This is a genomic window from Paracoccus sp. J55, from assembly GCF_000513975.1.
GTDB lineage: Bacteria > Pseudomonadota > Alphaproteobacteria > Rhodobacterales > Rhodobacteraceae > Paracoccus.
In genome coordinates this window covers 165,761-275,510 of record NZ_AZVA01000002.1, presented here as the reverse complement: position 1 = coordinate 275,510, position 109,750 = coordinate 165,761, and the positions used below count along the sequence as shown (strand labels likewise).

Annotated in this window: 107 protein-coding genes (2 of these 107 cut by a window edge); 52 read left to right on the top strand and 55 right to left on the bottom strand. The window is 69.5% G+C overall.

Annotated features, from left to right (window positions below; translation table 11 throughout):
* The 3 genes in view from addB to trxA are tightly spaced (at most 53 nt apart) and all read left to right on the top strand, a layout consistent with a single transcriptional unit that may run on beyond the window.
* A protein-coding gene (gene addB / locus PARJ55_RS0103370; RefSeq protein WP_028711720.1) for a double-strand break repair protein AddB crosses the window boundary here: on the top strand, nt 1–1,883 show its 3' portion. It extends 1,060 nt beyond the left edge of the window; the window shows 1,883 of its 2,943 coding nt (coding positions 1,061–2,943); the start codon falls outside the window, past its left edge; it ends in the stop codon at nt 1,881–1,883.
* Nucleotides 1,873–5,247, top strand: a complete 3,375-nt coding sequence (gene addA / locus PARJ55_RS0103365) for a double-strand break repair helicase AddA (protein ID WP_028711719.1) — start codon at nt 1,873–1,875, stop codon at nt 5,245–5,247. Before addB ends, addA begins: the two co-directional genes overlap by 11 nt.
* Nucleotides 5,248–5,300: 53 nt before the next feature.
* Nucleotides 5,301–5,624: a thioredoxin gene (trxA, locus tag PARJ55_RS0103360; RefSeq protein WP_028711718.1), complete on the top strand. Its 324-nt coding sequence runs from the start codon at nt 5,301–5,303 to the stop codon at nt 5,622–5,624.
* A 3-nt stretch (nt 5,625–5,627) separates the two neighbouring features.
* Here trxA and PARJ55_RS0103355 read toward each other — a convergent pair whose 3' ends face one another.
* On the bottom strand, nt 5,628–6,548 hold the full coding sequence (locus PARJ55_RS0103355) for a hypothetical protein (protein ID WP_028711717.1): 921 nt from the start codon (nt 6,546–6,548) through the stop codon (nt 5,628–5,630).
* A 120-nt stretch (nt 6,549–6,668) separates the two neighbouring features.
* On the opposite strand from PARJ55_RS0103355, the gene hslV reads away from it, so the two are divergent.
* From hslV to PARJ55_RS0103335, 4 genes are all read left to right on the top strand, one after another.
* Complete coding sequence (gene hslV, locus PARJ55_RS0103350) at nt 6,669–7,223, top strand: ATP-dependent protease subunit HslV (protein ID WP_028711716.1); 555 nt, start codon at nt 6,669–6,671, stop codon at nt 7,221–7,223.
* A gap of 114 nt (nt 7,224–7,337) precedes the next feature.
* Nucleotides 7,338–8,642 carry an ATP-dependent protease ATPase subunit HslU gene (gene hslU / locus PARJ55_RS0103345; protein ID WP_028711715.1) on the top strand — a complete coding sequence of 435 codons (1,305 nt, stop codon included), beginning with the start codon at nt 7,338–7,340 and terminating at the stop codon, nt 8,640–8,642.
* A 57-nt stretch (nt 8,643–8,699) separates the two neighbouring features.
* The gene (locus PARJ55_RS23200; RefSeq protein WP_084637765.1) at nt 8,700–8,876 is read left to right on the top strand and encodes a PLD nuclease N-terminal domain-containing protein; all 177 of its coding nucleotides are present in this window, start codon (nt 8,700–8,702) and stop codon (nt 8,874–8,876) included.
* Nucleotides 8,877–8,936: 60 nt separating this feature from the next.
* Nucleotides 8,937–10,010, top strand: coding sequence for an alpha/beta hydrolase (locus tag PARJ55_RS0103335; protein WP_028711714.1), 1,074 nt, complete (start codon nt 8,937–8,939; stop codon nt 10,008–10,010).
* Here PARJ55_RS0103335 and PARJ55_RS0103330 read toward each other — a convergent pair.
* The gene (locus PARJ55_RS0103330) at nt 10,007–10,606 is read right to left on the bottom strand and encodes a Smr/MutS family protein (RefSeq protein ID WP_028711713.1); all 600 of its coding nucleotides are present in this window, start codon (nt 10,604–10,606) and stop codon (nt 10,007–10,009) included. The two genes, PARJ55_RS0103335 and PARJ55_RS0103330, sit on opposite strands and share 4 nt — an antisense overlap.
* Nucleotides 10,607–10,609: 3 nt before the next feature.
* A complete protein-coding gene (locus PARJ55_RS0103325; protein ID WP_028711712.1) occupies nt 10,610–11,266 on the bottom strand; it encodes a Tim44/TimA family putative adaptor protein in 657 nt (218 codons plus the stop codon).
* A 110-nt stretch (nt 11,267–11,376) separates the two neighbouring features.
* Between PARJ55_RS0103325 and PARJ55_RS0103320 the strand changes: the two genes are divergently transcribed.
* The 3 genes from PARJ55_RS0103320 to PARJ55_RS0103310 all read left to right on the top strand — a co-directional run bounded on the left by PARJ55_RS0103320 (nt 11,377) and on the right by PARJ55_RS0103310 (nt 13,291).
* Nucleotides 11,377–11,952: an FxsA family protein gene (locus PARJ55_RS0103320; RefSeq protein WP_028711711.1), complete on the top strand. Its 576-nt coding sequence runs from the start codon at nt 11,377–11,379 to the stop codon at nt 11,950–11,952.
* Between the two features lie 49 nt (nt 11,953–12,001).
* Nucleotides 12,002–12,547: a protein-export chaperone SecB gene (gene secB, locus PARJ55_RS0103315; protein ID WP_028711710.1), complete on the top strand. Its 546-nt coding sequence runs from the start codon at nt 12,002–12,004 to the stop codon at nt 12,545–12,547.
* A 135-nt stretch (nt 12,548–12,682) separates the two neighbouring features.
* Complete coding sequence (locus tag PARJ55_RS0103310; RefSeq protein ID WP_028711709.1) at nt 12,683–13,291, top strand: HD domain-containing protein; 609 nt, start codon at nt 12,683–12,685, stop codon at nt 13,289–13,291.
* A gap of 45 nt (nt 13,292–13,336) precedes the next feature.
* Here PARJ55_RS0103310 and PARJ55_RS0103305 read toward each other — a convergent pair whose 3' ends face one another.
* The 3 genes from PARJ55_RS0103305 to PARJ55_RS0103295 form a co-directional block, all read right to left on the bottom strand.
* A complete protein-coding gene (locus PARJ55_RS0103305) occupies nt 13,337–13,645 on the bottom strand; it encodes an H-NS family nucleoid-associated regulatory protein (protein WP_028711708.1) in 309 nt (102 codons plus the stop codon).
* Between the two features lie 83 nt (nt 13,646–13,728).
* Entirely contained in the window at nt 13,729–14,277 is a 549-nt protein-coding gene (locus PARJ55_RS0103300) for an ActR/PrrA/RegA family redox response regulator transcription factor (RefSeq protein ID WP_028711707.1), read from the bottom strand.
* A gap of 52 nt (nt 14,278–14,329) precedes the next feature.
* Nucleotides 14,330–14,971: an SCO family protein gene (locus PARJ55_RS0103295; protein WP_036713763.1), complete on the bottom strand. Its 642-nt coding sequence runs from the start codon at nt 14,969–14,971 to the stop codon at nt 14,330–14,332.
* Nucleotides 14,972–15,062: 91 nt separating this feature from the next.
* Here PARJ55_RS0103295 and PARJ55_RS0103290 point away from each other — a divergent pair, with 91 nt between their 5' ends.
* The 3 genes from PARJ55_RS0103290 to PARJ55_RS0103280 all read left to right on the top strand — a co-directional run bounded on the left by PARJ55_RS0103290 (nt 15,063) and on the right by PARJ55_RS0103280 (nt 18,825).
* Complete coding sequence (locus PARJ55_RS0103290; protein ID WP_084637773.1) at nt 15,063–16,406, top strand: ActS/PrrB/RegB family redox-sensitive histidine kinase; 1,344 nt, start codon at nt 15,063–15,065, stop codon at nt 16,404–16,406.
* A 78-nt stretch (nt 16,407–16,484) separates the two neighbouring features.
* Nucleotides 16,485–18,083 carry a PAS-domain containing protein gene (locus PARJ55_RS0103285; protein WP_028711704.1) on the top strand — a complete coding sequence of 533 codons (1,599 nt, stop codon included), beginning with the start codon at nt 16,485–16,487 and terminating at the stop codon, nt 18,081–18,083.
* Between the two features lie 103 nt (nt 18,084–18,186).
* Entirely contained in the window at nt 18,187–18,825 is a 639-nt protein-coding gene (locus PARJ55_RS0103280) for a 5'-methylthioadenosine/S-adenosylhomocysteine nucleosidase (RefSeq protein WP_028711703.1), read from the top strand.
* 97 nt (nt 18,826–18,922) lie between these two features.
* Here PARJ55_RS0103280 and PARJ55_RS0103275 read toward each other — a convergent pair whose 3' ends face one another.
* The 7 genes from PARJ55_RS0103275 to PARJ55_RS0103245 all read right to left on the bottom strand — a co-directional run bounded on the left by PARJ55_RS0103275 (nt 18,923) and on the right by PARJ55_RS0103245 (nt 26,972).
* Nucleotides 18,923–20,575, bottom strand: coding sequence for a DUF4139 domain-containing protein (locus PARJ55_RS0103275; protein WP_028711702.1), 1,653 nt, complete (start codon nt 20,573–20,575; stop codon nt 18,923–18,925).
* A 105-nt stretch (nt 20,576–20,680) separates the two neighbouring features.
* Nucleotides 20,681–21,703: an aspartate-semialdehyde dehydrogenase gene (locus tag PARJ55_RS0103270; RefSeq protein ID WP_028711701.1), complete on the bottom strand. Its 1,023-nt coding sequence runs from the start codon at nt 21,701–21,703 to the stop codon at nt 20,681–20,683.
* A 101-nt stretch (nt 21,704–21,804) separates the two neighbouring features.
* Nucleotides 21,805–22,419 (bottom strand): glycosyltransferase family 29 protein, encoded by a 615-nt coding sequence (locus PARJ55_RS0103265; RefSeq protein WP_028711700.1) that lies wholly within the window; start codon nt 22,417–22,419, stop codon nt 21,805–21,807.
* Nucleotides 22,416–23,462 (bottom strand): glycosyltransferase family 4 protein, encoded by a 1,047-nt coding sequence (locus PARJ55_RS0103260; RefSeq protein WP_028711699.1) that lies wholly within the window; start codon nt 23,460–23,462, stop codon nt 22,416–22,418. The genes PARJ55_RS0103265 and PARJ55_RS0103260 overlap by 4 nt, the downstream gene beginning before the upstream one ends.
* Complete coding sequence (locus PARJ55_RS0103255) at nt 23,455–24,648, bottom strand: MFS transporter (RefSeq protein WP_028711698.1); 1,194 nt, start codon at nt 24,646–24,648, stop codon at nt 23,455–23,457. The genes PARJ55_RS0103260 and PARJ55_RS0103255 overlap by 8 nt, the downstream gene beginning before the upstream one ends.
* A 212-nt stretch (nt 24,649–24,860) precedes the next feature.
* Nucleotides 24,861–25,637 carry a 5'-nucleotidase, lipoprotein e(P4) family gene (locus PARJ55_RS0103250; RefSeq protein ID WP_028711697.1) on the bottom strand — a complete coding sequence of 259 codons (777 nt, stop codon included), beginning with the start codon at nt 25,635–25,637 and terminating at the stop codon, nt 24,861–24,863.
* Nucleotides 25,638–25,727: 90 nt separating this feature from the next.
* A complete protein-coding gene (locus PARJ55_RS0103245; RefSeq protein WP_028711696.1) occupies nt 25,728–26,972 on the bottom strand; it encodes an MFS transporter in 1,245 nt (414 codons plus the stop codon).
* Between the two features lie 121 nt (nt 26,973–27,093).
* Here PARJ55_RS0103245 and PARJ55_RS0103240 point away from each other — a divergent pair, with 121 nt between their 5' ends.
* Nucleotides 27,094–27,681, top strand: a complete 588-nt coding sequence (locus PARJ55_RS0103240; protein WP_028711695.1) for a glutathione S-transferase family protein — start codon at nt 27,094–27,096, stop codon at nt 27,679–27,681.
* Here PARJ55_RS0103240 and PARJ55_RS0103235 read toward each other — a convergent pair.
* The 5 genes from PARJ55_RS0103235 to PARJ55_RS0103215 all read right to left on the bottom strand — a co-directional run bounded on the left by PARJ55_RS0103235 (nt 27,657) and on the right by PARJ55_RS0103215 (nt 33,444).
* Nucleotides 27,657–28,865 carry a TIGR03862 family flavoprotein gene (locus PARJ55_RS0103235; protein ID WP_028711694.1) on the bottom strand — a complete coding sequence of 403 codons (1,209 nt, stop codon included), beginning with the start codon at nt 28,863–28,865 and terminating at the stop codon, nt 27,657–27,659. The genes PARJ55_RS0103240 and PARJ55_RS0103235 overlap by 25 nt on opposite strands.
* Nucleotides 28,862–29,890, bottom strand: a complete 1,029-nt coding sequence (gene holA / locus PARJ55_RS0103230) for a DNA polymerase III subunit delta (protein ID WP_028711693.1) — start codon at nt 29,888–29,890, stop codon at nt 28,862–28,864. Before holA ends, PARJ55_RS0103235 begins: the two co-directional genes overlap by 4 nt.
* Nucleotides 29,887–30,372 (bottom strand): LPS assembly lipoprotein LptE, encoded by a 486-nt coding sequence (lptE, locus tag PARJ55_RS0103225; protein ID WP_028711692.1) that lies wholly within the window; start codon nt 30,370–30,372, stop codon nt 29,887–29,889. Before lptE ends, holA begins: the two co-directional genes overlap by 4 nt.
* A complete protein-coding gene (leuS, locus tag PARJ55_RS0103220) occupies nt 30,359–32,893 on the bottom strand; it encodes a leucine--tRNA ligase (RefSeq protein ID WP_028711691.1) in 2,535 nt (844 codons plus the stop codon). Before leuS ends, lptE begins: the two co-directional genes overlap by 14 nt.
* Before the next feature lie 77 nt (nt 32,894–32,970).
* Nucleotides 32,971–33,444 carry a DUF3576 domain-containing protein gene (locus tag PARJ55_RS0103215; RefSeq protein WP_028711690.1) on the bottom strand — a complete coding sequence of 158 codons (474 nt, stop codon included), beginning with the start codon at nt 33,442–33,444 and terminating at the stop codon, nt 32,971–32,973.
* Between the two features lie 314 nt (nt 33,445–33,758).
* Between PARJ55_RS0103215 and PARJ55_RS0103210 the strand changes: the two genes are divergently transcribed.
* The 8 genes from PARJ55_RS0103210 to PARJ55_RS0103175 all read left to right on the top strand — a co-directional run bounded on the left by PARJ55_RS0103210 (nt 33,759) and on the right by PARJ55_RS0103175 (nt 42,104).
* Entirely contained in the window at nt 33,759–34,745 is a 987-nt protein-coding gene (locus PARJ55_RS0103210) for a porin (RefSeq protein ID WP_028711689.1), read from the top strand.
* 70 nt (nt 34,746–34,815) lie between these two features.
* Nucleotides 34,816–35,469, top strand: a complete 654-nt coding sequence (locus PARJ55_RS0103205) for a YggS family pyridoxal phosphate-dependent enzyme (protein ID WP_028711688.1) — start codon at nt 34,816–34,818, stop codon at nt 35,467–35,469.
* A 167-nt stretch (nt 35,470–35,636) separates the two neighbouring features.
* The gene (locus tag PARJ55_RS0103200) at nt 35,637–36,482 is read left to right on the top strand and encodes a calcium-binding protein (RefSeq protein WP_232215657.1); all 846 of its coding nucleotides are present in this window, start codon (nt 35,637–35,639) and stop codon (nt 36,480–36,482) included.
* A gap of 153 nt (nt 36,483–36,635) precedes the next feature.
* Nucleotides 36,636–36,905, top strand: coding sequence for a 30S ribosomal protein S15 (gene rpsO, locus PARJ55_RS0103195; RefSeq protein WP_028711686.1), 270 nt, complete (start codon nt 36,636–36,638; stop codon nt 36,903–36,905).
* Nucleotides 36,906–37,184: 279 nt separating this feature from the next.
* A complete protein-coding gene (locus tag PARJ55_RS22935; RefSeq protein WP_051476374.1) occupies nt 37,185–37,751 on the top strand; it encodes a hypothetical protein in 567 nt (188 codons plus the stop codon).
* A gap of 460 nt (nt 37,752–38,211) precedes the next feature.
* Entirely contained in the window at nt 38,212–40,356 is a 2,145-nt protein-coding gene (gene pnp, locus PARJ55_RS0103185; protein WP_028711685.1) for a polyribonucleotide nucleotidyltransferase, read from the top strand.
* A gap of 93 nt (nt 40,357–40,449) precedes the next feature.
* Nucleotides 40,450–41,199: a hypothetical protein gene (locus PARJ55_RS0103180; RefSeq protein ID WP_028711684.1), complete on the top strand. Its 750-nt coding sequence runs from the start codon at nt 40,450–40,452 to the stop codon at nt 41,197–41,199.
* 116 nt (nt 41,200–41,315) lie between these two features.
* The gene (locus tag PARJ55_RS0103175) at nt 41,316–42,104 is read left to right on the top strand and encodes a hypothetical protein (RefSeq protein ID WP_036713736.1); all 789 of its coding nucleotides are present in this window, start codon (nt 41,316–41,318) and stop codon (nt 42,102–42,104) included.
* 86 nt (nt 42,105–42,190) lie between these two features.
* Here PARJ55_RS0103175 and PARJ55_RS0103170 read toward each other — a convergent pair whose 3' ends face one another.
* A complete protein-coding gene (locus PARJ55_RS0103170) occupies nt 42,191–42,847 on the bottom strand; it encodes a peroxiredoxin (protein WP_028711682.1) in 657 nt (218 codons plus the stop codon).
* 161 nt (nt 42,848–43,008) lie between these two features.
* Here PARJ55_RS0103170 and PARJ55_RS0103165 point away from each other — a divergent pair, with 161 nt between their 5' ends.
* From PARJ55_RS0103165 to PARJ55_RS0103150, 4 genes are all read left to right on the top strand, one after another.
* Nucleotides 43,009–44,460, top strand: a complete 1,452-nt coding sequence (locus tag PARJ55_RS0103165) for an aldehyde dehydrogenase family protein (RefSeq protein ID WP_028711681.1) — start codon at nt 43,009–43,011, stop codon at nt 44,458–44,460.
* Nucleotides 44,461–44,560: 100 nt separating this feature from the next.
* The gene (locus tag PARJ55_RS0103160) at nt 44,561–45,298 is read left to right on the top strand and encodes an SDR family oxidoreductase (protein ID WP_028711680.1); all 738 of its coding nucleotides are present in this window, start codon (nt 44,561–44,563) and stop codon (nt 45,296–45,298) included.
* Nucleotides 45,298–46,242 carry a 2-hydroxyacid dehydrogenase gene (locus tag PARJ55_RS0103155; protein WP_028711679.1) on the top strand — a complete coding sequence of 315 codons (945 nt, stop codon included), beginning with the start codon at nt 45,298–45,300 and terminating at the stop codon, nt 46,240–46,242. Before PARJ55_RS0103160 ends, PARJ55_RS0103155 begins: the two co-directional genes overlap by 1 nt.
* Nucleotides 46,243–46,261: 19 nt before the next feature.
* The gene (locus PARJ55_RS0103150) at nt 46,262–47,107 is read left to right on the top strand and encodes an ureidoglycolate lyase (RefSeq protein WP_028711678.1); all 846 of its coding nucleotides are present in this window, start codon (nt 46,262–46,264) and stop codon (nt 47,105–47,107) included.
* Between the two features lie 137 nt (nt 47,108–47,244).
* Here PARJ55_RS0103150 and PARJ55_RS0103145 read toward each other — a convergent pair whose 3' ends face one another.
* The 11 genes from PARJ55_RS0103145 to efp form a co-directional block, all read right to left on the bottom strand.
* Nucleotides 47,245–47,970 carry a GntR family transcriptional regulator gene (locus PARJ55_RS0103145; RefSeq protein ID WP_028711677.1) on the bottom strand — a complete coding sequence of 242 codons (726 nt, stop codon included), beginning with the start codon at nt 47,968–47,970 and terminating at the stop codon, nt 47,245–47,247.
* 42 nt (nt 47,971–48,012) lie between these two features.
* Nucleotides 48,013–49,023 (bottom strand): aldose epimerase family protein, encoded by a 1,011-nt coding sequence (locus tag PARJ55_RS0103140; RefSeq protein WP_028711676.1) that lies wholly within the window; start codon nt 49,021–49,023, stop codon nt 48,013–48,015.
* Nucleotides 49,020–49,862, bottom strand: a complete 843-nt coding sequence (locus PARJ55_RS0103135; RefSeq protein WP_028711675.1) for an SMP-30/gluconolactonase/LRE family protein — start codon at nt 49,860–49,862, stop codon at nt 49,020–49,022. The genes PARJ55_RS0103140 and PARJ55_RS0103135 overlap by 4 nt, the downstream gene beginning before the upstream one ends.
* On the bottom strand, nt 49,859–50,461 hold the full coding sequence (locus PARJ55_RS0103130; RefSeq protein WP_028711674.1) for a 2-dehydro-3-deoxy-6-phosphogalactonate aldolase: 603 nt from the start codon (nt 50,459–50,461) through the stop codon (nt 49,859–49,861). The genes PARJ55_RS0103135 and PARJ55_RS0103130 overlap by 4 nt, the downstream gene beginning before the upstream one ends.
* Nucleotides 50,458–51,375: a 2-dehydro-3-deoxygalactonokinase gene (locus PARJ55_RS0103125; RefSeq protein WP_028711673.1), complete on the bottom strand. Its 918-nt coding sequence runs from the start codon at nt 51,373–51,375 to the stop codon at nt 50,458–50,460. Before PARJ55_RS0103125 ends, PARJ55_RS0103130 begins: the two co-directional genes overlap by 4 nt.
* Entirely contained in the window at nt 51,372–52,556 is a 1,185-nt protein-coding gene (gene mmsB, locus PARJ55_RS0103120; RefSeq protein ID WP_028711672.1) for a multiple monosaccharide ABC transporter permease, read from the bottom strand. The genes PARJ55_RS0103125 and mmsB overlap by 4 nt, the downstream gene beginning before the upstream one ends.
* A complete protein-coding gene (gene mmsA / locus PARJ55_RS0103115) occupies nt 52,549–54,123 on the bottom strand; it encodes a multiple monosaccharide ABC transporter ATP-binding protein (protein WP_028711671.1) in 1,575 nt (524 codons plus the stop codon). Before mmsA ends, mmsB begins: the two co-directional genes overlap by 8 nt.
* A gap of 57 nt (nt 54,124–54,180) precedes the next feature.
* Nucleotides 54,181–55,245: a multiple monosaccharide ABC transporter substrate-binding protein gene (gene chvE, locus PARJ55_RS0103110; RefSeq protein WP_028711670.1), complete on the bottom strand. Its 1,065-nt coding sequence runs from the start codon at nt 55,243–55,245 to the stop codon at nt 54,181–54,183.
* A gap of 270 nt (nt 55,246–55,515) precedes the next feature.
* Nucleotides 55,516–55,821 carry a GNAT family N-acetyltransferase gene (locus PARJ55_RS0103105; RefSeq protein WP_028711669.1) on the bottom strand — a complete coding sequence of 102 codons (306 nt, stop codon included), beginning with the start codon at nt 55,819–55,821 and terminating at the stop codon, nt 55,516–55,518.
* A gap of 97 nt (nt 55,822–55,918) precedes the next feature.
* Nucleotides 55,919–56,620 (bottom strand): hypothetical protein, encoded by a 702-nt coding sequence (locus PARJ55_RS0103100; protein ID WP_028711668.1) that lies wholly within the window; start codon nt 56,618–56,620, stop codon nt 55,919–55,921.
* A gap of 166 nt (nt 56,621–56,786) precedes the next feature.
* Nucleotides 56,787–57,350 (bottom strand): elongation factor P, encoded by a 564-nt coding sequence (efp, locus tag PARJ55_RS0103095; RefSeq protein WP_028711667.1) that lies wholly within the window; start codon nt 57,348–57,350, stop codon nt 56,787–56,789.
* A 348-nt stretch (nt 57,351–57,698) separates the two neighbouring features.
* Here efp and PARJ55_RS0103090 point away from each other — a divergent pair, with 348 nt between their 5' ends.
* A complete protein-coding gene (locus PARJ55_RS0103090; protein ID WP_024842734.1) occupies nt 57,699–58,019 on the top strand; it encodes a DUF6280 family protein in 321 nt (106 codons plus the stop codon).
* Nucleotides 58,020–58,069: 50 nt separating this feature from the next.
* On the opposite strand, the gene PARJ55_RS0103085 is transcribed toward PARJ55_RS0103090, so the two are convergent.
* Nucleotides 58,070–58,786: an LrgB family protein gene (locus PARJ55_RS0103085; RefSeq protein WP_028711666.1), complete on the bottom strand. Its 717-nt coding sequence runs from the start codon at nt 58,784–58,786 to the stop codon at nt 58,070–58,072.
* Complete coding sequence (locus PARJ55_RS0103080) at nt 58,783–59,136, bottom strand: CidA/LrgA family protein (protein WP_028711665.1); 354 nt, start codon at nt 59,134–59,136, stop codon at nt 58,783–58,785. The genes PARJ55_RS0103085 and PARJ55_RS0103080 overlap by 4 nt, the downstream gene beginning before the upstream one ends.
* Before the next feature lie 153 nt (nt 59,137–59,289).
* On the opposite strand from PARJ55_RS0103080, the gene PARJ55_RS0103075 reads away from it, so the two are divergent.
* From PARJ55_RS0103075 to PARJ55_RS0103055, 5 genes are read left to right on the top strand one after another with little or no spacing between them, the layout of a single operon-like run.
* Entirely contained in the window at nt 59,290–62,733 is a 3,444-nt protein-coding gene (locus PARJ55_RS0103075; protein WP_028711664.1) for a chromosome segregation SMC family protein, read from the top strand.
* A 45-nt stretch (nt 62,734–62,778) separates the two neighbouring features.
* Entirely contained in the window at nt 62,779–63,231 is a 453-nt protein-coding gene (locus PARJ55_RS0103070) for a YbjN domain-containing protein (RefSeq protein WP_028711663.1), read from the top strand.
* Between the two features lie 9 nt (nt 63,232–63,240).
* Entirely contained in the window at nt 63,241–63,681 is a 441-nt protein-coding gene (locus tag PARJ55_RS0103065) for a RidA family protein (protein WP_028711662.1), read from the top strand.
* Nucleotides 63,681–64,436, top strand: a complete 756-nt coding sequence (locus PARJ55_RS0103060) for a glycerophosphodiester phosphodiesterase family protein (RefSeq protein ID WP_028711661.1) — start codon at nt 63,681–63,683, stop codon at nt 64,434–64,436. Before PARJ55_RS0103065 ends, PARJ55_RS0103060 begins: the two co-directional genes overlap by 1 nt.
* 32 nt (nt 64,437–64,468) lie before the next feature.
* A complete protein-coding gene (locus PARJ55_RS0103055; RefSeq protein WP_028711660.1) occupies nt 64,469–65,599 on the top strand; it encodes a GNAT family N-acetyltransferase in 1,131 nt (376 codons plus the stop codon).
* Here the strand turns inward: PARJ55_RS0103055 and PARJ55_RS0103050 are convergent.
* Together PARJ55_RS0103050 and PARJ55_RS0103045 are read right to left on the bottom strand one after the other, a co-directional pair.
* Nucleotides 65,596–66,405, bottom strand: coding sequence for a TIGR02186 family protein (locus PARJ55_RS0103050; RefSeq protein ID WP_028711659.1), 810 nt, complete (start codon nt 66,403–66,405; stop codon nt 65,596–65,598). The genes PARJ55_RS0103055 and PARJ55_RS0103050 overlap by 4 nt on opposite strands.
* The gene (locus tag PARJ55_RS0103045; protein WP_028711658.1) at nt 66,402–67,325 is read right to left on the bottom strand and encodes a sulfite exporter TauE/SafE family protein; all 924 of its coding nucleotides are present in this window, start codon (nt 67,323–67,325) and stop codon (nt 66,402–66,404) included. The genes PARJ55_RS0103050 and PARJ55_RS0103045 overlap by 4 nt, the downstream gene beginning before the upstream one ends.
* 190 nt (nt 67,326–67,515) lie before the next feature.
* Here PARJ55_RS0103045 and surE point away from each other — a divergent pair, with 190 nt between their 5' ends.
* The 3 genes from surE to PARJ55_RS0103030 are packed head-to-tail and all read left to right on the top strand — an operon-like array spanning nt 67,516 to nt 70,161.
* Entirely contained in the window at nt 67,516–68,310 is a 795-nt protein-coding gene (gene surE, locus PARJ55_RS0103040) for a 5'/3'-nucleotidase SurE (protein WP_028711657.1), read from the top strand.
* A gap of 8 nt (nt 68,311–68,318) precedes the next feature.
* On the top strand, nt 68,319–68,969 hold the full coding sequence (locus tag PARJ55_RS0103035) for a protein-L-isoaspartate(D-aspartate) O-methyltransferase (protein ID WP_028711656.1): 651 nt from the start codon (nt 68,319–68,321) through the stop codon (nt 68,967–68,969).
* Nucleotides 68,970–69,000: 31 nt separating this feature from the next.
* Nucleotides 69,001–70,161, top strand: a complete 1,161-nt coding sequence (locus PARJ55_RS0103030) for a LysM peptidoglycan-binding domain-containing protein (protein ID WP_028711655.1) — start codon at nt 69,001–69,003, stop codon at nt 70,159–70,161.
* 77 nt (nt 70,162–70,238) lie between these two features.
* Here PARJ55_RS0103030 and PARJ55_RS0103025 read toward each other — a convergent pair whose 3' ends face one another.
* The 3 genes from PARJ55_RS0103025 to PARJ55_RS0103015 are packed head-to-tail and all read right to left on the bottom strand — an operon-like array spanning nt 70,239 to nt 73,191.
* Nucleotides 70,239–71,093 carry a hypothetical protein gene (locus tag PARJ55_RS0103025; RefSeq protein WP_028716396.1) on the bottom strand — a complete coding sequence of 285 codons (855 nt, stop codon included), beginning with the start codon at nt 71,091–71,093 and terminating at the stop codon, nt 70,239–70,241.
* 26 nt (nt 71,094–71,119) lie between these two features.
* Nucleotides 71,120–72,514, bottom strand: coding sequence for a TolC family outer membrane protein (locus PARJ55_RS0103020; protein WP_051416137.1), 1,395 nt, complete (start codon nt 72,512–72,514; stop codon nt 71,120–71,122).
* Nucleotides 72,515–72,537: 23 nt separating this feature from the next.
* On the bottom strand, nt 72,538–73,191 hold the full coding sequence (locus PARJ55_RS0103015) for a protein-L-isoaspartate O-methyltransferase (protein WP_028711652.1): 654 nt from the start codon (nt 73,189–73,191) through the stop codon (nt 72,538–72,540).
* A 113-nt stretch (nt 73,192–73,304) separates the two neighbouring features.
* Here PARJ55_RS0103015 and PARJ55_RS0103010 point away from each other — a divergent pair, with 113 nt between their 5' ends.
* A complete protein-coding gene (locus PARJ55_RS0103010) occupies nt 73,305–74,000 on the top strand; it encodes a fumarylacetoacetate hydrolase family protein (RefSeq protein WP_028711651.1) in 696 nt (231 codons plus the stop codon).
* Here PARJ55_RS0103010 and PARJ55_RS0103005 read toward each other — a convergent pair whose 3' ends face one another.
* The 6 genes from PARJ55_RS0103005 to PARJ55_RS0102980 form a co-directional block, all read right to left on the bottom strand.
* Nucleotides 74,001–74,420 carry a PaaI family thioesterase gene (locus PARJ55_RS0103005; RefSeq protein ID WP_028711650.1) on the bottom strand — a complete coding sequence of 140 codons (420 nt, stop codon included), beginning with the start codon at nt 74,418–74,420 and terminating at the stop codon, nt 74,001–74,003. It abuts the gene before it with no gap.
* Nucleotides 74,421–74,483: 63 nt separating this feature from the next.
* Nucleotides 74,484–74,840 (bottom strand): hypothetical protein, encoded by a 357-nt coding sequence (locus PARJ55_RS0103000; RefSeq protein WP_028711649.1) that lies wholly within the window; start codon nt 74,838–74,840, stop codon nt 74,484–74,486.
* 93 nt (nt 74,841–74,933) lie between these two features.
* Complete coding sequence (gene selD / locus PARJ55_RS0102995; RefSeq protein ID WP_028711648.1) at nt 74,934–75,977, bottom strand: selenide, water dikinase SelD; 1,044 nt, start codon at nt 75,975–75,977, stop codon at nt 74,934–74,936.
* Nucleotides 75,974–79,072 (bottom strand): efflux RND transporter permease subunit, encoded by a 3,099-nt coding sequence (locus PARJ55_RS0102990; protein ID WP_028711647.1) that lies wholly within the window; start codon nt 79,070–79,072, stop codon nt 75,974–75,976. Before PARJ55_RS0102990 ends, selD begins: the two co-directional genes overlap by 4 nt.
* Nucleotides 79,073–79,075: 3 nt before the next feature.
* Nucleotides 79,076–80,257: an efflux RND transporter periplasmic adaptor subunit gene (locus PARJ55_RS0102985; protein WP_028711646.1), complete on the bottom strand. Its 1,182-nt coding sequence runs from the start codon at nt 80,255–80,257 to the stop codon at nt 79,076–79,078.
* A gap of 159 nt (nt 80,258–80,416) precedes the next feature.
* Nucleotides 80,417–80,605 carry a DUF1674 domain-containing protein gene (locus tag PARJ55_RS0102980; RefSeq protein ID WP_028711645.1) on the bottom strand — a complete coding sequence of 63 codons (189 nt, stop codon included), beginning with the start codon at nt 80,603–80,605 and terminating at the stop codon, nt 80,417–80,419.
* A gap of 96 nt (nt 80,606–80,701) precedes the next feature.
* Here PARJ55_RS0102980 and PARJ55_RS0102975 point away from each other — a divergent pair, with 96 nt between their 5' ends.
* The 10 genes from PARJ55_RS0102975 (at nt 80,702) to PARJ55_RS0102930 (ending at nt 92,296) form a co-directional block, all read left to right on the top strand.
* Nucleotides 80,702–81,931 carry an RsmB/NOP family class I SAM-dependent RNA methyltransferase gene (locus tag PARJ55_RS0102975; protein ID WP_036713733.1) on the top strand — a complete coding sequence of 410 codons (1,230 nt, stop codon included), beginning with the start codon at nt 80,702–80,704 and terminating at the stop codon, nt 81,929–81,931.
* Nucleotides 81,932–81,961: 30 nt separating this feature from the next.
* On the top strand, nt 81,962–83,611 hold the full coding sequence (locus tag PARJ55_RS0102970) for a heparinase II/III family protein (protein ID WP_036697291.1): 1,650 nt from the start codon (nt 81,962–81,964) through the stop codon (nt 83,609–83,611).
* Between the two features lie 39 nt (nt 83,612–83,650).
* Nucleotides 83,651–85,240: a bifunctional phosphoribosylaminoimidazolecarboxamide formyltransferase/IMP cyclohydrolase gene (purH, locus tag PARJ55_RS0102965; protein WP_028711642.1), complete on the top strand. Its 1,590-nt coding sequence runs from the start codon at nt 83,651–83,653 to the stop codon at nt 85,238–85,240.
* Nucleotides 85,240–85,923 carry a signal peptidase II gene (lspA, locus tag PARJ55_RS22930; protein ID WP_028711641.1) on the top strand — a complete coding sequence of 228 codons (684 nt, stop codon included), beginning with the start codon at nt 85,240–85,242 and terminating at the stop codon, nt 85,921–85,923. The genes purH and lspA overlap by 1 nt, the downstream gene beginning before the upstream one ends.
* Nucleotides 85,924–85,955: 32 nt before the next feature.
* On the top strand, nt 85,956–86,522 hold the full coding sequence (locus PARJ55_RS0102955; RefSeq protein WP_028711640.1) for a DUF3035 domain-containing protein: 567 nt from the start codon (nt 85,956–85,958) through the stop codon (nt 86,520–86,522).
* Between the two features lie 101 nt (nt 86,523–86,623).
* Nucleotides 86,624–88,057: a pitrilysin family protein gene (locus PARJ55_RS0102950; RefSeq protein ID WP_028711639.1), complete on the top strand. Its 1,434-nt coding sequence runs from the start codon at nt 86,624–86,626 to the stop codon at nt 88,055–88,057.
* On the top strand, nt 88,054–89,367 hold the full coding sequence (locus tag PARJ55_RS0102945) for a pitrilysin family protein (protein WP_028711638.1): 1,314 nt from the start codon (nt 88,054–88,056) through the stop codon (nt 89,365–89,367). The genes PARJ55_RS0102950 and PARJ55_RS0102945 overlap by 4 nt, the downstream gene beginning before the upstream one ends.
* A 43-nt stretch (nt 89,368–89,410) precedes the next feature.
* Nucleotides 89,411–91,231, top strand: a complete 1,821-nt coding sequence (mutL, locus tag PARJ55_RS0102940; RefSeq protein WP_028711637.1) for a DNA mismatch repair endonuclease MutL — start codon at nt 89,411–89,413, stop codon at nt 91,229–91,231.
* Entirely contained in the window at nt 91,228–91,875 is a 648-nt protein-coding gene (locus PARJ55_RS0102935) for a sulfotransferase family 2 domain-containing protein (protein WP_028711636.1), read from the top strand. Before mutL ends, PARJ55_RS0102935 begins: the two co-directional genes overlap by 4 nt.
* A gap of 49 nt (nt 91,876–91,924) precedes the next feature.
* Nucleotides 91,925–92,296, top strand: coding sequence for a DUF3775 domain-containing protein (locus PARJ55_RS0102930; RefSeq protein ID WP_028711635.1), 372 nt, complete (start codon nt 91,925–91,927; stop codon nt 92,294–92,296).
* 13 nt (nt 92,297–92,309) lie between these two features.
* On the opposite strand, the gene PARJ55_RS0102925 is transcribed toward PARJ55_RS0102930, so the two are convergent.
* The 5 genes from PARJ55_RS0102925 to PARJ55_RS0102905 all read right to left on the bottom strand — a co-directional run bounded on the left by PARJ55_RS0102925 (nt 92,310) and on the right by PARJ55_RS0102905 (nt 97,412).
* Nucleotides 92,310–93,509 (bottom strand): PQQ-dependent sugar dehydrogenase, encoded by a 1,200-nt coding sequence (locus tag PARJ55_RS0102925; protein ID WP_028711634.1) that lies wholly within the window; start codon nt 93,507–93,509, stop codon nt 92,310–92,312.
* 121 nt (nt 93,510–93,630) lie between these two features.
* Nucleotides 93,631–94,689 (bottom strand): saccharopine dehydrogenase, encoded by a 1,059-nt coding sequence (locus PARJ55_RS0102920; protein WP_028711633.1) that lies wholly within the window; start codon nt 94,687–94,689, stop codon nt 93,631–93,633.
* A 20-nt stretch (nt 94,690–94,709) separates the two neighbouring features.
* Nucleotides 94,710–95,564: a C40 family peptidase gene (locus tag PARJ55_RS0102915; protein WP_028711632.1), complete on the bottom strand. Its 855-nt coding sequence runs from the start codon at nt 95,562–95,564 to the stop codon at nt 94,710–94,712.
* The gene (locus PARJ55_RS0102910) at nt 95,561–96,964 is read right to left on the bottom strand and encodes a M17 family metallopeptidase (RefSeq protein ID WP_028711631.1); all 1,404 of its coding nucleotides are present in this window, start codon (nt 96,962–96,964) and stop codon (nt 95,561–95,563) included. The genes PARJ55_RS0102915 and PARJ55_RS0102910 overlap by 4 nt, the downstream gene beginning before the upstream one ends.
* A 70-nt stretch (nt 96,965–97,034) precedes the next feature.
* Complete coding sequence (locus tag PARJ55_RS0102905; protein WP_028711630.1) at nt 97,035–97,412, bottom strand: hypothetical protein; 378 nt, start codon at nt 97,410–97,412, stop codon at nt 97,035–97,037.
* A 143-nt stretch (nt 97,413–97,555) separates the two neighbouring features.
* Between PARJ55_RS0102905 and PARJ55_RS0102900 the strand changes: the two genes are divergently transcribed.
* Entirely contained in the window at nt 97,556–98,206 is a 651-nt protein-coding gene (locus PARJ55_RS0102900; RefSeq protein ID WP_028711629.1) for a carbonic anhydrase, read from the top strand.
* Between the two features lie 107 nt (nt 98,207–98,313).
* On the opposite strand, the gene PARJ55_RS0102895 is transcribed toward PARJ55_RS0102900, so the two are convergent.
* The 5 genes from PARJ55_RS0102895 to PARJ55_RS0102875 form a co-directional block, all read right to left on the bottom strand.
* Nucleotides 98,314–99,414, bottom strand: a complete 1,101-nt coding sequence (locus tag PARJ55_RS0102895) for a flagellar basal body P-ring protein FlgI (RefSeq protein ID WP_028711628.1) — start codon at nt 99,412–99,414, stop codon at nt 98,314–98,316.
* Complete coding sequence (locus PARJ55_RS0102890) at nt 99,411–100,430, bottom strand: flagellin (protein WP_028711627.1); 1,020 nt, start codon at nt 100,428–100,430, stop codon at nt 99,411–99,413. The genes PARJ55_RS0102895 and PARJ55_RS0102890 overlap by 4 nt, the downstream gene beginning before the upstream one ends.
* Nucleotides 100,427–101,884 (bottom strand): flagellar hook-associated protein FlgK, encoded by a 1,458-nt coding sequence (gene flgK, locus PARJ55_RS0102885; RefSeq protein ID WP_028711626.1) that lies wholly within the window; start codon nt 101,882–101,884, stop codon nt 100,427–100,429. Before flgK ends, PARJ55_RS0102890 begins: the two co-directional genes overlap by 4 nt.
* 54 nt (nt 101,885–101,938) lie before the next feature.
* Nucleotides 101,939–103,279 carry a flagellar hook protein FlgE gene (locus PARJ55_RS0102880; RefSeq protein WP_028711625.1) on the bottom strand — a complete coding sequence of 447 codons (1,341 nt, stop codon included), beginning with the start codon at nt 103,277–103,279 and terminating at the stop codon, nt 101,939–101,941.
* A gap of 87 nt (nt 103,280–103,366) precedes the next feature.
* A complete protein-coding gene (locus tag PARJ55_RS0102875; RefSeq protein ID WP_028711624.1) occupies nt 103,367–104,167 on the bottom strand; it encodes a flagellar motor protein MotB in 801 nt (266 codons plus the stop codon).
* Nucleotides 104,168–104,455: 288 nt separating this feature from the next.
* On the opposite strand from PARJ55_RS0102875, the gene PARJ55_RS0102870 reads away from it, so the two are divergent.
* The 5 genes from PARJ55_RS0102870 to PARJ55_RS0102850 all read left to right on the top strand — a co-directional run bounded on the left by PARJ55_RS0102870 (nt 104,456) and on the right by PARJ55_RS0102850 (nt 109,059).
* Nucleotides 104,456–105,136, top strand: coding sequence for a paraquat-inducible protein A (locus PARJ55_RS0102870; RefSeq protein WP_028711623.1), 681 nt, complete (start codon nt 104,456–104,458; stop codon nt 105,134–105,136).
* Nucleotides 105,133–105,789, top strand: a complete 657-nt coding sequence (locus tag PARJ55_RS0102865) for a paraquat-inducible protein A (protein ID WP_028711622.1) — start codon at nt 105,133–105,135, stop codon at nt 105,787–105,789. Before PARJ55_RS0102870 ends, PARJ55_RS0102865 begins: the two co-directional genes overlap by 4 nt.
* The gene (locus PARJ55_RS0102860; protein ID WP_028711621.1) at nt 105,786–107,852 is read left to right on the top strand and encodes an intermembrane transport protein PqiB; all 2,067 of its coding nucleotides are present in this window, start codon (nt 105,786–105,788) and stop codon (nt 107,850–107,852) included. Before PARJ55_RS0102865 ends, PARJ55_RS0102860 begins: the two co-directional genes overlap by 4 nt.
* Before the next feature lies 1 nt (nt 107,853).
* Nucleotides 107,854–108,504: a membrane integrity-associated transporter subunit PqiC gene (locus PARJ55_RS0102855; protein WP_028711620.1), complete on the top strand. Its 651-nt coding sequence runs from the start codon at nt 107,854–107,856 to the stop codon at nt 108,502–108,504.
* A 78-nt stretch (nt 108,505–108,582) separates the two neighbouring features.
* Complete coding sequence (locus tag PARJ55_RS0102850; RefSeq protein ID WP_036697285.1) at nt 108,583–109,059, top strand: DUF2867 domain-containing protein; 477 nt, start codon at nt 108,583–108,585, stop codon at nt 109,057–109,059.
* A 6-nt stretch (nt 109,060–109,065) separates the two neighbouring features.
* Here the strand turns inward: PARJ55_RS0102850 and PARJ55_RS0102845 are convergent, their stop codons facing one another.
* Nucleotides 109,066–109,611 carry a flavin reductase family protein gene (locus PARJ55_RS0102845; RefSeq protein WP_036713728.1) on the bottom strand — a complete coding sequence of 182 codons (546 nt, stop codon included), beginning with the start codon at nt 109,609–109,611 and terminating at the stop codon, nt 109,066–109,068.
* 57 nt (nt 109,612–109,668) lie between these two features.
* Nucleotides 109,669–109,750, bottom strand: partial view of a 3'(2'),5'-bisphosphate nucleotidase CysQ gene (locus PARJ55_RS0102840; protein ID WP_028711617.1) — the end only. The gene runs 740 nt beyond the window's last position; the window shows 82 of its 822 coding nt (coding positions 741–822); its start codon lies beyond the right edge, outside the window — the gene reads right to left on this strand; the stop codon is at nt 109,669–109,671.

Here is a 109,750-nt window from a genome sequence, read left to right as displayed (position 1 = left end):
GCTGGGGCATCATCCCCGACGATTCCGCCGGCCAGCCCCTGCCGCTGACCGCGCCCGGCCTGTTCCTGCGCCATGTCGCCGACCTTTTCGGGGCCGAGATGATGCTGGACGCGCTCTTGGTGTTGCTCAAGCACCCGGTCACCGCGACCGGGCTTGGCCCCGATTACCGGCGCGAGCACAACCGCCATACCCGCGACCTGGAGCTGCACCTGCGCCGCAACGGTCCGGCCTTTCCCGATGGCGCGGCCTTGCGGGGCTGGGCGGATCGCGGCGACGCCTCCAGCAAGCCCTGGGCGCTGTGGCTGGCCTCGCTTCTGGACCGCATCGTGCCGCTGGCGCAGGATCGCGCGCCGCGGCCGCTGGCGGAGCGGCTGCGCGATCTGCGCGCCCTGGCCGAGGATCTGGCCGCCGGTCCGGGCGGCGATGCCGATGCCTCGGAACTCTGGGCCAAGGCTTCGGGCGGGCTGGCGCGTGCGGTGCTGGATCATCTGGCCGCCCATGCGCATCTGGGCCACGACCTGCGGCCGGCCGAGTTCTGCGGCCTGCTGCAGGACGAATTGCAGGGCCAGGCGGTGCGGCAGGACGTGGCCGCGCATCCGCTGGTCCGCTTCCGCGGCCCGCGCGAGGCGCGCACCGAGGCGGTGGGCGAGGATGCCGGGCTGGTGATCCTGTCGGGCCTGAACGAGGGGGGCTGGCCGCAGGCGCTGCCGCCCGATCCGTGGCTGTCGCGCCCGATGCGGCTGGCGGCGGGGCTGACCCTGCCCGAGCGCCGGGTGGGCCTGTCGGCGCATGACTTCCAGCAGGCCGTGGCGGCGGTGCAGGTGGTGCTGACCCGCGCCCGCCGCGATGCCGAGGCCGAGACCATCCCCTCGCGCTGGCTGAACCGGCTGGTGAACCTGCTGGGCGGGCTGCCGGACCAGCAGGGGCCGCAAGCGCTGGCCGAGATGCGGAAACGCGGCCGGCGCTGGCTGGACCTGGCCGAATTGCAGGCCCGGCCGCGCATGCGGCTGGCGCCGGCGCCGCGGCCCTCGCCCCTTCCGCCGCCGCCCGCCCTGCGCGAGCTGTCGGTGACCGAGGTCAGGACGCTGATCCGCGACCCCTATGCCGTCTATGCCCGCCGCGTGCTGGGCCTGCGGGCGCTGGACCCCTTGCGCCCCGAACCCGACGCGGCCGAGCGCGGCAATGTCCTGCACCGCATCATGGACCGCTTCCTGCGCGGCCTGCCCGCCCTGCCCGAGACGCCGCAGGCGATGAAGGCGCGGCTGCTTGCCCTTACCGACGCGGTGCTGGAAGCCGAGGTGCCCTGGCCCTCGGCCCGGCTGTTCTGGCGGGCGCGGATCGCCGGCATCGCCGACCGGCTGATGGCGGACGAGGCCGAACGGCTGGCGCGCGGCCGGCCCGTCCTGGTCGAGGAATATGGCGCAGAGGCCGTGCCCGGCCTGGACTTCCGCCTGATCGCCCGGCCCGACCGGCTGGACTTGCTGCAGGACGGCCGGGTGCATGTCTATGACTACAAGTCCGGCAAGCCGCCGACCGACAAGCAGATCGCGCATTTCGACAAGCAATTGCCGCTGGAGGCAGCCATGGTCCGGCACGGCGCCTTCAAGGCGCTGGGACCCGCCGAGGTCGAGGGCATCAGCTATATCCAGCTGGGCGGCGAGGGAAAAACCGAAAGCCGCGAGTTCAGCCCCGGTTTTGCCGAGGAAAGCTGGACCGGCTTCGTCACCCTGATCCGCCGCTATCTGGACGGCGAGCGCGGCTTTACCGCCCGGCTGGCCATGGAACGCAGCGACCATGCCAGCGATTACGACCACCTGTCGCGGCATGGCGAATGGGACACGACCGAGGTCGCAGCCCCGCAGAGGTTCGGCGATGATGGATGAGGCGACGCTGGCGCAGGTGCGGGCGGCGGACCCGCATCGCTCGACCTGGCTGACGGCCAATGCCGGCTCGGGCAAGACGCGGGTGCTGACCGACCGGGTGGCGCGGCTGCTCTTGGCCGGGACCGCGCCCGAGCGCATCCTGTGCCTGACCTATACCAAGGCCGCGGCGACCGAGATGCAGAACCGCCTGCTGGCGCGGCTGGGCCAATGGGCCATGCTGCCCGAGGCGGAACTGCGCGCCGAACTGGCGCGGCTGGGCGAGGCGGGCGCCCCCGACCTGCCCGCCGCGCGCCGGCTGTTCGCCCGCGCCATCGAGACGCCGGGCGGGCTGAAGGTCCAGACCATCCACAGCTTCTGCGCCGGCGTCCTGCGCCGCTTCCCGATCGAGGCCGGGGTGCCGCATGGCTTCACCGAGCTTGACGACCGCAGCGCGGCGCTCATCCGCGCCGAGATCATCGAGGACATGGCCCGCGAGCGCGCGCCCGAGCTGGAGGACCTGCTGGCGCTGCATTCCGGCGAAAGGCTCGACGCCTTCCTCGCCGGTCTGCGGGGGTTCGAGGCCCCCGCGGACCGGGACACGCTCTGGACCGCCTGCGGGCTGGCGCCGGGCGAGGACATGCAGGCGCTGCTGGCGGAATGCTTCGCCGACGGGGCTACGGTCATTGCCGCGCTGATCCCGCATCTGCTGAAAAGCGGCGCGAACGACCAGAAGGCGGCGGCGAAGCTGGCGCCCGGCAATTGGGCGCAGCCGGGCATGGCGGAGCTGGCGATCCTGGAATCCGTGCTGCTGACCGGGGCAAGCGCCAAGGTGCCCTTTACCGCGAAATACGACGGCTTTCCGACCAAGGCGCTGCGCAGCGGCCCCTGCGCGGAACTGCTGGACGATCTGGCGATCCTGATGGAGCGGGTCGAATCCGCCCGGCCGCGCCGCATCGCGCTGGCCCATGCCGAACGGACCTTGGCGCTGCACCGTTTCGGTCATGCCTTCCTGACCCGCTACCGGGCGCAGAAGGCCGCGCATGGCCATCTGGATTTCGACGACCTGATCGACCGCACCGCGCGGCTCTTGTCGGAAAGCAGCATGGCGCAATGGGTGCTGTTCCGGCTGGACGGCGGCATCGACCATATCCTGGTCGATGAGGCGCAGGACACCAGCCCGGCGCAATGGCAGGTGATCGAGCGGCTGACCGACGAGTTCACCTCGGGGCAAGGCGCGCGCGACCAGACGCGCAGCCTGTTCGTGGTGGGCGACCCCAAGCAGTCGATCTATTCCTTCCAGGGCGCCGATATCGCGGTGTTCGAGGCCCGCCGCACCGGCTTTGCCCAGGCCTTCGAGGCGGTGCAGAATCCCATGCAGGTGCTGGAGCTGCGGCATTCCTTCCGCAGCTCGACCGCGATCCTGTCGCTGGTCGATCAGGTCTTTGCCGGCGATGCGGCGCGCGGCCTGGGCGATCCGCCGCAGCACCGCGCCTTTCGCACCGCGATGCCGGGCCGGGTGGACCTGTGGCCGGCGATCCCGAAGCCCGAAAAGCCCGAGCCGGGCGACTGGACCGATCCGGTGGACCAGCCGGCCGAGAATTCGGAAACCGTGCAGCTGGCCCGCGCCGTCGCCGATGCCATCGGCAGGATGCTGGGCCAGCCGATCCATGACCCCAAGACCGGCGCGGTGCGCCGCATCCGCGCCGGCGACGTGCTGATCCTGGTGCAGCGCCGCTCGGACCTGTTCGCCGAGATCATCGCGGCGCTGAAGGCGGCGAACCTGCCCGTCGCCGGCGCCGACCGGCTCAAGCTGGCCGGAGAGATGGCGGTGCAGGACATCCGCGCCCTCTTGTCGGTGCTGGCCACGCCCGAGGACGACCTGTCGCTGGCCGCCTGCCTGCGCTCGCCGCTGTTCGGGCTGACCGAGGAGGAGCTTTACCGCCTTGCCGCCGGGCGCAAGCGCGGCGAATACCTGTGGCGGCGGCTGCGCGAATCGCCGCATCGCCAGGCGGTCGAGCTACTGGCCGACCTGATGGGCCAGACCGGCTTCATGCGCCCCTATGACCTGATCCAGCGCCTGCTGATCCGCCACGGCGGGCGCGAGCGGCTGATCGCCCGGCTGGGCCCCGAGGCGCAGGACGGCATCGACGAGCTCTTGTCGCAGGCGCTGGCCTATGAAAGCTCGGAGACGCCCTCGCTGACCGGCTTCCTGGTCTGGCTGACTGGCGACGATGTCGAGGTGCGCCGCCAGCCCGGCTCGGCCGGCGATGGCGAGGGGCTGATCCGGGTGATGACCGTGCACGGCTCGAAGGGCCTGGAAAGCCCCATCGTCATCATGCCCGACTGCGCGCAGCGCCGCTCCCCGCGCGAGGCGCCGGTGCTGCCCGGCCCGGACGGGCTGTCCCTGTGGCGCGGCCGCAAGGGCGAGCGGCCCGAGCCGGTCGAGGAACTGGCCGCGCTCCAGACCGAGCGGCAGCTGCAGGAACGCAAGCGGCTGCTCTATGTCGGGCTGACCCGCGCCGAAAGCTGGCTGATCGTTGCCGCGGCCGGCGAGACCGGCGCGGCCGAGGACAGCTGGCACGCCATGGTCGAGGCCGGCATGGGCCGCACCGACCTGACCGAAACGCGCCTGCTCGCGCCCTGGGGCGGCGAGATCCGGCGGCTGTCCTTCGGCGACTGGCCCGAGGACGCGCCGCAGCCGGTGCTGTCGGAAAAGCTTGCGCCGGCCGAGCCGGACTGGCTGCGCGCCCCGCCGCCGCCCGCCCCCGCAAAACTCCGGCCCGTCGCCGCGACGGCGCTGGGCGGGGCCAAGGTGATCGGCGCGCCCGGCGAGGGCGATGCCGAGGCGGCGATGCTGTTCGGCACCCGCCTGCATCTGCTGCTGGAGCACCTGCCGGGCCGCGATCCGACCGATTGGCCCGCCCTGGCCCGCGACGTCCTGGCCGATGCCGAGGGCGGCCTGCCCGGTCCCGAGGCGCTGGCGGCGCTGCTGGCCGAAGCCCGCGCGGTGATCGAGGCCCCGGACCTGGCGCAGGTCTTTGCCCTGCCCGACGGTGCCGAGCTGCTGGCCGAGGTGGCGCTGGCCGCGCCGCTGCCGGGGATCGGCACCCTGACCGGCGCCGTGGACCGGCTGGTGGTGGAGCCGGACCGGATCCTGGCGGTGGACTACAAGTCGAACCGCGAGGTGCCGGATATGCCGCAGGCGGTGCCGCTGGGCATCCTGCGGCAGATGGCCGCCTATCGCGCGGCGCTGCGGCTGATCTGGCCGGCCATGCGGGTCGAGGTCGCGGTGCTCTGGACCGCCTCGCGCAGCCTGATGGCGCTGCCCGACGAGTTGCTGGATAGGGTGATGGCGGGCCTTGACCCCAACCGCCCCGGTGCATAGCTCTTGACCCATACGCCCCGCCGGTGCCAGCCGGCACATCGCAGGAGAGCCCCATGGCCAACACCCAAGCCGTTTCCGACGCCGATTTCGACAGCGAAGTCCGCCAGTCCCCGACCCCGGTCGTGGTGGATTTCTGGGCCGAATGGTGCGGGCCTTGCCGCCAGATCGGCCCCTCGCTGGAAGAGCTGGCCGCCGAATACGCGGGCCGCGTGAAGATCGTGAAGGTCAATGTGGACGAGAACCCCGAAAGCCCCGCCGCCCTGGGCGTGCGCGGCATCCCGGCGCTGTTCCTGTTCAAGGACGGCCAGGTGGTCTCGAACAAGATCGGCGCCGCGCCCAAGGCCGCACTGAAGGCCTGGATCGACGAATCCATCTGATCCCTAGGCGCCGGGGGCGGCGCCGATCGGCCAGCCGCCCCGGCGCATCGCCGCCAGGATCCGCGCGCCCGCATCGGGCCGCGTGGCGTTGATGGCGTTCTGCTGCAGAAACCAGAACAGGTAGCGGTCGAAATCCGGCGCGTGGCTCGCGGCCCGCGCCAGCGCCTCCTCCGCGCCCAGTTCGGAGACGTTCAGCGCGATGTGGTGGAAATCGATCTGCCCAAACAGCACCGCCGGCTTGCCGAGCAGGTAGCCGTCGAAGGCCACGGCGCTGTTCTGCGTGGCGACGAAGGCGCAATCGCGCAGAAGCCGCATCGTGTCGCCGCCGATCCGCAGGTTCGGGTGGCGCGCCGCCAGCCGGTCCAGCGCCGCATGGTCGGCGGCGTCATATGCCTCGCGCGGGTGCAGCGTTGCGACGGTGGGCCGGCCGGCGGCGGCGACCGCCTCCAGCATATCGGCCGGGCTCATGGTCTGGAACGAGCGGCAGCGGCGGATATGGCCCTGCAGCGGCACCAGCACCGTGTCGCCGCGCCGGGGCGCGGGGCCGGGCAGCACGCGGGCGCGCAGCCGGTCGGCGAAGGCGCGGGCCGCGCCGGGATAGACGGCCTCGGGGTCGTGGCGGGCCCGCGCCACGGCGAAGCGCCAGCGTTGCTGGACCGGCTCGATCTGCCAGAACGGATAGTGATAGGCGCGGCGGAAGGTCAGCGCGCGGTCATGCGTCGGCGCCTCCATGTGGAACAGCGCATAGCCTTCCAGCGTCGGCGCCGCGGCGCGGGCCATGGGGCCGGTCTCGTGCCATTCGACGCGCCAGCCCGCCGCCTCGACCGTCCGGCGCAGCACGGCCATGAAGTTGAAGCTGCCCGCGCGGGCGGTCTCCAGCATCGAGCCTTCCAGATAGACGCGCAGGACGGGGGCATGGGTCATGGCCGGCAGGCTAGCGGCCGGCGCGGGCCGGCGGAAGGGGTGGCGGCCGAAAGGGATGGTGGGTTGCGAAAGCGCCGCCCGGCCCATATCTGACGCGGCAGGCTGATATCGGAGAGAGGCATGTCCGAAGAGAGATTTCCCGGCTGGCACGGGACCACCATCCTGGCGGTGCGCCGGGCTGGTCGCGTCGTCGTCGCCGGGGACGGCCAGGTCAGCGTCGGCCAGACGGTGATGAAGGGCACGGCGCGCAAGGTGCGCCGGCTGAGCCCCGGCGGCCATGACGTCGTGGTGGGATTCGCCGGTTCGACCGCCGATGCCTTCACCCTGCTCGAGCGGCTGGAGAAGAAGCTGGAGGCGGCGCCCGGCCAGCTGGCCCGGGCCTGCGTCGAGCTGGCCAAGGACTGGCGCATGGACAAGTATCTGCGCAATCTCGAGGCGATGCTGATCGTGACCGACGGGCGCGACATCTTCGTCGTGACCGGTGCCGGCGACGTGCTGGAGCCCGAGCATGACGTGGCCGCCATCGGCTCGGGCGGCAATTTCGCCCTGGCCGCCGCGCGCGGGCTGATGGAGAGCGAGCTGGATGCCGAGGCGGTGGCGCGCAAGGCCATGGCGATCGCGGCGGATATCTGCGTCTACACCAATGGCAATCTGACCGTTGAAGTCATGGGATGACGGGGGCTCTGCCCCCCGCCCGGCCTGCCCCTGGCGGGGCATGCCGGCCGTCCCCCGGGATATTTGGGCAAGAAAGAAGGCGCAAGCCGGTGCCCCTGACAGGAAAGGCTGACCATGAGTGACCTGACCCCGCGCGAGATCGTGTCCGAACTGGATCGCTTCATCATCGGGCAGAGGGATGCCAAGCGCGCCGTGGCCGTGGCGCTGCGCAACCGCTGGCGGCGCCGGCAACTGGGCGACGACCTGCGCGACGAGGTCTATCCCAAGAACATCCTGATGATCGGCCCCACCGGCGTCGGCAAGACCGAGATCAGCCGCCGGCTGGCGAAGCTCGCCCGCGCGCCCTTCCTGAAGGTCGAGGCCACCAAGTTCACCGAGGTTGGCTATGTCGGCCGCGATGTCGAGCAGATCATCCGCGACCTGGCCGATGCCGCCGTCATCGAGACCCGCGAGCGCATGCGCGAGGAGGTCAAGGCCCGCGCCCATAAATCCGCCGAGGAGCGGGTCGTCGCCGCCCTGGCCGGCGAGGGGGCGCGCGAGCAGACCCGCGAGATATTCCGCGACAAGCTCAAGCGCGGCGAGCTGGACGACACGGTGATCGAGCTGGAGGTGCAGGACAATTCCAATCCGCTCGGCATGATGGAGATCCCCGGCCAGCCCGGCGCCATCGGCGGCATGATGGACCTGTCGGGGCTGATGAAGGCCTTTGGCGGGCGGCGGGTGCGGCGCAAGGTCACCGTGGCGGAAAGCTACGACCTGCTGATCGCCGAGGAGGCCGACAAGTTTCTGGACGACGAGGCGGTGCGCGCCGCCGCGCTGGAGGCGGTGCAGGAGAACGGCATCGTCTTCATCGACGAGATCGACAAGGTGGCGGCCCGGCAGGAGGCGCGCGGCGGCGACGTCTCGCGCGAGGGCGTGCAGCGCGACCTGCTGCCGCTGATCGAGGGCACCACCGTCGGCACCAAATACGGCCCGGTGAAGACCGATCACATCCTGTTCATCGCCTCGGGCGCGTTCCATATCGCCAAGCCCTCGGACCTGCTGCCCGAGCTGCAGGGCCGGCTGCCGATCCGCGTCGAGCTGCGCGCCCTGACCGAGGAGGATTTCGTCCGCATCCTGACCGAGACCGACAACGCCCTGACCCGGCAATATACCGCGCTGATGGCGACCGAGGGGGTGGCGGTCGAGTTCACCGAGGACGGCATCCGGGCGCTGGCGCGGATCGCGGCCGAGGTGAACGGCTCGGTCGAGAATATCGGCGCGCGGCGGCTTTACACCGTGATGGAACGGGTGTTCGAGGAGCTGTCCTTCAGCGCCCCGGACCGTTCCGGCGAGACGGTGGTGGTCGACGGGGCCTTCGTCGAGAAGCATCTGGGCGATCTTTCGCGCTCGACCGATCTTTCGCGCTATGTGCTCTGAAGGGAACCGCGGCGCGGTCCCGTCCGTTGTGCCGGAAGTCAAAGGACGGGGACGCGCATGGGATATATCTTCGGAATCATCATCTTCGTGCTGGATGTCTGGGCCATCGCCTCGATCATCAACACCAATGAGAGCATGACCACCAAGCTGGTCTGGATCGCGCTGGTGGCGATCCTGCCGGTGGTCGGGCTGATCATCTGGTGGTTTGCCGGGCCCAAGGCGAATTACGGCTGAGGGCTTTTCCCGCGCCCGCGGTGATGGCATGGTTCGCCGCAAGTCGAAAAGGCGGGGGACATGCCGGCGCGGATTCTTGTTTCGCTGTTGCTGCTGCTGGCGGCCTGTGCGCCGCGCGGCGAGATCACCCTGGTCCCGGAGGCGGGCCGGGTGGGCCAGGTCGAGCGCATCTATATCGCCACCAACCGCACCCCCGACGGCAGCCGGCAGGAGGGGGTGAGCTTCGGCCGTGTCGACGTCTCGGTGCCGCCCGAGCGGCGGCCGGGCTCGATCGCCTATCCGCGCAAGGGCGCGGCACCCGATCCGCGGCGGGATTTCCTGGTCTCGGAATATGCCCGCTTCGCCCGGCCCGGGGATTTCCGCGCCGAGTTACGCCGCGCCATCGCCGAGCGCCCGCCGGGCGACCGCGACGTGGTGCTGTTCGTGCATGGCTATAACAACACCTTCGCCGAGGGCCTGTATCGCTTTGCCCAGATCGAGCACGACCTGCGCCTGCCCGGCGTGCCGCTGCATTTCTCGTGGCCCTCGCGCGGGCAGCCCTTGGCCTATGCGGCGGATCGCGACAGCGTGCTCTATTCCCGCGACGGGCTCGAGCGCAGCATCGAGATCGCCACCGAGGCGGGCGGCGGCAAGGCGATCCTGGTCGCGCATTCCATGGGCGCCCTGCTGCTGATGGAGAGCCTGCGCCAGATGGCCATCGCCGGCGACCGCCGCACGCTGGACCGGATCGGCGCCGTGGTGCTGCTGTCGCCCGATATCGATGTCGGCGTGTTTCGCAGTCAGGCGCGGGCCATCGGCAGGTTGCCGCAGCCCTTCTTCATCTTCACCTCGGGGCGGGACCGGGCGCTGAACCTGTCGGCGCTGATCTCGGCCGAACCGGTGCGGCTGGGCAGCCTGACCGATGCCGGGCCGGTAGCGGACCTGCCGGTGACGCTGGTGGATGTCGGCGCCTTCAGCAGCGGCACCGGGCATTTCAACGTCGCGACCTCGCCTGCGCTTCTGCGCATCCTGTCGCAGGCGCGGGAGCTGAACAGCGTGTTCTCGTCGGATGTGGGCGGCGGGGTCGGGCCGCTGACCCGTGCGGCCCTGCATGCCGAGCGCGCGGCGCAGATCGTGATCTCGCCGGCCTTCTAGCGGCGCAGGTAGACGTAATAGGCGCCCTCGCCGCCGTGGCGGCGATGCGCCGGGCGGACCTGCAGCACCGCGGCGTTCAGCGGCGGCATGTGCAGCCAATGCGGCACGTTGTGGCGCAGCGCCCCGGGCCGGACCGGCAGCGGCGCATCGGGCCCGCCCTCGCGCCCCTTGCCGGTGATGACCAGGACCAGCCGCCGTCCATCGGCGCGGGCCTGCAGGATGAAGCGGGTCAGCACCGGCTGGGCCACGGCCAGCGTCATGCCGTGCAGGTCGATCCGCGCCTCGGGGGCCAGCTTGCCGCGGGTCATCTGACGGTGGGTCTTGTGGTCCATGCGCAAGGGCTGGGCATGCAGCGCCTCGCGCGGGGGCGGCGACAGGTCGAGGCGGGTCGAGCCGGACCCGCCGGCCTTCGCCCCGATGCGCAGGCCGGCCAGCTGCGGCGCAGCGGCCTGCGGCGCGGGGGCGGGCTTTTTCAGCGGCTTGGGTTCGGGGATCGGTTCGGCCTGTTTGCGGGTCGGGTGCATGGGCACCGCGGTCGCGGCGATGCGGGACCACAGGGCCTTGTCCTCGGCCGAGAGTCCCCGCCGGCGCGCCATGGCTCAGGCCGTGGCGACGAGCTGCCAGTTCGGGTCGTCCTGACCCATGCGGCGGGCGAAGGTCCAGGTGTCGCGCTGCTTGCGCGCGGCCTTGGGGTCGCCCTCGACCACGTTGCCCTGGGCGTCGCGGGTGGCGATGATCATCTCGCCGACGAAGCGGACCGAAAGCTCGGCCATGCCGGTCGCCGGGGTGAATTCGGCCCCGGCCAGCGCGGTTTCGCGGGTGCCGAGGAACTGCGCCTCGGTGACCAGGCCGCGGGCCTTGCGGTCCTCGATCACCGATTCGAAGGCCTCGGCCACCGGCGGGGCCAGGAAGCCGCGCACCTCCGAGAGGTCGCCGCGCTCGAAGGCCATCAGGATCATCTCATAGGCGGATTTCGCGCCGGACAGGAAAGGGCCCACGGCGAAATCGGGCTCGACCCGCTTCATCTCGGCCAGGGCCTTGGCGGTGGGGCTGCCCGGCTCGGCATGGTCGGCGATGTCGCTGTCGCCGGCCTCGGCGGTGCCGTCGATCACGTCGAAGCGGCGGCGCTGCGCCGGTTCCTCGGGGATGCGCGGCGCCTCGAACCCGTCGCGGGTGCCGAGCACCCCGCGCAAGCGCAGGATCAGGAACACGGCGATCGCGCCCAGGACGAGGAGTTGCAGCAGGGGGTTCGACATCAACGGACCTAACGAGCTTTGTAAGGATGGTTTCCGATGCTTATGTAGGGTGGGGACCGGCCCAAGTCCAGTTTGTGCCGGAAAGAGAACATGCCAAAGGGGAAGGCTTTATGTGGCTGCTTCTGCCGTTCGTGATCCTGCCGATCGTCGAGATCGCGCTGTTCATCCAGGTCGGAGGCGCGATCGGCGCGCTGCCGGTGATCGCGCTGGTGCTGGCCTCGGCGGTGGCCGGGGTGGCGGTGATGCGCCACCAGGGCGCGCGCGCCGCGCTGGACGTGCAGCGCGCCATGGAGGATTTCCGCGACCCCGGCCGGCCCATGGCGCATGGCGCGCTGGTCATGATCGCCGGCCTTCTGATGGTGGTGCCCGGACTTTTTACCAGCGGGCTGGGGCTTTTGCTGCTGATCCCGGCAGTGCGCAGCCTGATCCTGCGGCGGATGGCGCGGGGGGTGCGGGTCACGGGCACGCGCTTCAGCTATCGCCAGGGGTATGGGGCCGAGGCGGATTTCGGCGCCGATCCGGCGGGCTTCCGCCGCCCCGGCTGGCGCGACGAGGGGGTGATCGACGGCGAATATTCGGTGCAGGACGATCCGCCCGCGCCGGTGCGCGAGGGGCTGACCGATCAGGGCGATGCGCCCGGGGACCAGCCGCCGCGCCGGGGCGGCTCCGGCTGGACCCGGCATTGAGCGCGGCCCTGCGGGGTGCTAGAACCCCGTCAGATCCGAGGAGAATTCCATGAGCGACGAGAACAACAGCGGCGGCGCCGCGCCCGAGGCCGCGAACGAGGCCCAGAATCCGGGGCAGAATCCCGCCCAGCAGGCGGTGCGGATGCAGATCCTGACGCAATATATCCGCGACCTGTCCTTCGAGAACGCGGTGGCGCAGAAGGGCCTGCCCTCGGGCGAGGTGCAGCCCGAGATCAGCGTGCAGGTCAGCCTGGATGCCCGCAAGCGCCCGGCCGAGCACCAGTATGAGGTGATCAGCAAGTTCCGCGTGCAATCGACCAACTCCAAGGACAAGTCGCCGATCTTCCTGTGCGAGCTGGATTACGGCGGCATCTTCCATGTCGAGGGCGTGCCCGAGGACCAGTTGCACCCCTTCCTGATGATCGAATGCCCGCGCATGATGTTCCCCTATGTGCGGCGCATCGTCTCGGACATGACCCGCGATGGCGGCTTCCCGCCCTTCAACATGGACCCGGTGGATTTCGTCGCGCTGTATCGGCAGGAGATCGCGCGCCGGATGCAGGCCCAGCGGCCCGCCGACCAGCCGCTGTCCTGAGGCGATCACTTCTGCGTGATTCGTGCCGTTTCGGGCCCGCGGTCGTCGGATCGCGGGCCTTTCGCCTGTCCGATCCGGCGCTGGCGCGGCCCGGACGATGCGGCTAGTTTCGCCGCGCAACAGACGGAGAGCGGCATGGCGAAGGGCGCGAAACGGGCCTGGCAAAGGATGCTGTCGGGGCGCAGGCTGGACCTTCTGGACCCGACGCCCGTGGATATCGAGATCGGCGACATCGCCCATGGCCTGGCCTTCGTCGCGCGCTGGAACGGCCAGACCCATGGCGACTGGGGCTATAGCGTGGCCGAGCATTCCCTGCTGGTCGAGGAGATCCATGCCCGCGCCAACCCCGATTGCGAGCCGCGCTGGCGGCTGGCGGCCTTGCTGCACGACGCGCCCGAATATGTCATCGGCGACATGATCTCGCCGGTGAAGGCGGCGCTGGGCAGCGAATATGGAGAAATGGACGCGCGGCTGGCGGCGGCGATCCACCGCCGCTTCGGCCTGCCGGCGCAGCTGCCCGCGGCGGTCAAGCGCGCCATCAAGCGGGCCGACCGGATCTCGGCCTGGCTGGAAGCCGTTCAGATCGCGGGATTTTCGCGGGCCGAGGCGGATCGCCTGTTTCCGGTTCCCCAGCCCGAAATCCTGCAGGGGCTGGAAATACGGCTGCGGCCGCCGCTGGAAACGCGCAACGCCTATTTATTGCGCTTTTCCCAGCTGATCGCGGAAATCGACGGCAGGCCGTAATCCCGCAAGGAAAAACCCCGCATCCTGGGAATGCGGGGGATCAGGTCAGATTTCCAGGTCTTCCAGCTTCTTGCCGGAATCCAGCGCCTCCTGCACCCAGCGCGGCTTGCGGCCGCGGCCGGTCCAGGTCAGCGAGGGATCGGCCGGATTGGCATATTTCGGCGCCACCTTGCTGCGCGCCTGTTTGGCGACGGTCAGATCGGCCAGATTGAAGCCGAATTCGCGCGCGGCGCTTTCCGCGGCGGCCAGGGCCTCGCGCTTGCGGCGGTCCTCGAAGGTGGAAATGGCGCGATCCAGCTTGTTACGCAGATCGCGAAGCTCGCGTAAGGACATGGAGTCCAGGTCGATGCTCATATCTTTATCCTTGGTTTTGGCAGTATGTGGCCCCAATATTTGCATTCCAAAATGAAATGCAATCTTTTTTGAGAACCAGATTATTAACGCGGGCTGCGTTTGGCCAAAATCCGCTGCAAGGTCCGCCGATGCATATGCAGACGCCGGGCCGTCTCGCTGACATTGCGGTCGCATTGCTCATAGACGCGCTGGATATGTTCCCAGCGCACCCGGTCGGCGGACATCGGCGCCTCGGGCGGCGGCGGCAGGGTATCGCCCCGCGCCAGCAGCGCGCGGGTCACGTCATCCGCATCCGCCGGTTTCGAAAGATAATCCGTCGCGCCCATCTTGACCGCCGCCACCGCGGTGGCGATGGCGCCATAGCCGGTCAGCACGACGATGCGGGCATCCTCGCGCGCCTCCCGCAGGGCGTCGACCACGTCGAGCCCGTTTCCGTCCTCGAGCCGCAGGTCGACCACGGCATAGGCCGGAGCCCGCTCGGCCACCGCCGCGCGGGCCTCGGCCACCGAGGCGGCGCGGGTGACGGCGAAGCCGCGTTTTTCCATGGCCCGGGCCAGACGGTTCAGAAAGATCTCGTCGTCATCGACCAGCAACAGGCTGGGGTCGGGTCCGATTTCGTAATCCTCTGCCATATTTCCTTGCCCTTGAAAGTTCACGGTTGATTAGGATGTTTTGTCCAGCCGGTCAAATCCCGGCAATTGACGCCGCGTCAATGAAACAGGCGGCGCGCTCGGCCAGTTCCGGGGCCGAAAGCTCGCGGTCGAAAACACCGACGGTGCCGGCCCCCGGCATGACCAGATAGCTATTGGTCATGTGATCGACCAGATAGTTTTCCGGGTCCTCCTGGTCATTCAACCGGTAATAGTTGCGCCAGGCCTTGGCGACCGCATCGATTTCCGCCGGGCTGCCTGTCAATCCGATCATGCGCTCATGCATGGCGCCGGTAAAATCGCGCAGCACCTCCGGCGTATCGCGCTTGGGATCGACGGTAATGAAAACCGGCGTAAGCCGCATTCCGCGCTGATCCAGGATCGCGACCGCCTCGGCATTGCGCGCGCTGTCCATCGGGCAGACATCCGGGCAATAGGTATAGCCGAAATAAAGCAGCGCCGGCCCGGCCAGCACCTGCCGGTCCGTCACCCGCGCGCCGTTCTGATCGGTCAGCGTGAAGGGCGCGCCCAGACCGTTCAGCCCGCCGGCCTCGAGTCCCTTGCGGCAGGGGGCGAAGGCATCGGCCTCGCCACGCGACAGCCACAGCCAGCCGGTCGCCAGCAGCAGCACCGCGGCCAGGCAGCCGAGGATCAGGATCGTTCGGTCTTTGGCCATCCGGCGCATCTCCGTCCGCTTGGTCGCATTGATCGCCCATCCGGCCACGGGTATCAATGCAAAAGCCCGTCCCAGTCAGGAGGCCCTTCGCGTGCCCATCGGCCTCGTTTCCCGCCGCATCGATCTGTTGCCCGGCCAGCCCGGCCCCGAGCCGATCCGCCTGCGCACCCTGATCCTGCTGCGCTGGGTGGCGATCGCCGGGCAGCTTGCGGCGGTGGGCGCGGCGCTGCTGATCGGCGCCGGCTTCTCCCTGGCGGCGGTTCTGGCGGTGATCGGCCTGGCGGCGGCGCTGAACCTGGCGCTGATGGGCCGGCCGGACCGCCGCATCTCGGCGCGCGAGGCCGCCTGGCAGCTTGGCTTCGACCTGGCGCAGGTGGCGACGCTGCTGGCGCTGACCGGCGGGCTGGCCAATCCCTTTGCGCTGCTGCTGCTGGCGCCGGTGACCATCGCCGCCACCGCGCTGCCCGGCCGGCACCTGCTGGCGCTGGGGGTGGCGACCTTCCTGATGGTGACGCTGGCCGCGATCTTCGCCCAGCCGCTGACCTTCGGTCCGGGCTGGCTGGTGACGCTGCGCGAGCCGCTGCTGGTCGGGCACTGGTTCGCCATCGTGATCGGCGCGGTGTTCTTCGCCGCCTTCGCCCGGCTGGTCGCCGCCGAGGTCAGCGCCACCTCGGACGCGCTGTTCGCCGCGCGCATGGCGCTGGAGCGGGAACAGAAACTGCAGCACCTGGGCGGCGTGGTCGCCGCCGCCGCGCATGAGCTGGGCACGCCGCTGGCGACGATCAAGCTGGTCAGCGCCGAACTGGCCGACGAGCTTGCCGAGGCGCTGCCCGAGCGTGAGGATCTGGCCGAGGATGTCGCGCTGCTGCGCCAGTCCGCCGACCGTTGCCGCGACATCCTGAAATCCATGGGCGGGGCCGGGCGCGACGACCTGCTGATCCGCTCGGCCCCGCTGGCCGAGGTGCTGGCCGAGGCCGCCGCCCCGCATCGCGGCCGCGGCGCCGAAATCAGCGTGCTGCCCGCCGCCGAGCCGCTGATCGTCCAGCGCGATGCCGCAGTGATCCACGGGCTGCGCAACCTGATCCAGAACGCCGTCGATTTCGCTGCCGAGCGCGTCACCATCGAGACCGGCGCCGACCGCCGCGATCTGTGGGTGCGGATCGCCGATGACGGGCCGGGCTTTCCGCCGGCGCTGCTGCCGCGCATCGGCAGCCCCTTCCTGACCACGCGTCCCCGGGCCGAGGACGGGCGCAGCTATGAAGGCATGGGGCTGGGCCTCTTCATCGCCAAGGCGCTGCTGGAGCGTTCGGGCGCGCGGCTGCGCTTCGGCAATGGCGCGCAGGGCGGCGCCGAGGTGCTGGTCACCTGGCCGCGCGAGATGATCGAAACCGGCGATCGCGCCGCCCTCGGCCCCAATCCGCAGATTCTGGCCTGATTTTCCTGTCGCGTTAACCACTTCTTAAAATATCCCTCTATAGTTGTATTTGTCTGGGTTGTTCAGGGATGGTTCGCGATGGTTGCGCATTTCCTCATCGCCTTCGCGGCGGCGGCGCTGGCGGTTCTGCTGGCGCTGGGGCTGATCCGGCTGGCGGACCGGCGTTTCGCCGGCGCGCAAGCCGCGCGCGGGCTGGACCGCGAGATCGAGCCGATCGTGTTCCTGTTCCGCCATCAGGCGCTGGTCGATGCCACGGCTCCGGCGCGGGCGCTGCTTGCCAGCCTGCCGGGCGAAGGGGACTGGCAGCGGCTCAGTTCGTGGCTGGGCATGCGCCTGCCCGAATTCGGCGCGCTGCTGCCCGATCTGGGCGGCGCCGCGCGCGTCGAACTGCAGGAGCGGGCCTGCGACCAGCCCTTGCGGCTGCGGGCCGAGGATCTGGGCGACGGGCTGCTGCGCCTGACGCTGGCCGATCCGGCGGCCGAGAATGCCGGGATCCTGGTCGATTCCCTGTCGCTCGGCGCCATGGAGCAAGAGCTGGAGATCCTGCGCAGCACCATGGACCATTCGCCGATGCTGGCCTGGCGCCAGGACCGGCAGGGCCAGGTCACCTGGGCGAACTCGGCCTATCTGTCCCTGGCCGAGGCCAAGGCAGAGGGGCAGACGCTCTGGCCGCTGCCGCAGCTCATCGACCTATCCGCGCGGCCGGCGCAGGCCAATGCCGCCGCGGGATCGGCGCGGCGGGTGCAAATCGACCAGGGCGGGCAAAGCCGCTGGTATGATTGCCATCTGCACGAGGTCGCCGACCAGACCGTGGCCATCGCCCTGCCTGCCGATGCGGCGGTGCGGGCCGAACGCTCGTTGCGCGAATTCGTCCAGACCCTGACCAAGACCTTTGCCGACCTGCCCATCGGGCTGGCGATCTTTGACCGCGACCGCAATTTGCAGCTGTTCAACCCGGCGCTGATCGACCTGACCGGGCTGGCCACCGGGTTCTTGACCGCGCGGCCGACCCTCTATGCCTTTCTGGATCGCCTGCGCGAGGCGCGGATGGTGCCCGAACCCAAGGATTACCGCAGCTGGCGCAACCAGATGAACACGCTCGAGGCGGCGGCCTCCTCGGGGCACCATGTCGAGATGTGGTCGCTGCCCGGCGGGCAGACCTATCGTGTGACCGGCCGGCCGCATCCCGACGGCGCGGTGGCCTTCCTGTTCGAGGACATCACCTCGGAAATCTCGCTGACCCGGAAGTTCCGCGCCGATCTGTCGCTGGGCGCCGAGGTTCTGGATGCGCTTGAGGATGGGGTGGCGGTCTTCGCGGCCAATGGCGAGCTGCTGATCTCGAACCGTCGCTATGCCGAGCTTTGGGGGCGGGCGGCGCCGGCCACCCTGGACGACCATGTCGCGATCTGGACGGAGACCTGCGGTTCCAGCCCCGGCCTTGCCATCCTGCGCGAGGCGCTGAACGCCGCCCATCCGGACGAGCCGCTGCGCGGCGCCATGGCGGGGCCGGCGGGCGGGCTGCTGTCCTGGGGGCTGCGCGGACTGTCGGGCGGACGGCTGCTGCTGAGCTTTGCCGCTCCGGTCCCGACCCTGCCGGTCGGGAGCGAGATGCCGCGCGTCGCGGAGGGTTCCGAGCCGGCCGAATCTGCCGCGATGTCGCGTGCCCTGACCGGATGACGCCCGGGCTTGCCCTGCCCGGCCGGCTGCGCTTCCCTGTGCGAAACCTGGCGGAGGCGATCATGGCAAGATTCGGGCGGACTGTTGGCACGGCGGGGCGGCCATGACGGCGAGTCCCGATCTTCTGGCCGGCCGGCGCGTGCTGTTCGTCATGGCGCTGGATGCGGAATACGGGCCGCAGCTGCGGGCGCGGATCTCGCCGCTGATGACCGGCGTCGGCCCGGTCGAGGCGGCGGTCGAGCTGACCGCGGCGCTGTCGCGGCTGGCCGCGCGGGACGAACTGCCCGAGCTGGTGGTGTCGCTGGGCTCGGCTGGATCGCGGCGGCTGGAGCAGCTGGGCGTCTATCAGGTCTCGACGCTGGAATATCGCGACATGGACGCCTCGCCCCTGGGCTTCGCCCGCGGCGAGACGCCGATGCTGGGCCTGCCGGTGCGCGTCGCGCTGCCCTTGCAGATTCCGGGCATCGCCTCGGCCAGCCTGGCGACCGGGGCGAGCATCGTCAGCGGCCCCGGCTATGATGCGATCGCCGCCGAGATGGTGGACATGGAGAGCTATGCGGTGCTGCGCGCCTGCCAGCGTTTCCGCCTGCCGCTGATCGGGCTGCGCGGGATTTCCGACGGGGCCGAGGAGCTGGCGCATCTGTCCGACTGGACGCAATACCTGCATCTGGTCGACGAACGTCTGGCTGCGGCGGTGGACCGGCTGGCCGAGGCGCTGGAAAGCGGTGCGCTGGCGCTTTAGGCGGCGGGGCCGGCTGCGGCGGAACGCGGGCCGTCCGATGCCGGGCACCGGCCGCCGGCGGCCAGGCGGCTGCGATGCCCCGGATCGCGTCGGCGGCTTATTCCCCGCCGGGGATCAGCACCTGCCCCTCGGGCCAGCGCAGCGTGGTGGTCAGGGTGATGTCGCGTTCCTCGCCCGCGGCGATCTTGCCGTTCCAGACCAGCAGCCCCCGCTTGCCGTCCGGGTCGGTTTCATCGGGCTGGGGGCTGGCCGACCAGTCGACGCGCAGGTTTTCCTGGGTCGACACCGGCACGCGGTCGATCACCCGCAGCGGCCATTCCTCGCCGGTCAGGTTCCGCACCTTCAGGATCGCGGTTTCGCGGCGTTCCGAGGATTTCGAGATCAATCCGCGGTTGCCCTCGATCTCGTCGGGGATGCGGCGCTCCAGCTTGATGCCGGTCAGCGGCCCGAAGCCCAGCTTCATCTCGTCCCCGGCAGCGGTCAATTGCAGCGCGCCGCGGCCCACCATGGCGCCGTCGGCGTGGAAGGTCGCTTCGCCCGGCAGGATCACCGCGCCGGTGGAATTCACCGTGTCGGCGACCAGATAGGCGCTGTCGTCGCGGCGCGGCACCGCCTCGGCGACGATCTCGGGCGCCAGCTCATGCGAATCCAGCGGCAGGCGCAGCGCATCGGCCCCGTCGCGCATGTCCACCGGCGTCGGATAATCGTAGACCACGGTTTCGCCCACCAGGCCGGCCAGCGCCGAGCCGGCGATCCCGGACTCGGGGGCTGCCGCGGGATAGGCGCGTTCCATCGATTCCAGGGCGGCCGAATCCATCGCGGCTTCGGCCATCGGCGCGGCCGAGCGGCTGTAGAGCTTGGCCCCCGGATCGGCGATGCGGGGGAAATCCGGCTGCAGCTCGCTGGGGGCCGACTGGTCCATCGGCCGGGCGGTGGACAGGACCAGATGCACGCCCCGCCAGTCCTCGCCGGTATCCTGCCGGACCAGCAACCCGCGATCCAGCCGCAGCTTGCCTTCCTTGCGCTGCAAGGACAGGTCGTAGACCGGTTGCCAGCTGGCGCGATCGGTCAGGCTGGTGATGCGGATCCGGGCCGGCTGGCCCTGTCCCTGCACGGCGATTACCAGCGCGCCGCGATCCGCGTCCGGGCCGCGCAGCGCCGCGAGCCGGGCCTCGGCGCGGGCCAGGTCCTCGGCCAATTCCTCGCGTCCCGCATCGGCGGCTTCGGCTTCGAGCCCGGCGCGGATGGCGGTCTGGCGCGCCTGCAGCAGCTGCTCGCCCACCACGCGGGTCAGCGCGGCGATGTCGCCGGTGCCGGCGGCGTCGGATTCGGCCAGCTTCATCAGGAAGGCGATGGTGTCCTCGGCCGCCTCGGCCCGGGCCTTGATCCCCGCCACGCCGGCGTCGCGTTCGGCCAGCGCGGCCTTGAGGCGGCGGACCTCGTCCTCGGCGGCGCGCAGCTCGGGGGATTTTTCCGGGGTTTCGGGCAGGGCGCGTTCCTGCTGGAAGCCGGTCGCGCCGATCACCGCGCCCTCGGCGGCGATGCGCAGGCTGGCGGGGTCGATGCCTTCGGGAATGCCGGGGATCACCAGCTCATGCGCGCCGGCGGGCAGGTCCAGGCTGGCCTCGCGGGTGACGCCGGCGCCCCAGGGATAGACGGTGACCCCTGTCACGCGCGCTGTCGTCTCGATACGGTCGGCCAGGGCGGGGCCGGCCAGCAGGATGGCGGTGGAAATCAGCAGATGGCGCATCGGACCCCCTCGTCATGACCCGGCCAAGGTCCGCGAGGGAGGCGGGAAATGCAAGAGGGCGTCCCGGCGAAACCCGCCGGGACGCCCTCGCATATCCCTATCGGATCAGCCCTTCTTCAGGCAGCGATTGCCCAGAAGCTCGGCGATCTGCACCGCGTTCAGCGCCGCGCCCTTGCGCAGGTTGTCGCTGACGATCCACATGTTCAGGCCGTTCTCCACCGTCACGTCCTGGCGGATGCGGCTGACGAAGGTGGCGAAGTCGCCGACGCATTCCACCGGGGTCGAGTAGCCGCCGGGCTCGCGCTTGTCGATGACCAGCACGCCCGGCGCCTCGCGCAGGATGTCGCGGGCCTCGTCCTCGTCCAGGAAATCCTCGAACTCGATATTCACCGATTCCGAATGCCCGACAAAGACCGGCACGCGCACGCAGGTCGCCGTGACCTTGATCGCCGGATCGACGATCTTCTTGGTCTCGACCACCATCTTCCATTCTTCCTTGGTGTCGCCGCTGTCCATGAACACGTCGATCTGCGGGATCACGTTGAAGGCGATCTGCTTCTGGAACTTCTTCGGCTCGACCTCCTGACCCGGGACATAGACGCCCTTGGTCTGGTTCCACAGCTCGTCCATGCCCTCTTTCCCGGCGCCCGAGACCGACTGGTAGGTCGAGACGACGACGCGCTTGATCCGGGCGCGGTCATGCAGCGGCTTCAGCGCCACCACCATCTGCGCGGTCGAACAGTTGGGATTGGCGATGATCATCTTGTTGCGGTAATCCTCGACCGCGTCCGGGTTCACCTCGGGGACGACCAGCGGGATTTCGGGGTCGTAGCGATAGAGCGAGGAGTTGTCGATCACCACGCAGCCCTGCGAGGCGGCGATCGGCGCATAGGTCTTGGTCGCGTCCGAGCCGATGGCGAACAGCGCGATGTCGTAGCCGGCGAAGTCGAACCCCTCGATGTCCTTGCATTTCAGGGTCTTGTCGCCATAGCTGACCTCAGTGCCAAGGCTCCGGCGCGAAGCCAGAGCGACAACCTCATCAGCAGGAAACTGGCGCTCGGCCAGGATGTTCAGCATTTCACGGCCCACGTTCCCCGTGGCGCCGGCGACAACGACCTTGTAGCCCATTGGGGTCTCCTTCAACAAAGGACGCCGCGATATAGGGGGTATTGCGGCAAAGGGAAAGCGAGATTTCGTCAAAACGCCCGATGATCTGGCAGGATTTCGGCTTAATGCCGACGAATCCGGCGATCTGCCAGCATGATTTCCCGCACCCACTCGGATTCCCCTTTGAAATCATGGGGAACTTGGTCGGCGGTCCGCCGGCCGGAAAGCGAGAGCGAGGCGAAGAAATCGAAGCCGAACAGGTCCAGCCGCGCCATTTGCGAGCGCGCGATCAGGTCGATCATCATCGCGCCGGTGGTGGGCGGGGCGCCCAGCCGGGCCTGCAGCGCCCGATAATCGGCCAGCGGATGCAGGTAGAAGCCGGGGCTGGTCGCCGTCCGCCAGTCCAGACGCTTGCGCTTGGGCGACATCCACAGGATGCGATCCGGCGCGATGCGGGCACGGTCGGCCTGCGAAAGCCGCACGGCCAGCGCCAGCCAGTCGGTGCGCCCGCCATGGCTTTCGGCCGAGGGCATCGGCGCGCCGTTGATGCGGATCACCAGATCGGCGGTGTCGATCCGCGCGCCGTGATCGGTTTCGGCCAGCGCGCGGGCATTGCCCACCAGCGCGACATGCTTGTCCCGCAGCGCCGCCAGCAGCCCGGCTTGCGGAACCGAAAGGCGTTGCAACGCGGATTCGTCCCGCAGGGTGCGGGCGATCAGGAAACCCAGCCGGGTCATGCGAGCAGCCTGCGATAGACCTCGGTGATGGCGCGGGCCTCGGCCTCGATGGCGTGATTCGCCTCGACATGCGTGCGGGCCGCCTGCCCCGCCGCCAGCCGCCCGGCATCGTCGTCCAGCCAGCGCGCCAGCGCCGCGGCCAGCGCCTCGGCATCATCGCGCGGGACCAGGCTGCCGGTCTCGCCGTCGCGGATCAGCGTCTCGTAGGCGCCGGCACGGGCGGCGACGGTCGGCACGCCGCAGGCCGCGGCCTCCAGCGGGGTCAGGCCGAAGCCCTCCCAGCGGGCCGGCGCGGCGAAAAGGTCGATGGCCTGATAGTTGCGCACCACCTGTTCCCAGGGCACCTCGCCCAGGAAGCGGATGCGGTCCGAGAGGCCGGCCGCGGCGATCCTGGCCTTCTGTTCCTCGAAGAACGCCTGGTTGTCGGCGGTGACGCGGCCGGTGAAGATCAGTTTCGCGCGCGGGCGCTGGGGGAACAGCCGCAGCGCCGCCTCGACCAGCAGGTCGACGCCCTTCTGCGCCCGGATGCGGCCGAAACAGCCGATGACGATGTCGTCCGGGGCAAAGCCCAGCTCGGCCCGCAGCGCCGCGCGGTCGGCGGCGGGGTGAAAGACCGACAGGTCCACGCCATGCAGGATGACGGTGGCGGGACGTTCGAGATAGCGCGCGGCTTGCGGCGAGGTGGCGATCAGCGCGTCCTGGCGCCGGATCAGCCAGCGGGTGAAGCCGGTATGCCGGCGCTGCGCGGCCGAGGTGAAGAGCAGGCGATAGCGCCGCCGCAGCACATGCCGCAGGATCAGCCCCAGCGCCATTTCGGTATTGCGGCGCGCATGCCAGACCCGCCAGCGGTCGCGCGGCAGGCTGGCGGCGCGGGCCAGCGGGATATGCGGCAGGCCGGGCGGCAGGCCGGGGCCGGTGGCGACGATGCCGATCATCGTCGCCTGCACCGGGATCAGCCGCACTACGGTCGCCGTCACGCCCGACAGGCGGCGTTTCAGGTTCGGGGCGACCACGTCGATCCGGTCGGCGGCAATTTCAGGCATCGGGGGTCTCGGGCGTCAGGAAATACAACAGGAACCCCACCGTAAGCGGAATCAGGAAGAACAGGAACAGGGTGGAATAGGCCTCGGCGGCGCTGCCCTGCGCGGCGGCCCAGCCATAGACCGGGCGCGAGGCGAATTGCAGCACCCCCGCCCCGCCGATCGAGAACATGTTGAGGAATGTCACGCCCCGCCCCACCAGATGCGGCGGCAGAAAGGCGCGGCCATGCGCCATGAGCACGGTGTAGGTGGCGCCCGACAGCCCGACCAGCGCCAGAAGCGCCACCGACAGCGGCACGCTTTCGGCGGGAAACAGCCACAGCCCGGCCATGACCAGCACGCCCGCGCCGTTGGCGACCAGCGCCAGCCGGCGCAGCGATCCCGCCAGCCGCGTCGCCGGTCCGACCAGGAAGCTGCCGATCACCATGGCCACGCCCATGGCCAGCGTCGCCCGGCCGATCAGCTGGTCCGAGGCGCCATGCACCTCGGCCATGTAGGGCCCGGCCCAGAGGCCCCGGATCGCGGCCGAGGCGGCGTAATTGACCGAAAACAGCGGCAGGATGAACCACAGCGGCCGCAGCCGCAGAAGCTCGGCCAGCGAGCCGCGCGGGGCCGCTGCCGCCAGCCGCTCGGGGTCGCGGGTGAAGGCCAGGATCGCCAGCGCCACCGCCAGCGTGATCCCCGCCAGCGACCAGAGCGTCTGGCGCCAGCCGATGGCCTCGATCACCCAGACCAGCGGTGCGGCGCCCAGGATGTTGCCCATCGAGCCGAAGCCGACCACCGCCCCGGCCAGCGTGCCGAACAGCGCCGGGGGATAGTTGCGGGCGAAGATGTAATAGCTGCCCATCAGCGCCGGCGCGCAGCCGATCCCCATGAGCGCCAGCGAGACATGCAGATGCCAGGCCGCCTGCGCCAGCGCAAAGACCGCCGCCCCGCCCGCGCCTCCCAGCGCCAGCAGCGCGGCGACCGTCCAGCGCGGCCCGATCCGGTCCAGCGCCCCGCCGATGGGCAGCTGCATCAGCGCGAAGGTCAGGAACCACAGCCCCGACGAAATCGCCAGATCCTCGGGTCCCGCGCCCAGTTCGGCCTGCAGGACCGGGGACAGCACCGCCAGGAAGGCGCGATAGAACTGGCTGAGCATATAGGCCAGGATCAGGCTGACGATCCCCGCCGACCACAATGCGCGCATGAACCGCCCCCCTTAGCCCTGCCGGGGCCGAGACTTGCCGATTGCCCGGCGGGGCGCAATGGCCTGCGCGACGGATTTGCCGCGGCGCGCAGCGCGCCCGCCGCATGAGGCTGCGCCCGCCCGCGCCTGCCTATGCCCGCCCGGGGCCGCATCGCCGGGCCGGCCGAAAGGGGCCGCCGGAGACCGCGGCGCGATCCGGCCGGCTTCGGCTGCTATTCGGTCTTCAGCTCGGCATCCCAGGCGGTCAGGGGCGCCTCGCTCCATTCGCCATAGGTGGCGTTGGGCAGCACGATCCAGTCCGCGCCGAAACGCGCCCGGTTCTCGTCCACCTTTTCGCGCTTGGTCGCGGTATCGGCCTTGTGGAACACGCCGTCGAAATCGTGCAGCGTGTCGCCCAGCAGCAGCACGATCTGGTGATCCTCCGAGACCACGGCGCGCCGCTCGACCTTGGTGGTGCCGTAAAGCAGCACGTGATCCTCCGAGACCTGCGGCAGGCCCAGCTCGTTCAGCGTGGCGATGGTCGCGGCCTTGTTCTCGCCGAACCGGTCCGAGATGTAATAGATCGCCACCCCGGCCTTGTCGGCATGGTCGAGGAACTCCCCGGCGCCGGGGATCAGCGTGGGCTTGCCGTCGCGCTCCCAGAAGCCCCAGGTGTCCCAGCTGTCGTATTGGTGGCATTCCTGCATGTCGCGCACCAGAAGCGGGGTGTTGTCGATCACCGTCTCGTCCAGGTCGGTGACCACGGCCAGCTTCGCCGGATCCTCGGCCTTGGCGACGGCGGCGTCCAGCCGTTCGGTCGCCAGCGCGAAGGCCTGCAGTTGCAGGGCCCGGACCTCGGCCGATTGCTGCTGATAGCGCAGCCCCATGGCGAACTCCCGGACCTGGCATTGCGGCATCTGCGCCGCGTCCTGCGCGAGGGCGGCGGGTGCGATCAGCGCCGATGCGGTCAGGCCCAGCGTCAGGCGGCGGGCAAGGCGGTTGAAGGTCATCGAACTCTCCCTGTTCTGCGTCGGCGCTTTCTGCGCCTGACCGCGAAGGCTAGGGTTTGTTGATTGACCAGTCAAACAAAAACCGGCAAGTCAGGCCGGGGCCAGCCGCGCCGGCGCCTCGCGCACCGGCAGATGGATCAGCGCGCTGAAGGCGCCGACCCCGACCCCGACCCACCAGACCAAGGTGTAATCGCCGTAGATGTCATACATCTTGCCGCCCAGCCAGACGCCCAGGAACGAGCCGAGCTGGTGGCTCAGGAACACGAAGCCGTAAAGCGTGCCCATATAGCGCAGCCCGTAGATATAGGCGACGAGCCCCGAGGTCAGCGGCACGGTGGCCAGCCACAGCCCGCCCATGACCAGAGAGAACACGATGACGCTGGTCGGCGTGATCGGCATCAGGATGAAGGCGGCGGCGGCGATGGTGCGCAGCGTATAGATCCCGGCCAGCAGGTATTTCTTGGTATAGCGTTTCCCCAGCCAGCCCGCGAAGATCGCCCCGGCGATATTCGCCAGTCCGATCAGCGAGATGGCGGCGGCGCCAAGCGCCGAGGTGGTGGTGATGCCGATGCTGGCCAGCGTGCCCATCGGGCTGATCGGTCCGCACATCTCGGTCACCATGGCGGGGAAATGTGCGGTGATGAAGGCCAGCTGGTAGCCGCAGGAAAAGAACCCGGCAAAGATCATCAGATAGGACGGGTCGGTGAAAGCGCGCTTGAGCACCGAGCCCATGCTCTCTTCCAGCTCGCCGCGGCTGGCGGGCTTGCCGCCGCCCAGCATGGGCAGGAAGAACAGGCAGGCCAGCACGATCACCCCGAAGATGATGAACACGCTCTGCCACGGGTAATGCATCAGCAGCGCCTCGGCCAGCGGCGCGCCGAAGACCTGCCCGGCCGAGCCGGCGGCGGTGCCGATCCCCAGCGCCAGGCTGCGGTTCTCGTCGCTGGCGGCGCGGCCGATCACCGCAAGGATCACGCCGAAGCCGGTGCCGGCGATGCCGAAGCCGACCATCACCTCCAGCAATTGCATGGCCAGCGGGTCGGTGGCGTAGGCCGTCAGGATCAGCCCGGCGGAATAGAGGAAGGCGCCGATGATCACCGACCAGCGGTCGCCCCAGCGTTCGGCCAGGGCGCCGAAGATCGGCTGGCCGATGCCCCAGGCCAGGTTCTGGATGGCGATGGCCAGGCTGAACTCGGCCCGCGGCCAGCCGAATTCCTGCGCGATGGGGATCTGGAAGACGCCGAAACTGGCCCGCAGGGCGAAATTGATCAGCAGGATGATCGAGCCGCCGACCAGCACCGAGGTGAACAGCGGCGCGCGCATTGCCTTGGACATGTTGTCCCTCCCTCTCGCAGCCTGCAATTCCTGCGCCCGGGCGGCGGCCGCGTCAATGGCGCTGATTGCCTGAATCGGGCGGCGGCGTTAGCCTTGGGTTCAAGGCGATGCGGGGAACTCGATGTATCAGGTGATCGGAACCGGCAAGAGCCGCGCCCTGCGCGTGCTCTGGATGCTCGAGGAACTCGGCCAGCCCTATGAACATGTCGCGGTGAACCCGCAGACCGAAGGGGTCCGGCCCTTCAACCCGGCGGGCAAGGTGCCGGTGCTGGTGGTGGACGGCACGCCCATCACCGATTCCACCGCCATCCTGACCTATCTGGCCGACAAGCACGGGGCCCTGACCCATCCGGCCGGCAGCCTCGACCGAGCGCGGCAGGACAGCCTGACGCAATTCGTGCTGGACGAATTCGACGCCGCGCTGTGGCTGGCGGCGCGCCACAGCTTCGTGCTGCCCGAGGAGATGCGGCTGGCGGCGATCAAGAACACCCTGCGCTGGGAATTCGAGCGCAGCCAGCGCACGCTGGTGCATCGCATGGCCGAGGACGGCTTCCTGATGGGCGAGCGCATGACGGTGCCCGACATCATCCTGGCGCATTGCCTGACATGGGCGCTGACGGCGCGCTTTCCGATCACCGAGCACCGGCTGACCGATTACCTCCAGACCATGCGGGCCCGCCCGGCCTATCTGCGCGCCGCGGCCAGGTAGGCGGCGGCGCCCTGCCCGGCCAGCCGCCCGGTGGCAAGGCAGCCGGTCAGCAGATAGCCGCCGGTCGGCGCTTCCCAGTCCAGCATCTCGCCGGCGGCAAAGACGCCGGGCAGCGCCTTCAGCTCCAGAGCATCGGTCAGGCTGTCGGCACCGATCCCCCCGGCCGAGGAAATCGCCCGCTCGATGCCCATCGGCCCCTGGTGCCGCAACCGCAGCGCCTTGGCGCGCAGGGCCAGCCGTTCGGGCTCGGCGGGCAGCGGCCGGCCCCATTCCATCAGCAGCGCCGCGCGGACCGGATCGCCTAGCACCCGCCGCAGCCGGTTGCCGACCGACAGCTTCGCCGGCACCATGGCGAAGCGCCGCGCCAGCTCCTCGGGCGCCAGGTCCGGTGCCAGGTCGACGAAAGCCTCGGCCCCGTCCCGCATCGCGGCCGCGACCTCATAGATCCCGCCGCCCTCGATTCCGCCTGCGCTGACGACCCATTCGCCGCGCCCGACCCGGTCCCCGACATGCAGCGCCACACCCTTGACCGCCCGGCCGAAATGCCGCGCCATCTGCGCCGACCAAGCGACGCGAAAGCCCATGTTCGCCGGCCGGAACGGCACCATCGCGACGCCCTTCCTGCGAAGCCAGGGCACCCAGGCGGCGTCCGAGCCCAGCCGCGGCCAGCTCGCGCCCCCCAGCGCCAGCACCACGACCCGCGGCCGCAAGATCTGAACCCTGCCCGGCGCCTCGAAGCGCCAGCCATCGCCGTCAAAACCGCTCCAGCGCCAGCGCGTCCGCAGCTCGACCCCCAGGTCCGCCAGCCGCGCCAGCCAGGCCCGCAGCAGCGGCGAGGCCTTCATCCCGACCGGAAACACCCGCCCGGTCGAGCCGGTGAACAGCTCCACCCCCAGCCCGCGCGCCCAGGCCATCACCGCCTCAGGCCCGATTTCACCGTTTTCCAAATACTCCGGGGGAGTCCGCAGGACGGGGGCAGAGCCCCCATAATGCCCCGCAAAATCCGCGAAGGGTTCGTCCCTGGTCAGGTTCAGCCCGGATTTCCCGGCCATCAGGAACTTGCGCGCCGGGGTCGGCATGGCCTCGGCCACGACGACCCGCGCGCCCTGCCCGGCCAGCACCTCGGCCGCCCTCAGCCCGGCCGGGCCGGCGCCGATCACCAAGGCCTCGACCCCTTGGCTCACCGCCCGCCCCGCGGCATCATGCAAAGCCGCAACAGCATCCGCTCCATCAGCGCCATGGCCGGTGCCTTCGAGGACGAGCGCAACGCCAGATCGGTCTCGATCAGCTGGTGGACCGCATCCTCCAGCGCCCGCATGCCCCAGTCCTGCGCCTGCCGGATCATGCGGTCGCGGCGCGGGCCGAAGACCGGCGGCCGCAGCCGCGACAGCCCGGCTCCCGGCCCGCCGGGGTCCGAGGCCCCGGCATGCAGCCCGCGAAAATGCCGCAGCGCCGCGATGCACAGCGTCACCGGGGCGATGCCCTGCCCCTCGATCCGCCGCATCAGCGTGCCGAATTCGCGCGCCCGGCCCTCGGCCACGCAGTCGATCAGCTCATCGACCTCGGCCTCGATGGTGGCCGGCGCCAGCGCAGCGATCTCGGCGGGCGTCAGCGGTTCGGGATCGCCATGCTTGTAAAGCCCGATCTTTTCCACCGTCTGGCGGAAATCGCCGGGATCGAGGGCGCGGGACAGCGCCATCAGGTCGCGCATCGCGTCGCGCGGCACCTCGCGCAGCCCGGCCTCATGCAGCCAGCGGCCCACCTCCTCCTCGCCGGGCGGGTCGTCATAGATCGGCGCGGTCACGGCGGCGGGATGCGGCTCGAAAAGCTTCCTCAGCGCCGAGGACTTGCCCAGGCTCCCGGCCGCGACCACGATCACCGCGTCGCCGCTTTTCCATTCGGCGATGGCCGTGGCGACGGCCGGCGCCGCCGCATCCGGCGCATCATCGACCAGCACCACGCGCTGGCCCGGAAAGAAGCCTACCGCCTTCACGGCATCCAGCAGCGCCGCAGGGTCCTTGCGCAGGTCGGCGCCGGGAATGCGGGTCAGGCGCATCTCCTCCTCGGCGCCGGGGCCGACCAGCGCCTTGACCGCCTCGGCCCGCTTCAGCGCCACGCGCATGGCGTCCTGGCCATGGATCAGCAGCGCCGGGCGCGTCGGATCGGGCCGCGCCAGATAGCGTCCGATCTCGGCACCCTTCAGGATCATGGCACCGCGTCGGGCTGGACGGCCAGCAGCCGCGTCACCACCTGGTCGGCCAGCATCCGCGCCAGCCGCTCATGCGCGTCCTGTTCCGCCGCCATGGTGGCGATGGTGGTGCCGGTGGTGGAATAGGAGGTGAAGCTGCTGACCTGCCCGCGCGTCACCTCGCGGCCGGTCGCGGCCTCGGTCAGGGCGAAGTCGGCGGTGCCGTTCAGCGCGTAGCGCGTCGTCACCTCGTCGGGGGTGATCGCCTGCGGCACCACGGCGATGCGCAGCCGGTAGTCGAGCAGGAAGCGGGCCTCCGTATCCGGGCCCAGCCGTTCGGCGATGCGGCCGGCGAAGCTGAAGTCGTCCGGCGTCTTGGGATCGGCGGTGCGGACCTTGCCGAAGAGCTTGCCGCCGGTGCCGCCCGGCCCGTAGACGGGGGAAAAGCCGCAGGCGGCCAGCGCCAGCCCGGCCAGGATCACGCTGCGCCTAGACCACGACATTGACGATCCGCCCCGGCACCACGATCAGCTTCTTGGGCGGCTGGCCCTCCATGAAGCGCCGCACGGTTTCGTCGGCCAGCACGATGGCCTCGATTTCTTCCTTGGGCATGTCCTTGGGCACCTCGATCTCGGCCCGGCGCTTGCCGTTGATCTGGATCGGCAGCACCACGCTGTCGGAAACCAGCAGCGCCGGGTCCGCCTTGGGCCAGGCGGCATCGACCACCATGCCCTGCCCGCCGGCCTTCGCCCAGACCTCTTCGGCCAGATGCGGCACCATGGGCGCCATCAGCTGCGCCATGATGCGCAGCGCCTCGCGCCGGCTTTCGCCGCCCGCGCTCGACTTGCCGATGCTGTTTGCCAGCTCATAGATCTTGGCCACCGCCTTGTTGAAGGCGAAGCCCTCGATGGATTTCGTCACCTCGTCGATGGCGCGATGCGCGGCGCGGGTCAGGTCGGGATCGGCCCCGCCCTCGGGGATCTCGTCCGCCAGCCGCCAGACCCGGGCGAGGAAGCGGTTCGCCGCCTCGGCCCCGGCGGCGGTCCATTCCACGTCCCGTTCGGGCGGGCTGTCCGAGAGCATGAACCAGCGCGCCGTATCGGCGCCGAAATTGGCGACGATATTGACCGGATCGACGACGTTCTTCTTGGATTTCGACATCTTGGCCGAGGGAATGATCTCGACCACGGTGCCGTCGGCCAGCCTGCCGTCGGTGACATCCTCGGGCAGGTGATAGACCGGGCGGCCGCGCTCGTCCCGGGTCATGTAGATCTCATGCGTGACCATGCCCTGGGTGAAGAGCGCGTCGAACGGCTCCCTGGCGCCTTCCGGCAGGTGGCCGGTCTTGACCATGGCGCGGGCGAAGAAGCGCGAATAGAGCAGGTGCAGGATCGCGTGCTCGATGCCGCCGATATACTGGTCGACGTTCATCCAGTAATCGGTCTCGGCGCGCTCGGTCGGCGTCGTCGCGTGCGGCGCGGTGAAGCGCGCGTAATACCAGGACGAATCGACGAAAGTGTCCATGGTGTCGGTCTCGCGCCGGGCCGGGCCGCCGCATTGCGGGCAGGTGGCGTCGCGCCAGGTCGGATGCCGGTCCAGCGGGTTGCCGGGCACGTCGAAGCTGACGTCCTGCGGCAGCAGCACCGGCAGGTTCGCCTTGGCCTCGGGCACGGTGCCGCATTTTTCGCAATGCACCACCGGGATCGGGCAACCCCAGTAACGCTGGCGCGAGATGCCCCAGTCGCGCAGGCGGAATTTCGTCACGCCTTCGCCATAGCCCTTGGCCTCGGCATGGGCGATGGCGGCATCCACCGCCGCCTCGCCGGTCTGGTCGGCCGGACCGGCAAAGCCGCGCACATAGGTCACGGTTTCGGATTTCAGCGGCACATAGGGCGCTTTCGCCACCAGCGCGTCGGCCTGTTCCAGCGTCATGCCCTTTTCGCCGAAGGTGGCGCGGATCGGCAGGCCGTATTTCGTCGCAAACTCGTGGTCGCGCTCGTCATGCGCCGGAGAGCCGAAGATCGCGCCGGTGCCGTAATCCATCAGCACGAAATTCGCGATCCAGATCGGCAATTGCCAATCCGGGTCCAGCGGGTGGCGCACCGTCAGCCCGGTGTCGAAGCCCAGCTTCGGCGCGGTCTCGATGGCTTCCTCGGTCGTGCCGATCTTGCGGCATTCCTCGACGAAAGCCGCGACCTTCGGATCCCTGGCCGCCAGCGCCTTGACCAGCGGATGGTCGGGCGACAGCGCCACGAAGCTCGCGCCCATCAGCGTGTCGGGGCGGGTGGTATAGACCTCGATCTGCGGGAAATCCGGCAGGTTCACGGTGTCGAAGCGGAATTGCAGCCCGCGCGACTTGCCGATCCAGTTGGCCTGCATCAGCCGCACCTTTTCCGGCCAGCCCTCCAGCCCGTCCAGCGCCGTCAGCAGCTCATCCGAATAGTCCGAGATCCTGAAGAACCACTGCGTCAGTTCCTTGCGCTCGACCACAGCGCCGGACCGCCAGCCCTTGCCGTCGATCACCTGCTCGTTGGCGAGCACCGTCATGTCGACCGGGTCCCAGTTCACCTGCGCCGACTTGCGGGTGATCAGCCCGGCCTCCAGCATGTCCAGGAACAGCGCCTGCTGCTGGGCGACATAGGCGTCGTCGCAGGTGGCGAATTCGCGGCTCCAGTCGATGGACAGGCCCAGAGGCTTCAGCTGGCCGCGCATGGTGGCGATATTGCCATAGGTCCAGTCGCGCGGATGGCCGCCCTGTTCCATCGCGGCATTCTCGGCCGGCATCCCGAAGGCGTCCCAGCCCATCGGATGCAGCACCGAAAACCCCTGCGCGCGCTTGAAGCGCGCCACCACGTCGCCCATCGTGTAGTTGCGCACATGGCCCATGTGGATGCGCCCCGAGGGATAGGGGAACATCTCCAGCACGTAATACTTGGGCCGCTCGTCCCGGACGGCGCGGAACGTATCGGCCTGCTCCCACGCCTCTTGCCAGCGCGGTTCGCTGATTGCGGGATCATAGGGCATGGATACCTCCGGGCGTCAGATTGCCCGCAGGGTATTAGCCGCTTGCCCGATGCAGGTCCAGCGGGGTCGATGCGGCCTTACAGGTTGCGGTCCTGCACCCGCAGCTGCCGGGCGCGGGTCAGGATCGCGTCCTCGACCGCGCGCACCGTGTCGGGCGCCACCGCCGCACCGCCCGCACCCTGCAGCGAGACCTTGAGCGCGCGCGCGTCCAGCGAGGGGTCGCTGACCTTGACCGTGGCGCGATAGGCGCGGCCGCCGCCGGGCGGCGTGCCGTAGCCGGTGACGATGACGCCGGTGAAGGGATCGATGGACTGGATCGGCAGGAAGTTCAGCACTTCCAGACTGGCGTTCCACAGGTAGCGGTTCACCGCCACCGTGTCGTTCGGGTTGCGGCGATTCGAAAACACGTCCCAGATCGTGGATTCCCGCTGCGGTTGCGCGGCCTGGGTCTGGCGTGCTCCGCCGGGGCCCGAGCCCGGCCCGCCGGAACAGGCGGCGAGTCCCGCCGAGATCAGCAGGGCGGCGGTCAGCCGTGCGGCGCGTCTGGTCATCTGATGTCCCCCGGATCGTCCTTGCGCGAGCCATAGCGCAATTCTGCCCCTTGCGACAAGAGAGCCCGCGCCCGGGCCGGGAATGCTCCCGGCGGATGATATGGCACGCGCGCGCGAGGCGGCCCGAACCGGCATGCCGGGGCCGAGGCGAACGGCGTTGCAACGGGGTGTGGCCCATGTGCATCACAGCATTCCGGAAACAGGCGAAACGGCTCTGATTTCGTTGCAATGCCGGGGGGAAAGCGCGACACAACAGGCATACCCCAAGCCGGTATTCCGGGGTGGGGCACACGAGAGAGACAAGAGGGAAAACCATGAAAAAGTTTCTTTTTGCCACCACCGCACTGGTGATGACCGCCGGCGTCGCCGCCGCCGAAGTCGCCATCTCGGGTGACGGCCGCATGGGTCTGATCTATGACGGTGACGACGTCCAGTTCGCCAGCCGCGCGCGCGTGACCTTCACGCTGACCGGCGAGTCGGATGCCGGCCTGTCCTTCGGCGGTTCGTTCCGCGTCGACCAGCAGGACTGGAACAACGAGTTCCGTTCGGCCGCCCACGGCAACCGTGGCGCCGTCTGGATCTCGGGCACCTACGGCAAGCTGTCGATGGGCGACGTGGTCTCGGCTTCGGAAGCCGCGATCGGCGACCTGTATGAAATCGGCTACACCAACGGCGAAGTCGCCGGCGATCCGGAAGAAATCAGCTACCTGGTCGGCGACGGTGCCAACCGCGATCAGGGCCCGACGATCCTGTACGAATACACCGTCGACAACATCTCGTTCTACGCCTCGGCCACGGACGGCGTCGACACCACCGTGTTCGACGTGACCCGCGGCGCCGACAATGACGACACCCTGGGCGCGCTGTCGGACAAGGTCGCCTACTCGCTGGCCGCGAAATACGACGCCGGCAACTGGTGGGCCGGTCTGGGCTATGCCAAGCACGACGACATGAGCGAGATCTCGCTGGGCGGTGAAGCCAAGTTCAACCAGTTCTCGGTCAAGGGCGTGTTCGTCAAATACGACGACGTGTTCGTCGGTGCCGGCGCCGAGTTCGACTCGACCATCGGTCTGGCCGCTGCTTATCAAGCCGACGCTCTGACCGTGAAGGGCTTCTTCCGTCAGGACAAGGTCGACGTTGTCGGCGGCAGCGACATCAAGCCGCGCGCCATCGGCATCGGTGCTGACTACGACCTGGGCGGCGGTGCCGTTCTGGCCGGCGGCATCACCAACGTCGATTTCGACCTGCCCGGCGAAGACGACGAAACCGTCGCCGACTTCGGTGTGAAGTTCCGCTTCTGATCCTTCGGGATACGGAATTCGGAAAGAGCGGGCCTTGCGCCCGCTCTTTTCTTTTGGGATGCATGCCGCCATGGGACTGGATGAGATCAGGCGCCGCGTCGCTGCGGCCGAGGCGGCTGCGGGGCGTGCGGCGGGCGAGGTCACGCTGATCGCCGTCAGCAAGGTGCAGCCGGCCGAAAGGGTCGAGGCGGTGCTTGCCGCCGGACAGCGCGTCTTCGGCGAGAACTATGTGCAGGAGGCGGCCGGGAAATGGCCGGCCTGGCGCCAGCGTTTTCCGGGGATCGAGCTGCACATGATCGGTCCGCTGCAGACCAACAAGCTGAAACCGGCGCTGGAGCTTTTCGACGCCATCCACACGCTGGACCGCCCTTCGCTGGCCGGCAAGCTGGCCCGGCACGTGCAGCAGCGCGGCCGCTGTCCGCAGCTTTTCGTTCAGGTGAACACCGGTGCCGAACCGCAGAAGGCCGGCGTCCTGCCGGACGAGGCGGACAGCTTCGTCGCCCAATGCCGGGCGCTGGACCTGACGCTGGCGGGGCTGATGTGCATCCCGCCCGAGGATCAGGACCCGGTGCCGCATTTCCGCATCCTGCGCGAGATCGCCCGCCGCAACGGCCTCTCGGGCTTGTCGATGGGCATGAGCGGCGATTTCGAGGCCGCCATCGCCGAGGGGGCCAGCCATGTCCGCATCGGCAGCGCGATCTTCGGCGCCCGCGACTACGGCTAGGGCCGGGCAGGGCGCGTTAACCCTCTCTTTACATTGGGGATGCGGTGGCGACCGCGACGGGTTATGTTGCCCGTCAGGGTTGTGTGATTCGTTTGGACCTTGTCATGTTGTTGCTTGGTAGTTTGATCAGTTTGCTGTTTGTCGGTTTGGCCGTGGACGTGACCGCGATGACCCGCTCGCCCGGGGGCGAGGGTGAACCCGATCCGCCCGAGGACCCCGATCCCGACCGGCCCGGCGGCCTGGTTCTTGAAGGCAGCGAGGGGCCGGACTGGCTGGCCGGAACCGATGGCGACGACCTGCTGGTCGGCCATGGCGGCAATGACGACCTGCATGGCGGTCCGGGCAATGACACGCTGCGCGGCGGCGACGGCACCGACTGGATCTATGGCGATGGCGATTACGGCCCGGGCGGCGACGATCTGATCGAGGGCGGCGCGGGCGGCGATTTCCTGGCCGGGCAGGGCGGCAACGACACCGTGCATGGCGGCCCCGGCAACGACACCCTCTTCGGCGGCGAGGGCGACGACCTGCTGACCGGCGGCGACGGGGACGACTGGATCTCGGGCAATGCCGGCAACGACACGCTGGTCGCCGGGCGCGGCGAGGACGACCTGGACGGGGGTGATGGCGACGACCTGCTGATCGGCTCGGCCCATCCCGACCGGGCCTGGCTGCATGGCGGCGCGGGCAACGACACGCTGCATCCCGGCATCGGCGATTTCGCCGAGGGCGGCGAGGGCGAGGATCTGTTCCTGCTCGACGCTCTGGGCGAGGAGTTGCAGGTCCCCGGCGAGCAGGTGCCGATCATCGCCGATTTCGACGCGCTTCAGGACCGGATCGAGCTGCGCTATCAGGAAGCCGGCCATGGCGCGCCGCCGCTGCTTACGCTGGAACGCGATGCCGACGGCTCGGCCATGATCCGCCTGGACGGGGTGGCGGTGGGCCGGGTGCTGCAGGTGGCCGGGCTGCGCGCCGCCGATATCGCCCTGACCCGGATCGACCCCGGCGCCTGATACGCCGCCGGGACCGGAAAGCCCTTTCCTTTTCGGCCGATTCCGCCTATACGCCCGCATCCGCCGGATCATTCCGGCGGGTATCTCCACGGGCCTGCGCTGGACGACATCCCGGCCTGAGCCATAACCCCTTGTTTCTGAAAGGAGCCCCCGATGTCGATTACGGTTGAGGAAAAGAATCGCGTGATGACCGAATTCGCGACCAAGAAGGGCGACACCGGCTCGCCCGAGGTCCAGGTCGCCATCCTGTCCTCGCGCATCGCCACGCTGACCGAGCATTTCAAGACCCACAAGAAAGACAACCATTCGCGTCGCGGTCTGCTGAAGCTGGTCGCGCAGCGCCGCAAGCTGCTGGACTATCTGAAGCGCAAGGACGAAGCCCGCTACACCGCGCTGATCGGCAAGCTGGGCCTGCGCCGCTGATCCTTGGCGGCTTTTTTCGGCTGCGCTGAAGCGCGCCTGCCATGCGTCACCGGGCGCCCGCGGCGAAAGCTGCGGGCGTTTGCATGTCCGGAAGGGCCGCGCCTGCCGATTCGCGGGCAGGTCAGCTGGCCGTCAATTAAAATCCAAGAAACTGAATTCTGGATTCTTAACGCCCGGCGTCTACCGTGGGACCCGTTTACCAGACGGAGACTTGTCATGTTAATCAGCTCGCTGTTCAAACCCCCGCCCCTGCAGACAGCCGCCGCGCAGCCATCCCTGTTGCAGGGCGTGGTGAATACCGTGGACACGCTTGTCGGGTCGCTTCTGGAGCCGGCGCCGGCACCTTCGTCGGCAGCGGGATCGGCCGGCGAGGGCGGGGTTCGCTTCGATTTCTCGCAAGAGGCCATGCAGGCCGCATCCGCCGCGCCGGAAGCGGCGTCCGCGCCGGTTGCGAATCCGGCGGCCCCTGCTGCAGCGCAGCCGGCTGCGCCAGCCGATGCGGACGTGCCCGCCGCTGCCACCCCCGCGGCGGCGCCGGTGATCGCCGAGGCCGCCAGCGGGACCGCGGCGGCCCCGGCGCTGACGGTGCCGGTGGGCGCGGCGGCGAAGGCCGAAATCCCGGCGCCCGCCGCCTCGGCCGTCCGGACGGCGGCGGCGGCCGTCGATGCCGACCCCGATGCCGAGGCGCTGGCCCGTGCTTGGGCGATCAGGGCGCTGGCCCGCGAAAGCGCGCAGGGCGTGATCGACCGCCTCGTTTCTCGGGATAGCCGACCCTGGCCGACGGATGTGGTCAGCGACAGCGCCGTCCGGAACGAGGCCCGGCCGGAGACCTTGGCCAAGCTCTGATCCTCTGGGCCGGGCCGAGCTGCGGGCGGTACCGATCCGCTGCCGCCCGCTTCGATTCGCTGCGAAAGGACAGGCGCGGCGGCCCGATGCGCGGCGGGACGGCCCGCCCGGCGGGGGACGACGAAAAGGTCCCGCCACTTCGCCGGCCCATGCGGCAGTGGTGCTGCGAACCGGGCGGGCCGGCGCGGCTGACGGGATCCTTCGAGGCTGCGCCGGCGGCGGCGGGTCAGGGTGCGGTCGGCCGGCAGCCCGGGGACGATGGCGGAACGGACAAGCCGCGCGCCGGTCCGGCAGGCGCAAGCCACTTCCCATATCCCTTGTTTTCCTGTATGGGGCGTCCCCATCTGTGACGTGACGCCAGGCCCCGGGGCACATGCGAAGGATAGGGGCGGCGGCAATGGGGCCGCCATTTGACACGGGGCGCGACCGGAAGGGCCGGCGCGTCGCCAGAGGAAACCAGATGTTTGATGAAGTGAAGAAATCCATCCAGTGGGGCCAGGAAACGCTCACGCTGGAAACGGGCAAGGTTGCCCGTCAGGCCGACGGCTCGGTCATCGCCACCCTGGGCGAGACCAGCGTGATGGCCAACGTCACTTTCGCGAAAGAACCCAAGCCCGGTCAGGACTTCTTCCCCCTGACGGTGCATTATCAGGAAAAATACTACGCCGCCGGCAAGATCCCGGGCGGCTTCTTCAAGCGCGAGGCCCGTCCCTCGGAAAAGGAGACGCTGACCGCGCGCCTGATCGACCGGCCGATCCGCCCGCTTTTCGTCCCCGGCTTCAAGCATGAAGTGCTGGTGATGTGCACGGTGCTGAGCCATGACCTGGTCAACGATCCCGACATCGTGGCGATGATCGCCGCCTCGGCCGCGCTGACCATTTCGGGCGTGCCCTTCATGGGCCCGATCGGCGCCGCCCGCGTCGGTTTCGCCAATGGCGAATATGTGCTGAATCCCGAAGTGCAGGACATGGACCAGCTGCGCTCGAACCCCGAGCAGCGGCTGGACCTGGTCGTCGCCGGCACCCGCGACGCGGTGATGATGGTCGAATCGGAAGCCTATGAGCTGACCGAGGCCGAGATGCTGGGCGCGGTGAAATTCGGCCACGAGGCGATGCAGCCGGTGATCGACTTGATCATCGACCTGGCCGAGGCGGCCGCGAAAGAGCCCTTCGAGTTCCAGGCGCCGGATTACAGCGTGCTCTATGCCCGCGTGAAATCGCTGGGCGAGGCGGATATGCGCGCCGCCTACGCGATCCGCGACAAGGGCGAGCGCCGCGACGCCATCGAGGCCGCCAAGGCCAAGGTCCTTGAGGGCCTGTCCGAGGAAGAGCTGCTGGATCCCAACCTGGGCTCGGCGCTGAAGAAGCTGGAATCGGGCATCCTGCGCGGCGGCATCATCGACGGCCATCCGCGCATCGACGGCCGCGACACCCGCACCGTGCGCCCCATCGACTGCGAGGTGGGCTTCCTGCCCCGCACCCACGGCTCGGCGCTGTTCACCCGCGGCGAGACCCAGGCGCTGGTCGTGACCACGCTGGGCACCGGCGATGACGAGCAGATCATCGACGCGCTGCACGGCAACTCGCGCTCGAACTTCCTGCTGCACTACAACTTCCCGCCCTATTCGGTGGGCGAGGTGGGCCGCGTCGGCAGCCCCGGCCGTCGCGAGATCGGCCACGGCAAGCTGGCCTGGCGGGCGCTGCAGGCGGTGCTGCCGGCCGCGACCGACTTCCCCTATACCATCCGCGTGGTCAGCGAGATCACCGAGTCGAACGGCTCGTCCTCGATGGCCTCGGTCTGCGGCGGCTCGCTGTCGATGATGGATGCGGGCGTGCCGCTGAAGGCGCCGGTCGCCGGCGTCGCCATGGGCCTGATCCTGGAAGAGGACGGCCGCTGGGCGGTGCTGACCGACATCCTGGGCGACGAGGATCACCTCGGCGACATGGACTTCAAGGTCGCCGGCACCGAAAACGGCATCACCTCGCTGCAGATGGACATCAAGGTCGCGGGCATCACCCCGGCGATCATGGAGCAGGCGCTGGCGCAGGCCAAGGACGGCCGGATGCACATCCTGGGCGAGATGGCGAAGGCCCTGACCGAGGGCCGGCGCGAGTTCAGCGCCCATGCCCCGCGCATCGAGACCATGACCATCCCGACCGACAAGATCCGCGAAGTGATCGGCTCGGGCGGCAAGGTGATCCGCGAGATCGTCGAGACCTCGGGCGCGAAAGTCGATATCAGCGACGACGGCACCATCAAGATCGCCTCGGCCAATGCCGATTCGATCAAGAAGGCCTATGACATGATCTATTCGATCGTGGCCGAGCCGGAAGAGGGCAAGATCTACACCGGCAAGGTGGTGAAGCTGGTCGATTTCGGCGCCTTCGTGAACTTCTTCGGCAAGCGCGACGGTCTGGTGCATGTCAGCCAGATCGCCAACAAGCGCCTGAACCACCCCAACGAGGTGCTGAAGGAGGGCCAGGAGGTCAAGGTCAAGCTGCTGGGCTTCGACGACCGCGGCAAGGTGCGCCTGGGCATGAAGATGGTCGACCAGGAAACCGGCGAGGAGATCAGCCAGGCCAAGGAAGAACCGGCCGAAGGCTGATTTTCGAGACATCAGAGGAACCCGGCGCCGTCCGGGTTCCTTCTACTGAGATACCGGCCGGACGGGTTTGATCCTGCCGGCGGAGACGGGCGGATGGTCAGGCGCAAGAAATCGAGGTTCGAGCGTTTCTTCTCGCTGAACCAGCACCGCAAGCGCTGGGGCGCGCGGCGGCATATCGTCGCTGATCCCGATCTGGCCGCGATGCGGGACCGGATCATCGAGGCCGGCGAGCCGGTGCAGACCCATGGATCGGAAAAGTCGCTCGACCTGCATCTGGCGAATCTGAGGCGCGAGTTTTCCGGACAGGCGGAGCTTCTTTTCCATCATGCCTCTCTGATCGTCCTGATCCGCCGCGAGGTGCGGCTGGCCGAAAACATCGCGCAGTTCGAAGGGCTTTGGGCGCAGGAGGCGGAGTTCCTGTGCCCGCACCTGAACCTGCGCTGGCTGATCTCTGCGGCGGACACGCTTGCCGACCATGCCCGCGATCCGCAAGCCCGGTCGATTGCGATGATGGCCTCGCTTCTGGGCAATACCGTCAAGATCGGTGAATCCGATCGCTATATCCATGGCGCAGAGGCGCTGACCCCGCTGCCCGAGCGGATCGAGGGGCTTCAGGCCGGCATGGTTCCGCTTTTCGACGGGCTGTCGGTTTTCAAGGCGGGCACCGATGACATGCTCCGCAACATGTATTGGCGGCTGGAGCCTTACTTCGCCACCGGTCCTGCGGGCATGATCTTCAAGACGATCTATGACCGGATGCAGATCCATGACACGGCCTTCGCCCGGCTGCGTGCGCTTCACCATCGTGACCGCACCAGCTGGTGGGAGAGCCGCGAAACCTGAAGAGAGCAGGCGGGATTGCTCGCCCCATCGGCAAGCCATGAAAGGCCGTCGCCGGCCCGCGCTTGCCAGACCGGCTCGGACCGGAGCAAGCTATCCACAAACAGCGAGATCTGAACATGAACGGCGAGTCCGTCCTGATCCTGACGATGAAATGGGGCACACTCTACAGTGCGGCGGATGTCAACCTGCTGGCCGCGCAGGTGCGTCGCCACCTGAACCGGCCGAATCGCTTCATCTGCTTCACGGATGATGCAGAGGGGCTTGCACCCGGGATCGAGGCCCTGCCGCTGCCCGAGCTGGGCTTGCCGGCGGGAAGTTCCGACACGCGATGGCGCAAGCTGGCCCTGTTTCGCCGCGATCTGGGGGGACTTTCGGGGACCGCCCTGTTCCTCGATCTGGATCTGGTGATCGTCGGCGACCTGGCTCCGTTCTTTGATTATCCGGGCGAGGTGCCGATCATCCGCGATGACGACCTGTTCCGCCCCAAGCCCTTGCGCCGCCTGCGCCCCGCCCGCGACCGCTTCCTGCATATGGTCGGCAATACCTCGGTCTTTCGCTTTACCATCGGCGCGCATCCCGAGGTGCTGGACAGCTACCTGGCCGATCCCGCCGGCGCCTCGGCCCGCTACGAGCATGAACAGCAGATGGTCAGCGATCTGCTGGACCGGCAGGGCAAGCTGACATATTGGCCGCGCGGCTGGTGCGTCAGCTTCAAGAATGACTGCGTGCCGCGGAATTTCGCCAGCTATTGGCGCGACCCCAGCCTGCCCGAAGGTGCGAAGATCGTGCTGTTTGCCGGCGCGCCCAAGATGGGGGAGGTCTTTGCCGGCCGGGGGCATAAATTCTATCGCCGAATCGGCAATATCGACTGGCTGCGCCGGGCATGGGAAGACCGCGATCCTTGACGCATTCCGCTGCTGCGCATATCGGCCGCGCCACGGGCGCGGCCGAGGGCTCTGTCGGTCTCCGCTCGGACCGGTTCGAACCCGCCCTACGCCGGGTCCTTGGCGAAGCGCAGATAGGGCAGTTTCTTGTCGAGCTGGCCGTATTTCGCCTCGGCCGCCGCGTCGTCCAGCGCCAGCGCCACGATCACGTCCTGGCCCGGGACCCAGTTCGCGGGCGTGGCCAGCGGCACGCCGTCGGTCTTTTGCACCGCGTCCAGCGCCCGCAGGATCTCGGCGAAGTTGCGGCCCACCGACATCGGATAGGTCATCGTCAGCCGCACCTTCTTGTCCGGCCCGATGATGAAGACGGTGCGCACCGTGGCGGAATGCTGCGGCGTGCGGCCCTCGGTCGGCAGGTAGTAGTCGGCCGGCAGCATGTCATAGGCCTTGGCGACCGTCAGGTCGGTGTCGTCGATGATGGCGAAATTCGCCGGGACGCCGGCGACTTTCTCGATATCGGCCTTCCATTTGCCATGGTCCTCGGCCGAATCGACCGAGACGCCCAGCACCTTGGTGTTGCGCTTCTCGAATTCGGGGATCAGCTGGGCCATGGTGCCGAATTCGGTGGTGCAAACCGGCGTGAAGTCGCGCGGATGCGAGAACAGGATGGCATAGCTGTCGCCGATCCAGTCGTGGAAGCTGATCGGGCCCTCTGTCGAATTGGCGGTGAAGTCCGGGGCCGTGTCGTTGATGCGCAGGGACATTGCAGGTCCTTTCCATTGGCTCTTTCGCGTCAAGATAGTCATGTGCGGCGGATTGTCCAACACGATCTTTTCAGTCGTGTTAAAATCGCGCTCGGCTGCGGGTTGCGGCCCGGCCGTCCGGGTGCCAGTCTGCCGGCAATCGCAGATCAGAGGAGGCTGTCATGGGCGGACTTGCCGACAAGCGGAAATTCTACATCAACGGGCAATGGGTCGCGCCGGCCGCGCCGCGCGACCTCGAGGTGATCGACCCCTCGACCGAGGAGCCGGTGGCGGTGATCAGCCTGGGCGATCAGGCCGATACCGATGCGGCGGTGGCGGCGGCCAAGGCGGCTTTCCCCGCCTGGTCCGAGACCGCGCCGGCCGAGAGGCTGGCCCATGTCGAGAAGATCCTGGAAATCTACAAGCGCCGCGCCCCCGACATGGCCGCCGCCATCACCGCCGAGATGGGCGCGCCGCAGGACATGTCGCTGAACGACCAGACCGCGGCCGGCAGCTATCACATCGAGACCTTCATCGAGGCCTTCAAGGGTTTCGAATTCATCCGCCCGCTGCGCCCGGACACCCCGACCAGCATGGTCGCATGGGAGCCGGTGGGCGTCGTCGGGCTGATCACGCCCTGGAACTGGCCGATGAACCAGGTGACGCTGAAGGTGATCCCGGCGCTGCTGGCCGGCAATACCGTTGTGCTGAAGCCCAGCGAGATCGCGCCGCTGTCCTCGGTCGTCTTCACCGAGATCGTGGAGGAGGCCGGGCTGCCGCCGGGCGTCTACAACATGGTGAACGGCGACGGCGCGGGCGTGGGCACGCAGCTTTCGGTGCATCCCGACGTGGACATGATCAGCTTCACCGGCTCGACCCGCGCCGGCATCGCCATCACCAAGGCCGCGGCCGACACGGTCAAGAAGGTGGTGCTGGAACTGGGCGGCAAGGGCGCGAACCTGGTCTTTGCCGATGCCGACGACAAGGCGGTGACGCGCGGGGCGCGGCATGTGTTTTACAACTCGGGGCAAAGCTGCAACGCGCCGACGCGGATGCTGGTCGAGCGGTCCTTCTACGAGACCGCCGTCGAGCAGGCCCGCAAGGTGGCCGAAGAGACCGCGGTGGCAAGCGCCCACCAGCCCGGCCGCCATATCGGCCCGGTGGTCAGCAAGCAGCAATGGGACAAGATCCAGGGCCTGATCCAGGCGGGCATCGACGAGGGCGCCCGGCTGGTCGCCGGCGGTCCCGGCCTGCCCGAGGGCGTCAATCGCGGCTATTTCGTGCGCCCGACGGTCTTTGCCGACGTCACCAACGACATGACCATCGCCCGGCAGGAGATCTTCGGCCCGGTCCTGTCGATCATCCCCTTCGACAGCGAGGAAGAGGCGGTCGGGATCGCCAACGACACCGTCTATGGCCTGACCAACTACGTCCAGACCCAGGACGGCGCCCGGCGCAACCGGCTGGCGCGCAAGCTGCGCGCCGGCATGGTCGAGATGAACGGGCAGTCGCGGGCCAGGGGCTCGGCCTTCGGCGGCGTGAAGGCCTCGGGTCGCGCGCGCGAGGGTGGCGTCTGGGGGCTCGAGGAGTTCATGGACAGCAAGCAGATCAGCGGCTGGGACCCGGAAGCCTGATCCCTTCGGGCGACCATCGGGGGCCGTCCCTTGGGCCGGCCCTTTTCCTTGCCGGGTGTTGCCGCTAGCATCCCGCCGCGAGAGGCGAGGGGGGCATGCGATGAAGACGATCCTGATCACCGGCGGCGGCAGCGGCATCGGCCGGCTGACCGCCCGTCGGTTCCTTCAGGCCGGCTGGCGGGTCGGGCTGGTCGGCCGGCGCGAGGCGGCGCTGGCCGAGACCGCGGACGGCCATCCGCAGGCGCTGGTGCTGCCCTGCGACGTGACCGTGCCCGAGGCGGTCGATGCGGCCTTTGCCCGCGCCGCGGCCGAATGGGGCCGGCTGGACGTGCTGTTCAACAATGCCGGCGCCATCCTGATTTCGCGCCTGATCGACGAGATTTCCTGGGAAGAGTGGCAGGGCGTGGCGCGGGTGAACATCGACGGCATGTTCCTGTGTGCCCGCGCCGCCTTCCGGCAGATGCGCCGCCAGCAGCCGATGGGCGGGCGGATCATCAACAACGGCTCGATCGCGGCCGAGGCGCCGCGCCCCGGCTCGGTGCCCTATACGGTGTCGAAGCACGCGGTGACCGGGCTGACGCGCACGCTGGCGCTGGACGGGCGGCCCTATAACATCGCCTGCGGCCAGATCAACGCCGGCAATGCCGCGACCGAGATGATCTCGGCCGTGGGGACGGTGGGCGCGCCGCAGGCCGACGGCTCGATCAGGACCGAGCCGCTGATGGATGCCGCGACGGTGGCCGAGGCGGTGCTGCACATGGCCAGCCTGCCCGAGGGCGCCAACGTGCTGCACATGACGGTCATGGCGACCAACATGCCCTTCGTGGGGAGGGGCTGATGAACACGGTCCTGGCGGTCGGTCCCTATTCCGACAGCGATGAGGCGGCGCTGCGCGATGCGTTCGCGGCGGTGCAGGTTGCGGATCTGGCGGCGCTGCGCGACCTGCCGGCCGAGGAACGCGCCGGGATCCGGGCCATGGCCTTTTGCGGGCACGAGGCGCTGGACGGCGCGGCGATGGACCTGCTGCCGGGGCTGGAGGTGATCGCGAATTACGGCGTCGGCTATGACGCCATCGATATCGACGCTGCCACGGCCCGCGGCATCGTGGTGACCAACACCCCCGATGTGCTGAACGACGACGTGGCTGATCTGGCGGTGGCGCTGCTGCTGGCCGAGGCGCGGCGGATCGTGCCGGCCGAAGCCTGGCTGCGCGCCGGGCATTGGGCCGAGGGCGGTGAGTTTCCGCTGGCGCGCAAGCTGACCGGGCGGCGCGTCGGCATCCTGGGCCTGGGCCGCATCGGGCGCGAGATCGCCGCGCGGCTGGCGGCGTTCAAATGCGAGATTCATTATTTCTCGCGCCAGCCGAAACAGGCGCCGGGATGGGTCTGGCACGACAGTCCGCTGGCCCTGGCGGAGGCGGTGCAGGACCTGGTGGTCTCGACCGTGGGCGGAGAGCAGACGCGGGGGCTGGTCGACGCCCAGGTGATCGCCGCGCTGGGGCCGGACGGGGTGATCGTGAACATCTCGCGCGGCTCGGTGATCGACGAGGAGGCGCTGATCGCCGCCCTGGAGCAAGGGCGGCTGCGCGGCGCCGGTCTGGACGTGTTCCGGGGCGAGCCGCGGGTCGATCCGCGGCTGGTGGCGCTGGGCAATGCGGTGCTGCTGCCGCATGTCGGCTCGGCCACCGTCGAGACTCGGGCGGCGATGGGCGCGTTGCAGCGGCAGAACCTGCGCGCGGTGCTGGACGGCCGGCCTGCGGTCACGCCGGTCAACCGGCTTTGAACAAGCGAAAGGACGAGGGATGAAACTTTTGCGCTATGGCCCGGCGGGCCGGGAAAAGCCGGGGCTGTTGGACGGCGAGGGCCGGATCCGCGACCTGTCGGCCCATGTCGCCGACATCGCCGGCGAGGCGCTGGGTCCCGAGGGGCTGGCGCGGATCGCGGCGCTGGACCTGGACGGGCTGCCCATCGTCTCGGGCCTGCCTCGGCTGGGGCCCTGCGTGGGTCAGGTGCCGAAATTCGTCGCCATCGGGCTGAACTATGCCGATCACGCCGCCGAGGCCGGGCTGCCGGTGCCGGCCGAGCCGGTGGTGTTCAACAAATGGACCAGCTGCATCAGCGGGCCGGACGACGACGTGCTGATCCCGCCCGGCGCGCAGAAGACCGACTGGGAGGTCGAGCTGGGCGTGGTCATCGGATCGCGCGCCAGCCAGGTTTCCGAGGCGGCGGCGCTGGAGCATGTCGCGGGCTATTGCGTGGTCAACGATGTCAGCGAGCGCGAATGGCAGGCCGAGCGCGGCGGCACCTGGGACAAGGGCAAGGGCTTCGACACTTTCGGGCCGATCGGCCCCTGGCTTGTCACCCGCGACGAGGTGCCCGACCCGCAGGCGCTGGAGCTGTGGCTGGAGGTGGACGGCCAGCGCCGCCAGCAGGGCTCGACCGCGACGATGATCTTCGGCGTGGCCGAGCTGGTCGCCTATTGCTCGCGGCTGATGACGCTGATGCCGGGGGATGTGATCACCACCGGCACGCCGCCCGGCGTCGGCATGGGCGCGCGGCCGCCGGTCTTCCTGAAGGGCGGCGAGGTGATGCGGCTGGGCATCGAGGGGCTGGGCGAGCAGCGCCAGAGGGTGCGGCGCAGCGACTGACGGCGCGGCCGCCCGGAGTATTTGGGAAACGGTGAAAGCGCCGCCGCGCCATTCCGGTCGCGGCGCGGCTGTCTTGGATATCCCGAGGTTGCGGGGGACCGGCGCCGGATGATGGGGTCTCGGCCGGGGCGGCGCCTTCAGGCTTCGGTGGCGAGCGTGTCGACGAGCGAATCGGTGCGGGTGAAGTAGTCGGGCGACAGCTGCAGCACGCCCTGCAGGTCCAGCAGCACCCGGCGCAGGTGCTGGCGGATCGCCCTCTCGGCCCGGTCGGCGTCCTGGGCGGCGATGGCCTCGGCCACGGCGTGATGCTGGGCCAGCATCGTGTCCCTGGGCGTCATCGCGGTCAGCAGGTGGCGGGCGCGGTCCAGGTGCATCTTGACCTGCTGCAGGTGGTTCCAGACCATGGCCTTGCCGGCGATCGCGGCCAGGGTGGCGTGGAATTCCTCGTCCAGCTGGGCCAGGGCGGCCGGGTCGGTTTCGGCTTCCTGCCGGGAGATCTGGGCAAAGAGCGCGCGATGATCCTGCGGCTGCGCCCGCGCCGCGGCCAGGCGCACGATGTCGGATTCGACCGATTCGCGGATGAAGCGGGTGCAAAGCACCCAGTCCATGTCGATGCGGGTGACGAAAGTGCCGCGCTGCGGCCGGACCTCCAGCAGGCCCTCGCCGGCCAGGCGGATGAAAGCCTCGCGCACCGGCTGGCGCGACAGCGTGTATTGGTCGGCGATCTCCTGTTCGGAGAGGCGGGTGCCGGGCGGCAGTTCGCCGCGGATGATGCGCTGGCGCAGCCGCGCGTGCAGTTGCGCCGCGAAGGGCGTCTGCGCCGGCGGGCCGGCGGCAAGGGGCTGGGTCGATGCGGGGTCCATGAATCCTCCCTGACCCGCATTAGTTCGGGATCTGACCTTGCGTCAACCTTGCGGGTCGCGGTGAAAGCTCATCGCCGTGGTCTGGCGGTAGAGCTGGCCCGGCTCGAGCCGCGCCGAGGGATAGTCGGCATGGTTGGGCGCATCCGGCCAGAGCTGCGATTCCAGCGCGATGCCGGCATGGCGGCCATAGGGCCGCCCGCCCAGCCCGGCCGCGCCGGGGGCGAGATGGTCGGCGGCATAGACCTGCAGCCCCGGCTCGGTCGAGCGCAGGCCCATCGTCAGCCCGCCCGCCTGCAGCACGGCCACCTTGCGCGGCAAGATCCGGCGCCCGGGCCCGACGCAAAGGTTGTGGTCGATGCGCGGCCCGTCCAGCCGCCCGCCCAGCATGACCGGGCTGCGGAAATCCAGATGCGTGCCCTGGACCGGGGCGGGGGCGCCCAGCGGGATCAGCTCTTCGTCCACGGGCAGGTAGGTCTCGGCCCGGATGGTCAGCCGGTGATCCGCCACCGTGTCCTTGCCGTCGAGGTTGAAATAGCTGTGCTGGGCGAAATTGCAGAAGGTGGCGTCGTCCGAGGTGGCCAGGATGGTCAGCATCAGAAGCGGGCCGGGCAGGATGGACCAGGTCGCCCGGATCAGCATGGCACCGGGAAAGCCCATATGCCCCGCCGGCAGGTAATCGGCCAGCGCCACCGAGCTTGCCTCGTGATCGGCCAGCATCCAGTTGCGCAGGCCGCAGCCGTCGCTGCCGCCATGCAGCATGTGGCGGCCGTCCTGGTTGCGGTCGAGCTGCAGCTCCTGCCCGTCGATCACGGCGCGGCCTTGCGCGATGCGGTTGGCGCAGCGCCCGACCACGGCACCGAAATAGCGGCCCTCGTCCAGATAGGGGTCGAGCCGGGGAAAGCCCAGCACCAGCGGATGTTCGACCCCGGCCAGCCGCAGGTCCTGCAACGAGGCGCCCAGCGTGATGACCGAGGCCGTCAGCCCATGGCCCGAGATCGTCGCCTGCATGACCGGCTGGCCGTCGGGAAGCGTGCCGAATTCCCGGACCGTCATGATCCGACCCGCGGTTCGGGACGGCCCGGGACGCCGGGGTCCAGAATCCAGGTGCGGCCGTCCTCGGGGCCGTGGCGGTTCTCGGCGGCGCTGGTCACGATCAGCTGCGCGAATCCGGGGCCGCCGAAAGCCGGGCAGCTGGGCTGGCTGGCGGGCAGGGTCAGGCGGCGAAGCAGGCGGCCGTCCGGCGCATGGCAGGCGACTGTGCCGCTGCCCCAGCGCGCGTTCCAGAACCGGCCCTGCGCGTCGGTGACGGCGCCGTCCGGGAACTGGTCGGTGCCGGTCAGGTCCAGAAAGACGCGGGGCTCGGCGCAGGGCCAGCCGCCTTCGTCCAGTTCCTGCGACCAGACGGTCTGGGCCGCGGTGTCGGCGAAATAGGCCAGACGGCCGTCGGGAGAAAAGCAGATCGCATTCGGGATGGACATGTTTCCCCGCAACAGGCGCAACTCTCCGCCAAGATAGCGATAAATCGCGCCCTTTCCAGCCCCTCCGTCGCGTGCCATGGTGCCGATCCAGAAGCCGCCGAAGGGATCGGCCCGCCCGTCGTTCGAGCGGTTGCCGGGCCGGTCGGCCTCCAGCGCGACCAGCCGCTCCTGCCGGCCGTCGCGCAGGTCGAAGCGGATCAGCGCCGTCTCGCTGGCGATCAGCAGGCGGTCGCGGTCGATCCAGCCGGCGGCCGAGACCATCTCGTCGAAGCGCCATTCCAGCCCGGCCCCGTTTTGCCGCGACAGCATCCTGCGGCCGAGGATGTCGAACCAGAAAGGCTGGGCGCGTAGCGGGTGCCAGAAGGCGCCTTCGCCCAAGGCGCAGATGCGCGGATCGAAGACCCGTGCGCTCATGCGCAAGCCCGCAGCGCCGCCACGATCGCGCGCGCGCGGGCGGCGACCGTCTCGGGGGCGTCGCCGGGGCGATAAAGCGCGCTGCCGATGCCGAAGCCCTGCGCGCCGGCCTGCAGCCATTCGGCGAAATTTTCCGGGCCGGCGCCGCCGACGGCATAGACGGGCAGGTCTTGCGGCAGCACGGCGCGCAGCGCCTTCAGCATGCCCGGGCCGGCCTGGTCGGCGGGAAACAGCTTCAGCCCGGTGGCGCCGGCGGCGATGGCGGCAAAGCATTCCGTGGCGGTATAGACCCCGGGCCAGGATTCCAGGCCGCGCGCCCGCGTCTCGCGGATCACCGCCGGGTCGGCATTGGGAGAGACGATCATCCGCCCGCCGGCATCCTCGACCTGGGCGACCTGTTCCGCCGTCAGCACCGTTCCCGCGCCGATGGTCGCCTGTCCGGCCAGCGCGGTCGCCATCAGCCGGATGCTGTCCAGCGGCTGGGGCGAGTTCAGCGGCACCTCGATGCGGTCGATGCCGGCCTCGAGCAGCGCGCGGCCGACGGGCAGGGCCTCGGCCGGGGTCAGGCCGCGCAGGATGGCGATGATGGGCTCGGTCATGTGTCCTCCGGCAGATCGCGGCTGGCGGCGGCAAGGCCGGCAAGGACCAGCGCCGCCCCGTCCTTGTGGCATGCCTGCGCGCCCGCGGCCAGCAGTAGGGCCTCGTAACGCCGCGCCAGATCCGGCGCGCCGACGATCACGGTCGGGCCATTCCGCCAGAAGTCGCGCGCGGCGGCGAGCTCGGCGCCGATCAGCAGGCCCGAGAGCCGCCCGGCCGCCCGTTCCGGCGCCAGATCCCGCAGCAGCGCGGCGGCGCGCAGGGCGAAAAGGCCCGATGGCGCGGCATGGGGATCGGCCAGCGCCTCGGCCCCGGCCTCGGCCATGGCTTCCGGGTCGGGCCGCGCCGCGCCGATGGTCAGCCGCAGCACCGACTGCCCGGCGAGCAGCGAGAAGAGCTCTCCGGTCAGGAAGGTGCGGAAGCCTTCCACCCGGTCCCGCGCCAAGCGGACCCATTTGCTATGCGTGCCGGGCAGGCAGAGCGAGCCCTCGAAACCGGGGTTTTCGGCCAGGAAGCCGGCGATCTGGGTTTCCTCGCCGCGCATGACGTCCGGCGGCTCGGCCTGCGACAGGCCGGGCAGGATGCGGACATCCAGCCGCGGGTCGCGGGCCGGGGCGCGGATGGCGCGGCACGGGTCGAGCGGCGGGCAGGGGGTGGCGCGGTATTCGGCCTCGGCCCAGCCGCCGCGGGCGCCGACCATGCCGCAGGCGACGACGCGCATCCGGCCCGCCGCGGGCAGCCAGTCGCCGATCAGGTCGAGCAGCGCCGGCTCGAACCCGGCCGGGCTCAGCCCGCCCATGCCGCGATCCGAGGCGCGGGCGTCCAGCGGCTGCGCGCCGCGCATGGCCCAGGCGCGCAGCCTTGTCGTTCCCCAGTCGACGGCGATCCAGTCGATGGCGGATCGTTCGGGCGTCACGACTTGCTCTTGTTCGAGACGTCGAAGATCACCGCGGCCATCAGCACCAGCCCCTTGATGACCTGCTGATAGTCGATGCCGATGCCCAGGATCGACATGCCGTTGTTCATCACCCCCATGATGAAGGCGCCGACCACCGCGCCGATCACCGTGCCGACGCCGCCGGCCATCGAGGCGCCGCCGATGAACACCGCCGCGATCACGTCCAGCTCGAAACCGACGCCGGCCTTGGGCGTGGCCGAGTTCAGCCGGGCCGAGACCACGATCCCCGCCAGCGCCGCCAGCATGCCCATGTTCATGAAGGTCAGGAACACCACCCGCTCGGCATTGATGCCCGAGAGCTTGGCGGCCTTGGCATTGCCGCCGATGGCATAGATGCGCCGGCCCAGCGTCGTGCGCTCGGAGATGAAAGCATAAAGCGCGACCAGCACCGCCATGACGATGAAGACGTTGGGCAGGCCGCGGAAATTCGCCAGGACCCAGCTCATCCAGACCAGAGCCATGAAGATCAGCGCGTTCTTGGCGGCGAAGAAGGCGAAGGGCTCGTCGGCGATGCCCACCGCCTCTTCGCGCTTGCGGCCGCGGATCTGCAGCCACAGGATCACCAGCGCCGCGCCCCAGCCCAGGATCAGGGACAGGGTGTTGGGCTTGTCCGGCCCGAACAGGTCCGGGATGAAGCCCGAGGCGATCATCTGGAAGCCGCGCGGGAAGGGGCCGATCGACTGGCCCTGCAGGATCCACATGGTCAGGCCGCGGAACACCAGCATCCCGGCCAGGGTGACGATGAAGCTGGGGATCTTCCAATAGGCGATCCAGTAGCCCTGGATGCCGCCGATGATCGCGCCGGCCGCCAGGCTCAGCACCACCACCACCGGGATCGGCAGGCCCATGCGCACCACCATCAGCGCCGCCAGCGCGCCGACGAAGGCCGCGACCGAGCCGACCGACAGGTCGATATGGCCCGAGACGATGACCAGGAGCATGCCGACCGCCATGATGACGATATGGCTGTTCTGCAGGAACAGGTTGGTCAGGTTCACCGGCCGGAACAGGATGCCGCCGGTCACCACCTGGAAGAAGGCCATGATGATGATCAGCGCGAAGAGGATGCCGTATTCGCGGATGTTGCGGCGGATGAAGCCGAAGGTGTCGCCGCGGCGTTCGGTGGTGGTGTCAGACATGGGCGGCCTCTGCCTCGATTTCCTCGGGGGTGACGGTTTCGTCGGTCAGGTCGTGGCCCGAGCGGATGATGACCTGCATGATGCGCTCCTGCGTGGCCTCGGCCGTCGGCATCTCGCCGACCAGCCGGCCCTCGTTCATCACCAGGATGCGGTCGGTGATGCCCAGAAGCTCGGGCATTTCCGAGGAGATCACGATGATCGACTTTCCGGCGGCGGCGAGGTCGCGGATGATGGTATAGATCTCGTATTTCGCGCCGACGTCGATGCCGCGCGTCGGCTCGTCCAGGATCAGGATCTCGGGCTCGGCGAACAGCCATTTCGCCAGCACTACCTTCTGCTGGTTGCCGCCCGAGAGGTTGACGGTCTTCTGCTCGACCGAGGGCGAGCGGATGTTGATGCGGCTCCGGTAATCGCGCGCCACCGCCCCCTCGCGCGCGCGGTCCACCACGCCGCGGGTCGAGATGCCCGCCAGGTTCGCCAGCGGGATGTTGCGGCGGATCGTGTCCTCAAGCACCAGGCCCAGCGACTTGCGGTCCTCGGTCACATGGGCCAGCCCGGCCTTGATGGCGCGCGGCACGGTGGAGAGGTCGACCGGCTTGCCGTGGATGCTGACCGAGCCGGACTTCCAGTCGCCCATCGAGCGGCCGAACAGGCTCATCGCCAGTTCGGTGCGGCCGGCGCCCATCAGCCCGGCGATGCCCAGCACCTCGCCGCGCCGCAGCTCGAAACTGGCGCGGTTGACCAGAAGCCGTCCCTCGCGCGCCGGGTCGGCGACGGTCCAGTCCCTGACCTGCATCACCACCTCGCCGACCCTGGGCTCGCGCGGGGGATAGCGGTCGTTCATCGCGCGGCCGACCATGTCGCGGATGATGCGCGATTCCTCGACCATGCCGTCGTGATGCGCCACCGTCGCGCCGTCGCGCAGCACGGTGATGCTGTCGCAGACCTGGCTGATTTCATTGAGCTTGTGCGAGATCAGGATCGCCGTCATGCCCCGGTCACGGAAACCGGCGAGCAGGCGCAGAAGCGCGTCGCTGTCGTTTTCGTTCAGGGACGAGGTCGGCTCGTCCAGGATCAGCAGGTCGACCTTTTTCGACAGCGCCTTGGCGATCTCGATCAGCTGCTGCTTGCCCATGCCAAGCTCGCCGACGCGGGTCTCGGGGCTTTCGCGCAGGCCGACCTGGGCCAGCAGTTCGGCGGTGCGGCGGTTGGTCTCGCGCCGGTCGATGACGCCGCGGGTCGCGATCTCGTTGCCCAGGAAGATGTTTTCGGCGATGGACATCTGCGGCACCAGCGCCAGCTCCTGATGGATGATGACGATGCCGCGGTCCTCGCTGTCCTTGATGTCGCGGAAGGCCATGGGCTGGCCGTCATAGAGGATCTCGCCCTGATAGCTGCCATGCGGATAGACCCCCGACAGCACTTTCATCAGCGTGGACTTGCCGGCGCCGTTCTCGCCCACCAGGGCGCGGATCTCGCCGCGCCGCACGGTCATGTTGACATTGTCGAGTGCCTTGACCCCGGGGAATTCCTTGGTGATCCCCCGCATTTCCAGAATGGCGTCCATCCCGGTCCCCCTTCTTAGGAAGCGCGCCGCCGGGCGGACCGGCGGCGCGCGCCAGGATCACTTGAGCTGGTCTTCGGTATAGTAGCCCGAGCCGACAAGAACCTCTTGCAGGTTTTTCTCGGTGACTGCGACGGGTTCCAGAAGGTAGCTGGGCACCACCTTGACGCCGTTGTCATAGCTTTCGGTGTCGTTCACCTCGGGCTCCTCGCCCTTCATCATCGCATCGACCATGCCGACGGTGACCTTGGCGAGTTCGCGGGTGTCCTTGAAGATGGTCGAATACTGCTCGCCCGCCAGGATCGACTTGACCGACTGCACCTCGGCGTCCTGGCCGGTGACGATGGGCATGGCCAGATCGCCCGAGCCGTAGCCGACGCCCTTCAGCGACGACAGGATACCGATGGACAGCCCGTCATAGGGCGACAGCACCCCGTTCACCTGCTTGTCGGTGTAGTTGGCCGACAGGATGTTGTCCATGCGCGCCTGGGCGGTGGCCGGATCCCAGCGCAGCGTGCCGACCTTGTCCATGCCCATCTGGCCCGAGGGGATCACCACCGAGCCGTCGTCGATCAGCGGCTGGATCACCGACATGGCGCCGTCGTAGAAGAAATAGGCGTTGTTGTCGTCGGGGCTGCCGCCGAACAGCTCGACGTTCCAGGGCTTCACCTCCGGGAAGCGTTCCTTCAGCCCCTCGACCAGGGTGGTGGCCTGCTCGACCCCGACCTTGAAATTGTCGAAGGTGGCGTAATAGTCGATATCGGGCGTGTCGCGGATCAGCCGGTCATAGGCGATGACCTTGATGTCGGCGGCCTTGGCATTGGCCAGGGCGTTGGACAGCGTGGTGCCGTCGATGGCGGCGATCACCAGCACGTCGACGCCCTTGGTGATCATGTTCTCGATCTGCGCCAGCTGGTTCGGGATGTCGTCGTCGGCATATTGCAGGTCGGTCTGGTAGCCCGCGTCCTGGAACTGCTTGACCATGTTGTTGCCGTCGTCGATCCAGCGCGCCGAGGTCTTGGTCGGCATCGAGATCCCGACCGTGCCCTCGGCCGCGGCGAGGCCGGGCAGCGAAAGCGTCGCCGCCGAGGCCAGAGCCAGGGCGTATTTCCTGAGGTTCGGCATGTTTCCTCCCTGTCGTCATTGTCCGGGTGGCGGCCGCCTCGACAGCCATGATCCAGCCGGTAGCTCCCCTTCGCGCGGGGCGCGGGATACGCGGTTCCGTCCGGCGATCCGCGCCATGGCGGCGGTCGCGATCCGCCTGCCTGACCGAGAGGCTAGACCCCGCCAATATGTCCGTCAATCATGCAGAAAGGCGGTTTGCATACCGGAATTGATATGATGGTTTGCGCCAACATACCGGAAGAGCGGCACCTCGCGGCCCGGCCGGGCGGATCAGGCGTCGGCATAAAGGTCGGACCAGTCGGGATGGCGCTGGAACTGGGCGCGCACATAGCTGCAGGCCGGCACGATCAGCACGCCGCGCGCCCGCGCATCCGCGACCAGGCGCTGGACCATGGCCGCGGCGGCGCCGCTGCCGCGCATGGCGTCGGGGGCATAGGTGTGGTCGGCGACGATGATGCCGGGGCCGCCGGCATGCCAGGTCAGCTCGGCCTCGCCCTCGATCGCGGGCAGGGTGGCGACATAGCGGCCCGAGCTGCCGTAATCCTCATGCGCGACATGAATGGTCGGTTGCACCATGGTTCCCTCCGTGGCTTTGCTGCCATAACGCATGGAGCGGCCGATCCGGTCCATCCCGCCGCCGATGCGACGCTGCGGCCGAAGCGGTTGGGTGCGGCTAGCGCGGCCGGGCGGGGCGCGGCTTGCGCCCTGCATGATGCGGATCGGGGTCAAGCGTCAGGGCCCGGCACAGTTCGGGCGAGAACGGGCCGGCGATGCGCTCCAGTTCGGCGATATCGACCTCGATCCCGCCCATGCCGTCCTTGACCGCGCGCAGCCCGGTGCGGTGCCAGCGCCCGCCCAGCCGCCGCTCGATCTCGAGGCAGTTCGAGCCGGAATCGAGCGGCAGGCGCAGATGCCGGTCAAGGCGCAGATAGAGCGGCGCGGCGGTTGTCGTGCCGCTGCGCGTCCGGCCTCCGACCAGGCGCAGGCCGCGATCGGCCTGGGGCCTGGCGTGCAGCGGCGGCTCGCCCAGCCCGATGGCCAGTTCGTCGAGCATCCGCCGCGAGATATAGCCGGGGATCGGGTCCAGCTCGGCGATGGCGGCGTTGATCGCCGGGCCAAGTCCTCCGGTCTGCAGCTCGGCGATCCGGGTCGAGCTGACCAGCACCGCCGCCAGCGCCGCCGAGGCGCGGGCCTCGGCATCGCCGGCCTGACCGGCGGGCGGGCCCGTGGCGATCAGCCCCTCGCCGCCGCCGACGGTGGGCGCCAGCCCGGTCTGGATCATCTCGCGCATGACGTCCTCAAGCCGGCTGAGCCGCTCGATCGCCTCGTCCATCGCGGCGCGGACCTCGTCCAGGCGCCGGGCACCCTCGGCCACGGGGCGGAGCCGGGAGACTCTGCCATTGCAGGGGCCGTTCGTCCCCGTGCTGCCAGCCGACTTCGTCATCCCGTTGAATCGCCAGTTTGACCGCGTGTTGGCGGCGATCCTATGCCCGCAAATCGTCCTTGGCCATAGAGTGATGCCGGGACCTGCGGCGGCCCGCTCAGGCGCGCTCGGAATACTCGAAAAGCTCGGTATTGACGACGATATCCTCGTCCGCGCCGACGAAGGGCGGGATCATGATGCGCAGCCCGTTGTCGAGGATCGCCGGCTTGAAGCTTTTCGCGGCGGTCTGGCCGTTCAGCACCGGCTCGGTCTCGGCCACGCGGCAGACCACCTTCTGCGGCAGGCGCAGGGACAGCGCCTCGTCGCCGTAATATTCCACCGCCGCGACCATGCCGTCCTGCAGGAAGGGGCGGCGGTCGCCCAGCAGGTCGGCGTCCAGCTCGGTCTGCTCGAAGGTCTCGCTGTCCATGAACACCAGCTTGCCGTCGGATTCATACAGGAATTGCTGGTCCTTGGTTTCCAGATGGACGTGGTCGACCTTGTCCTCCGAGCGGAAGCGTTCATTCAGCTTGCGCCCGTCGCGCAGGTTCTTCAGCTCGACCTGGGCGAAGGCGCCGCCCTTGCCGGGCTTGACGTGGTTCACCTTGACCGCCGCCCAGAGACCGCCGTCATGGTCCAGCACGAAGCCGGGCTTGATTTCATTGCCATTGATCTTGGCCATTCGGAATTGCCTTGAAAGGATTGGGGAATGCGCGGCGGCCCAGGGGGTTGAACCGCGATTGCCCGGACCTATATCCACTGCCGTGCCTCGTGGCAACCGAAAGGCGGTTTGCGCGTTGTCAAGGGCGCCCGGGCCTTTCCGCATGTCGCAAGATCGTTGCTTTTGGCGATTATTACGCGTATCTGCCGGGGCTTGCACGGCGTGCATGGCGGTCATGCGGCTGGAGGCATACCGAATCACGGCCCGGATCGGCTAAGCCGGCCAGCGCCGCCTATGAGGCAAAATGATGCAGCAACCTTGGCATGGGTCAAGGTGCGGGGGCACCGCAAGAAAAACAGGATAATGATGATGCGCGATTTCGTGGATGGCTCGGCTTTCAATTTTGAACAGGGACAGCGGGCCCGCAAGCTTTTTGCTGCCGTTGTGCTGGCTGCGCTGGACGATGCGATCGCCGATGACAAAAAATACGGCAACGGGCCCGATCAGATTGCACGTTGGGCACGCTCGCGCGATGGGCGCGAGGTTCTGTCCTGCGCCGGCATCGACCCGAACGAGCGCGTCGTGAAGGGGCTGATGGAATTCGTGGCCAAGGGCGTGCGCACCTCGGTCGCGCTGTCGCGCGAGGAAAGCGAGCGCCGCCACGCCGCGGAAGAGGCCGACGCGGCGTAACCGTCCCCGTCGCGCGCTGCATGGGCCGTCCCGCGGGGCGGCCTTTTTCGTTACTGAAACAGATACAGCGCCAGCGGCGCGATGATCGAGGTCAGCACCGCGTTCAGCCCCATGCCGATCCCGGCGAAGGCGCCGGCGGTCTCGTTCACCTGAAAGGCGCGGGCGGTGCCGATGCCATGCGCGGCCACGCCCAGCGAAAAGCCGCGCGCCCGCCAGTCGCGGATCCCCAGCGCATTCAGCAGCGGCGTGGCGATGATGGCGCCGAAGATGCCCGTGACCAGAACCAGGACGGCGGTGATCGTCGGCTCTCCGCCCAGCCCCTCGGCGATGCCGATGGCTACGGGCGCGGTGGTGGATTTCGGCGCCAGGCTGGCCAGCATCACCTCGGACAGCCCGAAAGCCTTGCCGATGGCCAGGGCCGAGACCACCGCCGTCACCGACCCCGCCAGCAGCGCCGCGACCAGCGGCAGGGCCGCCTTCCTGACCCGGCGCAGGTTGTCGTAAAGCGGCATTCCCAGCGCCACCGTGGCCGGGCCCAGCATGAAATGCACGAATTGCGCGCCCTCGAAATAGGTCTGGTAGCTGGTGCCGGTCAGCCCCAGCACGCAGGCCAGCAGGATCACCGCGCACAGCACCGGATTGGCCCAGCTTTGCCGGCCCATGGCGCGGAAGAAGCTGTCTCCCAGCCAATAGGCGATCAGCGTCGCCGTCAGCCACAGCAGCGGGCCCTGGGTCAGATAGCTCCAGATCAGCGCCGCGTCGGTCATTCCTCGGCCCCGCCCGTCCAGCGCACCACCGCGCGGAACACCAGCGCCCCCGCCGCGATGGCCAGCGCGGTCGAGACGGTCAGCGCCAGCGCCACTGCCAGCCCGTCGCTGCGGAACTGGCCCAGATGCGCCACCACGCCGACGCCCGCCGGCACGAAGAACAGCGACAGATGGCCCAGGATGCCGGTGACCACCGGGCGCAGCATCTCGGCCAGCGCCGGGCGCAGGCTGCAGGACAGCACCAGCAGCAGCAACCCCAGCACCGGGCCGGGCAGCAGCAGGCCCAGGCTGCGCGTGGCGACCTCGCCGATGAGCTGGAAGACCAGGATGATGGCAAGCGCGGGAATCATGCCGGCCAGATTAGCAGCGTATTTCTTGTGGTGAACCCTCAAATCTTGTGGATAACCGCCGAGAGCCCGCCATATCTGGGGGTTTGTGTTGACTTGAGACCCGGGATCGCCAAGAATCCCCGGCATCTGGACCTTCTTCGTGGACCCCTCGCATTGCGTTTCGACCGCCTGCGCCTCAATGGTTTCAAGAGCTTCGTGGACCCGACCGACCTGGTCATCCACGAGGGCCTGACCGGCGTGGTCGGCCCGAACGGCTGCGGCAAGTCGAACCTGCTGGAGGCGCTGCGCTGGGTCATGGGCGAAAACCGGCCCACCGCCATGCGCGGCGAGGGGATGGAGGACGTGATCTTTGCCGGCACCGCCCGGCGCTCCGCCCGCGCCCATGCCGAGGTCACGCTGACCATCGACAACAAGCAGCGCCTTGCCCCCGCCGGGCTGAACGACGCCGACACGCTGGACATCTCCCGCCGCATCACCCGCGACGCCGGTTCGGCCTATCGCATCAACGGGAAAGAGGTGCGGGCGCGCGACGTGCAGATGCTGTTCGCGGATGCCTCGACCGGGGCGCATTCGCCGGCGCTGGTGCGGCAGGGACAGATTTCCGAGCTGATCAACGCCAAGCCCAAGGCGCGCCGCCGGGTGCTGGAGGAGGCGGCGGGGATTTCCGGCCTCTACCAGCGCCGGCACGAGGCCGAGCTGAAGCTGAACGCGGCCGAGGCGAACCTGACCCGCGTCGACGACACGCTGGACCAGCTGTCCACCCAGGCCGCCAGCCTGGCCCGGCAGGCCCGCGCCGCCGCGCGCTATCGCGAGATCGGCGCCGCCCTGCGCCGGGCCGAGGGCGTGCTGCTTTATCGCCGCTGGGCCGAGGCCGACCAGGCCAAGGCAGGGACGGCCGAGGCGCTGCGGGCCGCGATCCGCGCCGCCACCGAGGCCGAGGCCCAGGCCCGCCACGCCATCGCCGCCCGCGAGGCGGCCGAGACGAAGCTGCCGCCGCTGCGCGAGGAAGAACAGGTCGCGAGCGCCATCCTGTCCCGCGCCACCGTCGAGCGCGAGGCGCTGGACGAGGCCGAGGCCCGCGCCGCCCAGGCGATCCAGACGCTTCTGGCGCGCATCGCCCAGCTCGACCGCGACATCGAGCGGGAATCGGCGCTGAACCGCGACGCCGGCGAGGTGATCGCGCGGCTGGAATGGGAAAGGCGTGAGCTGGAAAAGGCCGGGCAGGGCCATGACGAACGGCTGGAGGCCGCCGGCACCGCCGCCGAGGAAGCCGCCGAGGCGTTGCGCGAGGTCGAGGCCAAGCTGGCCGAGCTGACCGACGAATCCGCCCGCCTCGCCGCCCGTCACCAATCCGCCGAGCGGCTGGTCCACGACCTGCGGCAGATGCAGGACCGCGCCACCCGCGCTGCCGCCGAGGCCGAGGCGGCCGCCGCTCGCGCCGCCGAGGCCGGCACTGAGGCCGCGAGCGCCCGCGAAGCCGCCGAGGCGGCGCAGGAGGAAGCCCGCGACCGCGTCGAGCAGACCGAGGAGGCGCTGGCCGCGGCCGAGGAGGCCCGCGCCGCGCTGGAGGCCGAGGAATCCGCTGCCCGCTCGGCCCGCGCCGAGGCCGAGGGCGAGGTTTCGGCGCTGAATGCCGAGATGGCGGCGCTGAAGCGTCTGGTGGAACGCGGCAATAGCGGCGGCTCGATCCTGGATCTGGTGCGCGTGGCCCGCGGCTACGAGACCGCCTTCGGCGCGGCGCTGGGCGACGACCTGGGCGTGGGGCTGGCCGAGGACGGCTCGGGCTGGCACCGGCTGCCGGGCTATGACGCGCCGCAGCCGCTGCCGGCGGGCGCCGAGCCGCTGGCGCCGCATGTGGACGGCCCCGAGGCGCTGGCGCGGCGGCTGTCGCAGGTCGGGCTGGTCGCGGATGCGGAAATGGGCGCGGCGATGCAGGCGCAGCTCGCCCCCGGCCAGCGGCTGGTGACGCGGGACGGAGACCTGTTCCGCTGGGACGGCATGCGGGTGATGGCGGGCGAGGCGGCCTCCTCGGCCGCGCTGCATCTGCAAAAGGTCAACCAGCTGGTCGAGCTGACCGAACATGTCGAGACCGCGCAGGCCCGCGCCGAGGATGCGCAGGCCGCGCATCAGGCGCTGCGCGACCGCCACCTGGCCGCGACCGAGGCCGAGAAGCGCGCCCGCGATGCCCGGCGCGAGGCCGAGCGTGGGCTGTCGGATGCCGTGCGCGCCGTGACCCGCGCCGAATCCGAGCTGTCGATGGCGCAAAGCCGCGCCGAATCGGCCCGCGCCGAACTGGCCCGGCATCGCGAGGATGCGCTGGACGCCCGCGCCCGGCTGGCCGAGGCCGAGCGGGCGCTGGCCGAACTGCCCGATCGCGGCGCCGCGGCCTCGGCGCTGGACCATGCCCGCATGGGCGTCGAGGCGGCGCGCATCGCCACCCTGACCCGGCGCGGCGCGCTGGACGAGCTGCGGCGCGAGGCGAATGCCCGCACCAAGCGCCTGCAAGAGATCGCCAAGGAGGAATCCGGCTGGCGCCTGCGGCTGGATCAGGCCGGCACCCGTGCCGCCGAACTCGCCGCCCGTCGCGACCAGGCCGCGGCCGATCTGGAGGAGGCCGAGGCCCAGCCCGAGATCCTCGCCGAGCGCCGCGAGGTGCTGACCGAGGCCGAGGCGCAGGCCGCCGACCGGCTGGCCCGCGCCCGCGATGCGCTGTCCGCCGCCGATCAGGCGCTGCGCCTTGCCGCCGAGGCCGAGCGCGAGGCCGAGCGCGCCGCATCCGATGCGCGCGAGAGCCGCGCCGCCCGCGAGGCCCGCGCCGAGGCCGCCATCGAGGCCGAAGCCGCCGCCCGCCTGCGCATCCATGAGGAGCTTGAGGCCACGCCCGAGGCGCTGCTGGAATTCCTGGGCGAGGTCGAGGAGATCGCCGCCGAGGCGCTGGAGGAGCAGATCGCCCGGCTGCGCCAGAGCCGCGACGCGCTGGGGGCCGTGAACCTGCGCGCCGAGGAGGACAAGCGCGAGCTGGAGACCGAGCGCGACCGGCTGGGCGCCGAGAAAGAGGACTTGACCGAGGCGATCCGCAAGCTGCGCCAGGGCATCGGCAGCCTGAACCGCGAGGGGCGCGAGCGGCTGCTTTCGGCCTTCGACACGGTGAACGCCAATTTCACCACGCTGTTCACGCATCTGTTCGGCGGCGGCGAGGCGCGGCTGGTGCTGGTCGAATCCGACGACCCGCTGGAGGCGGGGCTGGAGATCATGTGCCAGCCGCCGGGGAAAAAGCTCAGCACCCTCAGCCTGCTCTCGGGCGGAGAGCAGACGCTGACGGCGCTGGCGCTGATCTTCGCGGTCTTTCTCGCGAACCCCGCGCCGATCTGCGTGCTGGACGAGGTGGACGCGCCCCTGGACGACGCCAACGTCACCCGATTCTGCGACCTGATGGACGAGATGACGCGGCGCACCGACACCCGCTTCCTTGTGATCACCCACCACGCCGTCACCATGTCGCGCATGGACCGGCTGTTCGGCGTGACCATGGTCGAGCAGGGGGTCAGCCAGCTGGTCAGCGTCGACCTGAAGCGCGCGGAAGCTCTGGTGGCCTGACGCGCGACGCGGTAATCAGCGCGCAATTCCGTGACGGAGAAGATGATGCGAACCCTGGTTCCCCTTGTGCTGGCGGCGCTGATGCAGGCGCCCGCCGCGCAAGCGCAGGTCGTGGGCGACCCCGAGGCGATCCTGCTGATGATGCAGGATTTCGGCCTGCCTGCGACGCTTTCGACCGATGCGGTGGGCGACCCGCTGATCGAAAGCCGCATCGACGGCACCAGGTTCTCGGTCTATTTCTACCATTGCGAAAAGCTCTGCGCCGCGATCCAGTTCTCGGCCGGCTTCGACCTGGACGAGCCGATGTCCGAGACGATGGCCAATCGCTGGAACCGAGAAAAGCGTTTCGGCAAGGTCTATCTGGACGAGACCGGCGACCCTTTCGTGGAAATGGATATCGGGGTTGCGGAGGACGGCATCGGACGCAAGAATTTCGACGATGCGCTGGACACCTGGCGCATCGTGCTGAGCGATTTCCGCGATTTCATCGACTGGTAGGAGGATAGCATGTCCATCGAGACGAAACTGGCAGAGCTGGGGATCACGCTGCCCGACGCGCCGGCCCCGGCGGCGAATTACGTGCCCTATGTGATCACGGGCAACCTGCTGTTCGTTTCGGGCCAGATCAGCCCGGCCAAGGGCCGCCTGGGCGCCGACCTGGCGGTCGAGGAGGGGGCCGAGGCGGCGCGCGGCTGCGGCCTGGCGCTCTTGGCGCAGGCGCGGGCGGCGCTGGGGTCGCTGGACCGGGTGGTGCGGGTGGTCAAGCTGACCGGCTTCGTCAACTCGACGGCCGAATTCACCGACCAGCCCGAGGTGATCAACGGCTGCTCGAACCTGATGGTCGAGGTCTTCGGCGACAAGGGCCGCCATGCCCGCGCCGCCGTCTCGGCCCCGGCCCTGCCGCGCGGCGTCGCGGTCGAGGTCGAGGCGATCTTCGAGTTCGCCTGATGGGCCTTCACCCGGATTTCCTGCGCCTGCCCGTCGCCCATCGCGGGCTGCACGGGCCGGGCGTGCCGGAAAACAGCATGGCGGCGTTCCGCGCCGCCATCGCCGCCGGCTACGGCATCGAATGCGACATCCAGCGCGCGTCGGACGGCACCGCGCTGGTGTTTCACGACGACGACCTGCCGCGCCTGACCGGGGCCGAGGGGCTGGTCAGCGCCCTGGGCATCGACGCGCTGTCCATGCTGCGCATCATGGGCACCGAGGAGCATATCCCGACGCTGGCCGAACTGCTGGACGAGGTCGCGGGCCGGGTGCCGCTGCTGATCGAGATCAAGGACCAGAGCATGCGTTCCTCGGCCGAGGTGGGCGATCTGCAGGCCGAGGTGGCGCGGCTGCTTTCCGGCTATGACGGGCCGGTCGCGGTCATGTCCTTCAACCCGCATGCGGTGGCGGCCTTCCATGCCGCGGCGCCCGGGGTGACGGTGGGGCTGACCACTTGCGGCTACGAGGCCGGGGACTGGCCGATGCTGGACGACGCCACGCGCGCGCATCTGGCGGCCATCGGCGATTTCGACCGGGTGGGGGCCAGCTTCATCTCGCATGACCGCAGGGATCTGGGCAATCCGGCGGTGGCGGCGCTGAAGGCGCGCGGCGTGCCGGTGCTGTGCTGGACCGTGCGCTCGACCGCCGCCGAGGCCGAGGCGCGCCGCGTCGCCGACAATATCACATTCGAGCATTACCTGCCCGCCAAGCCCTGACAATCGCCGCGCCCGCGCCTATGTTTCCCGCCATGAGCGAGCTTGCCGTTTCCGTCCTGCCTGCGATTTCCGGGATCGACGCCGCCGAATGGGACGGCTGCGGGGCCGACGCCAACCCCTTCACCACGCATCGCTTCCTGTCGGCGCTGGAGGAATCCGGCTCGGTCGGCGAAGAGGCCGGCTGGCACCCGAGCCATCTGGTCGCCCGGCTGGACGGCGCGGTGGCGGGCGTCGCGCCTTGCTATGTCAAGACCCACAGCCAGGGCGAATATATCTTCGACCACGGCTGGGCGCAGGCCTATGAGCGGGCGGGCGGGCGCTATTACCCCAAGCTGCAATGCGCCGTGCCCTTCACCCCGGTCACCGGGCCGCGGCTGATCGCGCCCAGCCCGGCGGTGCAGCGCGGGCTGCTGGCGGCCATGGCGCAATTCGCGCAGCAATCGGGCCTGTCGGGCGCGCATGTGACCTTCTGCAGCGAGGCCGAGGCCGAGCTGGGCGAGGCGGCCGGCTTCCTGCCCCGCGCCAGCGAGCAGTTCCACTGGCTGAACCAGGGCTATGCGACCTATGACGACTTCCTGGCGCAGCTGTCCTCGCGCAAGCGCAAGGCCCTCCGCAAGGAACGCGAGCGGGCGCAGGCTTTCGGCGGCAGCATCCGCAGCCTGACCGGGGACCAGATCCGGCCCGGGCATTGGGACGCCTTCTGGCGCTTCTATCAGGATACCGGCGGGCGCAAATGGGGCCGGCCCTACCTGACCCGCGCCTTCTTCGACATCCTGCACCACACCATGCGCGACGATTGCCTGCTGGTCCTGGCCGAGCGCGAGGGCCGGCCCATCGCCGGGGCGCTGAACCTGATCGGGCGGGATGCGCTTTACGGCCGCTATTGGGGCTGCGTCGAGGACCACCCCTTCCTGCATTTCGAACTGTGCTATCACCAGGCCATCGACTGGGCCATCGCCCATGGCCTGTCCCGCGTCGAGGCCGGGGCGCAGGGCGAGCACAAGCTGGCGCGCGGCTACATGCCCAGCCAGACCCATTCGCTGCATTGGGTGGCGGACCCGGGCTTCAGGAAGGCCATCGCCGACTACCTGCGGCGCGAGCGTCAGGCGGTCGGCCAGGAGATGGCCTTCATGGCCGAGATGGGCCCGTTCCGGCGCGGCTAGGACCGCTTGACCAGCCGGAACGCGGCCGAGGCGCCCCAGCCCGCCGCCACCGCGATGGCCAGCGACATGATGCCGTAGATGAAGGGCTGTCCCAGCGCCAGGCGATAGAGCCAGCGTTCCAGCCCGACCTTGCGCACCTCGATCGGGGCGCGGAAGGTGTCGATGACCTTGCCGTCGCGCAGCAGGAAGATGCGGGTGCTGTAATAGCCCTCGATCAGATTGGCGGGCAGGCGGACATCGGCGCGGAACAGCGTCTGCTCGGCCAGCCGCACGGCGCCGTCGTCCTGGCGATACAGGTCGGCGGCGCGGCGCAGGCGGATCAGCGCCTCGGTATAGGGCACGGCGTCCTCGACCTCCATCGGCCCGGCAAAGGCCCGCATCGCCAGCGGGATCGAGACGCGGTAGCGCTGGTCCTCCTCGGGGGTCAGGATCAGGTGCAGCGGGCGGGTCGAGGCCACGACATAGAAGCTGGGCGCCGAGCCGATGCTGACCCGGCCGGTGTTGATCCAGATCCCCAGCCGGCGCTCCTTGTGCCGCACGGTCAGGGCCTGGGACGGCCCCTCGACCACGACGATCACGTCCAGCGGCTCGCCCTGCGGAATGCGGGATTCGCGCTTGATGGCGCCGTAGATGATGATCTCGGAGCCGTCGAAGCTGGTGGTGATGTCTACGTCGTCGCGCGACAGGCCGGCGACGATCTGCTCGGACGGCAGAGCAGGGGAGGGCAGGGCAGGGGGCGGCTGCTGCGCGGCCAGCGGCAGGGCCAGCAGCATCAGGGCCAGCAGCGGGGCAAGCGCGCGTCTCATCGCAGGATCCCCGGCGTGATCGAGTACAGCTCGTCCGGGCGCAGGAACAGGTCCAGCGCCAGCTTGCCGCAGACCGCCAGCACCAGAAGCGCCAGCAGGATGCGCAGCTGCTCGGCCCGCAGCCGCGCGCCCAGATGCGTGCCGATCTGCGCCCCGGTGACCCCGCCCACGATCAGCAGCACCGCCAGCATCACATCCACCGTGTTCGACGAGACGGCATGCATCAGCGTGGTATAGGCCGACAGGAAGGTGATCTGGAACAGCGAGGTGCCGATGACCACCTTGGTCGGCATGCCCAGCAGATAGATCATCGCCGGCACCATGATGAAGCCGCCGCCCACGCCCATCAGCGCGCCCAGCACGCCGACGGCCGCCCCGACCAGCAGCACCGGAATGGCGCTGATATACAGGCCCGAGGCGCGGAACTTCATCTTCAGCGGCCATTTGTGCACCCAGCCGTGCTGGTGGCGGCGCATCGGCTTGATCGGCCCGCTGCGGCGCGCGCGGTGCAGCGCCCGCAGGCTTTCCTGCAGCATCATCGCGCCGATCAGGCCCAGGAAGATCACGTAGCAGAGCTGCACCACCAGATCGACCTGGCCCAGCCGCGACAGCATGTTGAACAGCAGCACCCCCGCGGACGAGCCGACCAGCCCGCCCGCCAGCAGCACCCAGCCCATGCGGAAGTCGACGGTCTTGCGCTTGACATGCGCCAGCACGCCGGAAAAGGACGAGGCCACGACCTGGTTGGCGCCGGTCGCCACCGCGATGGCCGGCGGAATGCCGATGAAGAACAGCAGCGGCGTGATCAGGAAACCTCCGCCCACGCCGAACAGGCCGGACATCAGCCCGACAATGCCGCCGAGTCCGATCAGCACCAGCGCGTTGACCACCACCTCGGCAATGGGAAGATAGATCTGCATGTCCTGCCCGGCTTATTGCCTTGTCTCGATGCTGCCCCGGCAACAGCCCGGCGTCAAACGCTTCCGTGGCCCTTCGAGCGGGTTGTCGCAAGGCTGTGGCGCGGATAAAGCATGAGGGGACGGGCAGATAACGGCAAGGGCGCGGGCGGCGCGAGACGTGGCCCCGCGCGGCGGCCGGACAGGGACGGATATGCGCATTCTGATCACCAATGACGACGGCATCAACGCGCCGGGACTCGAGGCGCTGGAGGCCATCGCGGCCGAGGTCGCGGGCCCGGGGGGCGAGGTCTGGACCGTCGCCCCCGCCTTCGAGCAGTCGGGCGTCGCGCATTGCATCAGCTATGTCCATCCGACGCTGATCGCCGAGCTGGGGCCGCGCCGCTTCGCCGCCGAGGGCACGCCGGCCGATTGCGTCCTGGCCGCCATCGCCGACGTGATGCGCGAGAGCCCGCCGGACCTGGTGCTGTCGGGCGTGAACCGCGGCAACAATTCGGGCGAGAACGTGATGTATTCCGGCACGGTCGGCGGCGCCATGGAGGCGGCGCTGCAGGGCCTGCCCGCCATCGCCCTGTCGCAATACATGGGCCAACGCACCGCCGTGCTGGACGATCCGTTCCAGGCGGCGCGCGCGCACGGGCCGCGGCTGATCCGGCAATTGCTGGATTACGGCGACTGGACCTCGGACGAGGATTTCCGGCTGTTCTACAATATCAACTTCCCGCCCTGCGACGCGGCTTCGGTCAAGGGCACGCGCGTCGCGCCCCAGGGCCGCCGTCAGGGCGTGCGCTTCGAGGTCGAGCCCTATCACGCGCCGAACGGCCGGCGGTTCCTGTGGGTGCTGGGCGGCTCGCAGACGGCGCAGGCCACGCCGGAGAGTGACGTGGACGCGAATATGCGCGACTATATCTCGCTGACGCCGATGCGGCCGGACCTGACCTGCCACAAGACCCTGGCCGAGCTGCGCGGCGTGCTGGAGGAGGGCTGAACCTGGGCATGAGCGACGATCCCGAGACGGCCGAACGCAAGATGCGCTTCCTGTTCGCGCTGCGGCAGCGCGGGGTCACCGATCCGCGCGTGCTCGAGGCGATGGAGCGCATCGACCGCGGCGAATTCGTCCGCGGCCACTTCGAGGATCGCGCCTATGACGACACGCCGCTGCCCATCCCCTGCGGCCAGACCATCAGCCAGCCCTCGGTCGTGGGGCTGATGACCCAGGCGCTGGAGGTCGGGCCGCGCGACAAGGTGCTGGAGATCGGCACCGGCTCGGGCTACCAGGCGGCGGTCCTGTCGCTGCTCTGCCGGCGGGTCTATACCATCGACCGCCACCGCCGGCTGGTGGCCGAGGCCGAGGCGCTGTTTCGCGACCTGGGCCTGACCAACATCACCGCGCTGGTCGCGGACGGCTCGCGCGGGCTGCCCGAGCAGGCGCCCTTCGATCGCATCATGGTGACGGCGGCGGCCGAGGATCCTCCGGGCCCGCTCTTGGCGCAGTTGAAGATCGGCGGTATCATGGTGGTGCCGGTCGGGCAGTCGGATGCGGTGCAGACGCTGATCCGCGTGCGCCGCGGCGAAAACGGCTTTGACTATGACGAATTGCGGCAGGTGCGCTTCGTGCCGCTGGTCGAGGGGTTGGGACAGACATGACCCCCGGCCGTCCAGAGTGAGGAACGGGCAGATGATCAAGATCAGGCAGTTGGCCATGGCCGCCGGCGCCGCGGCGATTCTGGCGTCCTGCGGGCCGCAGGGCGGCCTGGATTTAAGCAATTTCGACCCCGACCTGCGCGGCTGGGGCGGCGGCGGGCTGGACACCGCCGGGGCGGCGGCACGCGCCCAGCCCCGCCCGGCCCCGGACCAGCGCGGGGTGATCTCCTATCCCGGCTATCAGGTCGCCATTGCGCGGCAGGGCGACACCGTGGCCACCATCGCCGCCCGGCTGGGCCTGAATGCGGCCGAACTGGCCAGCCACAACGCCATCGGCGCCAATACCGTGCTGAACCCGGGCGCGGTGGTCGCGCTGCCGCGCCGGGTCGCGGGCGGCGCCCCGGCGGCGGTCGCCTCCTCTACCGGGCAGGTCAGCGATCCCTTTGCCGGCCAGGGCATCAGGCAGCCGGACGTGCCCCCGGCCGGGGCGGGGGCGGTGACCAGCACCACGCTGCCGGCGTCGAGCCAGCCCAGGCAGCATGTCGTCGCGGCCGGAGAGACGGCCTGGTCCATCGCCCGCAAATACAACGTCTCGGCCAACGATCTGGCGCAGTGGAACGGTCTGTCGCAGAACATGGCCCTGCGCATCGGCCAGCGCCTGCTGATCCCGGTCGCCGGACAGGCCCCGTCGGCCACGGCGGTCGTCACCGCGCCGGGCAGCGGCAGCCCGACGCCGCGCCCGCCCTCTTCGGCCCAGCCGCTGCCGAACGAGCAGACGAAACCCGTCGCCAGCCCGGTGGACAAGCCGGCCAGCCCCGATCTGGGCAAGACCCGCACCGCTGCCTCGGGCAGCGGCAGGTTCCGCATGCCCGCCGACGGTGCCATCATCCGCCCCTATCAGAAGGGCAAGAACGACGGCATCGACATCTCGGCGGCGCCGGGCAGCACGGTTTCGGCCGCCGGCAGCGGGACGGTTGCCGCGATCACCCGCGACACCGACCAGGTGCCGATCATCGTGGTGCGGCACGACGGCAATCTGATGACCGTCTATGCCGGGCTGGACGATGTGGCCGTCAGCAAGGGCCAGGCGGTCAGCGCCGGCACCCCCCTGGGCAAGACCCGCAGCCAGGGCGTCGTCCATTTCGAGGTCCGCAACGGTTTCGACAGCGTCGATCCCGAGAGATACCTGAACTAGGACGAGCCGGGCTTCCGCCGCGGAATCCGCCGGCTGCGATGCCGGGGCATGGCGCCGGCCGGTCGCGGGCGCGCGGATCAGTCCTGTTCGCACATCTGGCGCAGGGCCAGCTCGATCTCGTGGCGGATCATCTGCTGCAGGTTGCGGCTGAGGCGGTTGCCGATCTCGCCCTGCAGTTCCTGCCGGATCGCCTCGCGGATCATGCCGCGCAGATGCGTGCCCTTTTGCGCGTCCTTTTCCTGCGGCGCGAAGAGATGCGGCTCGCCCGAGTCGCGGACGATGGCCTCGGCGGCCTGCGCCTCGGCAGCGGGGTTGATCGGGGTCACGGAAGCATTTGCATGCAGCATGGTTTCCTCCATTTGCACGGTGGGAAGGGAAGGCTCTTCCAGCGAAGGGCCAAAGGGTTGGATCTGCGCCGGCTCCGGCCAGCTCATCAGCAAGGGGGCTTCGGGCTCAGCCGCTTCAGCCTCCGCCGCCTCGGGCGGGGCCGGCTCTGCGTCGGCGCCCTTTTCGGGGCGGGCCTCGGGCTGTTTGGGATGCGGTTCGCCTGCCGCCTCTTGCGGCGGCTCGCGCAGCCAGTCGCCGAACGGCAGCGATTCCTCGTCGGCCGCCTGCGGTTCCGGATCGGACCGGTCTGCATCGACCCGGGGCTGCCCAGCCTCGGCCGATTGCACCGGGGCGCGCGCGACCAGCGTGCTGCTGTCCAGCACCAGGGGGGTGATTCGCGCCGGGGATGCGGACTGCCCGGCCAGGACCGGCGCGATCCGCGCCTCCGGCGGGCCATCCGCGGGCGGCGGCGTGTTCAGCGTCTGATTCGGGATGCGGCAGCCCACCTCATCCTGCGCGATGAGCCGGCGGATCGAGGCCAGCACGTCGCCGACATTGTCCGACCCGGGGGGCGGGTTCGGATGGCGCATCATTTCATGCTGCATGATGCGCCCCCGGATCGAGGGCGGCGTCAGTCCCTGCCGATCGCGCGCAACACGCGGTCGAGGCTTTCGCCCTGCCTGCTGGTATAGGGTGCGTCCTGCACCGCGTTGTAATAGGCCGATGGGTCATAGGTCGGTATCCCCAGTTTCAGGTTTTCCACCGTCAACAAACCCATAGCAGCCAGAAGTTGATAATGTGCTAATTGCAGATTGGCCTCGGCCGAAATCTTGTCGGCCCGCGCCTCGAGCAGCGATTGTTCGGCATCCAGCACGTCCAGAGTGGTGCGCGCGCCCAGCGTCGCCTCCTCTCGCACGCCTTCATAGGCCTGCTGCGCGGCGACGATCTGCTCGTCGATGGCGCGAATCTGCGCCCTCGCCACGTCGATTCCTGCCCAGGCCCTGCCGACCGCCTCGTCGACCTGGCGCGAGACATGCAGCAGCGCCCCCCGCGCCTCGTCCCGCCGCGCCATGGCCTTGCGATGCGCCGAGGGCAGGCGTCCGCCGGAATAGATCGTCTGCGAGAGGCTCAGCGAGGCGCCAAGGCTGTCGCGGGTCCCCTCTAGGCCCGTCTGCGCCGACAGCTCCCGCGACCGGCCGATGCTGGCCTGGCCGGTCAGCGTCGGATTGCGCTCGGCGGCGGCGGCGGCCACGCCCAGCTCGGCGGCGGCGGCCAGGCGCTGCGCCTGGCGGATCGCCGGGTGGCTGCGCTGGCCGATCTGGCGCGCAGCCTCCAGCGAGGCGGGCAGCGCCGGCGTGGGCGGCGGCGGGGCCAAGGTGCCAGGCGCCCGGCCGGTCGCGGCGCGATAGCTTTCGCGGGCGATTTCCAGATTGCCCTGCGCCGCGGCCAGGCTGGCCCGGGCGGCTGCCAGGGCGGCATCGGCCTGCGACACGTCGGTCTGGGTGATCTCGCCCACCTCGAACCGGTCCGAGGCGGCCTGTTGTTCCTGGCCGATCACCCGCACGGAATTGGCCTGCAGGTCGACCTGCTCGGTGGCGCTGCGCACGTCCAGATAGGCCTGCACCGCGCCCAGAAGCACGTCCTGCTCGACCCCGACCAGCGCGGCGCGGGTGGCCAGAACGGTCTCCTTGGCGGCGTCGATGGCGATGGCGTTGCGGCCCCAGTCGTAAAGCGTGACCTGCGCCTGCAGCCCGATGCTGGTCGAGCGGCCGATATTGCCCTCGATCTTCTGGAAGCCGTGCTCGGCGATCCATTGCACGACCGGGCGCAGCTGGGCCAGCGCCGTGGCCGCGTCCTCGTCCGCAGCGCGCAGCACGGCGCGGTTCTGGTCCAGCAATGCCGAATGGCGATAGGCCGCGACCATGGCGTCGGCCAGGGTCTCGGCGCTTGCCGGCAGGGCCGTCGCCCCCGCGAGCAGCGCCGCGATCAGCGGGCGGCGCAGGGTTCTCAGCGTTTTGCGAAACATCCCATGGCCTTTCCTGTCGGCAGTCACAAGGCGAAGCCCCGCGGGCGCGCAAAGCCCGGCAGGATCGGCGCGGCGGCGTTGAAGGCAAAGCGCCAGTTCACCCGCCCGTCCAGCTTGTGGCCGAGGCGGACGGTGCCCAGGTTGTTCTCGCGGAACAGGGCGACGATGCGGCCGCCCTCGCGCAGCTGGTCGACCAGCGCGTCGGGGACCTGCTCGACCGCGCCCTCGATCAGGATGGCGTCATAGGGGGCCTGGCCGGCGCAGCCCTCGGCCAGCGGGCCCTGGATCACGGCGACGTTGAAGACGTCCTGCGCGGCCAGCCGGCTCTCTGCCTCGGCGGCCATGGCGGCATCCTCCTCGACGGCGACGACGGCCTCGGCGATGCGGGCCATGACGGCGGCGGAATAGCCGTAGCCGCAGCCCACATCCAGCACCAGGTCGCTGGTCTGCAGGTTCAGCACATCCATCATCTTGCCCAGCGTGCGCGGCTCGAGCAGCACGCGGCCGGGGACAAGGTCGATATTGTTGCCGACATAGGCGACGTCCCGGCGCGACTCCGGAACGAACTGCTCGCGCGGGACGCTCAGCATCGCCTCGATCACGGGATAGCTGGTCACTTCGTTCGGGCGAACCTGGGTATCGACCATCATGGTGCGGCGTTGCGCGAAATCGGTCATCTGTGCGAACCCTGCTCTCGGTTGGCTTTGTGCTCTCTTGCCACGAAAATCCGGGGCGGGCAACGGCGGCCGGCACGCTTGCCGCGACGGTGTTGCCGTGGCAGGGTCGCGGCATGGCCGAATTCCTGTTTCCCCCGCCGCCGCCCGCCGCCCTGCCCGTGATCGGGCAGCAGGCCCGGTTTCCCGTGAACCGCATCTTTTGCGTCGGCCGCAACTATGCCGCCCATGCTGCCGAGATGGGCAGCGAGGTGGATCGCGAGGCGCCGTTCTATTTCCTGAAATCCGCCCATGCGGTGCGACAAAGCGGCGCGACCCTGCCCTATCCTCCCGGCACGTGCGACCTGCATCACGAGATCGAGCTGGTCGTCGCCCTGGGCGCCCCGGCCTTCCGCATCGGGGCCGGGCAGGCGATGGCGGCGGTCTGGGGCTATGGCTCGGGGCTCGACATGACCCGGCGGGACCTGCAGGCCGCGGCCAAGGACAAGCGACGGCCCTGGGATCTCGGCAAGAATTTCGAGGGCGCGGCGGTGCTCTCGGCCCTGACCCCGGCGCGGGACTTCGCCCCGGCGGCGCAGCGCATCCATTTGCAGGTGAACGGCACGGTGCGGCAGGGGGCGCGGATCTCGGACATGGTCTGGTCCATCCCCGAGCTGATCGCCGACCTGTCGCATTACTACCACCTTGCGCCGGGCGACCTGATCATGACCGGCACGCCGGCCGGGGTCGGCGCGGTCGGGGCGGGCGACCGGCTGCAGGGCGGGGTCGAGGGACTGGCCGAGGTGGTTCTGGCCATCGACCCGGCCGAGTGATCAGTCGGGATCCTTCCATTCCAGCACCAGCTGGGTCTGGGTGACGACGGCCGCCACCTTGCCGTCCCGGCGGGTGATCGTGGTCTGCCAGACCATGGTGGTGCGGCCCAGATGCAGGGCCGCGGGCCGCGCCTCGGCCACGTCGCCCAATCGGATCGGGCGCAGGAAATTGGTCTTGCTTTCCAGCGTCGTGGTCGCGGCGCCCGGCGGCAGCCGCAGATGGGTGGCGGTGCCGGCGGCATGATCGGCCAGGCTCATGATCGCGCCGCCATGCAGCACGCCGTTGCGGTTGGTCAGCGCCCGGGTCACCGGCATGCGCAGTATGACCGCGTCGCGCGTCGCGGCGACCACCTCCATCCCCAGTGATTCGGAATAGGGCGAATGCGCCTCGATCGAGGCGGAAATCGGGCTGTCGTCCAAGGCGGTCCCCCTTTTGCCCGCATCTTCGGCGGCGAAGGGGGCGGCGTCAATCGCCCCGCCGTCTCAGCAGGCCGGGGCCGGTTCCGGCCGCCCCGCCAGATCGAGGCCGCGGGCGGTGGCGGGCTGCCAGGTTTTGGTGGCGTGATTCGCGCCGGACGGGTTGGTGCCGATCAGCGATCCGCCGGTGCCGCCGGTCCAGCCGGTCGAGCCGGAATTGGCCGGCGCCGTGCCGTCGGCCGAGGCCGTCTCGGGCGTGGCCGGCTCTGCCTGGGTCGCGGCGGGCGGGCATTCGCCGGCCCCGGCGACGGCCTGCGCCGGCTTTTCATCCCCGGCGGGGGCGGTCTGGGCCGATACCGGCAGGGCCGGCCAGGCCAGCGTCAGGCCCAGCACGGCGATACGAATCAGGGAAATCTGCGACATGGGGCTGCATCCTCCTGCCGGCCCAACGCCGGCTGGCGGCGGCGGTTCCTCCCCCGGCCGGACTTCTTTGCTCCTCAAATACCCAAAGAACCGTCAGGCCACGGCGATTCCCGGCTCGCCCGCCGCGCAATGCCCGACCACGGCGGCCAGCGGATGACCGGCGGCGCGAATCTGCGCCAGAACCTCCTCGGCCGCCTGGGGGGCCACGGCGACCAGCAGCCCGCCCGAGGTCTGCGGATCGGTCAGCAGGTGGCGGCGCCAATCGGGCAGCCCCTCGGGCAGCGCCACCTCGGCGCCATAGGCGGCCCAGTTCCGCAGCGAGGCGCCGGTGACGAATCCCGCCTCGGCCAGCGCCGCCGCGCGCGACAGAAGCGGCAGCGCCGCCTGCTCCAGCCGCAGGCGCAGCCCGGCGCCCCGGGCGATCTCCAGCCCGTGGCCCAGGATGCCGAAGCCGGTCACGTCGGTGATGGCATGGACATCGGCCCGTTTCGCCAGATCGGCGCCGACCCTGTTCAGCGTGGTGGCCGAGGCGACCATCTCGTCGATGCCGGCCTGGTCCAGGGCGCCCTTCTTGATGGCGGCGGAATAGATGCCGACGCCCAGCCCCTTGGTCAGGATCAGCGCGTCGCCCGGCCGTGCATCGGCATTGCGGCGCAGTTCGGACGGGTGGCAGAGGCCGATCACGGCCAGGCCATAGATCGGTTCGGGCGCGTCGATGGAATGGCCGCCCGCCACCGGAATGCCGGCCTGATGGCAGATCTCGCGTCCGCCCTCCAGAATCTCGCGGATCTGGTCCGGCGCCAGCTTGTCGATGGGCATGCCCAGGATCGCCAGCGCCATGATCGGCCGCCCGCCCATGGCATAGATGTCGGAAATCGCATTGGTCGCGGCGATGCGGCCGAAGGCGCGCGGATCGTCCACCATCGGCATGAAGAAATCCGTGGTGGCGATGACGCAGGTGTTGTCGTCCACCTGATACACCGCCGCGTCGTCCGAGGTCTCGGTCCCGACCAGCAATTGCGGGAACGCCGCCGCGAACGGCTGGTCGGCCAAGAGTTCGCGTAGAACCGAGGGCGCCAGCTTGCAGCCGCAGCCGCCGCCATGCGCCAGCGAGGTCAGTCGGGGTTGGTCGTTCATGTCCGGGCTCTCCTGTCGGTCAGCCGGCGCACGGTAACGTAGAATGCCGGGACCATGAAGATGCCGAGGAAGGTCGCGGCGATCATGCCGCCCATCACCCCGATGCCGATCGAGTTCTGCGCCGCCGCCCCCGCCCCGGTGGCGATGGCCAGCGGCAGCACGCCCAGGATAAAGGCCAGCGAGGTCATCAGGATCGGCCGCAGCCGCAGCCGCGCCGCCTCGACCGCCGCCGCGACGGTGGCGCGGCCGGACCGTTCCAGGTCGCGGGCGAATTCGACGATCAGGATGGCGTTCTTGGCGGCAAGGCCGATGGTGGTCAGGATGCCGACCTTGAAATAGACGTCATTGGCCTGGCCGAAGGTCAGCGCCGCCACCACCGCGCCCAGCACCCCCACCGGCACCGCCAGCATGACCGAGAACGGGATCGACCAGCTTTCGTAAAGCGCCGCCAGCGACAGGAACACCACCAGCGCGGACAGGGCGAAAAGCCAGGGCGCCTGATTGCCCGACTGCCGCTCCTGATAGGACAGCCCGGTCCAGGCGGTGCCATAGCCGCCGGGCAGCTGCGCCACCAGCTCCTCCATGGCCGCCATCGCCTCGCCCGAGCTGGCGCTGTCGCTCTGCTGGCCGGTGACCTCGATGGCGTCGATGCCGTCCATGCGCGACAGGCTGGGCTCGACCGGCTCCCAGCGGGTGGTCATGAAGGCGGTGAAGGGCACCATTTCGCCGTCGGAATTGCGGGCATACCAGCTGTCCACGTCCTCGGGCTGCATGCGGTTCGCCGCCGCGGCCTGGACGATCACCGGGCGCAGCTGCGCGCCAAGCGCGAAATCGTTCACCTCGGTCCCGGCGAAGATGGTCGAGAGCATGGCGTTCACCCCCGACAGGCTGACGCCGAAGCTTTCCGCCTTCTGCTGATCGATATCGATCCTCAGCGCGGCCTCGGTCTCGGTGCCGCTGCTTTCGACGCTCTGCAGGCGCGGGTCCTCGGCCGCGGCCTGTTCCAGCGCCTTGGCGGCCTGGGTCAGCGCCTCGGTTCCGCCGCCGGTCTGGTCCAGCAGGAACATGCTGAACCCCGCCGCATTGCCCAGCCGGGGAATCGCCGGCGGCTGCAGGAAGGTGATGCGGCCCGCTCGGTGGTTCTGGAACCGCTCGTTGGCGCGCGAGGCGACGGCGCTGGCCGAAAGCGCGGGGTCCTTGCGCTGGTCGAAATCGCGCAGCTTGACGAAGACCATGGCCCGGCTTTGCGAGGTGCCGGAAAAGCCGAAGCCCATGGCGACGAAGACCGAATCCACCGCCGCCTTTTCCTCGGTCAGCATGTAGTCCTCGATCTCCTGCACCACGGCGGCGGTCTGCTGCGCGGTCGAGCCCTCGGTCAGCGAGATGCGCGATTGCAGCACGCCCTGGTCCTCGCCGGGGATGAAGGTGGTGTGCATGCGGCCGAAGAGATCCGTCGCGCCGTAGCTGATCGCGGCCAGCAGCAGCATGACCAGCATCGGCCGGCGCAGGCTGCGGCGCACGGTGGCGGAATAGCCGCGCGTCACCCGGTCGAAGCCGGCATTGAACCAGCGGGCCGGGGCGAAGCGCGCCGGGCCGTGGCTTTGCCGCAAGAGGCTGGCGCACATGGCCGGCGTCAGGATCAGCGCCACCAGCAGGGACAGCACCATGGCGGTGATGATCGTGACCGAGAACTGGCGATAGATCACCCCGGTCGAGCCGGGCATGAAGCCCATGGGCAGGAACACCGCCGACAGGACCAGCGCGATGCCGATCAGTGCGCCGCTGATCTGGCCCATGCTCTTTTCCGTGGCCTCGACCGGGCCGAGCCGGTCCTCCTCCATCACCCGCTCGACGTTCTCGACCACGACGATGGCGTCGTCCACCAGAAGGCCGATGGCCAGCACCATCGCGAACATGGTCAGGGTGTTGACCGAATAGCCCAGCGCCGCCAGCATGCCGAAGGTGCCAAGCAGCACCACCGGAATGGCGATGATCGGGATCAGCGTCGCCCGCCAGTTCTGCAGGAACAGCAGGATCACCAGGAAGACCAGCGCGATGGCCTCGACCAGCGTGTGATAGACCTTCTCGATCGACAGCTCGACGAAAGGCGCGGTGTCATAGGCGATATGCACCTCGACCCCTTCGGGCAGGGCGTTCTTCAGCCCCTCCAGCGTGGCGCGCACGGCATTCGCCGTCTCGACCGCATTGGCGCCGGTGGCCAGGTTCACCGCGAAGCCCGAAGCGTTCATGCCGTTGAAGCGCGAATCGCGGCCATAGCGGGTCTGGCCGATCTCGACCTCGGCCACGTCGCCCAGCCGCACGGCGGCGCCGTCCTCGCCGGTCTTCAGCAGGATGTTGCGGAAATCCTCGACCGAGGTCAGCTGGCTTTGCGCGGTGATGTTGGCGGTGAACTGCTGGCCCGCCACCACCGGCTGCTCGCCCAGCGCCCCGACCGAGACGGTGCTGTTCTGCTGCGCCACGGCGGTGGTCAGGTCGGTGGGGGTCAGCTGGAACTGGGCCAGCCGCAGCGGGTCCATCCAGATCCGCATGGCATAGCCCGAGCCGAAGACATCGACCCCGCCCACGCCCTCGGTGCGCTTGACCGGGCCCTCGACCACCTGCTCCAACAGGTTGCCCAGCTCGATGGTGGAATGCTGCCCGGTGGTCGAGACCAGCGAGCCCACCATCAGGATCGACGAGGACGAGCGGGTGACCGAGACGCCGTTGCTCTGCACCGGGCCGGGCAGGCGGCTTTCGACCGAGCGGACCTTGGACTGCACCTCGTTCAGCGCATCGACCGGGTCGGCGCTGTCGTCGAAGGTCAGGGTGATGACGCTGCGCCCGGTCGAGGAGGAGGACACGGTGTAGAGCAGCCCCTCCAGCCCGGTCAGCGCGTCCTCGATCGGCGTGGTCACCGAATTCTGCACCGCCCGCGCCGTCGCCCCCGAATAGCTGGAGGTGATGCGGATCGTGGTCGGCGCGATGTCGGGATATTGCGAGACCGGCAGGTTGATCAGCGACCAGCCGCCGATCAGCATGGTCACGATGGCCAGCACCCAGGCAAAGACCGGGCGGTGAATGAAGAAGCGCGCCATGGCCTAGCCTTCCCCGCGCCCGTTGGCCTCGCGCACGACGCCCTGGGCGTCGATGGTGACGGGAACGGTGGTGACCTCGGTGCCGGCGCGCAGGTTCTCCAGCCCGTCCAGGATCAGCTGCTCGCCCGGGCTGATGCCCTGGGTGACGATCCAGCTGTTGCGATAGCTGCCCTGCTCGCTCAGCGTGACCTGCTGCGCCTTGCCGTCGCGGGCGACGAAGGCGGTCAGCGTGCCGTCCGAGGCGCGGCTGGTGGCGCGCTGCGGCACCAGCACGGCGCGGGTGGTGCCCAGCGTCAGCTTCACGCGCAGGAACTGGCCGGGCAGGATCATCCCGTCGGGATTGTCGAATCGCAGCCGGATCGGCACGGTGCCGGTGGTGGGCGACACGGCGATGCCGGGGCTGACGATGCGCCCCTCGCCGCGATATTCCTCGCCGGTCTCCAGGATCAGCTGGGTCTGCACGCCGCCGTTGACCACCAGCTGGCCGGCCGTGATGCGCGCCCGGTTGCGCAGCATGCGGGCGCTGGATTCCGAGACATCGACATAGATCGGGTCGAGCTGGGTGATGGTGGTCAGCGATTCGGACTGGTTCGCCGTCACCAGATCCCCGACCGAGACCGCCGCGACATCCGCCATGCCGTCCAGCGGGCTCTTGATCTCGGTCCGCTGCAGCGACAGCCGCGCCGCGTCCCGCGCGGCTTCCGCCGATTTCAGATCCGCCTCGGCCTGTTTCAGCGCCACCTCGGCATTGGCCCGCTCCACCGCCGAGACGCCCGAGCCTTCCAGCCGGCGATAGCGGGTGACGGTGTTCTGCGCCTGGGTCAGGCTGGCCTCGGCCCCCGCCACCGCGGCCTCGGCCGCGGAAAGCGCCGCGGCCAGCGTCTCGGGGTCCAGCCGGAACAGCACGTCGCCCGCCTTGACGGGCTTGCCGGGATCATAGGCGATTTCAAGCACTTCGCCGCCCACCTGCGGCCGGATGCCGGTCTGCTGGTAGGCGATGGCGCGGCCGGGCAGGGTGACGGTATAGGGCACGTCCTCCTCGGCGGTGGTCATCACGCCGACCTCGGTCGGGCCCTGCGATCCGCGTCGCCCGGCCCCCTCCTGGGCCGCTGCCTGTCCCCATGGCTGTGCCGCCAGAAGCAGCGCCAGCGCCGCGCATCTCAAAATCCCCTGCCCGGAGGTCATCTGCCGTTCCTTGCGGTTTGATGGTTGGCGCATTCTTTAGACGGCAAACCCCAATGGCAAGTAAACGGGGCAGGCATCGCCGATCACGGATTCGCCAGCAGGCCCGGTCTTCTCGGTTCTGCAGATACTCGTGCGGCGCGCGCGGGCGGGCGCGGCGGCTCAGAAATCGACGCAGATGCCCTTTTTCTCGTAATCGCCGTAGCGCACCGGCTCGGGCCCGTCGCGGCCGCCCAGTTCGACCGGCAGGTCCAGCGGCTTTGCCTTGCGGCGGCGCTCCTCGGCCTCGGCCAGCGCGCGCTGCGCGGCGGGCGGAAGATCGGCGGGCGGCAGATCCTTGCGGTCGGTCATGGCGGTTTCCCCTGCTTCGCGCTAGACCAAGCCAATCTAGGCAAGGGGCAGGCTTTGGACAAGTCACGCGGCAGAACGGTCAAGGATGCGGCACGCATGGGCGCCCTGCGCCTGCTGGCCGCGGTCGACGAGGGCGCGACGCTGGACGAGGCCGCCGCGCTGACCGAGCGTCTGCCGCCCCCCGACCGCGCCCGCGCCCGCCGCCTGGCGCTGGAGGTGCTGCGGCGCGAGGGTCGCGCCGACCTGCTGCTGGCGCCGATGCTGGCCCGCCGCCCGCGCCCCGAGATCATGCGCATCCTGCGGCTGGCCACCGTCGAGATGCTGGCGCTGGCCGAGGCGCCGCATGGCGCGGTCAATGCCGCCGTGGCGCTGGCCCGCGCCTCGGGGCAAAAGGGCCAGGCCGCCGCCGGCATGGTGAACGCGGTGCTGCGCAAGATCGCCGGCGCGGCCGAGCCCTGGGCGCGGCTTTCGCCGCAGAAGCTGCCGCCCTGGCTGCGCGGCCCCATCGTCGCCGCCTGGGGCGAGGAGGTCGCCCGCGCCATCGAGGCCGCGCATGAGGCCGGCGCGCCGCTCGACCTGACGCCGAAGGGCGCGGATTGCCCGGGCGAGGCGCTGCCCACCGGTTCGCACCGGCTGCCCGCCGGCACCCAGGTCTCGGCCTTGCCGGGCTATGAGGCGGGCGAATGGTGGGTGCAGGACGCCGCCGCGGCGCTGGCGGCGCGGCTGCTCGATCCGCGGCCGGGCGAGCGCATCGCCGATCTTTGCGCGGCGCCGGGCGGCAAGACGCTGCAGCTTGCCGCCGCCGGGGCCGAGGTCACGGCGCTGGACATCTCCGAGCCGCGCCTCGCCCGCGTGGCCGAGAACCTTTCCCGCTGCCGGCTTTCCGCCCGGCTGGTCGCGGCGGATGCGCTGGACTGGCGGCCCGACCAGCCGCTGGACGTGGTGCTGCTGGATGCCCCCTGCTCGGCCACCGGCACCATCCGCCGCCACCCGGAACTGCCGCGCATCCGCGACGGTGCGGGGCTGGCCGAGCTGACCGGATTGCAGGCGCGGCTGATCGACCACGCGCTCACGCTGCTCAAGCCCGGCGGCCGGCTGGTCTATGCCACCTGCTCGCTGCTGCCGGCCGAGGGCGAGGATCAGCTCGCCGCCGCGCTGGCCCGCCATCCCGGCCTGACGGTCGAGGCGCCGCAGGCCGCGGGGATCGAGCCGGGCTGGATCACCCCGCAGGGCGGTTTGCGGCTGCGCCCGGACCTGTGGCCGGAACGCGGCGGTATGGACGGGTTCTTCATCGCGCGCTTGCGGAAAACCGTTGGGCGGACCTAAGGTTGCGCGTCCTAAGTCAATGCGTTGCCCATGACCGATAGCACCGTCGCGCCCCGGGGATTCCTGCGCCGCCCCGAACCCAAGGCCATCGGCCATCCCGGTCGCGGCGAGCAGATCGTCGACGGCACGCTGCATCTGGGCGGCATCACCCTGTCGGGCGATTTCTTCGCCGCCGACCTGCCGCCCACGGTGGCGGCCGAGCTGCACGGCTTCGGCTGGCTCGACGACCTGGCCGCCGTCGGCACGCCGCGGGCCCGCGCCATCGCCCAGGACCACGTCCTGCGCTGGCTGCGCCGCCATCGCGAGCCCGTGGCCGGCACGCCGGAATGGATGCCCGAGGTCGCCGGGCGGCGGGTGCTGCGCTGGATCTTCCATGCCGGGATGATCCTGCCGGGTCTCGACCGCGACGGGGCGGGGCCGTATTTCCGCGCCCTCGACCAGCACCTGAACCATCTGCGCGACAGCTGGTATGACAGCGAGGACGGGCTGTGCCGGCTCGAGGCGCTGGCCGGGCTCGCCATCGGCGCCATGTCGCTGCGCGACCGCCAGACCATGGCGGCGCCGGCGCTGATCGCCCTGGCCGAGGAAGCCGATGCCATGGGCATCGACACCCTGTCCGAGGCCCGTTCGCCCGAGGCGCTGCTGGAAGCCATGGCGCTGCTGGTCTGGGCGCGGGAGGTCGCGGAGGAGGCGGGGCTGGACTTGCCCCCCGAACTGCCCGCCATCATCGCCGCCATCGCGCCGATCCTGCGGGCGCTGCGCCATGCCGACGGGGCGCTGCCCTGTTTCCACGGCGGCGGGCGCGGCGCGGCCGGGCGGCTCGACCGCTGCCTGCGCGCGGCGGAAGGGCCGGCCCTGCCGGTCGGCGGGCTGGCCATGGGCTTTGCCCGCATGGCGCGGGCGCGCAGCACGCTGATCCTGGATGCCGCGCCGCCGCCCGGCGGTCCGGCGGCGGTCCGCGCCCATGCCTCGACCCTGGCCTTCGAGCTGACCGTGGCGCGCCAGCCGCTGATCGTGAATTGCGGCCCCGGCGACGGTTTCGGCCCGCTCTGGGCCAAGGCCAGCCGCGCCACGCCCTGCCATTCGGCGCTGTGCCTGGCCGGCCTTTCGTCCTCGCGGCTGAACCCGAACCGGCAGGAGGGCGAGCCCGACATCCTGACCGAGCGTCCCGACCTGGTCTGGGCCGGGGATTGCGACGCCCTGGGCAACCTGACCGCGCCGGATTGCGGCCCGGTGCATTCCCCGGAACCGGCGCATCTGCTGGCCGGCCATGACGGCTGGCTGGCCAGCCACGGGCTGACGCATCTGCGCGAGCTCTGGCTCGATCCCGACGGCATGGGCCTGAGGGGCGAGGATTCGCTGGCGGCGCTGGATGCCAGCGCCCAGGCGCGGCTGGACCAGATCCGCCCTGACGAAGGGCTGGCCTTCGACATCCGCTTCCACCTGCACCCCGAGATCCAGGCCCGCCAGCAGGGGCAGGAGATCCGGCTGACCCTGCCCACCGGCGATGAATGGCTCTTTGCCCATGACGGCGTGGGCCAGCTGCGGCTCGAGGCGTCCTGCCTGCTCGATCGGGCGCTGGCCGAGCCGCGCCCCTCGCGCCAGATGGTGATTTCCGCCCATCTGCAGGGCCGCGCCATCCAGATCGGCTGGACCTTGGCGCGTTCCGGGGGTAGGTGACGGGCCAAATCCGCCATCCACCGCACGGGGCCCCGACCGATGACCGACCGCATTCCGCTGAAGCGCGCGCTGATTTCCGTTTCCGACAAGACCGGGCTGATCGACTTCGCGCGGGCGCTTTCGGCGCGGGGCGTCGAGATCCTGTCGACGGGCGGCACCGCCAAGGCGCTGCGCGAGGCCGGGCTGAGCGTGGTGGACGTGGCCGAGGTGACCGGCTTTCCGGAAATGATGGACGGCCGGGTCAAGACCCTGCATCCGGTGGTGCATGGCGGCCTGCTGGCGCTGCGCGACAACGAAGAGCACATGGCCGCTGCGAAATCGCACCGGATCGGCATGATCGACCTGCTGGTCGTGAACCTCTACCCGTTCGAGGCGACGGTGGCCAAGGGCGCGGCCTATGACGATTGCATCGAGAATATCGACATCGGCGGCCCGGCGATGATCCGCGCGGCGTCCAAGAACCACGCCTTCGTGACCGTGGTGGTGGACGTGCAGGATTACGCTGCCGTGCTGGCGGAACTCGACGCCAACGACGACACCACGACCTATGCCTTCCGCCAGCGGCAGGCGCAGATCGCCTATGCCCGCACCGCCGCCTATGACGCCGCGGTCTCGACCTGGATGGCGCAGGCCATCGGCGAGGAAACGCCGCGCCGCCGCAGCTTCTCGGGCACCTTGGCGCAGACCCTGCGCTACGGCGAGAACCCGCACCAGTCCGCCGCCTTCTACAAGGACGGCTCGGACCGCCCGGGCGTCGCCACGGCACGGCAATGGCAGGGCAAGGAGCTCAGCTACAACAACATCAACGACACCGACGCGGCCTTCGAGCTGGTGGCCGAGTTCGACCCGGCCGAGGGCCCGGCGGTGGCGATCATCAAGCACGCCAATCCCTGCGGCGTGGCCCGCGGCGACAGCGCCGTCGATGCCTATCGGCGCGCCTTCGACTGCGACCGCACCTCGGCCTTCGGCGGCATCATCGCGCTGAACACCACGCTCGACGCCGAGACGGCGCAGGCGATCACCGAGATCTTCACCGAGGTGGTCATCGCCCCCGAGGCCAGTGACGAGGCGAAGCAGATCTTCGCCGCCAAGAAGAACCTGCGCCTGCTGACCACCGGCGGGCTGCCCGATCCCCGGGCGCCGGGCCTGGCCTTCCGCCAGGTCGCCGGCGGCTTCCTGGTGCAGGGCCGCGACAACGGCGTGATCCTGCCCGCCGACCTGAAGGTGGTGACGAAACGCCAGCCGACCGACCAGGAACTGGCCGACCTGCTTTTCGCCTGGACCGTGGCCAAGCATGTGAAGTCGAACGCCATCGTCTATGCGCGCGAGCTGGCGACGGTCGGCATCGGCGCCGGCCAGATGAGCCGCGTCGATTCGACCCGCATCGGCAAGCGCAAGTCCGAGGACATGGCCGAGGCGCTGGGCCTGGCGCAGGCGCTGACCATCGGCTCCTCGGTCGCCTCGGATGCCTTCTTCCCCTTCGCCGACGGGGTCGAGGCGCTGGCGGCGGCGGGCGCGCGGGCGGTGATCCAGCCCGGCGGCTCGATGCGCGACGACGAGGTGATCGCGGCCGCCGACCGCCTGGGCCTGGCCATGGTCTTTACCGGCCAGCGGCATTTCCGGCACTGATGGCCGAGACCGCGACCCCCAAGCCGCGGAAAAGCCCGGCGGCCCCCCGGCGGCGCGCGAAAAAGCCGCCGCCGCGGGTCTGGCGGCCGGTCCTGCTGACGGCCGGGCTGATCTTCCTGCTGGATCAGGCGCTGAAATATCTGGTCGTGCATGTCATGCGGCTGGACCGGGTGCGCGAGATCGACCTGCTCGACCCCTGGCTGAACCTGCGCATGGCCTGGAACCAGGGCATGAATTTCGGCCTGTTCGCCAGCGACGTCGAGGTGATGCGCTGGGTGCTGATCGGCATTGCCCTGGCGGTCTGCCTGTGGGTGGCGGTCTGGATCGGCCGCGCCAAGCCGACGCGCTTTGCGCAGGTCTCGGCCGGGCTGCTGATCGGCGGCGCGCTGGGCAATGTCGTGGACCGGCTGGTCTATGGTGCGGTGGCGGATTTCCTGAACATGTCGCTGCCCGGCTGGCGCAACCCCTACAGCTTCAACGTGGCGGATATCGCCATCTTCCTGGGCGCGATGGGGCTGGTGCTGCTGCCGCCGGAAAGGAAGACGCCGACGAAGCGGCGCAAGAGCCCGTCGCGGCCCCGGTCGGCGAAACCCCGCGCGCCCGAGCCGCAGCCGCGTCCCGAGGCGCAGGGCCAGCTGGCTTTGGACGACAAGACCCGTGACGAGGCCGGCAATACGCGCTAAGAACGGCGCCAGAAGAACGTGAGGGACGGAAGATGCGGGCGATCGCGCTGACCTTGACCATGCTGGGCCTTGCCGCCTGCAGCACCGATCCGCATCTGATGAACGTCAGCGCCGGCCGCAGCAGCCCGGACGAATTCGCCATCCTGCCGACCAAGCCGCTGCAGATGCCCTCGGACCTGAACGCGCTGCCGGCGCCCACGCCGGGCGGGGCGAACATCACCGATCCGACGCCGCAGGCCGATGCGGTGGCGGCGCTGGGCGGCAATCCGGCGCAGCTTTCCGCGCAGGGCGTCGGCGCGGCGGACGGCGCGCTGATCGCCCATGCCTCGCGCCTGGGCCGCGATCCGGCGATCCGCCAGACCACCGCGCAGGAGGACGTCGAATGGCGCAGCCGCCACTCGCGCCGCCTGCTCGAGGTGCTGGCGCGGACGAATGTCTATTACCGCGCCTATGAGCCGATGACCCTGGACAGCTGGGCCGAGCTGGAGCGCTGGCGCCCGACCGGCGTGCAATTGCCCGCCGCGCCGCCGCGCGACCGGGGCGGCGCCCAGGCGGCGCCGCGCGCGGCGGATCAGGCGCCGGTGCTGCGCGGCCACTGACCCGCCTCGCGCCTCGATCACGCTTAGATGAGGGACGGCAGGCTTGCGCGCGCCCGCGCGCAAGGGCAGGGTCTGGGCGCGACCCGGAACCGGAGCCTGCCATGACCATCCTGACCCGCCTTGCGTCCCTTGCGCTGGTGCTGGCCGCGACCCCCGCGCTGGCCGAGATGCCCAAGGGAATCAGCCATTTCACCCTGGATAACGGCCTTGAGGCCGTGGTGATCGAGGATCACCGCGCCCCGGTCGTGGTGCAGATGCTGTGGTATCGGATCGGATCGGCCGATGAGCAGCCGGGCAAATCCGGCATCGCGCATTACCTGGAACACCTGATGTTCAAGGGCACCGACAAGCTGGGACCGGGCGAGCTTTCCAAGACCGTGACCGCGAATGGCGGCCGGGACAACGCCTTCACCAGCTATGACTTCACCACCTATTTCCAGCGCATCGCCAGCGACCGGCTGCCGCTGATCATGGAGATGGAGGCCGACCGCATGGCCAACCTGCGCATCGGCGAGGACGACTGGCAGGCCGAGCGGCAGGTGGTGCTGGAGGAACGCTCGCAGCGCATCGACAGCGATCCCGGCGCGCAGTTCTCGGAAGAACGCAGCGCGGTGCAGTTCTACAACCATCCCTACGGCCGCCCGGTGATCGGCTGGCGGCAAGAGATGGAGGGCCTGACCCGCGAGGACGCCATCGCCTGGTATGACGCGCATTACGCCCCGAACGCCGCGGTTCTGGTCATCGCCGGCGACGTGACGGCCGAAGACGTGCGCGAACTGGCCGAGACATATTACGGTCCCGTGCCGCCCAAGCCCGATGCCGCCCGCAAGCCGCGCCCGCAGGAGCCGATCCAGCGCTCGCCCCGGCGGATGGAGCGGGTGGACCCGCGCGTCGCCCAGCCGGTGATGATCCGCAGCGTGATCGCGCCCGAACGCAACCGGGGCGAGCAGCAGACCGCCGCGGCGCTGACGGTGCTGGCGGAGCTGCTGGCGGGCTCCAGCCAGACCTCGGTCCTGGCCCGCGATCTGGTGCTGACCGGCAAGGCGCTTTACGTCAACGCTTCCTATGACGGGTTCTCGGTCGATCCGACCACCTTCGGCCTCTCGATGGTGCCGGCGCCCGGCGTCAGCAACGAGGATGCCGAGGCGGCGCTGGACGCGGCGCTGGCGCAATTCCTGAAGGACGGTCCCGACGCGGCGCAGCTGGAACGGGTCAAGACCCGGATCCGCGCCGCCCGCGTCTATTCCCAGGATTCGGCGCATGGCCGCGCCTATGACTATGGCCAGGGCCTGGCCACCGGCCTGACCATCGAGGATGTGAACGACTGGCCCGACATCCTGGCCGCCGTCACGCCCGAGGACATCCGCGCCGCCGCGAAACTGGTGCTGGAAAACCCGGCCCCCGTCACCGGCTGGCTGCTGCCGGCGCCGGACGCGCCGGCCGAAGCCGGGGCCGATGCAGCGGCCGCCGCGCCGCAACCCGCCTCGGCCGATGCCTCCAGACCCGAAACCGCCAATCCGGGGGAAGTCGAATGATCCGCGCCCTTGCCACCCTTGCCTTCGCCCTGCTGGCCGCGCTGCCGGCGCGCGCCATCGAGATCCAGCAGATCACCTCGCCCGGCGGCATCCAGGCCTGGCTGGTCGAGGACCATTCGATCCCCTTCACCGCGCTTTCGCTGATGTTCAAGGGCGGCGCGAGCCTCGACGCGCCCGGAAAGCGCGGCGAGATGAACCTGATGACCGCGCTGCTTGAGGAAGGCTCGGGCGAGATGGATTCGGTGCAATATGCCGAGGCGGTCGAGGCGCTGGGGGCGCAGAACCGCTTCGATGTCGGCGACGACGCGCTGACCGTGAACGCCCGCATGCTGACCGAGAATCGCGATCAGGCCGCCGCGCTGCTGCGCCAGGCGCTGGCCGAGCCGCGCTTCGATCCCGACGCGGTCGAGCGGGTGCGGGCGCAGGTGCAGGCGGTGATCCGCTCCGAGGCGACCGATCCGAACGCCATCGCCAGCAAGGAGCTGGCGCGGCTGGCCTGGGGCGAGCATCCCTATGCGACCTCGATCAACGGCACGCGCGATTCGGTGGCGGCGCTGACCCGCGAGGACCTGATCGCCGCCAAGGACCGGGTGCTGGCCCGCGACCGCGTGGTGGTGGCGGCGGCGGGCGACATCACCGCCGAAGAGCTGGGCAGGCTGATCGACACGATTCTGGGCGACCTGCCCGAGCAGGGCTCGGCCCCGCTGCCGCAGCCGGCCGAGCTGCAGCTGACCGGCGGGGTGACGGCGATCGACTGGGACAGCCCGCAGACGGTGGTCAGCTTCGCCCAGGCGGGCCTGCCGATGTCCGACCCGGATTATTTCGCCGCCTTCGTGGCCAACCACATCCTGGGCGGCGGCGGGTTTTCCTCGCGCCTGATGGACGAGATCCGCGAAAAGCGCGGCCTGACCTATGGCGTCGCCACCGGCCTGTCGAACGGGCTTTACGGCGAGACCTGGCAGGGCGGCATGGCCAGCGCCAATGACAAGGTGGCCGAGGCGGTGGGACTGATCCGCAGCGAATGGGACCGTTTCGCCGAGGGCGGCGTCACGGAAAAGGAACTGGCCGACGCCAAGACCTATCTGACCGGCGAATATGCGCTGCGCTTCGACGGCAACGGCAAGATCGCCGGCATCCTGGCCGGGATGCAGCTGATCGGCCTGCCGGCGGATTACGTCAACACCCGCAATGCCCAGATCGAGGCGGTGACGGCCGAGGACGTGCAGCGCGTCGCGCAGCGCCTGCTGCATGCCGACCAGATCCGCTTCGTGCTGGTCGGCCGGCCCGAGCGCATCGACGCCACCAATTGACGAATCCTTTTCCGGCGGGCCGGGAAATGCTAGATCTGGGGGCATGAACACTCATGCCCCCAAGATGCGCCCGATTATCCGGCAGCTGGACGAGGCCGCCGCCAACCGCATCGCCGCCGGCGAGGTGGTCGAGCGCCCGGCCTCGGCGGTCAAGGAACTGGTCGAGAACGCGCTGGATGCCGGCGCGACGCGGGTGGACGTCGCCATCGCCAAGGGCGGCAAGGCGCTGATCCGGGTCGGCGACGACGGCTGCGGCATGACGGCCGCGGACCTGCCGCTGGCGCTGGCCCGCCACGCCACCAGCAAGATCGACGGCAGCGATCTGCTGGACATCCGCAGCTTCGGCTTTCGCGGCGAGGCGCTGCCCAGCCTGGGCGCCGTCGGGCGGCTTGTGATCACAAGCCGCGCCGCCGGTTTCGAGGCCGCGCAGATCGCCGTCTCGGGCGGGTGCATCGGCGCGGTCAAGCCGGCCGCCGGCAATCGCGGCACCGTGGTCGAGCTGCGCGACCTGTTCTTCGCCACCCCGGCGCGGCTGAAATTCCTGCGCAGCGACCGGGCCGAGACCCAGGCCGTGACCGAGGTGATCCGCCGCCTGGCCATGGCCGAGCCCTATGTCGGCTTCACCCTGACCGACGAGGACGAGGGCCGGGTGCTGTTCCGCGCCGATGCCGAGCAGGGCGAGCTGTTCGGCGCCCTGCAGACCCGGCTCGCGCGCGTTATGGGCCGCGATTTCACCGATAACGCCCTGCCGATCGACGCGACGCGCGACGGCATCACCCTGACCGGTTTTGCCGCCCTGCCGACCTATTCGCGCGGCGCGGCGGTGGCGCAGCATCTTTACGTCAACGGCCGGCCGGTGCGCGACAAGCTGCTGACCGGGGCGCTGCGGGCGGGCTATATGGACGTGCTGGCCTCGGGCCGGCATCCGGCGGCGGTGCTGTTCCTGACCTGCGACCCGCATCAGGTCGACGTGAACGTGCATCCCGCCAAGGCCGAGGTCCGGTTCCGCGAACCCGACATCGTCCGCGGGCTGGTGGTCAGCGCCTTGCGCCATGCGCTGGCGGGGGCGGGGCATCGCGCCTCCTCGACCGTGGCGACGGCGGCGCTGGGGGTGGCGCGGGCGGAGCCCGTTTCCGAGCCGCCGCGCCGCTATCAGGCGCATTACGGCCCCGCCCGCCCCTCGGCCCCGGCCATCGCCGCCAGCCTGGCCTTTCAGGCGCCGGGCTTTGCCGAGGCGCCGACCGCCCGGGTCGAGCCCGAGCCCGATTCCCAGCCCCAGCCTGCCGAGGCGCCGCTGGGTGCCGCCCGCGCGCAGCTGCACGAGAACTGGATCATCGCCCAGACCGCCGACGGCATCGTCATCGTCGACCAGCATGCTGCGCATGAGCGGCTGGTCTACGAACGGCTGAAGGCGCAGCTTGATGCGAACGGCATCGCCAGCCAGGCCCTGCTGATCCCCGAGATCGTCGAGCTGTCCGAAGCCGAGGCCCATCGCATCCTCGCCATCGCCGAGGAACTGGCGGCGCTGGGGCTGGTGATCGAGCCCTTCGGCGGCGGCGCCGTGGCGGTGCGCGAGGTGCCGGCGCTGATCCAGCGCCTGAACGCCGCGGCCCTGATCCGCGACATCCTGGACGACCTGGCCGATCAGGGCGCATCGGACCGGCTGCGGGCGCGGGTCGATGCGGTGCTGTCCTCGATGGCCTGCCACGGCTCGGTGCGCTCGGGCCGGCGCATGTCGGCGGACGAGATGAACGCGCTCTTGCGCGAGATGGAGCGGGTGCCGAAATCCGGCCAGTGCAACCACGGCCGCCCGACCTGGATCGAGCTGAAGCTGGCGGATATCGAGCGGCTTTTCGGGCGATGATCGTCTCGCACCGGCACCGCTATGTCTTTGTCCATATCCCCAAGACCGGCGGCACCTCGCTGACGCTGGCGCTGGAATCGCGGGTCGGCCGCGACGACATCATCCTGTCCGACACGCCCAAGGGCCGCAACCGCCGCCGCCGGGTCAAGGGCGCGGCGGCGCGCGGCCGGCTGTGGAAGCATTCGACGCTGGCCGATATCGAGGGGCTGGTGGCGCCCGAGCTGCTGGCGGGCTACCTGCCCTTCACGCTGGTGCGCAACCCCTGGGCGCGGGCGGTCAGCTATCACCGCTGGCTGCGGGACCAGAGCTTCGACCACCCCTCGGTCCGGCTGGCCAGGGCGACGGGCTTCGGCGATTTCCTGCGCGACCCGATGACGCAGGCGCAGCTTTCCGTGCCGGCGCGGCATTACCTGACCGGCTCGGCGGGCGAGCGGCCGGGACTCTATCTGCGGCTGGAGCATCTTGACGAGGACCTGCCGGAGCTGGAGGCCCGGCTGGGCTTTTCCCTGCGCCCGCTGCCGCATGAGAACCGCTCGGCCGGCGGCGACTGGCGCGCCGCCTATGACGACGACGGCGCCGCGCTCATCGCGCGGCTCGCGGCCGAAGACATCGCCCGTTTCGGCTATCGCTTCGATGCGCATTGACCGCGGCCTTCGTCGGGGCGACAAATGGACAGACGCCGGAGGTGCCGCCATGCTGGAAATCAGTCCCGAAAAGATCGCCCATGTCATCATCCGCGCCCGCGAATACGACAGCGGCGTGAACGCCTGGGCGCATAGTGGGCACCGCAAGGGCCACGGCACCCAGACCGAGCTGGCCGAATTCATCGCCAGCCTGAACGAGGACGAACAGGCCAGCCTGGTGGCGGTGATGTGGATCGGCCGCGACACCTTCGGCCCCGAGGATCTGGACGAGGCGATCGAGACCGCCAAGGCCGAGCGCAGCTCTCCGACCGAGGATTACCTGATGGGCGAGCCGCAGCTGGCCGATTACCTCGAAGCCGGGATGGAGGCCCTGGGCATTTCCCCCGAGGAGGTCGAGGACGACCTGCACCGCCCGGTCTGAGCCTCGCCGACTGTCAGGGCTGCGCCTCGCGGGCCAGCCGGACCAGCGAGCCGCGCTCGCCGTCGATCAGCACCAGCAGCGCGCCGTCGGGGGCCACCTCGATGTCGCGCACCCGGCCGATGCCCTCGGCCAGCCGCTGCTCTCCGGTGACGCGGTCGCCCTCGATCTTCAGCCGCACCACCGCCTGGGCGCGCAGCCCGCCGATCAGCGCGTCGCCGCGCCATTCCGGGAACATCGGCCCGTCATAGAACACCATGCCGCTGGGGGCGATCACCGGGTCCCAGTAATAGACCGGCTGCTCCATCCCCTCGCGGCTGGTGATGCCCTGGCCGATGGGCGCGCCGCTGTAATCCTGGCCATAGGTGATGACCGGCCAGCCGTAGTTGCGGCCCGGTTCCGGGCGGTTCAGCTCGTCCCCGCCCTGCGGCCCATGCTCGACCGTCCACAGCCGGCCCTGCGGGTCCAGCGCGGCGGACTGGATGTTGCGGTGGCCGTAGGACCAGTTCTCCGGCCGCGCCTGGCCGGGTGCGAAGGGGTTGCCGGGCGCCGGCCCGCCGCTGGCGGGGTCGATGCGCAGCACCTTGCCCAGATGCGTGCCCAGGTCCTGCGCCAGCTGCCGGGGCTCCGGCCGCGAGCGTTCCCCGGTGGTGACGAAAAGCCGGCCCTGCGGGTCGAAGACCAGGCGCGAGCCGAAATGCAGGGTCGAGGCCCAGGCCGGCTCCTGCCGGAAGATGGTCCGCACCTCCTCGAGCGCGGTGCCGTCCGCCGACAGCCGGCCGGTGCCGACCGCGGTGGCGTTCCGTCCCCCGTCCCGCGGTTCCGAGAAGCTGAACCAGACCTGCCGGGTGCTGGCGAAACCCGGGGCGACGGCCACGTCCAGCAGCCCGCCCTGCCCGCGCGCATCGACCTTGGGCAGGCCCTTCAGCGGCGCCGAAAGCGCGCCGTCGCGATAGATCCGCATGGTGCCGGCCTTTTCGGTGATCAGCAGCCCGCCATCGGGCAGCAGCGCCATGCCCCAGGGATTGCGCAGCCCCTCGACCAGCGGCATGCGGACCAGGGGCACCGCCTGCTGGATCACCGGCGCGCGGGTCTGGCCCTGAAAGGCGGGGGTCTGGCCTCGGGCATTCGGCGGCGCATCGTTGAAATCGGCCAGGGCGGCCGATCCGGCCAGCATCAGGGGCAGGGCGGCGGCAAGGGATCGAAAGGACGTCATGGCATCGGTTCCGTCACTGGGCGTCGCCCGGCGCGCGGGCGGATACCGGCCGGGGCGTCGCGATGGGCGTTCGGGGCCCAACCCGCGCCGGCCCCGGCTTGTTCCGGCGCGGCCGCGGATTTCAGTCCAATGCGGCCAGATGCGTGGCGAAGTGCGCCTGCGCCCGGGCCCAGGCCCCCTCGTCGATGCGGTCGAGCGCCTTCAGCACCGGCAGCAATTGCCCGGCATAGTCCAGCGTGCTTTCGCGCGGCAGCAACGAGGGCAGGTTGTCGATCGCCATGACGTCCAGCGGCGGCCCTTCGGCGACGCGGATCGCCGGCTGCGCCCATTCGGTGGTCCGGTCGTAGACCTTGACCGGGTTGAAATCGCTGGAGGGGTCGCAGGCGACATCGCCGATCACGGTCAGCAGCCGGCCGGGATTGACCGCCTCGGGCGGCAGCAGGACCGGGGTGTGCGGCCCGGCGAGGATGCAGTTGACGAACAGCTCATGCGCCAGGATCTCGGGGAAGGGGCCGCCGCCGGCGGTCTCGGCCATGTCCCATTTCGTGACCGGCACGCCCATGGCGGTCAGCAGGTCCGAGGCGCCGCTGCCGACCCGTCCCAGCGCGCCCACGACGATGGCATGCGGGCGCGGCGCGCCGGTGGCGTCCAGCTCGGCCCGCAGCTCGGTCAGCAGCGCCTCCTGCGAGGGCCAGGCCGCGACCGGGCCGCAGATGCCGCCGCGCCGCTGGGCCGCCCAGGCCTTGAGCGAGACGGCCGCCCCGGCGAAACCGGCCCAGTAGCCGAAGGCCGCCAGCCGGCGGCCGTTCTCGTCGGTCAGGTATTCCAGGTCGTAGAGCGTGCCGCCGCCGTCGCGAAAGCGGCGCAGCAGCGCCAGCCCGGCGGGCTGGCCCTTGTAGGCATGGCCGAACATGATGTGGCGATGGCGCAGCGGCGTGCCGTCCGCCGGCAGCTCCTTGAGGCCGAAGATGATCGCCTCGGCCGGGGCGTCGGGCCAAGAGCCCTCGGGCGCGATCTCGCCCCCGGCGGCGGCGTAATCGCCGGGGGGCAGGACGCGATGCGGGCTTTCCTCGACGGTGACGCGGAAACCCTGCGCCACCAGATCGCGCAGGCCGGCCGGGGTCAGGCCGGCGCGCCGCTCGTTGGCGCGGCTTTCCGCGCGGAGCCAGAGATGAACCATGCAGGCCTCCTTCCGTCAGGCTAGGGGAACGGGGTCCGCGCGGCAAGCGAGGGCCGCCGCGCGCCGCGGAACGGGCCCTGCCCGGCGGCCTCGATCCGGGCGATGGCCTGCGCGATGGGCTCGACGATCACCGCCATGGCCGAGGCGGTGGCGTGGATCATGCGCTCGCCGTCCAGCGCCATGCCGACATGGCCGGGCCAGAACAGCAGGTCGTTGCGGCGGATGCCGTCGCCGGCCGCGGGGAAGGCGGATTCCTGCATGTCGCTGTCGCCGGGGCAGGGCAGGGCACAGGCCCCCAGCGCCGCCTGCACCAGGCCCGAGCAGTCGATGCCGCAGCGGCTGTTGCCGCCCCACAGATAGGGCGTGCCCAGGAAAAGCTCGGCCACCGCGGCCGGATCGCCGCCGGGCCGGTCCGAGATATGCTGCGCAGGCACCCAGCCGCCCTGCGCCAGACGGGCGAAATTGCCCTGCATGGCGGCGACCGACAGCCGCGCGCCCAGCGACAGGCGCATCAGCTCGGGGGTCTTCATGTCCGGCTCGGCATAGACATGGGTGGCGGGGGCGCTGACGCGATGCGTGATCTCCGGCATCTGCTGGCTCAGCCCGTCGGCCCGCAGCCAGCCGCAATAGCCATCCGCGGCGGCCTGGACGAAAGCCCAGCCCTCCAGCTGGTCCAGCAGCGTCAGGTCGGCACCGAAATTCAGCTGCCGGTCGCGGGCGCCCTGGGGTGCGCGGCACAGATCGGCCAGCGGCGCCGCCAGCCGCACCGGGCGGCCGGGCGTATAGGCGGGGCGCTGCAGGATGCCGCGCAGCGATTCCAGGGCGACGCGCTCGGTGGCCGGGGTCAGGCGGCGGTCGGTCATGGGCGCGGTCATGGCAGGATATCCGGCAGGGCGTGAAGGATGGCGCGCATGCCCTGGCCCACGCCGCCCTTGGGCCGGCCGGGCGCGGCGGCGGGCTGCCAGCCATAGATGTCGAAATGCGCATAGGCCCGCGCCTGGCCGGCAAAGCGGCGCAGGAACAGCGCCGCGGTGATCGCCCCGGCGAACCCGCCCGAGGGGGCGTTGTCCAGATCGGCGATCGCCGGCTCGATCATCGCCTCGTAGGGCTCCCAGAAGGGCAGGCGCCAGACCGGGTCGGCATGGGCGCGGCCCGCGGCCTGGATCGCGGCGGCCAGCGCGTCGTCGTTGCAGAAGAACGGCGGCAGGTCCGGGCCAAGCGCGACCCGGGCGGCGCCGGTCAGCGTCGCCATCGAGATCAGCAGATCCGGCGCCTCTTCCTCCGCCAGCGCCAGCGCATCGGCCAGCACCAGCCGGCCCTCGGCATCGGTATTGTTGACCTCGACCGTCAGCCCCTTGCGGCTGGTCAGGATGTCGCCGGGGCGGAAGGCATTGGCGGAAATGGCGTTCTCGACCGCCGGGATCAGGACCCGCAGCCGGATGCCCGCGGTCAGGCGCAGTCGCGCCAGGGTCTCGGCCAGGCCCAGCACATTGGCCGCGCCGCCCATGTCCTTTTTCATCAGCGCCATCGAGGCGGCCGGCTTGATGTCCAGCCCGCCGGTGTCGAAGCAGACCCCCTTGCCGACCAGCGTCAGCCGCGGACCCTCGCCGGGAAAGCGCAGGTCGATGAGCCGCGGGGCCTGTGCGCCCGCCCGGCCGACGGCATGGATCATGGGGAGGTTGCGGGAGATCAGCGCGTCCCCGCGGATTACCTCGACCGAGGCGCCATGCCGCCGGGCCAGGTCCCGGGCGGCCTGTTCCAGTTCGTCCGGCCCCAGGTCCGAGGCGGGAGTGTTGATCAGGTCGCGCGCCAGATATTCGCCGGCCGCCATGGCGGCGAGCCGCTCGCGGTCAAGGGCTTCCGGGCAGACCAGCCGGGCCTGCGGCGCCTCGACGCGCTTGTAGCGGTCGAAACGGTATTGCGCGAACAGCCAGCCAAGGGCGCCCAGCGCCAGGTCGAAGCCCTCCGGGTGATTCGCCAGATGCCAGCTGCCTGCGGGCAGGGTTTCGGCCGCCCGCGCCAGCAAGAAGCGCTCGCGGGGCGGCCGATCTGCCGGCTTCGCCTCCGGGCCGAGGCCGAACAACGCCCCGCTCAGCCCGCCTTCGGCCGAAGGCAGCAGGCAGAGCTGGCCCGGCTTGGCCGAGAACTTCTGCGCCCTGGCCCAGTTCGCCGCGACGGGGCCGATCTCGGGCGGCAATTCCGGCTCGGCCTCGCCCTGCCGGACCAGCCAGAGGGGCAGCGAAGGCGCATCGGGATCGGCGAATTCGGGAATCATCGGCATGCTCTTGTCTGTTTTCCGGGTCGCAGCCTAGCGCCCGTGCCGAAGGCTGCAAGGGCGGGTCCTGCTAGGAATTCTCCGGCACATCCCACAGCTCGGTCAGCGAGCGGTTGCCGATCCGCTCCAGCCGGCGGGTGGTGGCGGCCAGCGCCGGGCGGTCGCGCCGTTCCGCGCAGGCCCCGACATCGATGGCCACGCCCGCCAAGGTGACAAGCCCCACCTGCCAGGCCAGCCGCGAAAGCTGGTCGGCATTGCTGACGGCAGCGCCCAGATCGCCCTGCCGCGACGCGGCCAGCGTGCGGCGCAGGGCCAGCGCCAGCTGCTCCAGCGCCGCACCGATGACCTGCACGGCCGTGGCCTCGCCCAGTTCGCCGATGATCTGTTCAAGCCTTTGCAAGTCGATCCGGACGGTTTCGTCCACAGCCAGAATCGCAATCTTGGTCATCCCTGCTCCATCTTGGGCCCTAGCCGCACTGAGGCGCAAACTGGCATCAATGCCTCAAGAAAAGGTTATGCGGCGCCTGCTAAACCTCTCGAACTTTATCGGTTCAGCGGCTATCACACTCGCGAACGGTAGATGAGGGATCAATGAGAGAAGCACGTCCACTGCCGCAGTATCTGGTCCAGCGCTATCACGGCTGGCGCGCGACGGCCTTCGTTGAGAATCGGGCCTGGTATCGTCGTCTGGCCGAGGGGGGCCAGCATCCCCGTGCCATGGTCATTGCCTGTTGCGATTCGCGGGTGCATGTGACCTCGATCTTCGGCGCCGATACCGGCGAGTTTTTCATTCATCGCAACATCGCAAACCTGGTGCCGCCCTATGCGCCGGATGGCGAGCAGCACGGCACCTCGGCCGCGGTCGAATATGCGGTGAACACGCTCAAGGTCGCTCATGTGGTGGTCGTCGGGCATACGAATTGCGGCGGCGTGCAGGGCTGCCATGCCATGTGCTCGGGGCACGCGCCCGAGCTTGAGGAAAAATCCAGCTTCGTCGGCCGTTGGATGGATATTCTGCGGCCAGGATATGAGCGGGTGGTCTCGCTGCCGCCAGAACAGCAGATCCGCGAGCTCGAGCGGCAGGCGGTGCTTGTTTCGCTCGAGAACCTGATGAGCTTTCCCTTCGTGAAATCCGCGGTCGAGGCAGGAAACCTGTCTCTGCACGGGGTTTTGCACGACATCGCCGAAGGAACGCTCGAGCAATACGACAACCAGGTCGAGAGCTTTGCGCCGATCATCTGAGCCTCCGGGGCGGTTCGGCGACGATCATCCCAGCAACCAGGCCCGGCGGATGACTGTCGCACGAGGTCCGGGGTGAACCTTTGTCTGCATGGGTAGCTGTTTCGGACTCAGTTCACGATGAACTCGGCATGCAGCGCGCCGGCGGCGTGGACGGCCTTGAGGATGTCGATCATGTCCCGGGGCCGGATACCCAGGGCATTCAGGCCCGCCACCACATCCGACAGCGAGGATTCGCCGGCCACCTCGGCAAAGCCGATCCCCGGCTCCTGCGTGATCTCGGCCTGGGTCCGGGGCACCACCACGGTTTCGCCGGGGGAGAACGGGTTGGGCTGCGAGACCACCGGCGTTTCCCGGACCCGCAGGGTCAGATTGCCTTGTGAGACGGCCACGCGAGAGACGCGGACGTCCTCGCCCATGACGATGGTCCCGGATTTATGATCGATCACGACGCGCGCCACGGCCTCCGGCTCGACGGTGATGTTTTCGATCTGTCCCATCAGTCGCGCCGGGTTCACCCGGCCAAGCGCATTGGTGTTGATGGCAATGGTGCCTGAATCGATAAGCTCGGCCAGGCCGCGGCCGAGCGTGCGATTGATTGCTGCCTCGACGCGGGCGGCCGTGGTAAAATCCGGGCTCCTGAGCGCCAGCCGCAAGTTGGTCATCTGGGAAAAGTCGAAGGCGACCTCCCGTTCGACCCTGGCACCCGAGGGAATGGTGCCCGTGGTGGGAACGCCCTGGACCACGGAAGCCGCAGCGCCCGAGGCCTCTGCGCCCCCAGCCAGAACCGCGCCTTGGGCAACGGCATAGACCTCTCCGTCGGCGGCATTCAGCGGTGTCATCACCAATGTGCCGCCGAGCAGGCTTTTTGCGTCCCCGATAGCGGCCACATTCACGTTGATCTGGGAACCCGCCCGGGCAAAGGGCGGCAAAGTTGCGGTGACGATCACTGCCGCGACGTTCTTGGGGCGAAAAGCCTCGTCAGTTACGTTCACGCCAAGCCTTTCCAGCAGCCCTGCCATGATCGCTTCGGTGAATGGCGCATTCCGCAGGCTGTCGCCTGAACCGTTGAGCCCGACGACAAGGCCATAGCCGACCAGATCGTTGCCTCGGACGCCGTCAATATTGGCCAGATCCTTGATGCGGACCGGCGCGGCCGTGCTGGGGGTTGCCAGCCCGATCAGGAGCAGAAGAAGGCAAAGGAATCTCATGACAGATAATCCGTCAGGGTGAGACGGGAAAGCCGAGCCGTGAGGGCATAGAGGCTTTGAATGCCGGTCTCGGTTTCCTGCAGGGCGGTCGCGGTTTCATAGGGGTCAGCCCCGATCAGGTTCAGGCGGGCGATGGAAAGTGTTGCCACCTCGGCGGCATTTCGCGTCTGGGCCTGGGTGACCACGGCCTGCCGCTGTCCCAGATCGGCCTGGGCATGTGTCAGTCCGGCGGTGGCCTTGACAAGCCGCGCGCCCGCCTCGGAAAACAACTCCCGCAAGGTTGCCTCGTCGATTGCCGCGCCGGCTGCGGAAGCATGAGCCATGATTGCCATTCCCTTGAGCGTATCGCGCAATTCCGCGGCATTCGCAGTGAGAGGGCTGCCGGTCTGATGATCGGGCGAAACCGAGAACTGCGTGCTGCCGGTATGCGCGCCCATGTAGATCGTGTCGGCAAAGCCACCTGCCCCCGCCGGAGCATCGAACCACGCGTCAATACTGCTCGCGATATCTGCAGCGGTTGCGGCGCCGGCTGTCACATTCCCCAACTCGGCGAGCATCGCGTCAAAGCTGCCCAGAGGCGCAGTGTCGGCCCTGCTGCCCGCGAAAAGGAAACGGCCGCCGATATTGGTGTTCAATGTATTGAACATCAGCCTGAAACTTCGTGCAATGTCAGAAGTTCGTGCGCGCAGGTCGCCTTCGCTCAGAATATTCGGCTCACTAAGCAATTTGGGGCCGAGGTCCTCGACCAAGGTCTGGATCTGCTCGACAGCCGCCTGCATCCCTGCGAAACGGCCATGCGCTTCCGATGCGTTCTGCTGGAACGTGGCCAACATCTTCAGTCGCGAGTCTATATGCGCGATTCCCGAGACGTCTCCGCCAAGCGCCTTGGGAATGTCTGATTTGATGCCTGTCATTACTTCCTGGGTCAAGCGGTCCAGTCTGGTTTTCAGCCCATACTGGCCAAGCCGAAGCTGGTAGGAACGCGAAAGGTCTCCGATGGAATTAAAAGAACTCATGTCAGCCTCAGGATAGCGTCAAGCATGTCATTTGCGGTCTGAAAGACCTTTGCGTTTGCGGCATAGGCACGTTCCAGCGCCAGCAGGCTTTCCATTTCCTTGTCGGTGTCGACTCCCTCGGCCAGCAGGGCGGTCTTGAGACCCACCTGCTGGGAACTGTCTTGCAACGCGATCGCTTGGGAACGAAGGCGATTGGTAGCAGCCTTGGAGGAGAGATCCGCGGCAAGCGTCTGCAAGCTTCCCGGTGCGTCAGAAAGATTCGCTGAGACCGGAATGCGCGAAGCCGAGATCGCAGAGCCCAAGCGCGCCAGCAATGCGCTTTCGCCCGCATCTCCCGCGTCAGCTGCATTGATGCCGGCGCGAATGCGCCACAATTGTCCCCCGGCGTCGGGATCGACCAATGCGTTCACCGCAATTCGTCCGGCAAGACCGGTTTCGTTTGCGGGATCGAAGGCGCCTTGGGCGTCGGTGAACAACCCTGGCCCGCCGGCATTCAGCGATGGATCGATCACAGGATCGGAGAACCGCGCATAGAGGTCGTAAGCAAAAGCGTCGATTTGCTGCTGGTAGGCAGGGGCAAGCTGATCGCGAATGGCGAAACTTGCGCTCAGAGTCCCCCCGTCCAGCATGGCTTGCTGCGTATTGGTCAGGGGCTTGCCGTTGAAGGTCAGCACGGAAAGCGCGCCGCTGGCCACGGACATGTCGGCGGTAATGCCGGCGACAGCGCCGAACTCGATTCTGGCCGGCTCAGTACCATCCAGAAGAATTGCGCCGCCCGAAGTGAAAAGAGCGACGCGGCCGTTTTCTCGCGGCACCTCTTTGATCGGCACGATATCAGAGATGCCATCTATCACTGCCTGACGCGCGTCGATCAGGGAGGAGGCGTCTTTGCCTTGTGCCGATGTGGTGACGATCTGGGTGTTCAGCTTTGCCACTTGCTCCAGTGCGGCGTTCAGCCGCGTGACATCCTTCTGGATTGTCTGTTCGGCCTTGCTGCGCTCGGCTTGGATCGCGGTAGAGATGCCGTTGATCTTCTGCGCCAGAGCCGAAGCGGTCTCGAGTACGGTGGACAATCGGATTTCGCTGTCCGGGCGGGATGCTGCGCTTGTCAGGGCGCTTTCGAAATCGGTCAGAATCTGCCCCAGCGCGGATGCTTCGGTGCCAATACCAAAGACTTTTTCCATCGTTGCGTGAAAGGCAGCCGTGGCTTGTGAGGCACCGACATTGGCTGCGGCCAATCGGTGGTCAGCCAGCAGTCCGGTCGTGATCATCCGGCTGACGCCATCAATGCTGACCCCGCCGCCGCGCTCGAGCAGGCGTGGCGACAGGTCGAGTTCGCGCCGGGCGTAGCCAGGTGTCAGGGCGTTCGCAATGTTCGACGATACGATCTCGGTGCCGCGCGAGGTTGCGGTCAGGCCGGAAACGGCATTGGAGATGGCGGATGAAATGCTCATGGAGATGCCCTGGATTTCTGCATGCGGGGCGGCCTGGCGCTGCCCCGGTCAATGTCAGCGTTTGAGATTGGCCGTTTCCTGCAGCATCTCATCAACCGTCTGGATAACCTTGGCGTTCGAGGTATAGGCACGCTGTGTCTGGATCAGATCGGTCAGTTCGGCGGCGACATCGGTGGTCGATGCCTCGCGCGAATAGCCGGCAACCGCACCGGTCGGACCATCACCGGCGTTCCAGAGATAGAACGCACCGGATTGGGGCGAGACCTTGTAGGTCTGGTTGTCCATGGCAATCAGGCCATTGGGATTGGGGACATCCACCAGCGGCACCTGATACAGGGTGCGGGTGAAGCCGGTGTCATAAGTCGCCTGAAGATAGCCGTTCTCGTCGATCTGAAGTCCAGTCAGGTTGCCGACCGGAGAGCCGTTCTTGGTGACGTTGGCCGGTGAGAACCCGGCACTGAGCTGGGTGATTCCCTGGCTGTCGCCATAGCGACCGAGATTGATGGTCATGGGCCCGTTTGCGCCGGGAACCGTCAGCAGGCCGGTCGCCGGGTCATAAGCGCCCCCAGTCACCGCGGTGACGTTGGCCAGGGTCCCGCCGCCTGCCTGGCTGTCGTTGAAGTCCAGCGTATAGGTGCCGATCAGCGATTCATCCTCGGCTGTCGCAGGGTCGTCGATGATGGCCGAATCGCGGATTTCCATGGTCCAGCTGTTCGATCGCACGCCGGCAGCGCCGGCGACATCCGGCGTGAAGGTAATCGTCATCCGTTCGGAGTTGCCGAGATTGCCGAAATATTCGACCTCCATCTCTCGGGCGTCGCCGACAGCGCCGCCGACGGCGTCGTTGGCGGGCAGGTTGACGCGCAGGTTGATCCGTGTCGTCGGATCCGCCGCCGTCTGGCTGGGATTGATCAGGATGGGCTGCAGCCCGTTGGCGGAATCGCGCGGCTGGCTGGGGATGGTGCCGTCGGCATTTGCCGGCCAGCCCATCAGGACCAGGCCAGAGCTGGTGCGCAGATAACCCTGGTCGTCGGTGCGGAATGAGCCGGTGGTCGTCATGGTCAGGTCGCGCGGCGTGGTCGGACCGGAAAGCAGCGTCGCGGAACTGACGACCGGAAGCATGCCCCGGCCGGAGATGGCGATGTCCAGCGGATGCGAGGTGCTGACGAGGTTGCCGCGCTGATCGACGACCCGGCTGGTGGTGGCCCGGACACCGCCGGCCGTATATATCCCACCGCCGCGCGCCTGGTTGATCACCATGCTTTCGAAGCTGGTATCCACCCGCTTGTAGCCATAGGTGCTGGAATTCGCGATATTGTCCGAGATGTTGGCCAGGCGCGTCGAATTCGCGGCCAGCCCGGACACCCCGGCGCTGAGGGCAGATGAGATCGACATATCGTTGTCACCCTATGTGAGTCGCTGTTGCGTCAAGTCTGCGGCCGGGGGGTTAAGATGCCGCTAACGGCGGCAGTTCCCGGCCGGCTATCTCAGTAAAATCACTTCGATCCGGTTGTTGTTCGGATCCATGGGATTGACCGACCGGTTGCGCCGGTCGGCAAAGGCGGTGACGCGCTGGATGCGGGTGCTGTCGAAACCCGCCCCCTCCAGCAGGTTGCGCAGCGCATGGGCCCGGGCATCCGAGAGCGCCCAGACCGGCGACTGGATCAGCATCTCCGGATAGGCCCTGACATGGCCGGTCAGCGCGAGCTCGTTCTTGACCCGCCCCAGCACGCCCGACAAAATCCCGGCCAGTTCCTTCATGGCCGGGGTGGGCTGGGCGCTGTCGCCGACGAAAAGCGGCTCGTCCATCAGATCGGTCAGTTCGATGACCAGCCCCTCATCGGTCATGCGGGTCACGACATGGCGCAGCAGGTTGACCTTTTGCATCGATTCCGCGCCGCTGCCGGTCAGCTGGTCCTGGATGTGCCGGACCACTTCCTCGAAACCGGATTCCTGTCCCTCGCGTGCCCGGGCGGCAAGGGTATCGCGCGAGGCGCCGGCGCCCTTGCCGGAATTCGTCTCGGCATCCTGCACCTCGCCGCCGAAGGGGCCGTCGTGGCCGCTGCGGGTGGATTGGATCAGGGTCGGGTTGAAATAATCCGCCAGCCCCTGCCGCTGCTTTTCCGTGGTGGCGTTGAGCAGCCACATGAGCAGGAAGAATGCCATCATTGCGGTCACGAAATCGGCATAGGCGACCTTCCAGGCGCCGCCGTGATGACCGCCGCCGCCCCCGGCCTGGACCCGCTTGATGATGATCGGGGCGCCGCCCCCGTTCCCGGCCATGAGCCATTCCTTTCGTTGCCTGTCCGAAAGGTCTAGCGGCGCGCGGCTAATTTCCAGTTAACGCCTCAAATGCCGCATATTTCACCCGGCAAGCAATATGGCATTCAGCGCCATCACGTTGAAAGAAAACAAAATACAGCGCATTGCAAGGGCCAGCCAGAGGACGGGCCGGTGGGGGCTGGCCCTGCTGAAAGCCGGCCGCCGCAGGCGAGGGGACCATAACCGGACCCGGACGAATCATCGGACGCGGCATCTTGCGCCCGACCCGGGCCCCGATATTCTGCACCCATGCAGACCGAGGGCGAATATGACCTGACCACCGGCGCGGGGCTGATCGCCTGTCCGCGCTGCGACGCGCTGCATGTCGAGCGCGAGCTGGAGCCGGGCGAGACCGCGCGCTGCGTGCGCTGCAACACCCTGCTGGCCAGTCCGCGCGCCGGCGCTTTCACCCGGATCATCGCGCTGTCCTTCACCTCGCTGGTGCTGATGGTGGGGGCGGTGTTCTTTCCCTTCCTGGAAATCTCGCGCATGGGTTTCGGCAACCAGACCTCGCTTTTCGGGGTGGCGCTGGCCTTTTCGCATGGCGCCCTGATGCCGCTGACCGTGGCGGTGCTGGGCATGATCGTCGGGCTGCCGGTGCTGCGGGCGCTGCTGCTGGTCTATACCCTGCTGCCCCTGTCGCGGAACCGGGCGCCCTATGCCCATGCCGTGCCGGCCTTTCGCCTGTCCGAGGCGCTGCGGCCCTGGTCCATGGCCGAGATCTTCGTCATCGGCACCGCCATCGCCCTGGTCAAGGTGGCGGGGCTGGCGAATATCAGCCTTGGCCCGGCCTTCTGGGCGTTTTGCGGGCTGATCGTGGTGAACGCGGCCAGCAATGCCTTTACCAGCGCCACCACGATCTGGGACGCCATCGAGGATGCCGGCATGGCCACCGACGGGCGCGAGATCGTGCCGGAGAGCCGGGCATGAACGCGCGTTCGGACGCGCCCGTCCTGACCGCGCATCGCGCCGGGCTGGTCGGCTGCCGCGGCTGCGGCCGGGTCTGGCCGGAGACCGAGACGATCTGCAGCCGCTGCGGCGGCGCGCTGGTGCCGCCCGACCGGCGCTGCCTGAACGCGGTCTGGGCCTGGCTGGCAGCGGGCTTCGTCTTCTACATTCCGGCGAACCTGTTCCCGATGCTGAAGACCTCGACCTTCGGCGGGCTGCGCGGCAACAGCGAAGCCACCATCCTCGGCGGCGTGGTCGAGCTGATGCATTACGGCAATTACGGCGTTGCGGCGATCGTCTTTCTGGCCTCTATCGTGGTGCCGATCGGCAAGTTCATCGCCATCAGCTGGCTGGCGCTGGTCGCGGGGCGGCCGGCGACGGTCAGGGCCGCCCACAAGCGGCTGCATCTTTACGAGGTGGTCGAATTCATCGGCCGCTGGTCGATGATCGACGTGTTCATCGTGGCGATCCTGTCGGCGCTGGTGCAGCTGGGCTTCGTCGCCTCGATCCATCCCGGGCCTGCCGCGGTGTCATTTGCGCTGTCGGTTGCCTTCACCATGCTTTCCGCGCAAAGCTTCGATCCGAGATTGATCTGGCGCGGCCTTCCGCTGCGCAGCCGCAAGGACCATGAATGACCGACAGGCCCTCGCCCGAGCGCAGCGACACCCCCCTGAAGCCAGCCGAACCCGCCCGCAAGCCCGCGGCCCGCGCCGTGCGGGCCGGGCTGCCGCTGATCTGGCTGGTGCCCATCGCGGCGCTGATCGTGACGCTGGGCGTGGGCTGGAACATGATCGCCAGCCGCGGCACGCTGATCTCGGTCGCCTTCAAGGACGCGACCGGCATCACGCCCGGGGAGACGGCGCTGAAATTCCGCGAGATCACCGTCGGCAAGGTGGAATCCGTCCGCTTCACCGAGGACCTGCAGCAGGTCGAGGTGAACATGCGCGTGGACAAGGACCTGGCGCCCTATATCGACAAGGATGCGCAGTTCTGGATCGTGCGGCCGCAGGTCTCGGCCCAGGGCATTTCGCGGCTCGACACGGTGCTGACCGGCTCCTTCGTCGAGGGCTATTGGGACGACAAGGTGGACGGGCCGCAGACGCGGTTCCAGGGCCTCGACAAGCCGCCGCTGACCAGCTTCGGCGAGCAGGGCACCTGGATCGTGCTGGCGGCCGAACGCTCGCGCGGTATGACCGAGGGCGCGCCGGTGCTGTTCCGCGGCCTGCCGGTCGGGCGGATGCAGAACCTGCGGCTTTCCGAGAATGACGAGGGGGTGCTGACCGATGTGTTCATCGCCGCGCCCTATGACCAGCTCCTGACCACGAACACGGTGTTCTGGGACACCTCGGGCTTCTCGGTCTCGCTGGGGGCGCAGGGGCTGTCGCTGAACGTGAACTCGCTGGCCTCGGTGCTGCAGGGCGGCGCGGAATTCGCCACGCTGACCTCGGGCGGGGCCCCGGTCGAGGACGGGCATGTCTTTTCCCTGCAGCCCGACCGGGGCGCGGCCGAGGCGAACCTGTTTGCCGACGAAAGCAAGGCGCTGCGCCTGACCATGCTGGTCGACGAATCGGTGCGCGGGCTGGAGACCGGGGCCGATGTGCAGTTCATGGGCCTGACTGTCGGGCGGGTCACCAGCCTTGCCGCGCGGGTGGTCCGGGGCGCGGAGGGACAGGACCATGTCGAACAGGAGGTGACGCTGGCCGTCACGCCCGAGCGGATGGGCCTGTCGGGCGAGGCGACCCCGGAAGAGGCGCTGGATTTCATCGCCGGGCAGGTCCGGGCCGGGTTGCGCGCCCGCATCGCCAGCGCCGGCTTCTTCGGCACCTCGCTGCAGGTCGAGCTGGTCGACCTGCCCGGCGCAGAACCGGCCGAGCTGGACCGCACCGCCAAGCCCTACCCGGTCATCCCCTCGGTCCCCGGCGATATTTCCGATTTCAGCGAGACGGCGCAGGGCTTCCTGGCGCGGGTCGGCAACCTGCCCATCGAGGAGGCGCTGAAATCCGTCACCGACATGATGAACAGCGTCACCGCCATCGCCAGCAGCGAAGACACCCGCGCCATCCCCGGCGCGCTGCGCGGCACGCTGGAGGATGCGCAGGCCGCCGCCGGCGAGATCCGGCAGGTCACCACCGAGCTGCGCGAATCCGGCGCCGTGGGCCAGCTGCGCCGCATGGTGGACGAGGCCGCCGCCGCCGCCGAGGCGGTCAAGCTCGCCGCCGCCGACGTGCCGGCCATGGTCGACCAGATCGACGCCGCCGCCGTCAAGATCGAGGCGGTGGACTATGCCGCCATCGGCGCCGAGGCCGAGGGCATCCTCAAGGACGTGCGCGCGCTTCTGGGCACCGAGGATGCCGAGCAACTGCCCAAGAACCTGTCCGAGACGCTGAAATCCGCCTCCGGCCTCTTGAACGACCTGCGCGACGGCAATGCGGCGGGCAGCCTGAACAATGCGCTCGCTTCGGCCAGCACGGCGGCGCAGGATGTTTCGGACGCGGCGAAGCGCCTGCCGCAGCTTTCCGCGCGCCTGGAAGCCCTGGCGGCGCGCGCCGATGCGGTGATCGCCGCCTATGGCGACCGTTCCAGCTTCAACACCGAGACCATCAACCTGATGCGCGAGATGCGCCGCGCCGCCAACGCCTTCGGCAGCCTGGCCCGGACCATCGAACGCAATCCGCAAGCCTTCATCCTGGGACGATAAGATGCGCCTGATCCTTGCCTCCGTCGCCTGTCTTTCCCTGCTCGGCGCCTGCTCGAACGGCGAAAAGACCGCGCGCTACCTGATCGACCCGCCGGCCACGGGCGAGCGCGTCGCCGACCGGCTGGGCACGGCGGAGCTCAAGGACGTGTCCTTGCCGGAATACGCCTCGGGCGGCGAGGTCAGCTGGCAGACCGGGGACGGGGCGGTGCGCTCGAACACGAAACAGCTTTGGGCGGACGATCCGCAGCGGGCCTTCACGCTGACGCTGGCGCGCAGCATCTCGGACCTCTCGGGCGCCACGGTGATCGCCGAGCCCTGGCCGCTGGCCGAGCCGCCGCGTCGCCGGCTGGAGGTGCGCGTCGAAAAGGCGCTGGCGCAGGCCGACGGGCTTTATCGCCTGACCGGGCGCTATTTCGTCTCGGACGAGGGGGCGGGGGGCGCCAACCAGGCGCGCGGTTTCGACATTTCCGTGCCGCTTGCCGACCAGAACCCCGCCGCCATCGCCCGGGCGCAGTCGCAGGCCATCGCCCAGCTTGCCCGGCAGATCGCCACGCTGTCCGGGCCGGGCCGGTCGATCCGCACCAGCACCGCACCGCTGCCGCGGATCGACGACATCTTCTCGCAGCCGCTGCCGCCGCTGGAGGGCAGCTGAACCCGGCTGCGACAGTTTGACGGCTTTCCGCCTTCCCGCCCCCGCCTAGACTGCGCCCATCCCGGCAGCGGAGGTGAAATGCAGGCCGATCAGATCCAAGGGGTGCCGCTGCTGGCGCCGCCCGGGCGGCTGGACTTTCTCGACCGGCAAACGGTGCTGCTGCCCGCCCCGATCACCCCGCTGGAGGCATGGAACCGTATCCGCAGCCGCCCCTTGCCCCTGCTGGGCCTGGCCTTCCGCATTCGCGACGCGGTGTCGGCGCGGTTCGGGGTGCGGCGCATCGGCGGGCTGGGCAAGGCGCCCAGCGACAGCGTGCGCGCCGGTCAGCGGCTGGATTTCTTTCTGGTCGAACATGCCGCGCCCGACCTGCTGGTGCTGACCGAGCGCGACCGGCATCTGGACGTGATGACCTGCATCTCGACCCGCGGGGCAGAGCTGGCGATCACCTCCTCGGTGGTGACGCATAATCGCTTCGGCCGGGCCTATATGCTGGTGGTGGGGCCGGCGCATCGGCTGATCGTGCGCGCCATGCTGCGCCGGCTGATGCGGGGCTAGCCCGGCCTAGCCGGCATCCGGCTCGAACTGGCCGAAGCGGCCGGCGGCAAAGACCAGCGGGTGATCGCCCGGCCCCGCCACGGTCACCCGCAGCACCCGGCCGATCAGCACCGAATGGTCGCCCGCTTCATGCGCGGCATGGGCCATGCAGTCGAAGCGCGCCGCGACGCCGGGAATGACCGGCACGCCCTCGGGGGTCAGCACGCTTTCCAGCCCCTCGAACTGCCGGCCGCCGCGGGTAAAGCGCAGGCAGGTCTCCAGCTGCTCGGAGCCCAGCACATGCACCGACCAGGCCGCCGCCCCGGCGAAGGCCGCATGGCGGGCCGAGGCGCGGGCCGGGCACCACAGCACCAGCGGCGGCTCCAGCGAGACGCTGGAGAAGCTGTTCACGGTCATGCCCAGCGGTCCCTCGGGCCCGGCGGTGGTCACCACGGTGACGCCGGTGGCGAAACGCCCCAGCGCCTCGCGCAGCAGCCGCGCCTCGGCATTGGCGGGATGAAAGGTGATCTCGTCGGCCAGCCGGTCGCGGGTCGCGGGGGGAAGACGGCTCATGCGCGGGCCCTGTCATCTGCGGGACATGGCCAGAGCGGTTCCGGCCTTTGCCCCTTCTTAGTCGGCGGGCGGCGGCGCATCAACCCGACCGCCGGGCATCGCCATCCGCGGGGTCATGGCGGCGATCAGCTGTCCGTGC

Excerpts from the sequence above, each read along its gene's own strand:
- PARJ55_RS0102930 (WP_028711635.1), top strand. The coding sequence starts at position 91,925 with ATGCTGGAAATCAGTCCCGAAAAGATCGCCCATGTCATCATCCGCGCC.
- PARJ55_RS0102920 (WP_028711633.1), bottom strand. The coding sequence starts at position 94,689 with ATGGTTCATCTCTGGCTCCGCGCGGAAAGCCGCGCCAACGAGCGGCGC.
- PARJ55_RS0103000 (WP_028711649.1), bottom strand. The coding sequence starts at position 74,840 with ATGTCGCAGATTTCCCTGATTCGTATCGCCGTGCTGGGCCTGACGCTG.
- PARJ55_RS0103150 (WP_028711678.1), top strand. The coding sequence starts at position 46,262 with ATGAAACTTTTGCGCTATGGCCCGGCGGGCCGGGAAAAGCCGGGGCTG.
- secB (WP_028711710.1), top strand. The coding sequence starts at position 12,002 with ATGAGCGACGAGAACAACAGCGGCGGCGCCGCGCCCGAGGCCGCGAAC.
- PARJ55_RS0103165 (WP_028711681.1), top strand. The coding sequence starts at position 43,009 with ATGGGCGGACTTGCCGACAAGCGGAAATTCTACATCAACGGGCAATGG.
- PARJ55_RS0102900 (WP_028711629.1), top strand. The coding sequence starts at position 97,556 with ATGAGAGAAGCACGTCCACTGCCGCAGTATCTGGTCCAGCGCTATCAC.
- trxA (WP_028711718.1), top strand. The coding sequence starts at position 5,301 with ATGGCCAACACCCAAGCCGTTTCCGACGCCGATTTCGACAGCGAAGTC.
- flgK (WP_028711626.1), bottom strand. The coding sequence starts at position 101,884 with ATGAGCATTTCATCCGCCATCTCCAATGCCGTTTCCGGCCTGACCGCA.
- PARJ55_RS0103280 (WP_028711703.1), top strand. The coding sequence starts at position 18,187 with ATGACGGCGAGTCCCGATCTTCTGGCCGGCCGGCGCGTGCTGTTCGTC.
- PARJ55_RS0103330 (WP_028711713.1), bottom strand. The coding sequence starts at position 10,606 with ATGGCGCGCCGGCGGGGACTCTCGGCCGAGGACAAGGCCCTGTGGTCC.
- PARJ55_RS0102970 (WP_036697291.1), top strand. The coding sequence starts at position 81,962 with ATGACCGATAGCACCGTCGCGCCCCGGGGATTCCTGCGCCGCCCCGAA.
- PARJ55_RS0103295 (WP_036713763.1), bottom strand. The coding sequence starts at position 14,971 with ATGGCCAAAGACCGAACGATCCTGATCCTCGGCTGCCTGGCCGCGGTG.
- PARJ55_RS0103160 (WP_028711680.1), top strand. The coding sequence starts at position 44,561 with ATGAAGACGATCCTGATCACCGGCGGCGGCAGCGGCATCGGCCGGCTG.
- hslU (WP_028711715.1), top strand. The coding sequence starts at position 7,338 with ATGAGTGACCTGACCCCGCGCGAGATCGTGTCCGAACTGGATCGCTTC.
- PARJ55_RS0102875 (WP_028711624.1), bottom strand. The coding sequence starts at position 104,167 with ATGGCCGGGAACGGGGGCGGCGCCCCGATCATCATCAAGCGGGTCCAG.
- PARJ55_RS0103080 (WP_028711665.1), bottom strand. The coding sequence starts at position 59,136 with ATGATTCCCGCGCTTGCCATCATCCTGGTCTTCCAGCTCATCGGCGAG.
- PARJ55_RS0103130 (WP_028711674.1), bottom strand. The coding sequence starts at position 50,461 with ATGACCGAGCCCATCATCGCCATCCTGCGCGGCCTGACCCCGGCCGAG.
- PARJ55_RS0103015 (WP_028711652.1), bottom strand. The coding sequence starts at position 73,191 with ATGACCGATTTCGCGCAACGCCGCACCATGATGGTCGATACCCAGGTT.
- PARJ55_RS0103355 (WP_028711717.1), bottom strand. The coding sequence starts at position 6,548 with ATGACCCATGCCCCCGTCCTGCGCGTCTATCTGGAAGGCTCGATGCTG.
- PARJ55_RS0102890 (WP_028711627.1), bottom strand. The coding sequence starts at position 100,430 with ATGAGTTCTTTTAATTCCATCGGAGACCTTTCGCGTTCCTACCAGCTT.
- PARJ55_RS0103140 (WP_028711676.1), bottom strand. The coding sequence starts at position 49,023 with ATGACGGTCCGGGAATTCGGCACGCTTCCCGACGGCCAGCCGGTCATG.
- rpsO (WP_028711686.1), top strand. The coding sequence starts at position 36,636 with ATGTCGATTACGGTTGAGGAAAAGAATCGCGTGATGACCGAATTCGCG.
- PARJ55_RS0103285 (WP_028711704.1), top strand. The coding sequence starts at position 16,485 with ATGGTTGCGCATTTCCTCATCGCCTTCGCGGCGGCGGCGCTGGCGGTT.
- PARJ55_RS23200 (WP_084637765.1), top strand. The coding sequence starts at position 8,700 with ATGGGATATATCTTCGGAATCATCATCTTCGTGCTGGATGTCTGGGCC.
- PARJ55_RS0103085 (WP_028711666.1), bottom strand. The coding sequence starts at position 58,786 with ATGACCGACGCGGCGCTGATCTGGAGCTATCTGACCCAGGGCCCGCTG.
- PARJ55_RS0102855 (WP_028711620.1), top strand. The coding sequence starts at position 107,854 with ATGCGCCTGATCCTTGCCTCCGTCGCCTGTCTTTCCCTGCTCGGCGCC.
- PARJ55_RS0103265 (WP_028711700.1), bottom strand. The coding sequence starts at position 22,419 with ATGACCCGGCTGGGTTTCCTGATCGCCCGCACCCTGCGGGACGAATCC.
- addA (WP_028711719.1), top strand. The coding sequence starts at position 1,873 with ATGATGGATGAGGCGACGCTGGCGCAGGTGCGGGCGGCGGACCCGCAT.
- PARJ55_RS0103050 (WP_028711659.1), bottom strand. The coding sequence starts at position 66,405 with ATGAGACGCGCGCTTGCCCCGCTGCTGGCCCTGATGCTGCTGGCCCTG.
- PARJ55_RS0103010 (WP_028711651.1), top strand. The coding sequence starts at position 73,305 with ATGGCCGAATTCCTGTTTCCCCCGCCGCCGCCCGCCGCCCTGCCCGTG.
- PARJ55_RS0103020 (WP_051416137.1), bottom strand. The coding sequence starts at position 72,514 with ATGTTTCGCAAAACGCTGAGAACCCTGCGCCGCCCGCTGATCGCGGCG.
- PARJ55_RS0103270 (WP_028711701.1), bottom strand. The coding sequence starts at position 21,703 with ATGGGCTACAAGGTCGTTGTCGCCGGCGCCACGGGGAACGTGGGCCGT.
- selD (WP_028711648.1), bottom strand. The coding sequence starts at position 75,977 with ATGAACGACCAACCCCGACTGACCTCGCTGGCGCATGGCGGCGGCTGC.
- PARJ55_RS0102925 (WP_028711634.1), bottom strand. The coding sequence starts at position 93,509 with ATGACGTCCTTTCGATCCCTTGCCGCCGCCCTGCCCCTGATGCTGGCC.
- PARJ55_RS0103105 (WP_028711669.1), bottom strand. The coding sequence starts at position 55,821 with ATGGTGCAACCGACCATTCATGTCGCGCATGAGGATTACGGCAGCTCG.
- PARJ55_RS0102910 (WP_028711631.1), bottom strand. The coding sequence starts at position 96,964 with ATGATTCCCGAATTCGCCGATCCCGATGCGCCTTCGCTGCCCCTCTGG.
- mmsA (WP_028711671.1), bottom strand. The coding sequence starts at position 54,123 with ATGGACGCCATTCTGGAAATGCGGGGGATCACCAAGGAATTCCCCGGG.
- PARJ55_RS0103250 (WP_028711697.1), bottom strand. The coding sequence starts at position 25,637 with ATGACCTTCAACCGCCTTGCCCGCCGCCTGACGCTGGGCCTGACCGCA.
- PARJ55_RS0103245 (WP_028711696.1), bottom strand. The coding sequence starts at position 26,972 with ATGTCCAAGGCAATGCGCGCGCCGCTGTTCACCTCGGTGCTGGTCGGC.
- PARJ55_RS0102860 (WP_028711621.1), top strand. The coding sequence starts at position 105,786 with ATGACCGACAGGCCCTCGCCCGAGCGCAGCGACACCCCCCTGAAGCCA.
- PARJ55_RS0102880 (WP_028711625.1), bottom strand. The coding sequence starts at position 103,279 with ATGTCGATCTCATCTGCCCTCAGCGCCGGGGTGTCCGGGCTGGCCGCG.
- PARJ55_RS0103035 (WP_028711656.1), top strand. The coding sequence starts at position 68,319 with ATGAGCGACGATCCCGAGACGGCCGAACGCAAGATGCGCTTCCTGTTC.
- chvE (WP_028711670.1), bottom strand. The coding sequence starts at position 55,245 with ATGCCGAACCTCAGGAAATACGCCCTGGCTCTGGCCTCGGCGGCGACG.
- PARJ55_RS0103090 (WP_024842734.1), top strand. The coding sequence starts at position 57,699 with ATGCGCGATTTCGTGGATGGCTCGGCTTTCAATTTTGAACAGGGACAG.
- PARJ55_RS0103045 (WP_028711658.1), bottom strand. The coding sequence starts at position 67,325 with ATGCAGATCTATCTTCCCATTGCCGAGGTGGTGGTCAACGCGCTGGTG.
- PARJ55_RS0103325 (WP_028711712.1), bottom strand. The coding sequence starts at position 11,266 with ATGTCGAACCCCCTGCTGCAACTCCTCGTCCTGGGCGCGATCGCCGTG.
- PARJ55_RS0102985 (WP_028711646.1), bottom strand. The coding sequence starts at position 80,257 with ATGACCTCCGGGCAGGGGATTTTGAGATGCGCGGCGCTGGCGCTGCTT.
- PARJ55_RS0102895 (WP_028711628.1), bottom strand. The coding sequence starts at position 99,414 with ATGAGATTCCTTTGCCTTCTTCTGCTCCTGATCGGGCTGGCAACCCCC.
- PARJ55_RS0103200 (WP_232215657.1), top strand. The coding sequence starts at position 35,637 with ATGACCCGCTCGCCCGGGGGCGAGGGTGAACCCGATCCGCCCGAGGAC.
- PARJ55_RS0103060 (WP_028711661.1), top strand. The coding sequence starts at position 63,681 with ATGGGCCTTCACCCGGATTTCCTGCGCCTGCCCGTCGCCCATCGCGGG.
- PARJ55_RS0102945 (WP_028711638.1), top strand. The coding sequence starts at position 88,054 with ATGATCCGCGCCCTTGCCACCCTTGCCTTCGCCCTGCTGGCCGCGCTG.
- purH (WP_028711642.1), top strand. The coding sequence starts at position 83,651 with ATGACCGACCGCATTCCGCTGAAGCGCGCGCTGATTTCCGTTTCCGAC.
- PARJ55_RS0103215 (WP_028711690.1), bottom strand. The coding sequence starts at position 33,444 with ATGACCAGACGCGCCGCACGGCTGACCGCCGCCCTGCTGATCTCGGCG.
- PARJ55_RS0103070 (WP_028711663.1), top strand. The coding sequence starts at position 62,779 with ATGCGAACCCTGGTTCCCCTTGTGCTGGCGGCGCTGATGCAGGCGCCC.
- PARJ55_RS0102990 (WP_028711647.1), bottom strand. The coding sequence starts at position 79,072 with ATGGCGCGCTTCTTCATTCACCGCCCGGTCTTTGCCTGGGTGCTGGCC.
- PARJ55_RS0102955 (WP_028711640.1), top strand. The coding sequence starts at position 85,956 with ATGCGGGCGATCGCGCTGACCTTGACCATGCTGGGCCTTGCCGCCTGC.
- PARJ55_RS0103065 (WP_028711662.1), top strand. The coding sequence starts at position 63,241 with ATGTCCATCGAGACGAAACTGGCAGAGCTGGGGATCACGCTGCCCGAC.
- PARJ55_RS0102950 (WP_028711639.1), top strand. The coding sequence starts at position 86,624 with ATGACCATCCTGACCCGCCTTGCGTCCCTTGCGCTGGTGCTGGCCGCG.
- PARJ55_RS0103135 (WP_028711675.1), bottom strand. The coding sequence starts at position 49,862 with ATGAGCGCACGGGTCTTCGATCCGCGCATCTGCGCCTTGGGCGAAGGC.
- PARJ55_RS0103170 (WP_028711682.1), bottom strand. The coding sequence starts at position 42,847 with ATGTCCCTGCGCATCAACGACACGGCCCCGGACTTCACCGCCAATTCG.
- PARJ55_RS0103205 (WP_028711688.1), top strand. The coding sequence starts at position 34,816 with ATGGGACTGGATGAGATCAGGCGCCGCGTCGCTGCGGCCGAGGCGGCT.
- PARJ55_RS0103260 (WP_028711699.1), bottom strand. The coding sequence starts at position 23,462 with ATGCCTGAAATTGCCGCCGACCGGATCGACGTGGTCGCCCCGAACCTG.
- PARJ55_RS0102850 (WP_036697285.1), top strand. The coding sequence starts at position 108,583 with ATGCAGGCCGATCAGATCCAAGGGGTGCCGCTGCTGGCGCCGCCCGGG.
- lspA (WP_028711641.1), top strand. The coding sequence starts at position 85,240 with ATGGCCGAGACCGCGACCCCCAAGCCGCGGAAAAGCCCGGCGGCCCCC.
- PARJ55_RS0103210 (WP_028711689.1), top strand. The coding sequence starts at position 33,759 with ATGAAAAAGTTTCTTTTTGCCACCACCGCACTGGTGATGACCGCCGGC.
- PARJ55_RS0102975 (WP_036713733.1), top strand. The coding sequence starts at position 80,702 with ATGGGCGCCCTGCGCCTGCTGGCCGCGGTCGACGAGGGCGCGACGCTG.
- efp (WP_028711667.1), bottom strand. The coding sequence starts at position 57,350 with ATGGCCAAGATCAATGGCAATGAAATCAAGCCCGGCTTCGTGCTGGAC.
- hslV (WP_028711716.1), top strand. The coding sequence starts at position 6,669 with ATGTCCGAAGAGAGATTTCCCGGCTGGCACGGGACCACCATCCTGGCG.
- PARJ55_RS0103335 (WP_028711714.1), top strand. The coding sequence starts at position 8,937 with ATGCCGGCGCGGATTCTTGTTTCGCTGTTGCTGCTGCTGGCGGCCTGT.
- lptE (WP_028711692.1), bottom strand. The coding sequence starts at position 30,372 with ATGTCGTGGTCTAGGCGCAGCGTGATCCTGGCCGGGCTGGCGCTGGCC.
- PARJ55_RS0102865 (WP_028711622.1), top strand. The coding sequence starts at position 105,133 with ATGAACGCGCGTTCGGACGCGCCCGTCCTGACCGCGCATCGCGCCGGG.
- PARJ55_RS0103240 (WP_028711695.1), top strand. The coding sequence starts at position 27,094 with ATGTATCAGGTGATCGGAACCGGCAAGAGCCGCGCCCTGCGCGTGCTC.
- PARJ55_RS0102980 (WP_028711645.1), bottom strand. The coding sequence starts at position 80,605 with ATGACCGACCGCAAGGATCTGCCGCCCGCCGATCTTCCGCCCGCCGCG.
- mutL (WP_028711637.1), top strand. The coding sequence starts at position 89,411 with ATGAACACTCATGCCCCCAAGATGCGCCCGATTATCCGGCAGCTGGAC.
- PARJ55_RS0102870 (WP_028711623.1), top strand. The coding sequence starts at position 104,456 with ATGCAGACCGAGGGCGAATATGACCTGACCACCGGCGCGGGGCTGATC.
- PARJ55_RS0103320 (WP_028711711.1), top strand. The coding sequence starts at position 11,377 with ATGTGGCTGCTTCTGCCGTTCGTGATCCTGCCGATCGTCGAGATCGCG.
- mmsB (WP_028711672.1), bottom strand. The coding sequence starts at position 52,556 with ATGTCTGACACCACCACCGAACGCCGCGGCGACACCTTCGGCTTCATC.
- PARJ55_RS0103055 (WP_028711660.1), top strand. The coding sequence starts at position 64,469 with ATGAGCGAGCTTGCCGTTTCCGTCCTGCCTGCGATTTCCGGGATCGAC.
- PARJ55_RS0102845 (WP_036713728.1), bottom strand. The coding sequence starts at position 109,611 with ATGAGCCGTCTTCCCCCCGCGACCCGCGACCGGCTGGCCGACGAGATC.
- surE (WP_028711657.1), top strand. The coding sequence starts at position 67,516 with ATGCGCATTCTGATCACCAATGACGACGGCATCAACGCGCCGGGACTC.
- PARJ55_RS0103255 (WP_028711698.1), bottom strand. The coding sequence starts at position 24,648 with ATGCGCGCATTGTGGTCGGCGGGGATCGTCAGCCTGATCCTGGCCTAT.
- PARJ55_RS0103180 (WP_028711684.1), top strand. The coding sequence starts at position 40,450 with ATGGTCAGGCGCAAGAAATCGAGGTTCGAGCGTTTCTTCTCGCTGAAC.
- PARJ55_RS0103025 (WP_028716396.1), bottom strand. The coding sequence starts at position 71,093 with ATGCAGCATGAAATGATGCGCCATCCGAACCCGCCCCCCGGGTCGGAC.
- PARJ55_RS0102905 (WP_028711630.1), bottom strand. The coding sequence starts at position 97,412 with ATGACCAAGATTGCGATTCTGGCTGTGGACGAAACCGTCCGGATCGAC.
- PARJ55_RS0103175 (WP_036713736.1), top strand. The coding sequence starts at position 41,316 with ATGAACGGCGAGTCCGTCCTGATCCTGACGATGAAATGGGGCACACTC.
- leuS (WP_028711691.1), bottom strand. The coding sequence starts at position 32,893 with ATGCCCTATGATCCCGCAATCAGCGAACCGCGCTGGCAAGAGGCGTGG.
- PARJ55_RS0103305 (WP_028711708.1), bottom strand. The coding sequence starts at position 13,645 with ATGAGCATCGACCTGGACTCCATGTCCTTACGCGAGCTTCGCGATCTG.
- pnp (WP_028711685.1), top strand. The coding sequence starts at position 38,212 with ATGTTTGATGAAGTGAAGAAATCCATCCAGTGGGGCCAGGAAACGCTC.
- PARJ55_RS0102915 (WP_028711632.1), bottom strand. The coding sequence starts at position 95,564 with ATGACCGCGCCCATGACCGACCGCCGCCTGACCCCGGCCACCGAGCGC.
- PARJ55_RS0103275 (WP_028711702.1), bottom strand. The coding sequence starts at position 20,575 with ATGCGCCATCTGCTGATTTCCACCGCCATCCTGCTGGCCGGCCCCGCC.
- PARJ55_RS0103300 (WP_028711707.1), bottom strand. The coding sequence starts at position 14,277 with ATGGCAGAGGATTACGAAATCGGACCCGACCCCAGCCTGTTGCTGGTC.
- holA (WP_028711693.1), bottom strand. The coding sequence starts at position 29,890 with ATGATCCTGAAGGGTGCCGAGATCGGACGCTATCTGGCGCGGCCCGAT.
- PARJ55_RS0103145 (WP_028711677.1), bottom strand. The coding sequence starts at position 47,970 with ATGGACCCCGCATCGACCCAGCCCCTTGCCGCCGGCCCGCCGGCGCAG.
- PARJ55_RS0102935 (WP_028711636.1), top strand. The coding sequence starts at position 91,228 with ATGATCGTCTCGCACCGGCACCGCTATGTCTTTGTCCATATCCCCAAG.
- PARJ55_RS0103030 (WP_028711655.1), top strand. The coding sequence starts at position 69,001 with ATGATCAAGATCAGGCAGTTGGCCATGGCCGCCGGCGCCGCGGCGATT.
- PARJ55_RS0103310 (WP_028711709.1), top strand. The coding sequence starts at position 12,683 with ATGGCGAAGGGCGCGAAACGGGCCTGGCAAAGGATGCTGTCGGGGCGC.
- PARJ55_RS0103155 (WP_028711679.1), top strand. The coding sequence starts at position 45,298 with ATGAACACGGTCCTGGCGGTCGGTCCCTATTCCGACAGCGATGAGGCG.